The sequence below is a fragment of the Roseobacter sp. CCS2 genome (assembly GCF_000169435.1).
Taxonomy (GTDB): domain Bacteria; phylum Pseudomonadota; class Alphaproteobacteria; order Rhodobacterales; family Rhodobacteraceae; genus Yoonia.
In genome coordinates, this window is record NZ_AAYB01000003.1 from 114362 (window position 1) to 227675 (window position 113314).

The following is a 113314-nucleotide window of genomic DNA, read 5'->3' on the forward strand; positions in this document are numbered from 1 at the left end:
GGCTGCGGCATCGCGCGGGGCAAGGCCGTAGAAGGTGATCGCCGGACCCTTCAGGTCAGCTTGGGTCAGGGTTGGTTCTAGTTCGGCCAATGTGGTTGCGATGATCTGCTGATCAGCGCGGCTGACGTTTTCGATGATCGTCACAGGCGTCGCAGGGTCCGCGCCATGCATCAGCAAACGACCTTGGATAAAGCGTGCGGATTTCTTGCCCATATAGATCGCGGCGACCTCGCCGGGTTGGGCCAATGCTTTCCAATCGTGATCGGCATACCCTTTGGTGTCGTGACCCGTGATCAGGCGCACAGCAGAGTTCCGGCCACGTTTGGTCAGGCTTTGCCCGATGTTGGCCACAGCAGCAGAGGCGGCGGTGATGCCGGGAATGATGGTGTAAGGGATATTATGCGCTTCAATCGTCTCAATCTCTTCATCCAAGCGGCCAAAGACCGTTGGGTCACCAGCCTTCAGGCGCACCACGTGGTGCCCGTCTAGCGCGTGCTGCACGATCAGCGCGTCGATGTCGGATTGGGCCATGGATTTTCCAAAGCCTTCTTTTCCCGCATCAATGATAATCGCTTCACGGCGCGCGAGTTCAAGGATCTCACCAGTGACCAGACGGTCATGAATAACGACATCCGCCTTATCCAGCGCATTACGTGCCTTGAGTGTCAGCAATTCGGGGTCACCGGGACCTGCGCCCACCAGATCTACAGAACCGGCTTTTGCGGTCTGCATAATATGCGTATCAAGATGCTGTTCGAGGGCGGTGATAACTCCGGTCTCACCGTTTTCTGCCAAGGCTTTCGGACCACTGCCAAAATAGAAGGACGACCAAAAATCGCGGCGCTTGCGGCCCATTGGCAGCACCTCAACCGCATGACGGAAGGTTTTGCCGATGCGTGCCAGAACACCTAATGACGTCGGCAAACGTTCTTCCAGATCAGCCTTGATGGCACGGGCTAGCACAGGGGCCGCGCCTTCGGTGCCGATGGCAACCGTCACAGGGTTACGGTCAACGATAGCAGGCGTGATGAATTGACTGTCGGCAAGGTTGTCGACGATATTGACCAGTGCGCCTTCGGCGTGGGCGATAGCAGAGACGCGGGCATCTTCGGCATCATTTTCGTTGGCGGCATAAAATAGGGCAGCGCACAGCGCATCACCGGGTTCCATGGCGCGCGCGATGATCCGCAGTTTGCCTTGGTCAGCCCATTTGCGGATGTCGTCAGCGATCTGATCAGCGATCACTGTCAGATGCGCCTCAGTCTTCATTAGCAGGCGCAGCTTGGCCATGGCGGCATCACCACCGCCTGACAAAATAATGCGGCGGCCTGCGACGGCAAGGAAGATTGGAAAGTGCTTCATGGGTGTGAACCTTTGATTTCTTGGGTTCAATATAGAATAATGTTCTGATATTTACCTCCCCATCAGGTAACTTAAGAACACATGTTCCGCGCTGGCTTGAGTTAGGACTGTTTGTCCTACAAAAACGGAGATTGAAGAATGTCGGTGCGGATAGACGCCACAGACCGGAAAATTTTGGCGGCGATGCAAGAGGATGCAGCGCAATCGCTGGACGAAATTGCAAAATCTGTCGGGTCGTCCAAGACGCCTGTGTGGAATCGCATTCGCAAGATGCGCGAGGCTGGGATTATCGGACAGCAGACCGTATTGCTGGATGCAGATGCGCTGGGGTTTGAGGCCTGTTTCTTTGTGCTGATCCGCACGTCCGAGCATGATGCAGACTGGCAAGGGCGGTTCCTAAAAGCGCTTAGATCGCGGCCAGAGGTGCAAGAGGCGCACCGGCTGGCGGGGGACATTGATTATATCCTGAAGGTCCGGGTGCAGAACGCGCGAGCCTATGACACGTTTTATCAGGCGCTGATATCAGAGGTGAAGGTGCACAACGTGACAGCGCTTTTGTCGATGGAAGAGATCAAGTCGACGGTCGCATTGCCGCTCTGAGGTGAGCCATCATCAATTTTCGGTAGGTTTATGAACAAAGTTCAAGAAATATCTTGACCATACTTTATTGCTTCAATATATGAATGAACATTGTTCATAAATGGAGTGAAATCATGAAACCCCTCAAAACCACCGCAGTCCTTACGGCGCTGACATTAGCGACTGCTTGCGCGACACCCAGTGGTCAGCACGCAACACAATCAGCAGATCACAGCGCGCAAGCTGCCAGCCATGGTGTAAGCGCTGTTGCGTCTGGCGCCGCCACCGTTTCAGCGGTGCCCGTCATCGCGACAGGGGCCGTGCTTTCTGTCACCGGTGCTGCGATTGAAACCGTTGGTGCCGCATCTGTCGAAGCTGGTGTCGCGGTTCTGAGCGCAAACAGCAACGCACCCGCGCCAACCTGCCGCGCGAGCCGAACAACGACATGTGTTGTGCCCAACGGTCCACCACGGTTGAACTAAAGGAGGCGAGGTCATGACACGTATTCTGACAGTTATTTTTCTTTTAGTGGTAACACTTTTGCCAGTCGCATCCTCTGCGGGCAGCAGTGCGGCAAGTAACCCTGTATTGCCCGCAAATGAAGTTGCGGCATTTTCCAACAAGGTACAGCGCGATCTGGCCGCGCGCGGGGCCAATGTGGCGATTGTATCGCGTGTGGGGCGTGACCCTGCCGTTCTGCCCGATGGGATCAACTACACGCATGTGGCTTTTTGGGTCTATGCACGGATCACAAAGGCAGATGGCAGCACCGGCATGGGCTATCGTGTCTATAATCTTTATCAGCGCGATGGCGATCGGACCCAAAGTGATCTGGTGCAAGACACGCCGGGCGACTTTTTTGCCGGGGCCCATAGCCTGGATGCGGGGATCATCATTCCTGACCCGCGCTTGCAGCGCAAACTGCTTGATGTGATCACCAGCCCCACATACGCAGCTTTGCACAACGCGCAATATTCGGTCCTTGCCAATCCGCGCTCTGGCCAATTTCAAAACTGCACAGAGCACACGTTGGATGTGATCATGGCCGCACTTTATGACACAGATGACCCCGCACAGATCAAAGCCAATATTACGGCCTATTTTACGCCCCAGCGGGTGCCTTTGAACGGATTGCAACGGTTGTTTGCGCCTGCGGCCTCAATGGCGCTGACGACCGCTGATCATGGTGCCAACGTGGGAACAGCGACATTCGGTTCGATTGCGCGGTTCATGGAAAGTAACAATTTGCACGACGAGGTTTACCGGATCACGCCGACACAGGTTGTCCGTTTCTAGGGCTGTTTCGTTACCATCAAACGCTCTAACCCGTGGAAGTGGTAGACATCACCATATTGTGGTGCCTCGGCCAGTGTCAGGTCGGGGCATCGTGCGAATAAAGCCTCTAATGCAATTTGTAGTTCTAACCGGGCGAGGGGGGCGCCCACGCAAAAGTGGATGCCGCCACCAAAGCTGGTATTTTGCGCGCCCTTGCGGGTTGGATTGAAAGTGTCTGCGTTGTCATAGGCCCGCAAATCACGGTTTGCAGACCCCAGCAGGCAAGCAATTTGATCGCCCCATTGAAAGCTGTGATCGCCCAAGGTGACATCTTCATAGACCCAGCGGGTGAACATATGCAGGGGCGGATCGTAGCGGATAATCTCTTCGACGGCTGCTTCTGTGATGTCTGAGACATCATGATCTAGCAGCGTTTTGGTCCCGTTGCCCAGCGTGTGCACCGTGGCCTCGTGCCCGGCGTTCAGCAGCAGAATGCAGGTGGTGATCAGCTCATCTTCGCTTAGCTTTTCGCCGTCTTGTTCGGCCGCAATCAAAGTAGAGATCATATCATCAGTCGGTGTTTTGCGCCGTTTGGCGATATAGCCGCGCATGAAGGCAACGAAGTCATTGGTCGCGGCAATGGCATCCGCCTCGATCTGCGGTGTGCGGCGCGCCTGATACATCGCAACCATGGCATTGGACCAGCGAACCAGATCATCGGCGCGGTCCTCTGGCACGCCCAGCAGGCGCGAGATGACGATCACGGGAACGGGCTGGGCGTAGTGTGTCAACAGATCAAAGGGTTGATCGGGAAACCCATCAATCAGTGTATGACACAGTGCCTTAATATCCGGGGCGAGGGCGGCAATCGTGCGGCTTGTAAACGCGCGCAGGACCAGCGCGCGCAACCGCGTGTGCCGAGGCGGTTCCAATTCTAGCATTGAATGCGCTTCGACCTGAAAAAAGGGCATCAGATGGTCGGGAATATCGGGCGCCAGTTCCGGTGGGCATTCACGGCCCATACGCCTGTCGCGCAGCACTGCATGCACCATTTTATGAGATACGGCGCAGGCCATGCCGTAGTCATCCCACCATATAAAGTCACCAGCCTGACGTGCGGTGGCATAAAACGGATAGGGGTCTTGAACGAATTCCGGGTCTGTAGGCGATTGGCCGAGCGTTTTCATGCGAAAGGTTTGTCTGACCTTTCTGTGTATTGCAAGCGCACCCGGGGGCGTAATCGCCGTACAATTCTTGATTGCACCAATGGGCAACCGCGACGTTCTGACGCGCACCAAAAGACCGTCTTTTATGGTATTCTGCATACAGTTGGATACAAAAAACGTCTGGCTTGCAGACGAAGTGACGGGATCACGAGCCAACAAGGGAGGGCGTTCATGGCCAAGATGCCTATGGACGAAAAAGCGTTTGATCGCTCTGAATATCGCAAGGCTGACCGGCAATTCAGGTTGGCAGAACAAGAGCTGCCGCAAGACGCAGTGTCGTCGCTTGCGCGCGAAGTTGTAAGGCGTCTTGCATTTAAAATGCCACATGCTGTGAAAAAAGAAGATCTGCCGACTGCATCAGACATTGATCAGTTGTGTGCCGCGTTGCTGTCGGAAAAAGATAGCGCGGCAGATCAATTTATTCTGTCAGCGCGTCGCGATGGGGTGGCGATTGATGCCATCTATCTAAGCTACGTCGCCGGTGCCGCCCGCCGCTTGGGCGAAATGTGGGATGATGACGAGATTTCGTTCCTTGATGTGACACTGGCCTGCGGTAAACTTTACCGTATCATTCGCGGTCTGCGCCATGTCATTGCCCCCGGCATTCTGGCCGAACGGGATGAATGGCCTGCCATGTTTGCGCTTGTCCCTGGCGAGACCCATACGTTGGGGATTGAGATTGCCACCGATATCTTCCGCCGCGAAGGCTGGGATGTGGATATGATGGTCGGGCTTGATCATGATATGCTGGTCGATCAGTCAGATCGGCGCAACTACCGGGCGATTGTTCTGGTGGCCAGTTCCGATCACATGATCGAACCGCTGACCCGCCTTGTGCTGGCGATCCGTATTTCTCATCCATTGGCGCATTTAGTGGTGGCTGGAAACATCCTTGATCACCACCCGGATATTCTTGATCTGGTGGGGGCTGACGCGATGATCAAAGATATCGAAACCGCGGTCAGCGAATTGCGCCACGTGATCGAAGACGTCTAGGCCCGTTCGAGTGCTGCTATAATGGGTGAAAAATCCGCAGCAGTCAGGCTTGCGCCACCAACAAGTGCGCCGTTGACATGCGGCACCGCAAAGATATCAGCCGCATTGCTGCCTTTGACCGATCCGCCATAAAGCAGCGAAAATTCCGCCCCATCGTCAAAGCGATCTTGCAGGCGCTTGCGCATATGCGCATGCACCTGTGCAATCTGATCTGTGGTGGGAACCTTGCCAGTACCAATGGCCCAGACAGGCTCATAAGCGATGACCGTATTTTGGGCGTCGGCGTTTGCGGGAACAGACGTGTCCAGTTGCGCGTCGATCACATCAAGCGTGGTGCCACCGTCACGTTCGTCCAATGTTTCCCCAATGCAGATCACCGCAATCAATCCTGCATCATAAGCGGCCTGTGATTTCGCAGCGATCAATGCATCTGTTTCGCCATGATCCGTGCGGCGTTCCGAATGACCGACCAGAACATAGCTTGCGCCAACGTCAGCCAGCATTTCGGCACTGATATCACCGGTGTGCGCACCAGCCTCTGCTGTATGGCAATCTTGCCCGCCAATATCGAAGGGCGTGTCTTCGCACGCACTGATCAGCGTAAAGGGGGGGCAGATCAGAATCGCAATATCCGCATCCCCATGTTTGTCTTCCAGTGTCCTTAATTCGCCAAGGGTGCTTTGCATCCCGTTCATTTTCCAGTTTCCGGCGGCGATCTTACGGGGCATGGCAGGTCCTTACATTAGTGAAGCAATCGTACGTCTTGCTAATGTGCAGGCCTCCATCGGATCGTCAAGGGCCGCGTCGGGAACGGACCAATAGGGCATGTTATGAAATTGGGTGGCACCATGATCGGTAAGCGCGGTCACGATATCGCCCTTGGCCTTGAGATAAAGCTGACCATCACTGCTCATCAGGGCAAAGACGCCGCCATCCAGATATAAGCACATGCCGCCAAACATTTTGCGGGTTGTGACACGTCCAAGATCAGAAAACAGATCAGTGGCGAACGCGATATCTGCGTCCGCAAGGGCCATTAGCTGGCTTGGATGTTTTCGTCGAACTTGATCGACTCGCCGCATCCGCAGGCATCGACCACATTAGGGTTACGGAACTTGAACCCGGCCTCAAGCAGTGACACTTCATAATCGATCTCGGTCCCGAACAGGAACATCTGCGCCATGGGTGCAATCATCACCCGCGCGCCATCCTGTTCAACGACCTCATCCAGCGGATCAACCTCTGTCACATAATCCATGGTGTATTCCATGCCTGCGCAGCCGCCTTTCTTGACGCCGATGCGCAGCCCCTGATGGCCATCTTTGTCCATAAGCTTTGCGATTTGTGCTGCGGCCTTGTCAGTGATGCTGACGGCCTGTTTGCCTGGAATGCCGAACATAACGTTCTCCTTTAAACACTATGTAAGGCACATAGGCGGCCCACTCAAGATGGGGTCGGGTCGATGCCGTAGATTGTGATGAGCGATAATGTCGCAAAACTCACCAGCAAGGCCCAGCCGAAGGAGGCGAGCGTGCCGATAATCACGTATTCACCTGCTTTTTGATCTTTTGATGCAGTATCAAAGCGCAGCACCGATTTGGCAGCGATCAGAAAGCCGATCCCGCCGGGTTGCCCGGCCAGGACCATCAGAAAGATCAGCGCCCGCTCTAAAAGGCCGATCATGCGTCCGGCCTCGGGCAGGCCCTGTTGTGGCATCATGTCAAAGTCCTGCATCAACAGCCCGACAGCAGGGCCGCCGGCGTGCACGCAAAGGATAAGCCCAGCGCTGATCGCCAAAAGGTATTGCGTCCAGATGCCGGCCTCTGGCCAAAGCAAGGCCAGATCAGGCCAGAACCACAAGACAGCGGCAATCGTCGCGAAATGTGCCAGTTGATCGGCGACATAAGCCCAAAGCCTTTCAGGGGCGACATGCGTCTTGATCAGATCAATCACCAGATGCAGCAGCGTAATGGTCAGGGCAGGCAGGATTTCACCACGCAAGGCCAGCAAGGTCAGCAGAAATACCACGCCGATATGGGCGGCCATTGCAGCGGGTTTTTTCTTGTTGTTGATGATCCAGCTATTCTGCAACGGATAATCAGCCAACAGATGCGCAACAATCAGGGCGAGGGCAGTCGTCAGCATTTAAGTGGTCTCGTCCGATGCGTAGTTATGGTTGCGCATAGCGTAAAGGGCATTGTCGAAATACGATAGCCCCGCGCCAGCAAGGCGGCTTTGGACCGCTTGCCGGGTCACACCAAGGGTTTCGGCGATATCCTCATGCCGGGTCAATTGCCCTTCAAGGTGTATCGCCACAGCCTCGGCCTGTGTTGCGGTCCAGCCCGTGGCGATCCATTCGGCCAGATCAATGATGGCAGTCTGTTCGACGCCAATCCCCTGACCAGCAACGCAAAGCACGCGATTTCGGCCCATCTGCGCCAGATGATCACCCGATACGAAGAAAGCAGGCCCGGTTGCATCCGAAAGATCGCGGGTGCCTAGGGTATCAGATGCACCTACACCGATAGAGATACGTGTCGCGATTTGCGTCTGCCCGGCCTTAAGGCGGGCGACAAAGTATAAAGCCGCGTCCAGCAACAGGCCGGGTTTTGTCAGTACGATCTGCCAGCCATCACCGCGGTACCGTGTGAAGCGAAGGTCAATATCCCACGTAGCGCCAAATGCCTGGGCGGCGTGGCGCAGAACATCAAACGTCTTATCGACAGCCGCTGTGTCTGACTGGCGTGATTTGATCAGGTCACCTGTCAGGACGGCGCAATGTGTTGCTTTGGTCATAAGCAATGATTATCATTTGCTAATGCATAAAGCAAATAAAATTGGGTGCTTCAAAAATTAGCAATGTATTTCATTTGCTTTTCCACATATGGGGCAGCAATTGATTTTGTCAGACGTCATGCGGCGCTCGAAAGATGCCTAAACGTCTGTGTCGCAGCAAGTTTAAATCTAAGAACAATTATTCTGCTGAACGCTACATGAAACCCAATTCAAGGCGGGCTTCGTCAGACATCATATCCATGCCCCACTGCGGTTCAAACGTCATCTCAACATCCACCTGTTTGACACCGGGCAAAGGCTCAATCGCGTCAGCGACCCAGCCGGGCATTTCACCGGCCACAGGGCAGCCGGGGGCGGTAAGGGTCATGATCACGTTGACGGCATTATCGTCTTTGATGTCAATCGTGTAGATCAGGCCAAGATCATAGATATTCACCGGGATTTCTGGGTCGTATACTGACTGGCATGCCTTGACGACATCTTCGTACAAAGGGTGGTCCGTGGTCGAAGGCGCGATCATCGGCGCACCTTCAAGCTGAGCGTTGCTGTCAGTCATGGCATTGGTCCCTGCAATTCCTGACCAAACATATAGGGTTTGGGTGCAAGGGCGTAAAGGGGGGCTGATGTCAGCCGAAGATTGCCCCCTTGGCAAAGTGGCCCGGATCAGTGAAGAGAGGCGGATGACCCAACGCTTTTCATTCGCCCTTAACGCCACAGACGGCAAAGCCCGGACCGGCGTCATTTCAACCCCGCGGGGGGATATTCGCACGCCTGCCTTTATGCCGGTAGGCACTGCCGCCACGGTAAAGGCGATGATGCCAGAAAGTGTGGCCGCAACAGGCGCTGATATTCTGTTGGGCAATACCTATCACTTGATGTTGCGACCGACGGCGGAACGCATCGACCGCCTTGGTGGCCTGCACAAGTTCATGAACTGGGACAAACCAATCCTGACCGACAGCGGCGGGTTTCAGGTGATGAGCCTTGCCGACTTGCGCAAGATGACCGAAACGGGCGTGACCTTCAAAAGCCATATTGATGGGTCCAAGCACGAATTGACGCCGGAGCGGTCGATGGAAATTCAAAAGCTTTTGGGCTCTGATATCGTGATGTGTTTCGACGAATGCCCGGCATTGCCTGCGGACCGGGCGCGCATTGCTGAAAGCATGCAACTGTCAATGCGCTGGGCGCAGCGGTCACGCGATGCCTTTGGGGATCGGCCGGGGCATGCGCTGTTCGGTATCCAGCAAGGTGGGCTGGAAGAAGACCTGCGCGCACAAAGCGCCGAGGCGCTGAAAGCGGTTGAATTTGATGGCTATGCTGTTGGCGGCCTTGCCGTTGGTGAAGGGCAGGAGGCGATGTTCGGTGTGTTGGATTTTGCGCCCGATCAACTGCCTGTGGATAAGCCACGCTATCTGATGGGTGTGGGCAAGCCGGATGATATCGTGGGCGCTGTGAAACGCGGCATTGATATGATGGATTGCGTACTACCCAGCCGGTCTGGGCGCACGGGGCAGCTTTTTACGCGCCGTGGCGTGATTAACATCAAGAATGCCCGCCATGCCGATGATCCAAGACCATTGGATGAACACTGCACATGTCCGGCCTGTTCAAACTATTCACGCGCCTATCTGCACCATGTATTCCGCGCGCAAGAGATGATCTCTGGCATGCTGCTGACATGGCATAATCTGCATTATTTTCAGGAAATCATGCAGGGGATGCGCGATGCTATTGCCGCTGGAGCGTTTGCCGATTGGGAGGCAGATTTCCACGCGATGCGCGCGCTGGGCGATATCGCACCATTGTCTTAATTGGATCATGCCACGTAGCCTTCGGCGAAAGTTCGATTGGACGAGAAAAGTCAGGGTTGGCTTTTCCTGCATTTAAAAGGCTTTTTGCCTATTCGCGGCTTGCGCACCCTGCGCGTCACAGGCAATCTGCCGCAACTGGATGAATATGTTTGGTTGAAACGCGTTTCGTACCACCCCACATATTGATCCCGAGAGGAGACGCCCCACGTTGCCGCATAGCGGGACCGGCGCGTCTTGCCAAAAAAGGAAAAGAGCATGCAAGAACCGTTGAGTTCATCCTATCCCGTCCTGCCGCTGCGCGACATTGTGGTGTTTCCGCATATGATCGTGCCGCTGTTTGTAGGCCGCGATAAATCCGTCCGCGCCCTTGAAGAGGTGATGCAGGACGACAAACAGATTTTGTTATCCAGTCAGGTTGACCCCAGCGAGGATGACCCGAAAGAAGACGGCATTTACCGCGCAGGCGTGTTGGCCAATGTGTTGCAACTGCTGAAACTGCCCGACGGCACCGTGAAAGTGCTGGTCGAAGGCCGTGCGCGTGTGAAAATCACCGATTTTGTTGAAAATGACAGCTTCTTCGAGGCGTCGTGCCAGTATCTGACCGAAACCGAAGGCGACCCTGCTGAGGTTGAAGCGCTGGTGCGCAATGTGTCGGCAGAATTTGAACGCTACGCCAAGGTCAAGAAAAACATCCCCGAAGAGGCGATGGCCGCTGTTGGTGATGCGACTGAGCCTGCGAAACTGGCTGACTTGGTTGCCGGGCATCTGGGTATTGAAGTGGACCAAAAGCAGGGGCTTTTGGAAACGTTATCGGTGTCAGAGCGCCTGGAAAAGGTCTTTGGCATGATGCAGGGCGAAATGTCCGTGCTGCAGGTCGAGAAAAAGATCAAGACCCGCGTCAAAACCCAGATGGAGCGCACCCAACGCGAGTATTATTTGAATGAGCAGATGAAGGCCATTCAGAAAGAACTTGGCGATGGCGAAGAAGGCCAGAACGAGGTTGATGAGCTAGAGGCGAAAATCGCCGAAACCAAGCTGTCAAAAGAGGCCCGCGAAAAGGTCGATGCGGAGCTGAAAAAGCTCAAGAATATGTCGCCGATGTCAGCGGAAGCGACTGTTGTGCGCAATTATCTGGACTGGGTTTTGGGCGTGCCATGGGGCGTGAAATCACGCACCAAGAAAGATCTGCACAAGGCGCAAGAGGTGTTGGATAACGATCACTATGGCCTTGAAAAGGTCAAGGAACGGATCGTTGAATACCTCGCGGTGCAGCAACGCTCGAAAAAGCTCAAAGGCCCGATCATGTGTTTGGTCGGCCCGCCGGGTGTGGGTAAAACATCGCTTGGGAAATCTGTCGCAAAGGCGACGGGGCGCGAATTTATTCGCATCAGCCTTGGTGGTGTGCGTGATGAAAGTGAAATCCGCGGTCACCGCCGGACCTATATTGGTTCCATGCCCGGTAAGATCATTCAGGCGCTGAAAAAGGCGAAAACCACGAACCCGCTGATCTTGCTCGATGAGATCGACAAGATGGGGCAGGACTTCCGGGGTGATCCCGCATCTGCGATGTTGGAAGTGCTTGATCCGGAACAAAACGCGACTTTCGTCGATCACTATCTCGAAGTTGAATATGACCTGTCCAACGTGATGTTCCTGACGACTGCGAACTCTTACAACATGCCGGGGCCTTTGTTGGACCGGATGGAGATTATTTCGCTCTCTGGCTACACAGAGGACGAAAAGGTTGAGATCGCAAAGCAGCACTTGTTGCCGAAGGTCATGAAAAACCATGGTCTAAAGGACAAGGAATTTTCGGTCGCCGATGACGCATTGCTGGCGATGGTGCGGGTCTATACCCGCGAGGCTGGCGTGCGGAACATGGAGCGGGAACTGGCCAAAGTGGCGCGTAAAGCCGTTACAATGATTGTAAAGAAAGAGGCGGATATCATCAACGTGACCGCTGGCAATCTGAACGATTTCTTGGGCGTCGAAAAGCACCGCTTTGGGCTGGCAGAAGAAAGTGATCAGGTTGGTGTTGTTACCGGTCTGGCGTGGACCTCTGTTGGTGGTGAGTTGCTGAATATCGAAGCGCTACGCTTGCCCGGCAAAGGCCGGATGAAGACCACGGGTAAGCTGGGCGATGTGATGAAGGAATCGATTGATGCGGCGTCATCTTACGTGCGGTCCATCGCACCCGAAATTGGTGTGAAACCGCCGAAGTTCGATACAATCGACATCCACGTGCACGTGCCGGATGGGGCAACGCCAAAGGATGGTCCAAGCGCGGGTCTGGCGATGGTAACCTCTATCGTGTCGGTGTTGACGGGTATCCCAGTGCGCAAAGACATCGCCATGACAGGCGAGGTGTCGTTGCGTGGTAACGCAATGCCCATCGGCGGTTTGAAGGAAAAACTGCTGGCTGCACTGCGCGGTGGGATCACAACCGTTCTGATCCCGCAGGACAATGCCAAGGATCTGCCGGAAATCCCGGACAACGTGAAAGAAGGGCTGACGATCATCCCTGTCATCCATGTGTCCGAGGTGCTGGAACATGCACTTGTCAGCAAACCGGAAGCGATTGAGTGGGATGAGGCCGCAGAAGAAGCCGCTGCTGCCGCACTCAAAGCGCAATCAGCAAGTGAAGGCGCGCGCGCGCACTAACGCCTGGTGTTGCTAAACAATAAGAAAGGCGTCCCGGCGAAGGCTGGGGCGCTTTTTATTTTGCTATCTGCTTGACCTTCGCGGCTGCACGCGCGGTAGTACGCGTGAAACATGAAAGGATCATGATGATGGCACAACAACCCGACGACACGGACACCAACCTGATAAAGAAACCGGAATTGCTTGATGAGGTGGTCTTGCGGACCAACCTGAAAAAACGCGATGTCAAACCAACCGTCGAAGCCGCGCTTTCGGTCATTGGGGATGCCTTGCGCGATGGGGCCGATATCAACGTGCCGCCATTGGGCAAACTGCGCGTGGTAAAGTCCAAGACGCTTGAAAATGGGGCCTCGGTCATGACGCTCAAGTTGCGTACACCAAAGAACGCGTCACAGGCGTGGGTCGCCGGTGACGATGCCTAGCATATTGTGACGATTAGATATCCCAATGATCTATCCCGAACTTTATATTCTGCGCCACGGTGAAACCATCTGGAACGCCGAACACCGCATGCAGGGCGAATTGAACTCGCCACTGACCGAAAAGGGTATGCGCGACGCGGCACGACAGGGTGCTATTCTGTCTGGGATCAATTTGAACGGCTTCACTTTTCTAAGCAGCCCACAGGGACGCGCTTTTCAAACAGCGGGGATTGCGCTTGCTGGTATTGCGGATCACATCCGCACCGATGACCGCTTGCGCGAGATTGGGGTGGGCGATTGGTCAGGTCTTTTGCGTGACATATTACCAAGCCCCCAAAGCCCACATACCTCGCAGTACGAGATTGCCCCAAATGGCGAGGGCTTTCCACGTCTCAAACTGCGCTGCCGTGCATTTTTGGCAGATTTGCAAGGGCCAGCGGTGCTTGTTACGCATGGGATCACCAGCAGCATGATCCGTGGTTTGGTGGTTGGCGAAAAAGCGCATGCCGTACCGGACACACATGGCGGGCAGGGGCGTGTCTATCATCTGAAAGATGGGGATCAATTCCTGTTGGAATGAGGCTTGCACTGTGCGCACGGCTGGTCTAAATGATGCGACGTCGGGTGATTAGCTCAGTTGGTAGAGCGCTTCCTTTACACGGAAGATGTCGGGAGTTCGAGCCTCTCATCACCCACCAAATTTTCTGCGCAATGTATCAGGTGATTACATAGTTAGCACAGTTTTACGTGCAGCTTATGATTATTCATCCGCTGCATTCAGACATCTTTCAATGATGACTAATTCTACATCTGTCTCGCTTGGCTTCCAAAATGACCAAGTAGAGTGTCGAACGGATTTGAGTATTTGCCACCAACGCTATCGAGCAAGTATGGATAGAAGATTGGCGTAGTCATCCGTCCAAAGGCGTTTTCCATCACTTACAAGCGGTTGCCAAGGCCCGGTTGTGTAGAGGTCTACCAAATCAGAATCTGCATTTGCCATTATCACCACGCGAGACGCAGAATTGTCGGCTGACTGTGGCTCGCCTTTATAGCGTTGAATGTGAGAAACGAGGCCCAGATCGTTCGCACTGCGTGCCAAAGGCAAAGAAAGGTCGTAGTAGCGGTTGGATATATGCAACACCAACACACCATCGTCTGTCAAACGAGAGCGGTACAGCTCTATCGCTTCGTTCGTTATGAGGTGAACAGGGACAGCATCCGATGAATACGCATCGATCAGCAATATATCATAGCGGATATCAGACTGAGCCTCGAGAACTAAGCGTGCGTCGCCTATATGCGTTGGCGCCAGAGGCGCGCATTTGGACATGAAAGTGAAATAGCGCGGGTCACGTGCAATTTGATCAACCATTGCATCAATTTCGTAGAATTGCCAACTCTGGCCCGGTGTTGCATAGCAAGCAAGCGATCCGATCCCAAGACCGACAATACCGATATTTTCGGCAGCTTTACCAAACTCCGAAGTCATAATCTGGGCCATAGGCGCATCTGGGTGATAGTAGGCAATCGGGGTTGGACGACTGTCTTGCTCAAAATCAGAGAGAAGTTGAGCGCCATGAATCGTTGTTCCATTCTGGTACTTTCGCAACTCATCGCGATCAACGACCAGATGCAGTCCAAAAAAGCTTCTGTCTTGGAACACATTTTCTTCTACAGAGAGCAATCTTCCAAAAACCAGGACAGTGCTAAGAACAAGAAATGTCATCGCGGCTTGCTTTCGGAAAAGAAACAAAGCGCCAAGCAGTATGGTTGCGAATAGTACATATGTCAGTAGACCGCCGAACGTTGCTGAAAACAGAAATGGCGAAACAACCGCTGCGCAGGCAAGCAATCCATACGCCAGATTTCGGATATTGGGCCAGCGGGCATATGAAAGAAGAAGGGCGGCGCCCAGCAATGTAGTAACCGCCAGTTCGTCAAGCTGCACAAAAAGCACTGGGGCGAGGATTGAATTAAATAATCCCCCTAGCGCGCCGCCGATCGACATTGTGAGGTAAAAGGCAGTGAGGTTCTCTTTTGCTGGGCGCGCTTCATACAATGCTCTGTGTATCCGCAAGGCAACAAAGAAGAAGCCGAACAAAAGCAACGAAGATACATATATCGCTGTACTAACTTTATCCGCGCCCGCAGCGATTATGGCAATGACACCCAGGGAAATGATGAAAAGCCAGTTGAGTGTGGCATCAGACATCCAGAAATTGTTTGTGAAAGATAGAACGAATGTAAGCAAAAAGAGAGATAGCGGCAAAACCCAGACTAAGGGAAAAGATCCAAGATCGGTGCTTATCTTTGTTGTGACTGCCAACATTAACGACGATGGGATGAACGCCAGAAAAAGCCACCAAAGATAGCTGCTTAAGAGCGGCTTGGTGATCGCATCGGTATTTTGCGATGTTGTCTTTTCACGCCGCGCTGCAAACCCGCTGAAAGCCAAAAAGATGCCTAGCAAAACAAAGCCAACTGCCCAGCTTGAACCAATTTGTGTTGCGCCAAAAAATGGTTCTGCGGCTAGTGGGAATGCTAACAGCGCGATTAATGAGCCGAGGTTGGACGCACCATACAAAAAATATGGGTCGTCAGCTGATGGTCCATCACTCCTAGCATACCAGCTTTGGATGAGTGGCGCATTCGCCGACAACACGGCAAATGGAAGGCCGACACCTACAGCAAAAAGGGCAAGTGTTTGCTGTGCCACGGGGATGTTAGGCTCCAAACGCCAACCTGCCTCAACGGAAAGCGGAAGAAAAAAGAGCGCTGCCACCCATAACGCCATGTGGAGGCCCACCTGAGCTGCAATCGGTAAATATTTTGTAGATAAATGGGCGTACAGATAACCAGCAATAAGTACGGTTTGAAAGAACAGCATTGCTGTCGTCCATACGGCTGGCGCACCGCCTACCAGTGGCAACACGATTTTTGTAAAAAGCGGCTGCACAAAGAAGAGCAGCGACGCTGACAAAAAAATGGTAACCGTGAATAACACCGGCGTTAGCTTGAGATGTGGCATTCGGCTAGAGGCACGCATTAGGGACATTAAGATACTTTCGTGATATTCTCTTCGAAGCTGACATCTCTAAAATGAGTTTTATGTCGGAAATTCATAGATAGTATCAAACTATGCAGGTTTGGAAGAGGCTTTTTGCACAGGCATTATAGACGTAACTTAGTAATCTGGGCGAGTGTCAGAAATATGCCATAGGTAGATATAAGAATCTTCTAATCTAGGAGCTTGTGATGAGCTGTAACCCCGCAATAGACCCCGATTGCTCAACCGGTGATGCCGTTGATGCAATCGAAACCGTGATTGCCCCGCGTGCCCGTGATTTGGGTGGATTTGAAGTGCACCGTACGTTGCCGGCGCCGCGTCTTTAGATAGTTGACTTTGTTCGTTGATCAGATGAGCGCAGCCGAATTCTTCTCGCAGATCACCACTCATATAGGTGCGCCGACATACTTTTCATCACTCTTGTTGCGGGTTGTCAGGAAGCCAACAGATTTCGTAGCCACGGCAGACATATTGCAAAGGGAAGCTTTCCAGCACGGTTGCATTCCCGACACAGAGACAAGTTTCGACAGTAGTCACTTCCATATTCTGTGCCATGGTCTGCCGTTCATAACGGGCGAATGGCCACAAGCTTAAAGATACTGCTATCGCTCCGCCAATTATGATCGATTTCATCTGGTGTCCTTCGCACGCTGTAACGTAGCCGTAATTTTAATACCGGTGTGTTGATCGGGTTTCTTCACACTATCACAGCTGAAGCGGTTTTGTTCTTGTTTCAGCTGCAAAGCAATGCTTTGAAATCACGCGTCAAAGCGCCATCACTAGATTGGACGCTGTTTTGTTCAGCAATGACGTGCGAAACGCGAACCCGTTGGTCTAGTCACTAATATAGAGGAACTGCCCGATTGTCAGGTTATGTTTGTGCAATTACGCACAAACTCTCTTCGTGTGGCGCCATACCAATAATTTTCGCACGTGTTATCATCATATCAATATATCAAATGGAGAGAGTTGATGAGCTGGAACCCCGCATTAGACCCCGATTGTCCAACTGGTGATGCCGTTGATGCAATCGAAACCGTGATTGTCCCGCGTGCCCGTGATTTGGGTGGATTTGAGGTTCGCCGTGCGTTGCCAGCGCCGCGTCGTCAGATGGTGGGTCCCTTTATTTTCTTTGATCAGATGGGTCCGGCTGAATTTGTCACGGGGCAGGGCATTGATGTGCGCCCGCACCCGCATATCGGTTTGGCCACGGTGACCTATCTGCATCGCGGGTCCATCCACCATCGTGACAGCCTTGGCACTGATCAATGGATCGAACCCGGTGCCATGAACCTAATGATTGCAGGCCATGGAATCACCCATTCGGAACGGATGGATGGTGAGGCGCTTCAAAAGCCACAGAGCTTGTTTGGTATTCAGTCCTGGATTGCCCTGCCGAAGGGCGCAGAGGACAGCGAGGCGGCCTTTATACATGCCCCCAAGGGTGATCTGCCCATGTTGGAGGGCGAGGGCAAGCAGGTGCGCCTGATCATGGGGGATGCTTACGGCGAACGTGCGCCGGTCGAAACACCGTCTGAGATGTTCTATCTGGATGCCATGCTTGCGCCGGGGGCGGGATTGCCGTTGCCTGATAATCACGAGGACCGCGGTGCTTATGTGCTTGAAGGTGCTGTCGAAATCGCTGGCGAGACTTATGACGAAGGCCGCATGATGGTGTTTCGTCCCGGTGATCGCGTCAGTATGAAAGCGGGTCCGCAAGGTGCGCGCGTGATGCTGCTGGGTGGGGCCACGATGGAAGGTGAGCGGTATATCTGGTGGAATTTCGTGGCGTCCAGCAAGGAGCGGATTGAAGAGGCGAAAGAGGCCTGGCGCGCGGGGGATTGGCAAAATGGCCGCTTTCAATTGCCGCCCGGCGATGATGCGGACTTTATTCCGCTGCCCGACCGCTAAGGGCGCTTGACGGGGCGCTTCGGCGGACTTAGAAGCGGCGCACGTTTGGTAGCAATACTGAACAAGCAGATGCGCGGTTGTAGCTCAGCTGGTTAGAGTACCGGCCTGTCACGCCGGGGGTCGCGGGTTCGAGCCCCGTCAACCGCGCCACTGCCTTTTCCGTGGACATTGCTGGTCATGCAACGGTTTTTACGGCCTTTTGCCGAATTTGGCCTGATAGCAGGTAAATGCCGTCGTTTTGTGGTGTTTGGCTGATACAGAACCCGTACAGATTGCGTACACAACCTGTACATACAGATGTACGCGTCGGGCACCGTTAACGCGGCGTGTGGCGCTAAATCTTAATGATCCGTGAATTCCGAGATGACGGAAGTACAAAAACAGGCCCGCGACGCCGATTTGACGTTGACGCCCCGCGCTTGCGCGACTATCCCGCCCGATACGCGCGGTTGTAGCTCAGCTGGTTAGAGTACCGGCCTGTCACGCCGGGGGTCGCGGGTTCGAGCCCCGTCAACCGCGCCACTTTTCCTGATTTGTTTGCGTTGTACTGTGTCGCTTCGAAAGATCGGACGCATTCGCGTCGCGCATAACCGTAAGGAGCTTTGCTGCATGTTTACCGCTATTGAACAGATTGACGTCATCCTAAGGGCCATAGCGCTTTCGACTGTTGCGGTGTGCTGGGTTGTCGTCGTGGTGCGTTACGTGGGTTTGCGTGCCTTTTCAAAAATGACAGCGTTTGATTTTGTGGTCACGGTTGCCATCGGTTCACTTTTGGCGGGGGCCAGTCAGGCGACATCATGGGCCGGGTTTGTGCAGGCGGCAATTGCAATCGCCAGTCTTTTGCTGGTGCAAATGATTGTCGCACGCCTGCGGGTGTCATCTGACAGTTTTTCCAACACAATCCAGAACGCGCCTGTTTTACTGATGGAAGATGGTGAGATTATTGATGCCGCACTTGATCACACCCGGGTGACCCGTGACGACCTGATCGCCAAACTGCGCGAGGCCAATGTGTTGGCCCTGTCTGATGTCAGAGCCGTGGTGCTGGAAACCACTGGTGACATTTCGGTATTGCACGGATCCGAACTGGATGACGTATTGGTGGCAGATGTGAAGCGCATTGCGCGCTAGGCGTTTTGTTTGCGCCAAAGCCGGCTGCCAAACGGAAAAGCCCCCGACGTCGGTCGGAGGCTTGGCAGGAACGACAAAGCGGCTGTTTGCCTAGTTTCCGTCCATATCTTTGGGCGCCATGCGGTAAATCTCACCACTGTCGACGGCTGCATAAAGTGCGCCATCGGGCCCTTGGACCAGCGACCGAAAGCGCGCAGATGGCATTGGTAGTGTCATTTCGGTCACGTCAACAACAGACAGATCAGGGCCGAGTTCTATAACGTCAATCCGCTGTCCGATTGGTGTGCCGCCAAAGCCGATCCCCATAATGCCGACAAGCAGATTGCCGTCCCAGTCGCCCCATTGATCCCCGGTAATGAACGTGCCCGAAGAGGTGCCTTGCGACCAACCATTATTCGTCCAGATTGGCGGCATCGCGTCAGGATAGGTTTCGAAATCTGTCATTGGCATGAACGCCGCCCGTTCAAAGCGGTTCATCCCGACGCCCTGATTTGGCATATACCCGCAGTAATTGTCAGGACAATCGCCGCGGCCCGCCATATTGGGGCGCGGATCCCAGCCGCCATTCCCGCCATTTTCAAGCACGGTAATCTCGTCTGAATGCCAGGGCCCGTGTTCCATGATGATCGGTGTGTTGTTTTCAGGATGGAACGCGATGCCCTGCACGTTGCGATGCCCGTAGGTATAGGTCCGCTGATCGAACCCTTCGGGTGGGTTATTGTCGGCGGCGGCATTGCCGTCCGTGTCAATCCGCAGAATTTTGCTGCCCATCATGGTTGGGCTTTGCGGCACCTCGCCGTTGTGGTTATCGCCGGTGGTGACGTACAAAAAGCCATCGCCCGGACTGAACCTGATCCGACCACCATTGTGTGCGCCCGGCCCGCCAAAGGGGTGATCACTTGCGGCAACTTTGTAAGGAATATCTGTCACGATATCGGTGCGATCAGACACCCCACTAAAGTCGTCTGCAACCGTCAGTCGCATCACGCGGTTCGTCTGTGGTTCAGACAGGTTGGATGTCGAGAAAACATAGATCTGTCTGTTTTCGGCAAAATCCGGGTCTACCGCGACGCCGTTCATTCCTGCTTGCCCTTCGCAGAACAAATCGTCAGCCGTTGTTGCATAGCTGTCGGTTCCGGTCATCCCAAGCAGTTCATTCACCTCGCCTGTGGGCATCAACACCGAAAGGCCTTCGCATTTTTCGGTGAAGAACATTGTACCGTCATCCAAAAATGCCATGTCCCACGGATCGGTCAAACCTTCCAGATGGATGCTTTCTTCAAGGTTTGTTGTGTTCATCCCGCTTTGCGCCATGGCAGGCGATACGAGTGCGGTGGTCGCTACTATCGCCAAGGCCGCAGAAATCGACCGGCTTTGACGCGCTGGAATTGATGTCGGTGTCATAGAATATCCTCCCTTAGATGCGTACAACTGTGCCTAATCCAACGCGATGGTTGCTCGATCGTTCCATGCACACAACTTTTGGGCGAAAATTTGCTTTTACGACGTCATTTGATGAAGGATCCGTGCCCAGCTTCTGATACCTTTGTGGAAGGATGACAGATCGTATTTTTCGTTGGGCGAGTGGATTTGATCATCGTCCTTGCCAAAGCCGATCAGCATCGCGTCCATATTCAGGATATCCTTGAAATACCCTGCAATCGGGATGGATCCGCCGCTGCCCACATAGGCCGCAGCATTGGGCCATTCGTCGGAGAGCGCTTTGCGTGCTTGGTCAAAAGCCGGATGTGTTGTGGTCATTTGGCCTGCCGCACTGGCCCCGTGGTCGCTGAAGCTGACCGTGCAATCGGCGGGCAGCATGTCTTGCACCATTTTGCGGAAGTTTTCACGGATTTTAAGCGGGTCTTGCGTGCCGACAAGGCGGAAGCTGATTTTGGCAGAGGCCTCGGACGGCAGCACCGTTTTGAACCCGTCGCCGGTGTAGCCGGACCACAGGCCGTTTACTTCGCAGGTGGGGCGTGACCAGATCATTTCCAGTGGCCTGCGCCCGACTTCGCCTGCCGGTTCGGACAGGCCGACGTCGCCCAAGAAATCTTTGTGATCGAATTTCAGGTCGTCCCATGCGGCGGCCAATTCGTTGGAAAGCTCGGGCACGCCATCGTAGAAGCCGGGCACGGTGATGCGCCCATTGTCATCGTGAAGTGCGGCAATGATGCGTGCAAGCACCCGCGCGGGGTTCATCGCCAGCCCGCCGTACATGCCTGAATGCAGGTCTTTGTTTGGCCCGGTGATGGTCAGTTCTTCGCCTAAGAGACCGCGCAGTTGTATGATGATTGCAGGCGTGCTGTCGCCGTAAAGGCCGGTGTCACAGATCAGTGCGATATCGGCGGTCAGTTCGTCACGGTTTTCTTCCATGAACGGTGTCAAGGAAGGCGAGCCTGATTCCTCTTCGCCTTCGAAGAAGATCGTGATGTTGGCGGGCAGGGATCCATGTTCTGCTTTCCAGGCGCGGCAAGCCTCTACGAAGGTCATCAATTGTCCCTTGTCGTCGGAAGAGCCGCGACCGCGGATCACCTGGCCTTTAGCTGTGTCTTCGATCTGTGGATCAAATGGATCACGGCCCCATAACTCAATCGGGTCAATGGGTTGCACGTCGTAGTGGCCGTAAAACAGGATGTGCGGACCATCGCCACCGGTGTGTGCCACGACCATCGGATGGCCGGGTGTCGGGCGTTTTGATGCTGCGAACCCGATGGATTGCAGGTCCGCGACCAACCAGTCTGCGGCAGTGTCGCAATCGCCCTTATAGGCGGGATCGGTAGAGATGGAGGGGATGCGCAACAACGAAAGCAGGCGTTCGGTTGCTTGGGGCAAGTCGGCGTCAATACGGGCGAGGACGGGATCAAGGGACATGGTTGTTACCTGTTCTGTAAGGATTTGCCGTAACGTTGTCGGTATTGGGGGATAGGTCAATGGTGCAAAACGAAGGGGGGCTGCCCGGTGGCGACGCCCAATCCCGCCGTTTGATGGAGCATGGAAAATAAATAGTTTGGATGTTTCTGCGCCACCTTTGATGCAAATCAATGAAGTGTGTCGTCAGACCTTTCATCAATGGGGTGAGGCGTCGCGACACTTTGTAACGGCTTGTCCGTCGCTGTCGCGCCCTATATGAGGCTTAGAACGATTCAAAGACCGCTAGACCGTGTGGTTTTTGTACCGAAATAAAGGACGAACGACGTGGACTATAACGCCCGGTTGGACACAGCGATTGAACGTTTGCACGAAGAAGGCCGCTACCGTACTTTCATCGATATTGAGCGTAAGCGCGGCCAGTTTCCCCATGCAACATGGCGCAAGCCGGATGGATCAGAGACACCCGTAACCGTGTGGTGTGGTAATGACTATCTTGGTATGGGGCAGCATCCTGCCGTTCTGGCCGCGATGCATGAAGCGATCGACGCAACCGGCGCGGGGTCTGGCGGGACGCGCAATATCTCGGGCACGACTGTTTATCACAAGCAGCTTGAGGCTGAATTGGCTGATTTGCATCGCAAGGAAGCGGCGTTGCTGTTTACCTCTGCTTATATTGCAAACGATGCGACGCTGAGCACATTGCCAAAGCTTTTCCCGGGTCTGATTATTTATTCCGACGCCTTGAACCATGCGTCGATGATTGAAGGTGTGCGCCGCAACGGTGGGGCCAAGCGCATTTTCCGTCACAATGATGTTGAACATCTGCGCGAACTGCTTGCCGCGGATGATCCTGACGCGCCAAAGGTTATTGCGTTTGAATCGATCTATTCGATGGATGGTGACTTTGGCCCGATTGAAGCGATTTGCGATCTGGCCAATGAGTTTGGCGCACTGACCTATATCGACGAGGTGCATGCCGTTGGCATGTATGGCCCGCGTGGTGCCGGCGTTGCAGAACGTGATGGTCTGATGGGCCGCATCGACATTATCAATGGCACACTGGCCAAGGCTTATGGTGTGATGGGTGGCTATATCGCCGCGAGCGCGAAAATGTGTGATGCGATCAGGTCTTACGCACCGGGGTTCATCTTTACCACATCGCTGCCGCCTGCTGTTGCCGCAGGTGCTGCGGCCAGTGTCGCACATCTTAAAACGGATCAGGCGCTGCGCGAGCAGCATCAGACGCAGGCGAAAATCCTGAAACTGCGCCTGAAAGGGATGGGCCTGCCTATCATTGATCATGGTAGCCATATCGTGCCGCTGATCGTTGGCGATCCGGTCCACACAAAGAAATTGTCGGATATGTTGCTGTCTGAATTCGGCATTTACGTGCAGCCGATCAACTTTCCGACGGTACCGCGTGGAACGGAACGTTTGCGTTTTACCCCATCACCAGTTCACGGACCGCGTGAAATGGATGCATTAGTAGGCGCTTTGGACGGACTTTGGTCACACTGTGCGCTAAATCGCGCTGAACTGGCCGGTTAACGCTATATACACCTGTGCATAACTTTACTTGTCGTGTTATTTAGGACGCAGGCGGCCTTACTGTTTCGATTCGTTGCACAAAGGGCGCTTAGGGGCATTAAGCGACGGGACAGTCGATGATCGGGAAGACCTTCAAGCGCGCGGACGCATCGGAGGACGTGCAAGCCGCAGGCTTTGACGCTTATGATGTGCGTCTTGGTGATCTGATGCGTGGCGAACGTGCGACGATGGGCAAAAGCCTTTTGGATGTGCAACGCGAGTTGAAGATCAAAGCCGCCTATATTGCCGCTATTGAAAACGCTGATCCATCTGCTTTTGACACGCCCGGATTTATCGCAGGCTATGTGCGGTCTTATGCGCGATATCTTAACATGGATCCGGATGACGCCTTTGAGGCGTTTTGCGACGAAAGCGGGTTTGTCACAGCGCATGGGATGTCTGCCGAAGCATCGTCGCTGAAGGGCAAGTCGTTTGATCCGACAGCGACCCCATTGGGCAAAGATATTTTTTCGTCTTCAGCAACCCCCTTTATTCCAGCAGGAGAGGCCGTTTTATCGAGTGTTGAACCTCGGGCCATCGGATCGGTTGTGGTGTTGGTCGCTTTGATCTGCGGCTTGGGCTATGGCGGCTGGACTGTCTTGCAGGAAGTGCAGAAAGTGCAGTTTGCGCCAGTTGAACAGACACCTGTTGTGCTGTCTGACCTTGATCCTTTGGCCGGCGCTGGCAATGCCATCCAACCAAGCGATCCATTGGCTGATTTTAATGCGCCGTCGCGTCAGGCATTGGACCGGCTTTATCGCCCGCAAGCGTTGGACGTGCCTGTTTTGGTGGCCCGCGACGCCCCGATTTCGACACTTAGCCCCGGCACGATTGGCGCGCTTGTGCCTGATGCTGGCGTGCCGGTCTTGCCAGAACTGACTGTGGCCGACCTTGATCTGCCAGCACCACCTGCCATTCAGGTTGTGGAACCTGATGTGCCGGAGTTGCAACTTGTTGCTGTTCGTCCTGCTTGGGTGCGGGTCCGTTCGGCAGATGGGACCGTTATCTTTGAAGGTGTGATGGAGCCGGGCCAAAATTTTGTCGTGCCATCCACCGAAGAACCGGCAACTTTGCGTGTTGGTGAAAGCGGTGCGATGTATTTTGCCGTGAATGGCGTGCATTACGGCCCTGTGGGGCCAGCAGGTGTTGTGACATCGAATGTTGCACTGACAACGCAAAGCCTGACCGAAACCTATGCGGTGGCCGATCTGAACGCCGACACTGATCTGGCTGAGATCGTGAATGTGGCTGAGGTGACTGCGGGCGAATAACCGCAGCTGCACCACCTTGCTGTGCGCTGCTTTGCAGCTTAGGTTAAGCCCAAGAAAATTGCAGTCGAAAGCTGACCCAAATGTCTTTGAACCATATCCGCCCGTGGCGTAACATTTACCGCCGCACGTCGCGTCAGATCATGGTGGGCAATGTCCCTGTTGGGGGAGATGCGCCGATTTCAGTGCAGACCATGACCAACACGCTGACGACCGATGTGAAGGCGACGATAGAACAGGTTCAGGCGGCGGCGGATGCGGGCGCAGATATCGTGCGCATTTCGGTCCCGGATGAAGCGTCGAGTGCGGCGTTGAAACAAATCGTTCCGGAAGTTTCAGTGCCGATCGTCGCGGACATTCATTTCCACTACAAACGCGGGATTGAAGCGGCAGAGGCCGGGGCGGCTTGTCTGCGTATCAATCCCGGCAATATCGGTGACGAAAAACGCGTCAAAGAGGTGATTAAGGCCGCCCGCGATCACAACTGTTCGATCCGGATTGGTGTGAATGCCGGGTCTTTGGAAAAGCATCTGCTGGATAAATATGGCGAGCCATGTCCGGATGCGATGGTGGAAAGCGGCCTGGATCATATCAAGATATTGCAGGACAATGATTTCCACGAATTCAAGATTTCGTGCAAAGCCTCTGACGTGTTCATGGCTGCCGCTGCCTATCAGCAGCTGGCGGAAGCGACGGATGCACCGATCCACCTTGGCATCACAGAGGCCGGTGGCTTGATCAGCGGTACGGTTAAATCTGCGATTGGTATGGGCAATCTGCTGTGGATGGGTATTGGTGATACCATCCGCGTGTCACTGTCGGCTGATCCGGTTGAAGAGGTCAAAATGGGGTTTGAAATCCTCAAATCTCTTGGGTTACGCCACCGTGGTGTCAATATCATTTCCTGTCCGTCCTGTGCGCGGCAGGGGTTTGATGTGATCAAGACTGTAGAAGAGCTTGAAAAGCGGCTGGAGCATATCAAAACGCCGATGTCGCTGTCGATTATTGGCTGTGTGGTGAATGGCCCTGGTGAGGCGTTGATGACAGATGTCGGCTTTACTGGCGGCGGTGCCGGGTCAGGTATGGTTTATTTGGCGGGCAAGCAAAGCCATAAGCAATCTAACGCGGACATGGTCGATCATATTGTAGAGCAGGTCGAAAAGAAGGCCGCTGAACTGGAAGCGCAAAAGGATGTGGCTGCTGAGTAAGGTGGATCATGATCCACCTTACCTGATGGACCCGCAGTGATAGAAAGCAGCCCATGAGACGCTCTGACAGAGGTGATGTTGATCCATTCATCGTGATGGATGTGATGGAAGCCGCCCGCAAGGCTGAGGCTGCTGGACGTCACATTATCCATATGGAGGTCGGCCAGCCCGGCACAGGCGCACCGGAGGCCGCAAAGGCCAAGCTGATTGCCGATATGGCCGATCCGCTGGGTTACACTGTTGCGCTGGGTCTGCCAGAGCTAAAGGACCAGATCGCCCAGCATTATGCCGATTGGTATGGCGTCACGCTTGATCCGGCGCGCGTGGTCATCACCAGCGGCGCATCGGGTGCATTCCTGCTCGCGTTTTCGGCCCTTTTTGATAATGACGCCCGGGTTGGGTTGGGCACCCCCTGTTATCCGTCTTATCGCCAGATTTTGAAGGCGGTTGGCCTGTCACCCGTGGATATTCCCACCACCTTTGCACAACGGTTTCAGCCTTTGCCGACGGATGTGGCAGATCATGCGCTTGATGGGTTGATTGTGGCCTCACCAGCCAATCCTACGGGTACGATGCTGGACCGTGATGGTCTGGCGGATTTGGCGACGGCCTGTCAGGCCCGCGGCGCCGCCCTGATCTCGGACGAGATTTATCATGGGATCGACTATGATACTGCCCCGGTCAGCGCATTGCAGGTCACCGATGATGTCTATGTGGTGAATTCTTTTTCAAAATATTTTTCGATGACCGGTTGGCGCGTCGGTTGGATGATCGTGCCAGAAGATCATGTCCGACAGGTTGAGCGTCTGGCCCAGAATATGTTTATTTGCGCCCCGCATGCAGCCCAGCGTCTGGCCTTGCATGCAATGGATTGCACCGACGAGCTGGAGGCGAATAAGGCTGTCTATCGCGCCAATCGCACGTTGATGATTGAGGGGCTAAAGGCCGCTGGTTTCACCCGTTTTGCCCCGCCTGATGGGGCATTTTATGTTTATGTGGATGTGTCCGAGTATGCAGATGATGCGTTGGGATTCGCGGCTGATATTCTGGATCAAGCCGGTGTTGCTGTGACACCGGGCCTCGATTTTGATGCAGCACGCGGGCACCATTGGTTGCGTTTTTCGTATGCGCGATCAACGGCAGATATCGCCGAAGGGTTGGACCGTTTGGCGCAGTTTATGCAATGGCGTCGTTCATGATCCGTTGGCTTGTGGCTATGCTGTTTGCCGCAAATCTGGCCGCGGCGCAGGTGGCTGTTGATCCAGAGCGGACCAGCATCAGCGATGGCTGGTGGACGCTGGAGGTCGCCGTGGGCCTTGATCAAATCACCCCGTATCGGGTGTTCACCCTGGATGAGCCGCGCCGCTTGATCATTGATGTCGAAGGGGCATCCTTTGGTGATCTTGACGCATCGACGCTGTTGTCGGGGGACCGCGCCGCAGCTGTGCGCTTTGGCCCGCTGCGCCCGGGCTGGTCGCGCATGGTTGTTGATCTGGCAGAGCCATTGATGATTGCGCAGGCGAGCATGACTGCCGTGGGCGATGGCGTTGATCTGACGATTGTGTTGGAGCGCGCAACGCCTGAAAGTTTTGCTGCAAACGCAGGCGCGCCGCCTGATCCGGGATGGGATGTGATTACGGGGTTTGACCCAAAGGTCGCGCAAGAGCTTGCCCAGAGTGAAGACTTTGTCGTGGTGATTGACCCCGGCCATGGCGGGATTGATTCAGGTGCGGTGCGAGGTGGCATCAAGGAATCTGATTTGATGCTGTTGATGGCCACGGAATTGGCGGTGATGCTGAAGGCACAAGATGGTGTGCAGGCGGTGCTGACCCGTGATCAGGATATATTTGTGCCGCTGTCAGCCCGCATGACGCTGGCGCGGGAAGTGAGTGCGGATTTGCTGATATCGCTTCATGCCGATGCGTTGGAAGAAGACGACGCGCGCGGGGCGGCGGTCTATACGCTTTCCGTGGGTGGCGGTTCGGCGGCAGCACAGCGCAGTGTGGAACGCCATGAGCGTGGTGATTTGCTGGCAGGCGTTGATCTGGACGCCGCAGATGACAGGATAGCAACCGCGCTGATGGATCTTGCCCGCGCCGAAACGGGGCCAGAGGCGCGCCGGATCGCTGATGCTTTGGTGGCGTCGATGCAGGGGCAGGGTGTTTTGCTGAATTCAAACCCGCGCCGCGAAGGACAGTTTACCGTGCTGACCGCAGCGGATTTTCCCAGCATCCTGATTGAGGCCGGGTTTTTATCAAATGCCCAAGATCGCGCTGTCCTTGCCACCCCCGAAGGGCGCGCCAGAATTGCCCGCGCTATTCGCGATACGGTTGTTTTGCTTGCCCGCTAGCTGTCCGTGAATTGCGCCAGCCAAACCGTGTGATGCCCGCAAGTGGGATCTTCGGGCGTATAGCGCAACACTTTGAAACCGTGATCGGCCAACAGGCTGCGGTATTCATCAGGGGCAAGTGATGCATGGTAAATCGGTGCATCGGCGACGGTGCCAATCGCTTCGCCAGCGATATGCCCGGATGTGAACATCAGCGTGGCGCGCGGTGCGCAATGTGCGGCAAACCGTGCAAACATGCCCCGTTGATCATCCGCGCTGAGGTGAAAGAAACTGTCCCAAGCAAGAATGGCATCAAACGTCCGGTCAAGGTTCAAGGTGCGCATATCTGCCTTGATCACCTCTGCCTGCGGCAGGTTTTGGGCGTAAAGCTGTGTCATGGTATCGGTGGCATCAACGCCGGTCAGCGATGCACCCCTTTCGGCCATATATGTGGCGATGGGTTGTCCTGACCCGCAGCCCAGATCAAGCGCGCGCACGGTGCCGGACGCGCGCGGTGCGGCGGTCAGGAAACGGTCAAGCCATTGCTTTTCCATCAGGCTGCGGTTGCGTTGTTTGGCCCAAGTCTGGCCGACGCGTTCATAAGTGGGGATGACATCTTGTGCTTGCATGGTGCACGCAATGCCCGCAGATGAAAGCGATGGCAATGCCTGCTGAAAAAGTGACCGAACTGCAGGCATTTTCTGGCCGAACGCGGCATTTGGCCTTTTGACCGCAGCGCCGTGTCCGCGTATACACAAGGTCAAACAACAGGACTGGGTCATTATCCCGTGGTACGCTTTTTTCTTTCGTTTCTTGGCGGTCTTTTTACGCTACTGACCCTTGGTGCCATCATGGGCGCGCTGGCTATTGGCGGTGTGCTGTATCTTTATGGCCGCGACCTGCCCAGTTACGAGACGCTTTCGCAGTATACCCCCAAGACCATCAGCCGTATCTATTCCGGCGAAGGTCAGATCATTGATGAATTCGCCGTTGAACGGCGGTTGTTCACACCCGCCGAGGAAATTCCCGATATCGTCAAGCAGGCGTTCATTTCTGCGGAAGACAAGAATTTCTACGAACACTCTGGCTATGACGCCATGGGTATGGTGTCGGCCTTTGTTGACGCGGTGGAATCGCGTGGCGAAAATGTGCGTGGTGCATCGACCATTACCCAGCAGGTGATGAAGAACTTTCTGCTGGATGGGTCCCGGTCGGTCGAGCGTAAGATCAAAGAGATTATTCTTGCCGTCCGCATCGAAGGGGCGATGCCCAAAGAGCGTATTCTTGAACTGTACCTGAACGAGATTTTTCTGGGTCAAAACAGTTTTGGCGTGACCGCTGCTGCACTGACCTATTTCAACAAACCACTGACGCAGCTGACACCGGGCGAGGCGGCATATCTGGCGTCACTGCCCAAATCGCCCAGCAACCGCCACCCGGTCCGCGACCGTGATGCCGCAGTTTTCTGGCGCAACAACACCCTGCGCGAGATGTTCGAGAACGGCTATATTGATCAGGTCACCTACGACACTGAACGTAGTGCGCCGCTGTTGTCCGTGCAGGGCGGTGACTATGAAGATTTCCGCGACAGCCTGCCCGAACGTGACTACTTTACCGATGAAATTCGCCGTCAGTTAAGCCAGAACTTTGGCGAGGAAGAATTCTTTTCCGGTGGTCTGTCGATCCGCGCGACCGTTGACCCCGAATTGCAGGTCACAGCACGCCATTCGCTGCAACGCGCGTTGGAAGGTTATGACCGCGAGCAAGGCGTTTGGCGCGGGACGGGCGAGGTGATCGCCGAGGATGCATTGGGTGACGAGCAATGGCGCGTGGCCCTTGCCGGTACAAACGTGCCCCGCGACATTGATCTGGATGGCACATGGTATCCGGCTGTGATCCGTGATGTGGCCGAAAACACGCTGACCATTGGCATCGAAGGCGTTGAAGAAACCGAAGATGCGCCCTTTGTCGTGCCCCGCGTCGATATCCGCTGGCTGGTCGGTGACTTTTTCGACAACTTCACGCCCGGCGATGTTGTGCATGTGCGTCGCGTGCTGGACGGCGACGATAATTTTGAGCGTTGGTCATTGCGCCAGGTGCCCGAAGTGCAGGGTGGCTTTATGGCGATGGACGTCAATACCGGCCGTGTGATCGCGATGCAGGGTGGCTTTAGTTATCAGCATTCGGTGTTTAACCGTGCAACGCAGGCGCAACGACAACCCGGATCATCCTTCAAACCCTTTGTTTACGCAGCCGCATTGGACAGTGGATATTCGCCCGCGACGATCATTGTGGATGCCCCAATTACGATCAACACACCACAAGGCACATGGCGTCCGCGCAATGCGTCCAACCAGTTCTATGGCCCCACACCGATGCGCACGGGCATTGAACGGTCGCGGAACCTGATGACCATTCGTCTGGCGCAGGAAATCAGCATTGATACCGTGGGTCGCTATGCCGAACGCTTTGGTGTTTATGAAGATATGAACCGTGTGCTTGCGGCCTCGCTTGGGTCAGATGAGACCACGTTGTTCAAGATGGTCGCAGCTTACGCGATGTTCGCAAACGGGGGCGAGCGGGTAGAGCCGACTTTGGTTGACCGTGTGCAGGACCGCTATGGATATACCGTCTATCGCCATGATCAACGCACCTGTCTGGACTGCGATCAAACCAATCTGCCGGAAGGTGATGCGCCACGTATCATGACCAACCGTGACCGGGTGATGAATGAAATTACGGCCTATCAACTGACGTCGATGATGCGCGGTGTTGTGGACCGGGGTACGGCCAGCAGCACGGTAAACCTGCCGGTGCCGATCGCAGGCAAGACAGGTACCACCAATGATGCCAAAGACGTTTGGTTCGTTGGCTTTTCGTCCAACATCGTGGCCGGTTGTTACATTGGCTATGACACGCCCCGCAGCTTGGGCCGTGGGGCATCGGGTGGCGGGTTCTGTGGGCCGGTGTTCAATCGGTTCATGAGCGAGGCGATTGAGAAATATGGTTCTGGTTCATTCCGCACACCAGCTGACTGTCAGTTCATCAATATCGACAGGTTCAGTGGCGCGCGCCTGCCCGCGGGTGCGTCTGGCGACAATGTTGTGCGCGAATGTTTCCGCCCCGGCGAAGAACCTATTTTCGGCATCATGTTTGATGGTGGCTTTGCCATGGCAGCCGACCTGCCGCTGTTTCAGGAAGCGCAAAGCGCGCAGCGTGAGGTGACAACATCCACCGGTGAAACCGCGACTGTGGGCGAAAAGGCGACTTTTGGCACCTTGTCGTCGGGCGGTCTTTACTGACCCATGTGCTTGTGGCGCGCCTGCGGGCGCGCTAAGACCACCCCACTGAAAATCATCGACTAAAGACAGGTGCCCCATGCGCGCGGAAATGCAAAATTATGTGGAGGCGATTGAAAAATCGCTGGCCTTGCTTGCGCAGCGGATGGACCGCGAAACAGCCCCGCATCGGTTGGAGGAATTCAACGCCCGCGTTGAGGACCCGACGCTGTGGGATGACCCGGAAGCGGCGCAAAAGCTGATGCGCGAGCGGCAGTTGCTGGTTGATGCGATGGGTAACTATGACAGCATCAACCAAGAGCTGTCCGACAACATCGAGCTGATCGAACTGGGCGAGATGGAAGAGGATGCGGAGGTCGTGGCCGAGGCCGAGGCCGCGCTGGTCAAGCTGGCTGACAAGGCCGCCAAGAAAGAGCTTGAGGCCCTGCTGGATGGCGAGGCAGACGGCAACGACACTTTCCTTGAGATCAACGCGGGTGCGGGCGGGACAGAGTCTTGTGACTGGGCCAATATGCTGGCGCGCATGTATGTGCGTTGGGCCGAGAAAAAGGGCTATAAGGTTGAATTGCAGGCTGAACAATCGGGTGATGAAGCTGGGATCAAATCAGCCTCTTACAAGATCAGCGGTCATAATGCCTATGGCTGGTTGAAGTCTGAAAGCGGTGTGCATCGGCTGGTCCGCATCTCGCCCTTTGATAGTGCCGCCAAGCGCCATACCTCTTTCACCTCGGTAAAGGTCTATCCGGTTGTGGACGACAATATCGAGATTGAGGTAAACCCGGCGGACATTCGTTTGGACACCTATCGGTCCTCTGGCGCTGGTGGTCAGCATGTGAACACGACGGATTCGGCGGTGCGGATCACGCACCATCCTACGGGGATCGTGGTGACAAGTTCTGAAAAATCACAGCACCAGAACCGTGATATCGCGATCAAAGCGCTGAAGTCGCGGTTGTATCAAATGGAGCTGGATAAGCGTTCAACCTTGGTTAACGAAGCGCATGAAAATGCAGGCGATGCGGGCTGGGGCAATCAAATCCGGTCTTATGTCTTGCAGCCCTATCAGATGGTCAAGGACCTGCGGACCAATTTCGAAACATCAGATACCAAAGGCGTGCTGGATGGCGATCTGGATGGTTTGATGGCGGCGACTTTGGCCATGGATGTGTCGGGCAAAAGCCGGGCAGAGGCAAACGCCGAGTAATCAAGGGCCCTTGCCAATGGCGCGGACTTGGGGCGATGATAGTCCCATGGTCGATGACGTGGGGAGGCGTGATGTGACATCTACAGATACGCTGAGTGGTGGTTCAGAAAAGCTGGTCGTGCAGTCTTTGAGCATGGCCGACATCACGGGCAGCCTGCGTGCGGGTGTGCGCGATTTCCGCCGCGCGCCGCAGTTTGGCCTATTCTTTAGTGCCGTCTATGTCTTTGGTGGCTTTCTGATGCTTTGGGTCGGCGCCGGGCATGTGACATGGACGTTGGCCACGTCATTGGGTTTTCCGTTGATCGCACCATTTGCGGCCGCTGGTCTTTACGAGGTCAGTCGCCGGCTTGAAACCGATGAACCGCTGAAATGGAGCGGGGTGCTGGGTATTGTCTGGAACGAACGGACACGACAGTTGCCGTGGCTGGGTGCGATCATTGTGATCTATTTTCTGTTCTGGACGTTTTTGGCCCATATGATCTTTGCCCTGTTCATGGGGCTTTCAACGATGACGAATGTGACTGAAAGTTATGAGGTGTTTCTGACACCCAATGGGATTGCGATGATCGTGGTGGAATTGGGGGTAGGCGCGGTTCTGGCTTTTGTGCTGTTCTCGATGACCGTTGTCAGTCTGCCATTGGTCCTGCATCGCGAAGTGGATTTTGTGACGGCGATGTTGACGAGCATGAAGGCGGTGCGCGCGAACCTATTTGTGATGCTGGTCTGGGCGAGCATTATCGCGGTGCTGTCATTGCTGGCTTTGCTGCCCTGGTTCTTGGGGCTGATGGTTGTCTTGCCTGTGTTGGGGCATGCGACGTGGCATTTGTATCGCAGGGCCTTGGCCTAGAACGTAAAAAGGGCGCCCAACTCTGGACGCCCTTATGATTATGTTTTGCGGTTTAGGACTTTGCGTCAGCTGCTGCAGCCGTTGGCATCTTCTTTGACCCTGTCGCCAGCGGATCATCCTGACGCTGCACGGACCCTTCGAAGTGTGCGCCGCTTTCAATCGCGATTGTCTTGTGGATGATATCACCCTCAACGCGCGCGGTGGATGTCAGGCGGACCTTGAGGCCACGCACGCGGCCAACAACGCGGCCGTTGACGACTACGTCATCAGCGATCACTTCGCCTTTGACAGTAGCGCCTTCGCCGACCGTCAGCAGATGCGCGCGAATATCGCCCTCAACCTGACCTTCAACCTGAATGTCACCAGAGGTTTTGACGTTGCCTGTGATCAGCAGATCAGAAGACAACACAGATGGGGCAGGCTTGGCCTTTGGCGTTGCGGGTGCTTTGAAATCAGAACCTGCTGCGGGCTTGGCAGCGTCTGTGCCTTTTGGCTTGTCGGTGTCGGGCGTGTTTGGTCCGGGTTCGTTGATTTTGGATTTAGAAAACATCTTGTCCAGCTCTTATATAAGTCATGGGGTTGACGGGGTTGCCGTTTACACGGACCTCGTAGTGAAGGTGGGGTCCGGTCGAACGACCAGAATTACCCATAGCACCAATGCGCTCTCCACGCGAGACCCTTTGGCCTACGCGTACATCCATCGTATTAAGATGCGCATAACGTGTTTCGATGCCAAAGTCGTGGCGAATTTTGATCAGACGGCCATAACCAGAGGCCCAGCCAGCATGGCTGATCACACCATCGGCGGTGGCATAGATTGGTGTGCCGATGGGTGCCGCAAAATCAGTACCGGCATGTAACCGCCCCCAGCGCGGTCCAAAGCCTGATGTATACCTGAAGTTCGCTTTCACAGGGATCGAGAACGGCGCTTTTTCAGCGGCGATTCTATACAGATTAATGCGGTCCATCGCGGTCAGGATCGCATTTGCGCGCAGCGCGTCCGGGTCAGGATCACCGCCACGGGTCGAGAATTGGATCGGTGTCAGTGGCCCGCCTGTGCCGGAATAGCCGCGGCGCACTTGATCAATCAGGCTGTCGGGGTTCATGCCAGCGGCGCGAAACATATCGTCCAGCGGTTCAACAGAGACGAGCATCGCCTCTTCCAGCTGGCGGAAAATCTGGTCGTTGCGTTCTTGCAGAAGGCGCAATTCCAATTGCATCTCTTGTGCTTGGTCAATTGCAAATTCTGCGTCTGCTGCGATCTGGTCACGCTCTGATGCTGTATCGGCAAGGGCCGTGGCCAGCAAATCAACGGTGCCGGCCGCATCATCGCTGATAGATGCCGTGCCTTCTTCGTTGTTTTCAGTTGATAGGGCGGCGACCTGTCGGCGCGCCTCTTCGCGGGCGCGCATGGTGTCGCGCAGCGTGGCTTGTACCACTTCAAGTCCGGTCTCAAGCTCGCGCCGCTTTTCTTCGGTCGCCAGCAGTTCTGACTGCATAACCGAAATTTGTTGCAGCGCAGAGTTAAACCGTTCTTGCGCCGCCAATGCTTCCATCGCGCGGGCGTCGCGTTCGGTGGACAGCGCGTTCAGGCGTTGTTCATAAGTGAGTTGATCGCGTTGCGCTTGGGCGCGAAAGTTGCCGGCACCAATGCTGTCCATCAACAAGATGGCGGTCGCGACAATAGTCCATGCGACAACGATGATGCTGCCTGTCCAGCCGACAAGCTGGGTTTCGGGTGTCAGCCGAATGAAACGTGTTTCGCTGTCTGATCTCAGGAACAGCCGTCTTTCGGGCAGAAAGCGTTCCAGAATGCCATGAAGGCGTGTTTTCAGTCGTGATCTCACGGTGCTGCTCGTCCTGTCCCGTTGCCTGTCGCCGGAGCCCACCCGGTTTCGTCGTCGTCCCGTTTAAGTGTCTCGGCGCTTGCCTGCAAGAAATTTGCACGACTTTTACGCAGATGGCCCGCGTTCATTGAGGGTGTGCGCGGGGAATTGCCTATTTCTTGATCGCCCCGGTGGAAGGCTGTGTCGTGCCCGCCAGTGGCCAATAGAAATCGGGCGGTATCCCGGCTTCGGCGCGTTTTTCTTCATTGAAGGGTGGTTTGAGGGGGCCGTGAAAGTACTTGCACACAAGATCGTGGAAGACGCCGGTCGGGTCCAGATCATGCCGCCCACACAGAAAATGAAACCACTTTGATCCGTATGCGACATGGTGCACTTCTTCGGCATAGATCACTTCAAGCGCGTCGACCGCTTGTGTCAGTTTGGCCTGTTTGAAGATTTTGATCATGCCGGGTGTGACATCCAGCCCGCGTGCTTCAAGAACCATAGGCACGACGGCCAACCGCCCCATCAGGTCATCAACCGTGTCTTCGGCCGCACGCCACATACCGGCATGGGCGGGCAGAGCCCCATAATAGCTGTCCATGGCTTCAAGGCAGTCACACATCAGATTGAAATGTTTGGATTCTTCGTCAGCCGCCTTTACCCAATCATCGTAATATCCAAGCGGCAGTTTGGTGTCCGAGAACCGCGCGATGATATCCCAATGCAGGTCAACAGCGTTGAGTTCGATATGTGCCACTGCGTGCAGCAGCGCAATTTGCCCCGCCGGAGTGCCGGGTTTGCGGTGCGGCACATCACGCGGGCTAAGCAGTGCGGGCTTGTCCGGGCGCGACGGCCGCAAAGGTGGTGTGGCGTTCCCGATGTCGATCGTTTCGCCGGCTTGTCGCGCCGCTTGCCAATGTGCTGCGTATTGCCGCGACAGTGCTGTCTTTTCACGACCCTCAGCGGTGGTCAGCACCGCGACGGCCATTTCTGTCAGGGTCACAGCGCGCGGACCGCTTCAAGCACTGCATCCACATGGCCGGGGACGCGCACCTTGCGCCAGACCTGGGCGATCTTGCCGTCGGCGTCGATCAGATAGGTGGCGCGTTCGATGCCCATGTAGGTTTTGCCGTACATGCTTTTTTCCACCCAAGTGCCATAGCGTTCGCAGACATCACCGTCTTCGTCGGACAGCAATGCGATTTTCAGCTCATGCTTGGCCACGAATTTATCGTGCTTTTTTACGCTGTCTTTGGACACACCAAGGATGACTGTATCCAAAGCCGCAAAAGCATCGGCATTTTCGGTAAAACCAATGGCTTCTTTCGTGCACCCCGGTGTGTCGTCTTTGGGATAGAAGTAAAGCACGATCTTTTTGCCTGCAAAATCGGACAGGTTGACCGTTTCGCCACCATCACGGGGCAGGCTGATTTCCGGGGCTTTATCGCCGACGGCTGGCTGTGTCATGTGATTGTCCTTTGTCAGGTTTGATTTCTTGGTTTTGTTTTAGTCCGTGACAGGCAAAGATAAAGGCCTGACGTAAAACGCCTGGCTGAGAATGACAGAAGATACCGAGATCACCGAAGAAAAGCCGAAGCGCGCCAAAGGTATGCGCCCGTGGGTCTTTTGGCTGCGTGCGATCTATGTGGTTTGTCTGATGCCGCTGGTTTTCGTGGCCGCAGCGGCAGTGATGGTTATCGACAGGGATATCACGGCGCCAAGTTGGATCATTGAACGGATTGAGGCGCGCGCCGATGATGTGCTGGAAGGGGCCAGGCTGGAGTTTGGCGCAATCACGGTCCGGATCGGCCGCGATCTGCACCCCACTGTTCGCCTTGTCGATACGCGTTTGGTGGATGCGGGCGGACTGACCTTGTCCAGTGTGCCAATTGTCGAAGGGTTGATGTCGCCGCGCGGGCTGATCTTGCAACAAGAGGTCTTGATGCAGGATGTGCGCCTGATCGGGGCGCAGGTGAACCTGCGCCGGGCGCGTGATGGGTCCGTTTCATTTGCCTTGACGACAGGCGGTAATGATCTGGGGCAGGCGCGATCCTTGCCTGAACTGCTGGAGCAGTTTGATCAGGTTTTTGAACGGCCAGCACTGGAGGCGTTGGAAACCGTGCGTGCCGATGGTCTGATCGTGAATTTTGACGATGCGCGCGCCGGACGCAGCTGGATTGTGGATGGTGGTCGTGTGTCGCTTGACCTGCGGGGTGGCGAGACCACGATCAGAGGCAACTTCGCCTTGCTGTCAGGTGGGACGAATGTAACCACCGTCAGGCTGAATTACACCAGCCCGCGCGGCAGTCGTGCGGCGTTTATGGGTCTTAACCTCGACAATGCCTTGGCCACGGATATCGCGGCCCAATCGCCTGCACTGCGTTGGCTGCAAGGGGTCGATGCGCAGATCACCGCCGCCTTGCGCACGCAGTTGGATGAAACCGGTGCGTTGGGACCGCTGAACGCAAGTCTGGAAATCGGGCAAGGCGTTTTGCAACCCAATCCAGCGACGCAACCCATTGGTTTTGATGATGCCAAAGCCTATTTCACGTATGATCCAGTGCGCGACAGCATCAGTTTCAACGAACTGAGCCTTGAGACAGAATGGGGCCGTTTGCGTGCCGATGGCGATGCATATCTGCGCGATTTTCGCGATGGGTTGCCCCGCGCATTGCTGGCGCAGTTTCGGTTCAGTGATCTGGTTCTGAACCCACCGGGGTTTTTTGAAACACCGCCCGAAATTCCGCAAGCCGCCGTTGACCTGCGCCTGCGGTTTGACCCATTTTCGGTTGAGATTGGTCAGGCCGTGATTATCGACAGAGACACGCGGGCAAGCGCAAATGGAACAATTGCCGCGACAGATGCAGGGTGGCAGGTCGCGCTAGACACGCATGTCGACAGTATCGCACCAGAGCGGTTTGTAACGTTCTGGCCATTGTCGATGAAGCCGCGGACGCGGCAGTGGGTATCCAACAACCTGACCGATGGGCATCTTTTGAACGTGAACGCAGGGTTTCGTATCGCGCCAGAGCGTGCCCCGCAGTTTGCCCTGGGATTTGAATTTGCAGACGCAGCCATCAAATTTCTGCGGCACGTCCCACCCATCACACAAGCCCATGGCGTGGCAAGCATTGAGGATAACCGCTTTGTCGTGAGCCTTAATCGTGGTGTCGTCAACGCGCCGCAGGGTGGGCCGATGCAATTGGCCGGGTCTGATTTCACGATCGTGGATTTGCGGATGAAACCGTCGCCTGCCATCCTCAATTTGCAGGTCGACAGCACATTGACTGCGGCCCTGTCCGTCCTGAACCAACGCCCATTTGAGTATATGGATAAAGCGAATTTGCCGGTTACCTTGGGGGATGGTCGCGCGTTGACCCAAGGCCAGATCACCTGGCCACTAGAGCCGCGACCGGCACCCGATAGCTTTGCGATTGATATGACAGCACAGGTCCGCAATGTCCGCAGCGACGTGCTGTTGCCCGGTCGCACGTTTGTGGCCCCGCGTCTGGACGTAACCGTCGACAAACAGGGTGTGAATATCGCAGGACCAGTGCGCGTAGGGCAGGTTGCGGCGGTTGGGGCGTGGGATCAACGCTTTGGCGATCCGGATCGTCCGGGGAGCCGGGTTGAGGCGGACGTGGCACTATCGCAGGCATTCCTGAATGAATTTAATATCGCGCTGCCGCCCGGTACGATCAGTGGCAATGGCACAGGTCAGCTATCTGTGGATTTTCAAAAAGATGTGCCGCCTGCGTTTCGTCTTCGCTCTGATCTGTTGGGGCTGACTGTGGGTATTCCGGCTGTCGGCTGGTCCAAAGGTCCGGGCACCGAAGGCAGCCTGTTGGTGACGGGCGCGTTAGGTGATGTGCCGTCTATTGACACTTTGGAAATCGGGGGCGGCGGATTGCAGGCGGCAGGCCGTATTGATCTGGATGCAAATGGTGGGTTGCAGGCGGCGCGGTTTTCGCAATTGCGTGTCGGGAACTGGTTTAACGCCCCCATTACGCTGCGCGGCCAAGGCGCGGGGCAACCTTTGGCGGTCGAAATTAGCGGTGGATCGCTTGATTTGCGCAATGCGCAGTTTGGCACGGGGCAGGGTGATGGTGGACCGGTGCGCATTGCATTGGATCGCTTGCAGGTCACGGAAGGCATTTCGCTGACCAATTTCCGCGGCGATTTTTCGAACCAGCAAGGGTTTCGCGGGCAGTTCACCGGTCAAATGAATGGCGCGGCCAACGTGGTGGGCACCGTTGCGCCACGGGATGGGCGATCTGCTGTGCAACTGCGCAGCGATGATGCAGGTGGCATTCTGCGTGCGACGGGTTTGATGCGCAATGCTTTGGGTGGATCGGCTGATCTGACGCTTTTGCCTGCGGGCGGGCCGGGGACGTTTGACGGCACGTTGCGTGTGCGTGATATCCGCGTCCGCGATGCGCCCGCGATTGCAGCGCTTTTGGATGCGATCAGTGTGGTGGGGCTGTTGCAGCAACTGGACGGGCAAGGTTTGGCCTTTGATGAGGTGGATGCAAAGTTCCGTCTGACACCGCAGCAAGTCATTGTGTCAGAGGCCAGTGCCGTTGGGCCGGGGCTTGGCATTTCAGTGGATGGCATCTACACGCTCGCCAGCAAACAGATTGATCTGCAGGGCGTCGTGTCACCGTTTTTCTTGGTTAACAGCATTGGTTCGTTTTTGACCCGCAGGGGTGAGGGGCTGATCGGGTTCAACTATACCATTCGCGGCACATCCGATGCGCCGCAAGTGGGGGTCAACCCGCTGTCGGCGCTGACACCGGGCATGTTCCGCGAGATCTTTCGCAGACCAGCACCGGATATTTCGCAATGAAACTAAGTGAATTTGATTTCGATCTGCCAGATTCGCTGATCGCGACGCGCCCTGCGCGCCCCCGGTCTTCGGCCCGGTTGTTGCTGGCACAGGGTGCGACGATTGAAGATCGGATCGTCAATCAATTGCCGGATATTTTGCAACCGGGTGATCGGCTGATCCTGAACGACACAAAGGTGATCCCGGCGCGGTTGTTTGGGTTGCGCCACCGGTCGGGTGAAGCAGGCGAGACTGCGGCCAAAATGGATGTCACATTGCTGGAGCCGCGCGCAGATGGCAGTTGGTCAGCACTGATCAAACCACTGAAGAAGGTGCGCGATGGTGAGGTGATCGTCTTTTCCGATGATTTGGAGGCCGAGGTTACAGGCCGCGGTGACGGGCAGGGGTATTTGGCCTTTAACCTGAAGGGTGATGATTTCGATGCAGCGTTGAACGCGGTGGGGGCGATGCCTTTGCCGCCTTACATTGCAGGGAAACGCTCGGCAGATGACGCAGATAAGACGGATTACCAGACCTATTGGGCACGCAATTCTGGTGCTGTGGCCGCGCCAACGGCGTCACTACATTTTGATGGACCGTTGTTAGCGGCATTGGCGGCGCGCGGTGTGCAATTTACCCATGTCACCTTGCATGTGGGGGCGGGGACGTTCCTGCCGGTGAAGGTTGATGATGTGCGTGATCATAAGATGCATGCGGAATGGGGTGAGGTTACAGCAGATGCAGCGGCCGAGATCAACGCGACAAAGGCGGCAGGTCATCGGGTGATCCCTGTCGGGACAACGGCGCTGCGATTGATTGAAAGTGCGGCCCAACGCGGGGTGATGCAGCCCTGGACAGGGCCAACGGATATTTTCATCACGCCGGGGTTTCAGTTTCAGATGGCGGACGGGTTGATGACAAACTTTCATTTGCCAAAGTCAACGCTGATGATGCTGGTTTCAGCCTTGATGGGAACCGACACCATCCGCGCGATTTACGCCCATGCCATTGCGCAAAACTATCGCTTTTTTTCATACGGTGACAGCTCACTTCTTCTGCCGCACAAATAGGACGCGAACGGGCGCGACGACGTCGCTAATGCATGATGATTTGTAAATAGAATCGTGACATAGGGCGGTTCTGTTTCGGGCTGAAAGGGCGCGTCATGTTTCAGGTCTTCACCGGCTCTTGGGCTTTGTTCGTTGGCATGTTCATGCTGATGGTTGGAAACGGCCTGCAAGGCACGTTGTTGGGTCTGCGCGGCGAGGCGGAAGGGTTTAGCACCTTTGAGCTGTCCATCGTGATGTCGGCCTATTTTCTGGGGTTCCTGTTCAGTTCGCGCTTTACGCCAGAGCTGATCCGCCGCGTGGGTCACGTGCGGGTTTTTGCGGCCCTTGGGTCCATGGTGTCAGCGGTTTTGATCGCCTATCCAGTGTTGCTTGATCCCTGGGCGTGGACGATTGGCCGTGTCATCATCGGGTTTTGTTTTTGTGGTGTCTATATCACCGCCGAAAGCTGGCTGAACGATGCATCCAGCAACGAAACCCGCGGCAAGTCGCTGTCGCTTTACATGATCGTGCAGATGGCGGGCATCGTTGTCGCACAATGGATTGTCAGCCAAGGTGACGTGAACGGGTATATCCTGTTTATCATCTCGTCGATCTTGGTGTCGCTGGCGTTTGCCCCTGTCTTGCTGTCGATCAAGCCGATGCCAGCGTTTGAGACATCAAAGCGTATGAAGCTGCGTGATGTAGTAAAGGCCTCTCCTTTGGCTTGTGTCGGCATGTTTATGCTGGGTGGTGTGTTTTCCGCCCAGTTTGGCATGTCTGCCGTTTATGGCAGCCGCGTGGGGCTGACGGTTGGGCAGATTTCGTTCTTTGTGTCTGCGATCTACGTCGCCGCCTTGGTTTTGCAGTATCCTATTGGTTGGCTGTCTGACCGGATGGACCGGCGCAGTCTGATCATCTGGATTTCATTGTTGGGTGCTGCGGGATCAATGATCGCGTTTTTGATCCCTGGCTATTTCACACTGATCGTCATTAGCGGTGCGATTGTCGGTGGGATGTCCAACCCGCTTTATGCCCTGCTGATCGCCTACGCCAACGATTATCTTGAGAAAGAGGATATGGCCGCGGCCTCTGGCGGGTTGCTTTTCGTCAATGGGTTGGGGGCTATTGCCGGTCCTTTGACTGTGGGTGTGATGATGGATGTAATCGGCAATAATGGCTTTTGGCTTTATACGGCTGTTTTGATGGCATCGGTCGGGGCCTATGGATTGTATCGCGCCACACAGCGCAGTCGCGAGGATGCCGAAACAGAAACGGTAAGCGTGCCATATGCGCCGGTTTCCGCGGCATCCACGCCGATCGCGGCCGAACTTGCCCAGGAATACTATATTGACGAGGTCGAGCAGGAAGAAGAGACGACATCCACCTGATATGTTGCCCTTGGGTCACCGGAAATGTCACTTCGAAAGATCAAGTGACCGCTGCAGTGATCTAAACACTTGTCAGGCCATGATTTGTCTGTTTGCAATTGAACGCAGAGATACAAACGACCGAGGAGCAGTGTCGTGGTGGCCCCTGAAGAGGTATTGGCGTTCTGGCTGGATGAATGCACTCCGGCTGATTGGTATAAGTCTGATCCTGCGCTTGACGCGAAGATACGCGAAAGATTTGGCGAAACCTGGCAGCAAGCGGCGGATGGCGCATTAAGCCTTTGGCTGACGTATGCCTCTGGCACGCTGGCCTATATTATCCTGACCGATCAATTTCCGCGCAATATGTTTCGCGACAGCGGTCAGGCCTTTGAAACTGATGGTATCGCGCTGGCTGCGGCCAAAATGGCGATTGATCGGAAATGGGATCTGAAAATTGATGAACCCGCACGACAGTTTTTCTATCTGCCGTTGATGCATGCCGAAAACCTGTGCGATCAGGATCGGGCCGTCCGCCTGATCCACACACGTATGCCAGAGCATGGTGCCAATAACGTGGATCATGCCTGCGCCCACCGCGCTGTGATCCGCGATTTCGGCCGCTTCCCTTATCGCAATAATGCTTTGGGTCGCAAAACCACCCCAGCAGAGCAGGCTTTTCTGGACGCAGGCGGGTATGGTGCGGCAATTCGCGCGCAGCAAGAGGCCGCGAAATAAGGGATCTTGCATCTGTCCCATAGCTGTTATGACCTAAGGTCACTAGAGGTCGTGCCAAAAGTAGTTTAGCGTTCAACTAAATTAGGAATTGGAGGGCCAAGGGATGGCTGCGCAAAACTTTGATCTTATCGTAATTGGCGCCGGGCCGGGCGGCTATGTCGCCGCGATCCGTGGTGCACAGCTGGGCATGAAGGTCGCTATCGTCGAGCGCGAAAATCTGGGCGGTATCTGCCTGAACTGGGGCTGTATCCCGACCAAAGCCATGCTGCGATCATCCGAAGTGTTCCACCTGATGCACCGCGCCAAGGAATTTGGCTTGAAGGCCACAGGCGTTGACTATGATCTCGATGCGGTTGTAAAGCGCAGCCGGTCTGTGGCCGGTCAGCTTTCGGGTGGTATTGGCCATCTGATGAAGAAGAACAAAGTGACCGTCTTTATGGGTGAGGCCACGATCCCCGCGAAAGGCAAAGTATCTGTTAAAGGTGAAAAGGGCACTGATGACCTGACCGCCAAGAATATCGTGCTTGCCACTGGCGCGCGTGCGCGTGAATTGCCGGGTCTTGAGGCGGATGGCGATCTGGTTTGGACCTATCGGCACGCGCTTGAGCCAAAGAAAATGCCAAAGAAATTGTTGGTGATCGGTTCCGGTGCGATCGGCATCGAATTTGCAAGCTTCTATAACACGCTGGGTTCTGACACGACCGTGGTCGAAGTCATGGACCGTGTGCTGCCAGTAGAAGACGCTGAGATTTCGGCCTTTGCCAAAAAGCAGTTCGTCAAACAAGGCATGAAGATCATGGAGAAATCCATGGTCAAACAGTTGGACCGTGGCAAAGGTAAAGTCACGGCGCATATCGAAACCGGCGGCAAGACTGAAAAGATGGAGTTTGACACTGTCATCTCTGCCGTCGGGATTGTTGGGAATGTTGAAGGCTTGGGTCTGGAAGAACTGGGCGTGAAGGTTGATCGCACCCATGTTGTGACCGATGAATTCTGCCGCACGGGTGTTGATGGTCTCTATGCTATCGGGGATATCGCAGGCGCCCCATGGTTGGCGCATAAGGCGAGCCATGAGGGTGTGATGGTCGCCGACCTGATTGCCGGTAAGCATGCGCATCCGGTCAAGCCAGAGAGCATTGCAGGCTGTACCTATTGCCATCCGCAGATCGCTTCGGTCGGTTATTCCGAGGCGAAAGCTAAAGAGCTGGGATATGACATCAAAGTCGGCCGCTTCCCCTTCATCGGCAACGGTAAGGCGATTGCCTTGGGCGAGCCTGAGGGCATGATCAAAACAGTCTTTGATGCCAAGACGGGTGAACTGCTGGGCGCGCATATGGTCGGCGCTGAGGTCACGGAGTTGATCCAAGGCTATGTTGTGGGCCGCCAGTTGGAGACCACGGAAGAAGATCTGATGAACACTGTCTTCCCGCACCCGACGCTGTCAGAGATGATGCACGAGAGTGTGCTGGATGCCTATGATCGTGTGATCCATATGTAAGCGGCTGACGCAATATTGGATATTGTCGTCACCGGTTTGTGCGGCCAAACATTGCATTTGTGCAAGCGCTTTGGGGTCAGAGACGTCAAAACCCACAACATGGGTCGTAAAATTGATACCTGCTGCTCTAAGCAAATGGGCGGCAGGGCATGGATCGGGCTTACAGGTTTTCATACCATCTGACACCGAGGGGTGTCTTCGGTATAGCGCAGCGCTTTGGCAGTTGCAGTCACCGTGTCTTCGTGGGCGGTTTGCTGCCGCCAATCTGCCCCTACATGGCCCGGAGAGGTCGAGAACCAAAATCATATTGGGGTGGTCCTGCGCGATGGTCGGATTAATTTTGCATATGTTCCTGTAATGTTCTAAATCTGGGGTGGCAGGTCGCGACATGCCTGCTATCTGGTAGGGCTATTGCCCTGGGGGTCTGTATGGCTGAGCTAAAAAACATCGAAGTGCGCGGTGCGCGTGAGCATAATCTGAAGAATATTGACGTGGATATTCCGCGTGATCAGCTTGTGGTGATTACAGGCCTTTCTGGGTCGGGGAAATCCTCGCTGGCGTTCGATACGATCTATGCCGAAGGGCAGCGCCGCTATGTGGAATCGCTGTCGGCCTATGCGCGCCAGTTTTTGGATATGATGGAAAAGCCGGATGTTGATCACATCTCTGGCCTGTCACCAGCGATTTCGATTGAGCAAAAGACAACCTCAAAGAACCCGCGGTCGACCGTCGGCACGATTACCGAGATTTACGACTACGTGCGCTTGTTGTTTGCCCGCGCTGGTACGCCATTCAGCCCGACGACCGGTCTGCCGATTGAGGCACAACAGGTTCAAGACATGGTTGATCGTGTCATGGCACTGGAGGAGGGGACGCGCGGCTATTTGCTGGCCCCCATTATCCGTGACCGCAAGGGTGAATACCGCAAAGAATTTCTGGAACTGCGCAAGCAGGGTTTTCAGCGGGTGAAAGTGGATGGTGAGTTTTACGAGTTGGATGAACCGCCCAAGCTGGATAAGAAGTTTCGCCATGACATTGATGTCGTGGTTGACCGGATTGTTGTGCGCGAGGGGTTAGAGACACGTCTGGCCGACAGTTTCCGCACGGCGCTGGATTTGGCTGATGGGATCGCGATTTTGGAAACCGCCCCAAAAGAAGGTGACCCTGAGCGTCTGACGTTTTCCGAAAACTTCGCCTGTCCTGTGTCGGGCTTTACAATCCCCGAGATTGAACCGCGCCTGTTTTCATTCAACGCCCCGTTTGGTGCCTGCCCATCCTGCGACGGTCTTGGGGTTGAGCTGTTCTTTGACGAACAACTGGTTGTCCCTGATGTGACCCTGAAGATCGCGGATGGTGCTTTGGCCCCGTGGCGTAAAGGCAAGAGCCCATATTTCCTGCAAACGATTGAGGCCATCGCCAAGCATTATGGCTTTAACAAAAACGCCCGCTGGAAAGACCTTGATCCGAAGGTGCAAGAGGTGTTCCTGCGCGGTTCTGGCAAGGAAGAGATCAAGTTCCGTTATGATGAAGGCGGTCGCGTTTATCAGGTCGAACGCGCCTTTGAAGGTGTGATCCCGAATATGGAACGCCGCTATCGCGAAACCGATAGCAATTGGATCCGCGAAGAGTTTGAGAACTATCAAAACAACCGCAATTGCGGGACCTGTGGTGGGTATCGTTTGCGCGAAGAGGCATTGGCGGTCAAAATCGGTGGTCTCCACATCGGGCAGATCGTGCAAATGTCGATCAAGGAAGCCTATGATTGGTGCACTGATGTGCCCAATAGCCTGACGAAGCAAAAGAATGAGATCGCGCAAGCGATTTTGAAGGAAATTCGTGAGCGTCTTGGGTTTCTCAATAACGTCGGGCTTGAGTATCTGACGCTTTCACGCAATTCCGGCACGTTATCTGGTGGTGAGAGTCAGCGGATCAGGCTTGCCAGTCAGATTGGTTCGGGTCTGCAAGGCGTGCTTTATGTGCTGGATGAGCCGTCCATTGGCCTGCACCAACGCGACAATGATCGCTTGCTGACCACGCTGAAGAACCTGCGCGACCAGGGCAATACTGTGATTGTGGTTGAACACGATGAAGAGGCGATCCGCGAGGCGGATTATGTCTTTGATATCGGTCCGGGCGCGGGTGTGCATGGTGGTGAAGTGGTAGCCAAGGGCACACCGCAAGAGATTATGGCAAATGATGGCTCCGTCACAGGGCAGTACTTGATTGGCGCAAAAGAGATCGAAGTGCCTGCGAAACGCCGCAAAGGTAAAGGTAAAAAGCTGACTGTGGTAAAGGCCACGGGGAACAACCTGCAGAATGTGACGGCAGACTTTCCTTTGCAGAAGTTTGTATGTGTGACTGGCGTGTCCGGCGGCGGAAAATCTACGTTGACGATTGAGACATTGTTCAAAAACGCCTCAATGAAGCTGAACGGGGCGCGGCAGACGCCGGGACCATGCGAGACGATCAAAGGGTTTGAGCATCTTGATAAGGTGATTGACATTGACCAACGCCCCATTGGGCGCACGCCGCGGTCGAACCCGGCGACATACACCGGGGCGTTTACGCCGATCCGTGAATGGTTTGCTGGCATGCCAGAGGCGAAAGCGCGCGGCTACAAGCCCGGGCGCTTTAGCTTCAACGTGAAGGGTGGGCGCTGTGAGGCGTGTCAGGGCGACGGTGTCATCAAGATTGAAATGCACTTTCTGCCGGATGTCTATGTGACCTGCGAGACCTGCAAGGGCGCGCGGTACAATCGCGAAACGCTGGAGATTAAGTTCAAGGGCAAATCCATTGCGGATGTGCTGGATATGACCGTTGAGGATGCACAGACCTTCTTTACCGCGGTGCCGTCGATCCGCGAAAAGATGGATGCGCTGATGCGGGTTGGTCTGGGTTATATTAAGGTCGGCCAGCAGGCGACAACACTGTCCGGTGGTGAGGCGCAGCGGGTCAAACTGTCAAAAGAACTGGCGCGGCGGTCCACTGGTCGGACGCTCTATATTCTGGATGAGCCGACCACCGGTTTGCACTTTGAAGATGTGCGTAAACTGTTGGAAGTGCTGCACGAACTGGTGGATCAGGGCAATTCAGTTATTGTGATTGAGCATAATCTGGATGTGGTAAAGACCGCCGATCATATCATTGATATCGGCCCTGAGGGCGGCGATGGCGGCGGCCGTATTGTGGCGACAGGCACGCCAGAGAAGGTGGCCGAAGTGAGCGAAAGCCACACGGGCCGGTATCTGAAAGATATGCTATCGGCCCGCAAGGTTGCCGCTGAATAATCAGTTGTAGCTGTGGTCGAAGGTAATGACCTCGCCTGTGCTGGTTTCCAGACTGCTGGCATAGATTTCCGGCGTAGGGCCATCATCAACAATGCCGTTCACGGTGACACTGCTGTCGACAGAAACGGGAACAAGGTTCGGCCCAAGGTAAACGGCGATCTTGCCGGTGTCGTCGCGCAGGATAAATGTGTCTTCATCCGCAATCCGGTCTACGGTGCCGCTGACGGTAACCTGTGTGTCTGGTTGCAATGCCGCGATGGTCTGATCGGCGGCGGCAAGCGTTGGCATGAACAGGGCGATAGATGCGATAAGTACTTTGTGTCTCATGGCTTAATCCAACGCGATACCAAGAAGAACAAGTGCCGCGACGGCGGCAAGCGCAAACGCCCAACCGGGGGCCGTGAACGTCACATCCGACTTTAACCAATTGGTCACGGTCGCTTTTGTAAGGGCGGGGGTCTTGGGGTGTTCCATTTCAAACTCCTTTTCCTGACTGAATGAGTAAGAAATTGGGTGTGGTGTGCCTGCGTTCAAGACCTGCGTTCACAGCAGGCAGGGTCAAACGACTTGTTCGGCGAAAATTCGCCGCACCATCAGTTGTTTCGGCGATAGTAGAATGAACGACGAAAGTCAGCCGCGCGTCCGCTTTTCGAACCGCGGCAGCATGGCGGAAAAGTCTTTTCCGATGCCATCTTCGTTTTCGACAAATTGCGCATAAAGGTCGCGTGCGGCGTGTCCCATGGGGGTGTCTGCGTCGGCGGCTTCTGCGGCCATTTGGGATAGGTTGAGGTCTTTGAGCATCAGTTCTGCCGCAAACCCTGGCTGATAATCATTGTCTGCGGGGCTTTGCGGGCCGATGCCGGGGGCAGGGCAATAGGCATTCATCGACCATGAATAACCTGACGATGTGCTGACCACATCAAACATCGCTTGCCGATCAAGGCCAAGCTTATCTGCCAGCACAAAAGCTTCGCTTGTCGCGATCATGGTAACGCCGAGGATCATGTTGTTGCAGATTTTGGCGGCCTGCCCATTACCTGCATCGCCGCAATGCACAGCCTTTTGGCCCATGATATCGAAAAGCGGTTGGACGATGCCGAAAGCGTCGGCTGTACCACCTGCCATGAAGGTAAGTGTGCCATTGGTGGCCCCGCCGATCCCACCCGACACAGGGGCATCCACGGCTTGCAGGCCAGCGGCCTTTGCCTGCGTTGCGACGGCGCGCGCGCTTTCCACATCGACTGTGGAACAATCAAGATGGACAGCGCCCGCTTTCATAACTGCGTGGATGTCAAAGGCGACTGCGCGCAGGATGTCACCGTTGGGCAGCATGGTGATGACCACATCAGCGTCTGTGGCTGCATCTGCCGCGTTGTCTGCAAGCGTCAGTCCTTCTGGTACTGCAACGGTATCAAACCCAACCACGTCGTGTGTTTTTGCCAGATTGGCGGCCATGGGTGCGCCCATGTTGCCCAATCCGATAAATCCGATTTTCATGCCTTGTCCTTCCATTGCAGCGCGTCTTTGCCTAAATCACGGGTCATCGCAGCCACGTCTTCTGCTGTCACCGCGTCCCAACTGCTATGTTGCCATTTCGGGTTGCGGTCCCGATCAATGATGGCTGCGCGGATGCCTTCGATAAAGTCACCTTGTGCGACGCAGCGATACGTATAGCGAAATTCACGGTCGAGGGCGTTTTCGATGTGCGGGTCATGGCGGGCCGCTTGGATGGTTTTGACGGCCACGGCCATGGCAAGCGGCGCGTTGCGATCCATCAATTTGCGCGCATGTGTCATGGCAGGGCCAGGCGTATCGGGCATGGCGCGGTAAATATCGCCAAGGTTTGCCCCGCCAAAACAGGCGTCAATTTCATCCTGCCAGTCAGCCAGGCGCGCAGCAGGGGCCGCGCGTTCTGTGCTTTCAATCGCCTTGAGGTCACCGGTTTTGATCAGTGTTGCTTTCAGTTCATCCCATGCGTCCTGCGGCACATAGTGATCTGCGAAACCCACATAGATTGCGTCAGCCGCATCCATCCGGTCGCCACTGACCCCAAGAAATTCACCGCAATGGCCCGATGCCTTGGCAAGGATCAGAGAACCGCCAACGTCGGGCACCAAGCCGATTGAGCATTCTGGCATCGCGATCTGGCTGGTTTCGCAAACGATCCGGTGGCTGGCATGACAGCCAACGCCAACGCCGCCGCCCATGGTGAAGCCATGCAGGAACGTCACGATAGGCTTTGTGTAATTGTAAAGCTTGGCATTCAGTCGATACTCGTCCCGCCAGAACCGGCGGCCATAGTCCAGGTCACCGCGCTGGCCTGCCGCATACATTTCAGCAATATCACCGCCCGAACAAAACGCGCGGTCGCCGGCACCGTCGATCAGGATCAGCGCAACGTCGGGATCATCGCGCCAGTCATCCAACGCTTGCTCAATCGCGAGGCACATATCCCATGTCAGTGCGTTCAGCGCTTTGTGCCGGTTCAGCGTGATGTGGCCCGCGTGCCCGGTCTTGCGAATACTGATGTCGGTCATTGGATCATGTGGCGCGCGGTAATAAGGCGCATGATTTCGTTGGTACCTTCAAGGATCTGGTGCACGCGTAGATCGCGCACGATCTTTTCGATCCCATAGTCTGCCAGATAGCCATAGCCGCCGTGCAATTGCAGGCATTGGTCGGCGACGTCGCTGCCGGTTTCGGTGCACAGCTTTTTGGCCATGGCGCAGAATTTGGTGGCATCTGGCGCGCCTTGGTCCAGTTTCCATGCCGCTTGTCGCAGAAATGTGCGGGCGGATTGCAGTGCGATTTCCATATCGGCCAGGCGGAATTGCAGCCCTTGGAACTGGTCGATGGGTTTGCCGAATGCCTTACGCTCGGCCATATAAGCGACAGTTTGATCAAGGGCGGATTGGGCCGCCCCGATGGAACACGCGGCAATATTCAGGCGCCCACCGTCAAGCCCCGCCATGGCGTATTTAAAGCCCATGCCTTCCTCGCCAAGCAGATTGTCCGCCGGGGCAGGGCAGTTGTCCATTTGCACTTGCCGCGTGGGTTGCGACCGCCAGCCCATTTTATCCTCTAGCCCCCCAAAGGACAGGCCATCGGCGCCGTCCTCAACGATGATTGCGCTGATCCCCTTGGGGCCATCATCGCTGGTGCGGGCCATAACGATGTAGGCGTCAGAATAACCCCCGCCAGATATAAATGCCTTTGTTCCGGTCAGCTGATAACCTGCGTTATCTCTGATCGCCTTGGTCTTAAGCGCGGCCGCGTCCGACCCGGACCCCGGTTCTGTCAGGCAGTAGGACAGAATCGTTTCCATGGTCAACGCTTTGGGCAGAACGCGGTCTTTGAGTGCGTCCGTTCCATAGGCGTCTATCATACGCGCGCACATATTGTGGATTGATAGAAAGGCCGAAACGGAGGCACAGGACTGCGCAAGTGCTTCGAAAACAAGGGTCGCGTCCAGTCGGGACAGACCTGATCCGCCACGGTCTTCACCGACGTAAAGACCGCCGAACCCTAGTTCTGCCAGCTTTGTCCAAAGCTCTTTCGGGATCGTGCCGTCGGTTTCCCAAGTGCGTGCATGTGGTGCGATGTGTTCTTGACCGAATTCCCGCGCCATATCGAAAATGGCGGTTTGTTCTTCTGTCAAAGCAAAGTCCATTCTTGCCTCCCGTCAAAGAATTGAACGCTTGTTCATATAATGTGAGCATATGGCACAATTGGCAAGCGCTGGGGATAAACAAACGGCCCACCGCATTGGGTGGGCCTTTATCCGATTACTCCATCACTGGAATTGAGAATTCGCCACCCTCTTTGATGCCTGATGGCCAGCGTGATGTGATCGTCTTGGTTCGCGTATAGAACTTGAACGCATCCGGTCCGTGCTGGTTCAGATCGCCGAACATGGACTTCTTCCAGCCGCCAAAGGTGTGATAGGCCAGCGGCACAGGGATTGGCACGTTTACACCCACCATGCCGATGTTGATCCGGCTTGCAAAGTCGCGGGCTGTATCACCGTCGCGGGTGAAGATCGCGGTGCCATTGCCGTATTCGTGGTCCATGGCCAGGCCGATCGCCTCTTCATAGGTTTCTGCGCGCATGGTGGACAGGACGGGGCCGAAGATTTCGGTTTTGTAGATGTCCATGTCTTTGGTGACGTTGTCGAACAGATGCGCCCCGACAAAGAAACCGTCCTCATAGCCTTGCAAATTAAAGTTGCGGCCGTCGACCACCAGTTTCGCGCCTTGATCAATGCCAGTCTGCACGAGGCGCCCGATGTTTTCTTTGGCTGCAGCGGTGACAACAGGCCCGTAGTCCACGTCATTGCCAGAGGTATAGGGGCCAACCTTGAGCGCTTCGACTTTTGGCACCAGTTTTTCCAGCAAACGGTCAGCGGTGTCATCGCCCACCGCCACTGCGACCGAAATTGCCATGCAGCGTTCGCCTGCCGCACCGTAACCTGCGCCAACCAACGCATCAGCCGCTTGTTCCATGTCTGCGTCGGGCATGATGATCATGTGGTTCTTTGCGCCACCGAAGCATTGGACGCGCTTACCTTGCGCGCAGCCCGTGCCGTAGATGTATTCGGCGATAGGGGTGGAGCCGACAAAGCCGACAGACTGGATCGTGTCGTCATAAAGGATCGCATCGACCGCTTCTTTGTCGCCGTTCACGACTTGCAGGATGCCTTTGGGCAGGCCTGCTTCTTCCATCAGTTCGGCCAGCATCAGCGGCACCGATGGATCACGCTCGGAGGGTTTAAGGATGAACGCGTTACCGCACACGATAGCAGGTGCGAACATCCACATCGGGATCATTGCGGGGAAGTTGAAGGGCGTGATGCCTGCCGTCACCCCAAGCGCCTGTTTCATGGAATACATGTCAATGCCTGGCCCGGCGCTGTCGGTAAATTCACCTTTCAGCAATTGGGGCGCGCCGATGCAGTATTCTACCACTTCGAGGCCGCGGATGACGTCGCCTCTTGCGTCTGGCAGCGTTTTGCCATGTTCACGGCTTAATGCTTCGGCCAGTTTGTCCATGTCACGGTTGAGAAGACCAACAAAAGCCATCATGACACGCGCGCGGCGCTGCGGGTTCACTGCGGCCCATGCGGGCTGCGCTTTGGCTGCGATTTCGACCGCTTTGGCCATCTCTTCGCCGTTTGCCAAAGGCACCTTTGCCTGCACTTCGCCTGTCGCGGGGTTAAAGACGTCGGCAAAACGCCCCGACGTACCTTTGACGTGTTCGCCGCCGATGTAATGGGTCAACTCTTGCATGGGATTCTCCGCAATTGGTTTGGGTGAATATACCCTTGCATTTTTCGGCGTAAAAGAACCAATATTTCAAAATCATTTTGCAAAAACGCAAGGGCGATATGGAAAACTGGGATGATATGCGTGTGTTTTTGGCGGTGGCCCGGGCAGAAGGGCTATCGGGTGCGGCACCAGCACTGAAAATGGACCCATCTACCTTGGGGCGGCGCATCGCGCGGCTGGAGCGGAGCCTCGGTGCGGCGCTGTTTGTAAAGTCACCGCAAGGTTATGCACTGACCGATTTAGGGGAAAGGATGAAAGCACGCGCGGCTGAAGCCGAGGTGCATTTGACGCGGGCCCGCGACGAAGGGCGGGGTGATGCGGCGGCATTAACCGGGCAAATCCGGATCGGCGCACCGGATGGTGCTGCAAATTTCCTTTTGCCGCAGGTTTGTGCGGCAATCCAGGCAAAGAACCCGGAACTGGACGTGCAAATTCTGGCGTTGCCGCGCGTGGTAAACCTGTCACGCCGGGAAGCGGATATGGCGATTACCGTAAGCCCGCCCGCAGCGGGGCGTTTGACGGTGCAGAAAATCACAGATTATCAGCTACACTTGGCCATGCGGGCAGATGCGCCGCCTTTGCACGACCTTGATGGCCTGCGCACACGGCGGATCGTTGGCTATATACCTGACATGATCTTTGACAAGGAACTGGATTACCTGGACGCGATTGAAGCGGCGCGCGTGCAGATGGCGTCCAATTCCGTTGCGGTACAGTTACAGATGATCCGACAGTCCGGGGTCGGGATTGTGCATGATTTTGCACTGCCCTTCGCGCCTGAATTACAAATGGTGCTGACCGATGCGGTCGCGCTGACCAGATCATTCTATCTGGTGCGCCATACTTCTGATCGACGTTCTGACCGGTTGACGCGGTTTGCAGCGTTACTCAGGCAAGGCATGCAGGATGAGGTGCAGCGGCTGGAACGCACGGCACGCTTGACAGCAAGCCCCCCCATTTGAGACGCTAAAGACCCGGAGCATCATCAAGGAGCCCGCACATGCTTGTGTCCCAAATGTTAAAATCAAAGCCCGAGGTGGGCGTGATTTCGGTAAAGCCAACCGCGACCGTCACAGATGCGGCCAAGCTGCTGTCAAAGCACCGGATCGGTACGGTAGTGGTATCAGCGGATGGTGAAACGCTTGATGGGATTTTGTCGGAACGCGACATTGTACGCGAACTGGGGAAACGCGGGATGGGCTGTTTGAACGACCCTGTGCGCGATTTAATGACAGCGAAGTTAACGACATGCGGCCCGTCCAACAATGCACTTGAGGTGCTTGAGATCATGACAGCTGGGCGGTTCCGCCACTTGCCTGTGATGGACAATGGCAAGATGGTTGGGCTGATTTCTATCGGTGACGCTGTGAAAGGCCGCCTTGCCCAGCTTGCAATGGAAAAAGAATCCCTCGAAGGGATGATCATGGGCCACTAAGCCCTTTCTTGCATTTCGGTTTGGAATACTGTTGCTTTGCTGCGACTTAAGACATCATGAGGTTTGCCATGCGCGTAGGACTTTACCCCGGTACATTTGATCCGGTGACGCATGGACACCTTGATATTATTCAGCGCGCCTGTTCGCTGGTGGATCGTTTGGTGATTGGCGTTGCGATCAACCGTGACAAAGGGCCGATGTTCACGCTGGAAGAGCGGGTCGCCATGATTGAGGCGGAAACAGCCCATTTGGGTGCCCAGACCGGGTGTATTATCGACGTGCACCCGTTTGAAAACCTTCTCATCAATTGCGCGCGCGATGTCGGGGCCTCTGTTATCATTCGGGGCCTGCGTGCTGTTGCTGATTTTGAGTATGAATATCAGATGGTTGGTATGAACCGTGTACTGGACAATTCAATCGAAACCGTTTTCTTGATGGCGGAAGCGCAGCATCAGGCGATTGCATCAAAACTGGTCAAGGAAATTGCGCGATTGGGTGGCGATGTATCCAAATTTGTCACCCCTGCTGTGAACACCGCCTTGAAAAAGCGGTTCGCCGGTTGAATTGGCTCTGGATGCTGGTGGGAACCTACTTGCTTTATGCCGCCGTGATGGTCGCAGCCCATCCGCGGATCATTTACCCGTTTGGGCCCGACGCTTTTGACAATCCCACGTTCCGGCAAGAGGTCGTTTCAGATCGTGATGTTGCTTTGGCTATCGCGGATGGTGACGATGATCTGGCAGTGCTGTTTTTTATGGGGAACGGCGGTGCGTTGGCTTATTTTACGTTTTCGCTTGATGCCCATCAGGACAGCAACCGTACTGTGGTTGGCATGCAATATCCCGGTGGTGGCGGGATCCCCGGCCGCCCTTCAGAGGCTGGATTAAAAGCGGATGCATTGGCCGCCTATGATTGGTTGGCTGATCAACATGCAGGCCCGATTGTCGTGCATGGGTTTTCGCTTGGCACAGGTTTGGCGATCCATGTTGCTGCATCACGCGATGTAGAGGCCGTTCTGCTTGATGCCCCCTATACGACGTTGTGTGAATTGATGACCAAAGGGTCCTATTTACCCGCATGTTATCTGCCGGGGGTGCAAAAGTGGCGTTCGGCAGATGATATACCCGGATTATCAGCGCCAGTTTTGATCCAGCATGGGACCGCTGATCAGCTGATCCCGATCAGCTATGGTGAACGACTTGCCACGATGATGCTGGATGCAGGTCTTTCAGTGACGTTTCATGCGGTCGATGGGGCGACCCATAACAATCTGCCGGGGCAACCGGGCTATCAGGACCGTATCAACGGCTTTCTGGCAACCTTGCCGAAATAACAAAGCCGCCCCCGAAGGCGCGGCTGTTTTTCATGTGTGGCTAATGATTTAGCCGTAGATCGCCTTGGCTGCGACCTTGCTTGCGTCTTCGCGGAACATGCCAAGGTCAATGGCTGTTTCGACGGGCATTGCGCGCAGCTCATGCTTGAGGCGGCTGTAGGCCACGCGTTTCTGGACGGCGGTGCGAACTGTGTTCAATACGGTCATGTGCGTGCTCCTTTTAAGTCATCGCGTTTTGTTTCGTGATCCACATGTAGCAATGCTGCGGCGCAGAACAACTGACAGTTAGCGCTAGCAGGTATGACGAAATTGCATGGCCGGATTTGCAAACTGCACAATAAAAAAGCCGGCCCAGATGGGCCGGCTTCAAAATGGTATCTGGCTGCGCCTAGATCAGTTTGCCCATCGCCACGGCGGTATCTGCCATCCGGTTGGAGAAACCCCATTCGTTGTCATACCACGTCAGGATGCGCACCATATTGCCGTCCAGCACTTTGGTTTGGTCAAGATGGAAGATCGAAGAATGTGGATCATGGTTGAAGTCAGAGCTGACCATGGGAAGGTCGGTGTAAGCCAAAACCTCGGCCATGTCGCCATTGGCGGCGTTCATGATAGCCTCGTTGATTTCCTCCACGCTCGTATCGCGAGAGGCCTCAAAGGTAAGGTCCACAACCGACACGTTCGGTGTTGGTACGCGGATCGCAACGCCATCCAGCTTACCGTTCAGTTCTGGTAGGACAAGGCCAACAGCCTTGGCCGCACCAGTGGATGTCGGGATCATCGACAACGCTGCGGCGCGCGCGCGGTAAAGGTCTTTGTGCATCGTATCCAGCGTGGGTTGGTCGCCGGTGTAGCTGTGGATCGTGGTCATGAAACCCTTGGTGATGCCAACCGCGTCGTTCAGCACTTTCGCAACGGGTGACAGGCAGTTCGTTGTGCAGGATGCGTTGGATACGATGATATCGTCGCTGGTCAGCACACTGTCGTTCACGCCATAAACAATTGTTTTATCAGCATCTTTGCCAGGGGCAGAAATCAGCACACGGCTGGACCCATTATCAAGGTGGGCCTGGCAGGCCTCTTTGCTGGTGAAAATCCCGGTGCATTCCAGAACAATGTCCACATCCGACCACGGCAGATCGGCCGGATTGCGGATCGCGGTCACCTGAATGGGGCCGCGGCCAACGTCAATCGTGTTTTCGGTTGTGGTGACAGTTCCGGGGAAACGACCATGCACGCTGTCAAATCGCAGCAGGTGGGCGTTCGTCTCAACCGGTCCCAGATCATTGATTGCGACAACTTCGATATCGGTCCGTCCGCTTTCGATGATCGCACGCAGGACGTTGCGACCAATGCGGCCAAATCCGTTGATAGCTACTTTGACGGCCATGGTAGTCTCCTCAGGGTCAATGTTGGCGCTAACATTGCGATTTATACAGAAAGGTCAACCTTTGATCGTGTTTAGCGCCAGAAGGCTATCCATTCGATTAACGCGGTCAGCTTGCGCATCAGAAATACGGTATTCGCCCAGTCGTACTGGACGAAATCAACGGCAAAAAGTGCCGCGATGATAATCCCGATAATCAGAGCAAGCTTATTGGTCATGCCAATGGTCTAGCGGGCGTAGCCGCAAATGGCAAAGCCCGCTTGCGCAGGTTTACTTGGCGTTTAGTGCAAGCGGCCCATCGTGGCTGCAACATCCGCCATGCGCGCGGAAAAACCCCATTCATTGTCGTACCATGCCAGAACGCGTACGGTTTTGCCGCCAACGACCTTGGTCTGGTCAGGCGCAAAGATCGAGCTTTCGGTCGTATGGTTAAAGTCAATACTGACCTTGGCTTCGTCATCATAGGACATCACCATACCCATGTAGCCACCAGCGGCTTCTGCGACTATCGCGTTCACATCTGCGACCGTCACTGACTTGCCAGCCTCGAACGTCAAATCAACGGCGCTGACGTTGGGGGTAGGGACCCGCATCGCGGTGCCATCCAGTTTCCCGGCAAGTTCCGGCAGCACTTCACCCAGTGCCTTGGCCGCACCAGTCGAGGTTGGGATCATCGCCATCGCCGCAGCACGTGCGCGGTAAAGGTCATTGTGACGCCGGTCTAGCGTCGGTTGGTCGCCGGTATAGCTGTGGATTGTCGTCATGATGCCCCGTTCGATCCCGATTGCATCGTTCAGAACCTTCGCCAGGGGGGCAAGGCAATTTGTCGTGCACGATCCGTTGGATACCATACGTTCAGTTGCGATCAGGTCGCGGTGGTTCACACCGTAAACGACCGTCCGATCAACGTTTTTGGCAGGGGCCGAGATGAGTACCTTTTTGGCACCGCGGCTGAGGTGTACATCCGATTTCTGACCGTCGTTGAATTTGCCGGTGCATTCCAGCACCACATCCACACCGTCCCAATCCAGTTCTTCGGGCGCGTAGGTCGACATCACGTCGATTGGCCCGCGTCCCAGATCAAGCGTGTTGCCTTTGACTGTAACAGGGCTGCCAAAGCGGCCATGCACGCTGTCATATTTCAGCAGGTGCGCGTTTGTCTCAATCGGGCCGGTGGCGTTGATCTTGACGACTTGTACGTCGTTGCGCGCGGCCTCGGTGATATGCGCCAAAGTGCAACGCCCGATGCGCCCAAAGCCGTTGATGCCGATGGTAACTGTCATGCCTGCGGTCCTTTGGTGTGCGTTTCTCTTGTAGTTTGGTATACGGATGTATGCGCGTAGGACCAACTGAAAAAGTGTTTTGGCTCAATATGTTATCGTTAACAAAGGCCGTTAGCGATAACGAATTGAGCTTGCGCCAACATGTTACCGCAAACAGTTTTCTGACCTGTCGAATCGATCATCGACTTTGTCGCGTTTTCCAAACGAAGGGGACTGTCCGTGGTAACAAAGCGGTCGAGCAGAGGCTGCGCCAAGACTGGTTTTCGATGTTTTTTCGTCCTAAGCCGACTTGGTCGCGTTGGATGCGGGATGGACATTGTATAATGCCCTTCCGTATCGTCCGAAGTATGTCATGGGACATAGCAAAAATGAAAAGTGTTGTTATGAACGGCGACGCAATCGCGCCGGATCGCAGGAATCAGTCAGGGACGACAAATGATAAGACTACTTTATTTTAGCACAGCGAATGCAGACGTGGACGCCGCACAGGTTAATGAGATCGCTGCTGTTTCAGCACAGGCAAACGCGCAACGTGATGTGACCGGGGCGTTAGCCTATAATGGTCGCAATTTCTGTCAGGTTCTTGAAGGTGAAGACGCCGTTGTTCGGAACCTCATTGCGAAGATTGAACAGGATCCACGCCATAGCGGCTTTAAAATCATTGATAAAAAATCGGTTGATCATCGTCACTTTGCCGAATGGTCCATGAAGCTGGTCAGCGATCTTGATTTCAGCACCGTTATTAACGCGATGAATGCTTAACGGCGCACTGCAAAAAGTGAAGGTTTGAAAAGGCGATGCGACCCTTACTCGAATCGTGCGGCCAGTTCTTCCAACGTAAAGCTTTGTGGCACGAAACCTGAATTGTCAGGATCGTCATTCGGATCTGACGTGACGCACATTTCGTTGCATAACTGCCGTGCGATCTGCGCGTCAAAGTCGACAAGCCAGACCCGCCCGGCCGGTGTGCTAATATAGCCGTCGATTTCGGCGTCAAAGTCACCTTTGACATCGTCCAGCGACGGCACCTCATTGTCATAAACATCAGAGTAAGAGCCATGCGTATGATAAGACGCCACGACATTGTCGTCTGGTGGCGGTAAATCGCAGAAATCCTCGCGTCCGGACGAAGGCGCTGTCGCCGCCAGACCGCCTGTCTCTGTCTCAAAGATATAACCGCAGTATTCCCTGCTTTCAGCGATAGAGACTGGCTGCAAGCCATTCAGCAGGCTGGTGGCGAAAACATCTATATCATCGGTTTGCGCGATGATCGGCGGATCTTCGGTGCAACTGACCAGTGTGACAAGGCCGACTGCGGCCACGACGGTTCCAATTTTGAGGTATGTCATCGTCGTGACCTTCATCTGTTATTTGATCAGTGATTTGACCTTATCAGCGGTGTCCTGTGCCGTGATGCCAAACTCTTTGAAAAGCTGTTCGGCAGGGGCTGATGCACCAAACCCGTGCATCCCGATAAAGCCGGATTTTTCGCGCTTGCCGCGTTCACCGAATAACCAGCGGTCCCAGCCAAAGCGAATGCCCGCCTCAATCGCGACGCGCACGGGGCCGCCGGGCAGAACGCGCTTGCGGTAGCTTTCTTCCTGTTCTTCGAAGATTTCCCAGCAGGGCATGGATACAACGCGGGTGCCGATGCCATCGGCGTGCAGCAAATCGCGCGCTTCCATGGCGATGCTGACCTCTGACCCGGTGGCAAGCAGGATCGCCTGGCGCTTACCTTCCGCATCCGCCAGCACATAGGCACCTTGGGCGACCATGTTTTTGTTCTTATGCTCGGTCCGCACGGTTGGCAGGCCCTGCCGGGTCAGTGCCAGCACGCTGGGTGTTTTTTGCGATGTCAGCGCCAGCTCCCAGGCTTCTGCCGTTTCCACCGTATCTGCCGGGCGGAAGACGTTCATGTTTGGGGTGGCCCGCAACATGGCAAGGTGTTCGATGGGTTGGTGCGTTGGCCCGTCTTCGCCAAGGCCGATGCTGTCGTGGGTCATGACGTATGTTGTGGGGATGCCCATCAGCGCGGACAGGCGCATCGCGCCGCGCGCGTAGTCGGTAAAGCACATGAACGTACCGCCATAGGGGCGCGTGCCGCCGTGCAGCGCCATGCCGTTCATCGCTGCCGCCATGCCGTGTTCACGCACACCGTAGTAGATGTAACGGCCCTTGCGGGTATCGGGGTGGAACACGCCCATGTCGGATGTCAGCGTATTGTTGGACCCTGTCAAATCAGCAGACCCGCCGATTGTTTCCTGCATGATCGGGTTGATCACTTCGAGGGTCATTTCAGAGGATTTGCGCGTTGCGGCCTTTGGCTGGCCTTCCGTGATCTGCTTTTTCAATGCGCGGATCGTGGCAGACAAACGCTTGGGCGCCTCGCCTGCGTAAATGCGGTTGAACTCGGCCTGTTTGCTGGCGGAAAGCGTGCTAAAACGACCGTCCCATTCTTTGCGGGCAGCGGCACCGCGTGCGCCGATATCGGACCACTGCTTGCGTGCATCAGCCGAGACTTCGAAATCGCCCATTGGCGCGCCGTAGGTTTCTTTCGCTGCCTTGAGCTGTTCGTTGTCGGTCAGCGCGCCGTGGCCTTTGGACGTATCCTGTGCAGCATGACCCAGTGCGATATGTGTTTTGCAGGCGATCATAGATGGCTTGCCGGCTTTTTTGGCCGCAGTGATGGCCGCGTCAATCGCATCGGGATCGTGCCCGTCGATTTCCTGTACATGCCAGCCAGAAGCCTTAAAGCGCATCTTTTGGTCAGTGATATCGGCAATATCAACTGTGCCATCAATGGTGATGTTGTTGTTGTCCCAGAATACGATGAGGTTTGACAGCTTTTGCATACCGGCCAAGGCGATCGCTTCTTGGCTCACACCCTCCATCAGGCAACCGTCACCTGCCATCACGTATGTATGGTGGTCGATGATTTTCTTGCCCCAGGTCGCGCGCTGGATTTCTTCGGCGATGGCGAAACCGACAGAATTGGCGATGCCTTGGCCCAAGGGACCCGTCGTTGTTTCGATCCCGCGGGCATGGCCGAATTCGGGGTGACCGGCAGTGCGCGCGCCCCATTGGCGAAAGTCCTTGATCTGCTCAAGCGGCATGTCTTCATAGCCGGTGAGGTACATCAGCGCATAAAGCAGCATGGACCCGTGACCGGCGGACAGGATGAACCGGTCGCGGTCAGGCCAATGCGGCGCTTTGGGATCAAACTTGAGATGTTTTTCAAACAGAACCGTTGCTACATCGGCCATACCCATGGGCATTCCAGAGTGGCCAGAGTTGGCAGCGGCGACCGCATCTAGTGTCAAAGTGCGGATGGCTGTCGCTTTCATCCAATGGTCAGGGTGGGCGTTCCGCAGTGCTGCAATATCCAAGATGATCAGGTCCTATTTACGAAAGGTGAATAACGGGCGTTAAGAGGGTCATATCAGGCAGGCCCCCAAGATCAAGCGTGCGCGCTAAGTTACTCATATTCTTGGCAGCCGCAGGTTTGCGAGCGGGCGGGGGATGGCTTACGCTGAAAGCAAGCAGGCACGATTCGGCGCACCACGACCCGCTGTTGGGACAGAAAATACGGTGCACCACAATGGTTATGGCAAAGATGGGGCCGCCATCATGCCACGAAAGGAAGAGCGGATGAGTGACATCAGTACATTGGAAAGCCGCATTACGGCGGCGCTTGACCGGATCAGGCAGGGTGTCGATTTGCTGGATGGGCAATCTGCCGCCGACCCGGAATTGAAAGCGTCGCTTGATCAAGAACGCGCGCAAAATGCCGAACTGATCGAACGCGTTCGCATTCTGAAAGAGCGTCAGGATACACAGGTAACCAAGCTGACACAGCGTGCTGAAACGCAGAGCAAACAACTGATGACGCTTGATGAAGAACTGCAAAGGTTGCGTGCGTCCAACGTGCAGTTGCGCGAAATGAATGCCAAACTGCGCGACGCGGTGACAACCGGATTAGCGCCTGAATTGCATGATGCGGCGATTGCCGCTGAGTTGGAAGCGCTGCAAGCGCAACGCGCGGCGGATGCGGCTGAGGTTGATGCCATTCTGGACGTGCTCAAACCCCTGATCGAGGAGACGTCACATGCCGCAGGTTGAAATTGCGATAGGCGGGCGAACCTTTGAAGTAGCTTGTCAGGAAGGCGAAGAGCATTTCCTGCATTCTGCCGCGGCGATGCTGGATACCGAAGCGACCCATCTGGCTGAACAGATCGGTCGTGTGCCAGAGGCGCGAATGTTGTTGATGGCGGGTTTGATGCTGGCCGATAAGACCGCGGGTCTGGAAGACCGGGTGCGCGAGCTGGAAACCGAAGCAGCCAAGATGCGTGCCGAGATGGAAACGATGCAAGGCCAGCCAGCGCCAGAGCCTGTGCGCGTAGAGGTGCCGGTCGTGCCTGCCGCTGTCACGGACGCTTTGGCTGAGATCGCGGCCCGTGCCGAAGCATTGGCCGATCAGGTCGAAGCCCAGTAGTGCTGTGGCGGGCAAATGCTCGCTAGCAGTATTTAGGCGTTTGCTTCGCGGATCTTATGTGCGGCATCTTTGTCGTAGGTGACACCGTTTTCTGCGAACAGCGTGTCCAACTCTCCCGACAGTGTCATCTCGGTGATGATATCGCAGCCGCCGACAAATTCGCCTTTTACGTAAAGCTGTGGAATGGTGGGCCAGTCAGAATAATCCTTGATGCCTTGGCGCAGCGCATCATCGGCCAGCACGTTCACGTCGTTAAAGTCGACGCCCATGAAGTTTAGCACGCCAGCGACGCGGGATGAGAAGCCGCATTGCGGCATGCTTTTGGTGCCTTTCATAAAAAGCACGACGTCATTGCTGGTGACGGTTTCTTTGATTTGATCTTGGGCTGTCATAGTGGTGTCCTTTGTTTTGTAGGCAAAGCCTCGAAGAGACTTTGGAGACAAATTTTTGTTCCAACATTTAGCGGCTATTCAGGCGCCTTTGTTGTCAGCGCGAGTGCGTGCAGTTCGCCATTGTTCCCGTCCATCTTGCCTTTGAGCGCGGCATAGACCGCGCGTTGTTGTTGCAGCCGGTTCTTGCCGCGAAAGCTTTCGTCGATCACCTCGGCTGCGAAATGCGCGCCGTCGTCACCCTGAACGTTGATTATTGCGTCCGGAAATGTTTCGCGCAGCAGCGTTTCGATGTCATGGGCAGTGATCGACATGGGCGGTCCTTTTGGTCGGTTGCACTTAAGGTAGGGGTGCGGGCTGTGGTGGGCAAGTGGGGATGCCTCTGGCAGCGGTTTTTAAAGCAAGATGATCATCAGGCGACAGCGTTTTCAAAGGCCGTGCGGAAGGTTTCGCTAAGTTCTGAAAGGGGTGCGCTTTGGCTGCCGAAGGTGATCTGGTCACCGCCGACTTTTCCGACTGTGGTAAGGGTGACGCCGGTTTGGTTTGCCGCGATCATCAGTGCTTCGGCCTGGTCAAAGTTGCAGGCGATCAGATAGCGTGCCTGATCTTCGCCAAAGAGTGTTGGCGTGTCTTCAATGTCGAGTGCGATGCCGACACCTGCTGTTTCCGCCATCTCAAACGCGGCAAGGGCAAGGCCGCCATCGGAGAGGTCGGTGCAGGCTTTGATGTAGGCGTGGTTCGCGCGGATGAAATCGCCGTGCGCTTTTTCGGCTGCCAGATCGACCGGTGGCGCGTCGCCTTCGGCGCGGTCGTAGACTTCGGCCAGCAAGGCGGATTGGCCGAGGTGGCCGGTGGTTTCGCCCAAGAGCAGCAGTAGGTGGCCTTCGCGGATTTCACCCGTGATCATGTGATCAGGATGGTTGATGATGCCGACAGCCCCGATTGTGGGCGTGGGCAAGATGCCTTTGCCGTCAGTTTCATTATAGAGCGAGACGTTGCCGGACACGATGGGCATATCCAGCGCTTTGACCGCTTCGCCGATCCCTTGGATCGCGCCAACGAATTGCCCCATGATGCGCGGTTTTTCGGGGTTGCCGAAGTTCATGTTGTCGGTTGTGGCCAGCGGGGTTGCACCGACGGCGGTGAGGTTGCGGTAGGCTTCAGCCACGGCTTGCTTGCCGCCCTCAACAGGGTTGGCTTTCACATACCGCGGGGTCACGTCGCTGGTGAAGGCCAGTGATTTGTCCGTGTCATGCACCCGCACGATGCCTGATCCTGCGCCGGGGGTGCGGGCCGTGTCGCCCATGACCTGTTGGTCGTATTGTTCATAGACCCACTGCTTGCCCGCGTAGTTGGGGCTGTTGATCAGGGCTTTCAACCCGTCGATAGGGTGCACGCCAGTGATCTCGTCCAATGGTTCGGGGGCTGGGGTTGGTTCCCATGGCCGGTCGTATTCGGGGGCGGAGCCGGAGAGGGTGGCGAGTGGCAGATCGGCCATGACCTCGCCGTTGTGTTCGACAAGAAAGCGGTCTTCGACGATGGTTTCACCCACGATGGCAAAGTCGAGGTCCCATTTTTCGAACACCGCGCGGGCTTCCGCCTCAAGCTCCGGCTTCAGGACCATGAGCATGCGTTCTTGGCTTTCTGACAACATCATCTCATAGGCGGTCATATTGTCTTCGCGCTGCGGAACGGCGTTGAGGTTGAGTTTGACGCCCAACCCGCCTTTGTCGCCCATTTCCACGGCAGAGCAGGTGAGGCCGGCGGCACCCATATCCTGAATAGAGATCACGGCACCTGTGGCCATCAATTCCAGTGTGGCTTCCATCAGGCGCTTTTCGGTGAATGGGTCGCCGACTTGGACCGTCGGGCGCTTTTCTTCAATGGTATCGTCGAATTCGGCCGACGCCATGGTGGCACCACCAACACCGTCGCGGCCTGTTTTTGCGCCAAGGTAGACGACAGGCATGCCAACGCCGGAGGCGGCAGAATAGAAGATTTTGTCAGCGTCGGCCAAGCCAGCGGCGAAAGCGTTCACAAGGCAGTTACCGTTGTAGGCCGGGTCAAAACGGACTTCGCCGCCGACTGTGGGCACGCCAAAGCAATTGCCGTAGCCGCCGACACCAGCGACGACGCCGTTGACGAGTTGACGGGTTTTGGGGTGTGAGGGCTCACCAAAGGAAAGCGAGTTCATGGCCGCAATCGGGCGTGCGCCCATGGTAAAGACATCGCGCAGGATGCCACCGACGCCAGTTGCCGCCCCTTGGTAGGGCTCAATATAGCTGGGGTGGTTGTGGCTTTCCATTTTGAAAACCACGGCTTGGCCATCGCCAATGTCGACTACGCCTGCGTTTTCGCCGGGGCCGCAGATAACTTGGGGGCCTTCGGTCGGCAGGGTGCGGAGCCACTTCTTGGAGGATTTGTAAGAACAATGTTCGTTCCACATCGCCGAGAAGATGCCGAGTTCGGTGAAGCTGGGTTCGCGTCCGATGATGTCAAGAATGCGCTGGTATTCGTCAGGCGAAAGCCCATGGGCTGCGATCAGGTCTTCGGTGATGGCTGGCTCTTGCATCTTGTCCCCCGGTGCTGCGAGTCGCGCGTGTTTTACGGGGTTGCGCGTGAGAGGGAAAGGGAGGTGTTCAGATGCAGGCACTGATGCTTCTGGCGGACTATTTAAGGAGACTGGGAAAGATGTGAGACGCGGCGCGCAGTCTGTCATAAAAAAATGCCGGGCACGAAGCCCGGCCTAGTCCAACAGGGAGGTGAAGGTGATGAGCGTTTAAGCATCATTGCCTTCAAGAGATGAGATAGGGTGCGTTTTTTGACCATTCAAGAAAAAATCGGATGGAAAATACGCAAAGCCGCTATGTGCCCTGTGCATGGCTGAGGAGCGCGCCCGCTTAATGCAATGAAATGAGGTGCTTAGCCCGCTGCCGTTTCACGCATTTTGCGCCGGTGCGCGAAGATTTCATCCTGCACAAAATCACGGAATGCGCTGATCCGCTTGGACTGGCGCAGTTCTTCGGGGTAGGCGAGGAAGACGGGGACTTCACCGCTTTCCAAATCAGGCAGGACGCGCACCAGATCAGGGAAGTCTTCGGTGACGTAATCGGGCAAAACGCCGATACCGATGTTGTTGAGAACCCCTTGCAGCACGCCGAAATAGTTGTTCACGGTAAAGGTGTTTGGAATGTCGGCGGTCATCAGATGTTGAAGCAGTGTCGCACCTGCGGCTACCTGAATGGAATTCAGGCTTTGACCGATCAGACGGTGATTGGACATGTCTGACAGTTCAGCAGGCGTTCCGTTTTCTTCCAAATAGGACTGCGTTGCATAAAGCCGCATCCGCACCGACATCAGGCGTTTACGGATCAGATCGGCTTGCGAGGGTTCTTTCATGCGAATGGCGACGTCCGCTTCGCGCATGGGCAGGTCGAGCACGCGTTCTTCGAGCATCAGGTCGATTTTGAGGTCGGGGTAAAGCTCGTAAAGTTTTGGCAGACGTGGCGCCAGCCAAAGGGTGCCAAAACCGGTTGTGGTCGTGACACGCAGTTCGCCAAAGACTTCCTCTTCGCTGTCGCGAATACGGGCCGAGGCCGCTTCAAGTCGCTTGTTCATGCTCTTGGTCGCATCAAACAGCAACTCACCCTGTTCGGTCAGGATCAACCCGCGGGCATGTCGGTGGAAAAGGGTCGTATTCAGTGATTCTTCCAGCGCCCGAATTTGCCTGCTGACCGCTGATTGCGACAAATGCAGCGTATCGCCCGCGTGTGTCAGCGACCCTGCGTCAGCGACGGCGTGAAATATTCTTAGCTTGTCCCAGTCCATTTCGCCCAGCCGCCAAAGTTGTTATCGCTATCTTTGGCCGAACATTACGCGCAGACTGCGGGGTGATGCAAACACCGTTGGCAAATATTTTCTGCTTTGTAGGTCAGCATTTTTGACCTATACTTGTTTTGACGGATTTGACGCGCAGGGAGGTGCGAGATGAGCCATCAGGATGTGTCCCTCAATGACAGGTATGACCTGACGAAACATCAGATTTTGTTGAACGGGACGCAGGCGTTGGTCCGCCTGATGCTGATGCAGCGGGCGCGCGACGAGGCCGCCGGGCTGAATACCGCCGGTTACGTCACAGGCTATCGCGGATCACCCCTTGGCGCTGTGGATATGCAGATGACGCGGGCCAAAGATGTGCTTGAGCCTGCGCAAATTACATTCCAGCCCGGATTGAACGAAGATCTTGCCGCGACCGCCCTATGGGGCAGCCAACAGGCCGAATTGCGTGGTGAAGGCAAGCACGATGGCGTCTTTGGGCTGTGGTATGGCAAAGGCCCCGGTGTGGACCGTTCTGGCGATGTGATGCGCCATGCCAATATGGCCGGTACATCCCCCAATGGTGGGGTGATTATGGCGATGGGCGATGATCATACGGGCGAAAGTTCTACCACTTTGCACCAATCTGATTGGGCGATGATTGACGCCTATATGCCGATTGTATCCCCTGCTGGTGTACAGGAAATCCTTGATTACGGGCTTTATGCTTGGGAATTGTCGCGCTTTGCCGGTGTCTGGGTTGGCCTGAAGACCATGAAAGACACGATTGAAGTAACGTCCGTCGTTGATGGCGACCCGGATCGCATGTCTTTTGTGCGCCCGGATTTCCCAATGCCAGAGAATGGTTTGAACATTCGTCTGGTCGATACCCCGCAATTGCAAGAAGCGCGGATGATTGACCATAAACGCTTTGCCGCTGAGGCGTTTAGCCGGGCCAACAAGATGGATCAGCGCAAATGGGGGAAACCGGGGGCCAAGATCGGTTTTGTGGCCGCCGGTAAGAACTGGCTGGATTTGCAACATGCGCTGTCATTGTTGAACATTGATGAGGCCGAGGCAGAGCGGCTGGGGGTCACCACTTATAAGGTGGGCCAGGTCTGGCCGCTGGATATGGCGTCATTTCATGAATGGGCCGAAGGGCTCGACCTGATTGTTGTGGTCGAAGAAAAGCGTAAGCTGATCGAGGTTCAGGTTAAAGAAGCGATCTTTGACGACCGGAAAGGCCGCCGTGTTTATGGCTGGCACAAGGGCGATGAACATTCCGAAGGTCGCCGCGAAGAGGTGTTTCAGACCAAGGCGGATATCAATCCGATTGTGGTCGCTGAGAAACTGGGCGGTATTCTGGTGGAAGAGGGTTGTGACTCTGACGGTGTGAAGGCAGGGCTTGCGGCCTTGGTTGAAACGCGGCGGGCCGATAACGCGCCAGAACTGGCGCAGCGTTTGCCTTACTTCTGTTCGGGCTGTCCGCATAATTCATCGACCAAAGTACCCGAAGGCGCGCGCGCTTATGCGGGCATTGGCTGTCACTACATGGTGCAATGGATGGACCGCGACACCGTTGGCTTTACCCAAATGGGCGGTGAAGGGGCAAACTGGGTTGGCGAGGCCCCGTTTTCCACGCGCGATCACGTGTTCCAGAACCTTGGGGATGGCACATACAACCATTCGGGCGTGCAGGCGATACGCTTTGCGCTGATGGCGGGAACCAATATTACCTACAAGATCCTCTATAATGATGCAGTCGCCATGACCGGTGGGCAGGGCAATGATGGCGGGCTGACCGCCGATCAGATTTGTCGCGAAGTGCAGGCGATGGGCGTGCAGAACATCGCGCTGGTTTATGATGAAAAAGAGGATGTGGACCTTGGGCTTTTTCCCAAAGGGTTGGACGTGCACGAACGCGCGGACATGCCCGTGGTGCAAGAGAAGTTCAGCAAATACAAAGGTGTGTCTGTCATTGTTTATGTGCAGACCTGTGCTGCCGAAAAGCGGCGTCGCCGCAAGCGCGGGCAGTTTCCTGACCCGGATAAGCGTGTCTTTATCAATACTGATATCTGTGAAGGCTGCGGCGATTGCGGTGTGCAGTCAAATTGTGTGTCCATTGTGCCGGTAGAGACTGAATTAGGGCGCAAGCGCGCGATTGATCAGTCATCCTGCAACAAAGATTTTTCCTGCGTAAAAGGCTTCTGCCCATCTTTTGTAACGGTTGAGGGCGCGCAAATCCGTAAAGAGGCGACGGCGGAAGTGGAATTGCCTGATCTGCCAGATCCTGATCTGCCCGCCATTCAGGGCACGCATAACGTGGTGATTACCGGCGTGGGCGGCACAGGTGTTGTCACCATCGGCGCTGTGCTGGCTATGGCTGCGCATATCGACGGCAAAGGTGCCGGTATGATGGAAATGGCGGGGCTGGCCCAAAAAGGTGGCGCTGTGCATATTCATTGCCGCATTGGGCAAACGCCAGACGATATCAGTGCGATCCGTGTGGCAACCGGTGAATGTGACGCGCTGATCGGGGGCGATCTGGTGGTGTCTGCCGGTGCAAAGACCCTGGGTCTGATGAAAACCGGACGCACAAAGGGCGTGGTGAACAGCCATGAGATTATTACAGGCGATTTTACCCGTGATACTGAATTCAGACTGCCCGCTGACGATTTGAAAGTGTCGCTTGAGGCGCGACTGTCTGATGGGCTGGCGATGTTTGATGCCTCTGATTTGGCGAAAGCGCTGTTGGGTGACAGCATCTATTCCAATATGATGATCTTTGGCGCTGTCTGGCAAATGGGTGCAGTCCCAGTGAGTTACGAAGCGATCTTGCGTGCAGTTGAACTGAATGGTGCTGCCGTGAACCGGAATATCCGTGCGTTTGAGTTGGGACGCTGGGCCTATCTACACCCCGAAGAGGCCGGTGCCCTGCTTAAGCCGAATGTTGTTGCGCTGCCCAAATCCCTTGATGAAAAAATCGCATTTCGCGAGGCCCATTTGGTGGACTATCAGGGCAAACGGCTTGCCAAACGCTATCGTAAACTGGTTGATCAGGTGCAGGACACACCGTTTCGCGAAGCTGTGGCGCTGGGGTATCACAAATTACTGGCTTACAAGGACGAATACGAAGTGGCGCGTTTGCTGACGCAAACAAAAGAAAAAGCGCAAGCTGAATTTGATGGTGATCTGAAATTGACGTATCACCTCGCGCCGCCAATGCTGACCAAAACCGGCCCGGATGGACGACCCGCCAAGAAAGAATACGGCGCACGGATGGCGTCTGCGTTCCCCAAGCTGGCCAAACTGAAATGGCTGCGTGGCACCCCATTTGATCCGTTTGGGCGGACGGCTGAAAGGCGGATGGAACGCGCGCTTATCAAAGAGTATGAAGCTGATATGGCTGAAGTCTTGCGTATAGTGCGCCCGGACACGCGCGATGCGGCGATCGCCCTGGCCGCGTTACCACGCGAGATACGCGGGTTTGGTCCCGTAAAAGAGGCCAATGCGCGCAAAGCGGCCAAGCGACGTGAAGAGCTGCTGGCGGTGTTGCGTGCCGCGCCGATGCAACAGGCCGCTGAGTAACGTTTCTATGTCATGGGATTGTTGCGAGGACATGATAAGCAACACCAATCATTGACGATGCAAGAGCTGCTTATGCCCGCAACCGAACGCCAAGTGGCACGCGATATTACCTATGCTTCTGCTGCCAAAAGACGCAGCGGGCGGGCTGTTATTCGTATTATTGAGAATACAACGGGCCGCTTGCGCCTGATCCGTAAGGCGCGTGGCTATGACGCAGAAGTCGCCGCTGGTGCAGATTTTTGGAAAGTGATGACCGCACGCTATGGTGTCAGCCTGGCTGTCGTGGGCGGTACGCTTGACAATATTCCAACGGACGGCCCGCTGATTGTCGTCTCAAACCATCCGTATGGCATTCTAGATGGGCTGATGATGGGGCGCATCCTGTCTGAGCGGCGTCAGGGTGATTTTCGCGTGCTGGCGCATCGCATCTTTCGCCGTGCTGCCGATTTAGAGCGGATCATTCTGCCGATTTCCTTTGATGACACGAAGGAAGCGGCGACGTTGAACCTTGAAACGCGTCGCGCGGCAATTGCCTACCTCAATTCCGGTGGTGCGATTGGGATTTTTCCGGGCGGCACTGTGTCGACGTCGGCGACCCCGTTTTCGAAACCGATGGATCCCAGCTGGCGCACCTTCACGGCCAAAATGATTGCCAAATCGGGTGCGACTGTCGTGCCGGTCTTTTTTGAAGGTCACAACAGCCGGTTGTTCCAACTGGCCAGCCATTTACACAGCACCTTGCGCACCGGCATGTTCATCCGCGAATTCAAGGTGAGGATCAACAAACCGGTCCGCGTTGTTGTCGGTGAACCAATCCCTGCCGACATGCTGGCCCAATTCAAAAAAGACCCCAAAGGGTGCATGGATTTCCTGCGCAAAGCCACGTATGAGTTGAGCACGAGCCCGATGGACCCAACCCATCTGGGTCATGAGTTTGAAGAAAAGTACAAGGCACGCAATGGCAGTGGGCATATTCGATAGCGGGCTAGGTGGCCTTACCGTGCTGGACGCCGTGGCGAAGCGTTTGCCTGACGTCCCCTTGGTTTACATGGGTGACAGTGCGCATGCACCTTATGGTGTGCGGACACCCGATGATATTTATGACCTGACCACCAAATCTACGCAGCGGCTGTTTGATGCAGGCTGTGATCTGGTGATTTTGGCTTGCAACACAGCCTCTGCCGCCGCCTTGCGCCGGATGCAGGAGGCTTGGGTGCCTGATGGCAAACGTGTGCTGGGTGTATTTGTGCCGCTGATCGAGGCGCTGACCGAACGGCAGTGGGGCGATAATTCGCCCCCGCGTGAAGTGGACACCAAGCATGTGGCGCTGTTTGCAACGCCTGCGACCGTATCCAGCCGCGCGTTTCAGCGCGAATTGGCGTTTCGCGCTATTGGCGTGGATGTTGAGGCGCAGGCCTGCGGTGGTGTCGTGGATGCCATCGAAGAGGGCGATATGATTTTGGCTGAAGCTTTGGTCAGCAGCCATGTGGATGCGCTGAAACGCAAGATGCCCGAACCTGACGCGGCTATTTTGGGCTGTACGCATTATCCGCTGATGGCAAAAGAGTTTCAAAAGGCCCTCGGTGCGCACGTGAAGGTCTTTAGCCAGGCTGAATTGGTGGCTGAAAGCCTTGCCGATTATTTGGAACGGCGGCCCGAAATGGTTGGACCGGGCACAGATTCCGCGTTCCTGACCACTGGCGATCCTGCGCAGGTGTCTAGTCGCGCGACCCAGTTTTTGCGACGACAAATTACCTTTGACGCCGCCTGAACCCAATTTCGACCACTCATCCCAAGGGATATCTTCATGACCTATAACGTCGCCATTCTTGGCGCTTCTGGTTACACTGGCGCTGAACTCGTGCGCCTGATTGCAACACACCCCAGCCTGCACATTGTGGGGCTTTCAGGGAACGCCAAGGCCGGTATGGCCATGGCGGATGTGTTTCCACATTTGCGCCATCTGGACCTGCCGGTTCTTACCACGATTGAAGAGATGGACCTGAGTACCGCCGATCTGGTGTTTTGTGCGCTACCGCATGCCACGTCGCAATCCGTTATCTCAAAACTGCCGAAAACGCTTAAGATCATTGATCTGTCAGCAGATTTTCGGCTGCGTGACCCGGCCGATTATGCAAAGTGGTATGGCAAAGGTCATGCGGCAACTGAATTGCAGGCCGAGGCGGTGTATGGCCTGACCGAGTTTTATCGTGACCAAATCAAGGGCGCGCGTCTGGTGGCTGGCACGGGTTGCAATGCCGCGACGGGGCAATATGCGCTTCGTCCGCTGATCGCAGCAGGTGTGATCGATTTGGATCAGATCATCATTGATCTAAAATGCGCTGTATCCGGCGCCGGACGCAGCCTGAAAGAAAACCTGTTGCACGCGGAATTGTCAGAAGGGGCCCATGGCTATGCCGTTGGTGGCACCCATCGGCATTTGGGTGAGTTTGATCAGGAGTTCAGCGCAATCGCTGGACGGCCTGTGCATGTGCAGTTCACGCCACATCTGATCCCCGCCAACCGCGGCATTTTGGCAACCACCTATGTCCAAGGTGATCCGACTGCTATATATGATGTGTTGACCGCAGCTTATGCGGATGAGCCGTTTATCGAGGTACTGCCGATGGGACAACATCCGTCGATCAAACATATCCGGGCATCGAACTTTTGCCATATCGGCGTGGTCGCGGACCGCGTGCCGGGGCGGGCAATTGTGATTGCGGCGCTGGACAATCTGACCAAAGGGTCGTCAGGGCAGGCGTTACAGAATGCAAACCTGATGCTGGATTTGCCTGAAACAGAGGGCCTGATGTTGGCGCCGGTGTTCCCATGACGGGTGGTTTGAAAAGCCTGAAAAAGCGCCGTCGCATTCAAGTGATGTCTATGGCGGGGATTAGTATTGCGCTGGTTCTGGTGCTGTTGTGGTTCTTGCCGGATGATAGTTTTCAGTTCTTTAGATCACCATCGGAAGTGGCCGAAATGCCGCCCCCGCCAAATGAGCGTTTTCGCATCGGCGGTTTGGTCGCTGATGGGTCGATCGTGCGTGGTCAGGGTGAGCAGGTCAGCTTTTCCGTGACCGATGGTGGCGCTGTGGTGCCTGTGGTTTACACAGGTATCCTGCCTGATCTGTTTGAGGAAGGTCAGGGCATGGTTGCGCAAGGTAATTACATCAACGGTCGCTTTGAAGCTGTTGAAATTCTTGCCAAACATGACGAAACCTATATGCCGTCCGAGGTGATTGATGCGTTGAAGGATCAGGGACTTTATGTCGATCCGGACGGTGCTATCGTCACCAATTAACCTTTAGGCAGCAGTTTTTGTCCCGACCTTATGGAAGGGGCAAAGATGCAGACTGTGACACAAATCGCCCAAGATATTGTCGCCCGTGAAGGTGGCTATGTGAATGACCCCGACGATCCCGGCGGGGCGACAAAATACGGTGTGACGATACACACCATGCGCCGCTTGGGTCTTGATCTGACCAAGGACGGCGTAGTCGATGACAATGACGTGCGGGTGCTGTCGCGGGCGCATGCGATATCCATCTTTATTGAACATTACTTTCGCGGCCCGCGGATTGATCGGTTGCCGGCACCTTTGCATGCCACGGTTTTTGACATGTATGTGAATGCTGGCGCGCAGGCGGTGAAAATTTTGCAGCGTTTGCTGGGTGACATGCGGATTGCTATCGCTGTTGATGGTGTGATTGGTCCAAAAACGATTGCCGCCACAAAGCAGGCTATGGAGGCCGCACCTGACCACCTTGTCGATGCTTACGGGATTGCCCGGCGCAATTACTATTACGATCTGGCGGCCCGTCGCCCGGCCAGCCGGAAATATGCCCGCCGTCGCGATGGTGGAAAAGGCGGCTGGATCAAACGCGCCGAGGCGTTTGTGTCTGACCGCTATCACCTGACCGAGGCGCAGCATAACGCGCGGGTGTCGCAATGGGTTTGATATCAGGGTTGATGACGTTTCTGTTTGGCGACGGGCGCAATGTCGTGACAGAAACGGCCGAGGTATTTCGCGAAAATGCAGAAAACGGTGCAGTGCGTGCGGCGTCAGCCCGGTCTGATAGTCTCGCGCAGTTCGCGGCAGAGTTTGTACATCCGCGCCGTGGCGTATTTGACCGGATTGTGGATGGGTTGAACCGCTTACCGCGGCCTGCGCTGGCGTTGGGCACGATCTGGCTTTTTGTTATGGCGATGCAGCGCCCCGCGCAATTCAGCGAAGGTATGCAAGGGCTCGCGCTTGTGCCAGAGCCGCTTTGGTGGTTGATGGGGGCGATTGTCAGTTTTTACTTTGGCGCGCGCCACCAGGTGAAATCGCAGGAATTTCAACGGTCTATCGCCATGAGTTTGGCCGCTGGCCAAGCCAACACCGCAAAACCAAAACCCACATCATCCAACCCTGCTTTGCAAGACTGGCAGGCCGACAATGCAGACTGAGGGCCGCGAACAGCTTGAACGTCGTATCATTGCGCTTGAGATGCGCAATGCGGTTGACGATGTGCATCGCGCCAATGTGGCGACAAGGCTGAGTGCGATTGAGGACACGCTGAAATGGCTTGTTCGACTGGTGATTGGCGGGCTTTTGATGGCGGGTGTCACATACGCCATGCAGGGTGGTTTGGCGCTGTAAGGGTGCGCCAAAATGTACCGCAGATGTGAGCGGTCAGGGATGTTGCCTGCCTGCTGAATGGGCTATGTAAGCCCTTATGTTGATAGAACTTGGACACTTCGCTTTGATTCTGGCTTTTGGCATTGCCATCATCCAGATGATCGTACCCATGATCGGTGCGCACCGTGGCAATGCAGGCTGGATGGCAATGGCCGAACCAGCAGCGACGGTGCAGTTCATACTGACCGCGTTTTCCTTTGCGGTGCTGACATGGGCGTTTGTGACATCTGATTTCTCGCTGCAATTGGTCTACCTCAATTCCCACACTGACAAGCCGATGATCTATAAGATCACCGGTGTCTGGGGGAACCACGAAGGGTCCATGCTGCTGTGGATGGTGATCCTGACGTTGTTCGGGGCCTGTGCCGCCTGGTTTGGCGATGGGCTGCCAGCGCGTTTGCGCGCGCGTGTGCTGTCGGTGCAGGCGTCGATTGCGGTGGCGTTCTTTGCCTTTGTCTTGTTCACATCCAACCCTTTCCTGCGCCTTGAAGTGCCGCCATTGAACGGGCGTGACCTGAACCCGTTGTTGCAAGATCCCGGTTTGGCCTTCCATCCCCCGTTCCTCTATCTCGGCTATGTCGGTCTGAGCATGTCGTTTTCATTCGCTATCGCCGCCCTCATTGAAGGGCGCGTCGATGCTGCATGGGGCCGCTGGGTGCGTCCTTGGACTTTGGCGGCGTGGATGTTTTTGACTGTCGGGATCGCACTTGGCTCTTGGTGGGCCTACTATGAACTGGGCTGGGGCGGTTTCTGGTTCTGGGACCCGGTTGAGAACGCGTCGTTCATGCCATGGCTGATTGCAGCGGCGTTGCTGCATTCCGCGATTGTGGTGGAAAAACGAGAGGCGTTGAAAAGCTGGACGATCCTTTTGGCGATTATGGCTTTTGGCTTCTCTTTGTTGGGTGCGTTCATCGTGCGTTCTGGTGTTCTGACATCGGTCCACGCCTTCGCTAATGATCCCGAACGGGGGATGCTGATCCTTATTATCCTCGCGGTTTTCTTGGGTGGTGCACTGACGTTGTTTGCGTTCCGTGCAGGTGCGATGGAATCAAAAGGTGTCTTTTCGACCGTCAGCCGGGAAAGCGCGCTGATCCTGAACAATATCCTGTTGTCGGTCAGCTGCTTTGTCGTGTTTATCGGGACCATCTGGCCGCTGGTGTCAGAACTGTTGTTTGACCGCACACTGTCGGTCGGCCCGCCGTTCTTTGACGCCGCCTTTACGCCGTTCATGGTGGCACTGGCGATTGCTTTGCCGCTTGGATCAATCCTTGCGTGGAAGCGTGGCACGTTGGGCCGCGCATCAAAGTCGCTGATTGGGTGGCTTGTTCTTGCGATTGCACTGGCGGCGCTGGCCTATGCCATTCAAAGCGGCAATTCCGCGCTTGGCCCGATTGGTGTCGCGCTTGGCGTTTGGGTTGTGGGTGGCGCAGTTGCGGATCTGTGGATGCGCAGTGGGCGCGATAGCCTGACCGACAGGTTGCGCCGTATGACACGCTTGCCACGTGCGGATTGGGGCAAGGCAACGGCGCATATCGGGATGGGTGTGACGATCTTTGGGATCGCTGCGATGCTGGCGTGGGAACAAGAAGATATCCGTGTCGCGCAGATTGGTGACAGTTGGAATGTTGGTCAGTTTGAGTTCAGCTTGAATGGCGTGAACCAGCTTGAAGGTCCTAATTACCTTACGACGATGGCTGATATTTCCGTTTACCGTGGTGAGCGGTTAGTGGGCGATCTGCACCCTGAAAAGCGGTTTTATCCGGTGGCGAATATGCCCACAACAGAGGCTGCGATTATCAACGGGGTCGTTCGCGATATTTATGTGGTTATTGGCGATCCACAACAGAACGGCGGTTGGGCCGTGCGCATCTACCTCAAACCTTTTGCCAATTGGATTTGGGGCGGGGCGATTTTGATGGCCTTGGGCGGGTGCTTCTCGCTCTCTGACCGGCGCTTGCGGGTTGGGGCAGCCTCTGCCAAGAAAACCGCACCCAAGGCTGTGCCTGCAGAATGAAGCGGCTGGTGATCATTCTGATGCTGTTGGCGTCACCGCTTTGGGCTGTGGACCCCAATGAAATACTGGATGACCCGGTGCTGGAAGACCGCGCGCGGGCGTTGTCACAGGAATTGCGGTGCCCCGTTTGCCGCAATGAAAGCATTGATGAAAGCAATGCGACCTTGGCGCAAGAACTGCGGATCTTGCTGCGTGAACGCATGGTGGCAGGCGACACTGACCAAGATGCACTGGATTTTATGGTGTCCCGTTATGGTGAATTTGTGCTGCTGCGCCCTGATGCACGTGGGGCAAACCTGATCCTCTGGCTGGCCGCACCGGCGCTGTTGCTGATGGCCCTTGGCATCGGATGGTCCACGATCAGGGCGCGACGCCCGGTTGATGATGGTCTGTCAGAGGCTGAAAAAGCGGAATTGGAAAAAATCTTGGGTCGTGACGCCTCGTAGGGCTTTCCTAAACTGATCAGTTCACTAAGTTGGGGGAAACTTTGCAAAGGATCCCGCGCATGGACTATCAGGCCATCACACTTGTCATTCGCAACTCTGTCGCGGTGATCACGCTGAACCGCCCCGACATGATGAATGCGCTGAATACGCAAATGCGGGCTGAGATCACGCATGCGATGAAAGCAGCGGAACAGGATGCGCGGGTTGTTGTGCTGACAGGTGCAGGCAAAGCGTTCTGTTCAGGTCAGGACCTGGGCGATGGTGGCAGTGCCGCTTCGTTGGATCTAGAGCGAACGCTGCGAGACGAATATGTGCCGATGCTGAAAGCGATCTTTGATTGCCGCGTGCCGACGATTTCTGCGGTTAACGGGCCAGCAGCGGGGGCAGGGGCGAACCTTGCTTTGGCGGCGGATGTGGTGATTGCGTCCGATGAAGCTTATTTCATTCAGGCTTTCACACGCATTGGCCTGATCCCGGATGCAGGTGGCACCTATTGGTTGCCCCGTCAAATGGGTACGGCCAAGGCGATGGGGGCAGCACTCTTTGCTGATAAGATTAGCGCGCAGCAAGCCTGCGACTGGGGTATGATCTATGAAACGGCGCCTGCGGCTACATTTTTGGAGCATGTTCAAGGCCGTGCGGCGCATCTGGCACAGGGGCCAACGGTCGCTTATCGCCAATTGAAGAAAGCGATCCGCGGATCGTTCGAAAATTCATTGGATGAGCAACTGGCGCTGGAGGCCAAACTGCAAGGGCGTTGCGGGAAAACACGTGATTTCCAAGAAGGCGTTGTCGCGTTTTTGGAAAAGCGTAAGGCGGTTTACGAAGGGCGCTGAAGCGCAAAGTAAACGCTGTCTGACCATTCACCATTGATGCAAAATGTCTTTTCGGCCCGGTGCGTTTCCTGAAACCCCAGTAATTTTAGGATACCCACCGAGGCTTCATTGCGCGGATCAGCATCAGCGGTCAGTTGCGCATGATCAGTGATTTCGAACAGGTAAGGGATGATGGCATTCATCGCCTCTGACACGATCCCTTGCCGCCAGTAGTCCGGATGCAACAAAAAGCCGACCTCATCGGTTTTATGCATGCCAGCGGTGCCAATGGCGCGGCCATCTTTTTCTATGACAAAGTAAGTCAGTTGCTGTTCTGCCGAAGCGATCAGCCGATCAAGGTTTTGTTGCGTCCGCTCAGGGTTTTCATGCGCCGCTGTCGACCAATAGCGCATTGCGCGCGGATCACTGAAAATCGCGAAAAGGTCCAGCAGGTCGCCTTGCTTGGCGGCACGCAGGATCAGGCGTTCGGTTCTGAGGGTCATGAATGAAAAGGGCCGCCCGAAGGCAGCCCTGCATTCTTAGCGTTTTTCAATATCGACATAATCGCGCTGCATCTCGCCCAGATAAAGCTGGCGCGGGCGGCCAATCTTCAACTGTGGATCCGCCAGCTGTTCAGACCACTGCGAAATCCAACCGACGGTGCGGGCCAGTGCAAAGATCGGCGTAAACATTGAGGTGGGGAAACCCATCGCCTCTAGAATAATGCCGGAATAGAAGTCCACGTTCGGGAACAGTTTCTTTTCTGCAAAATACGGATCCGCCAGCGCTTGTTTTTCAAGCTCTTTGGCGACCTGCAGGATCGGGTTGTTTTCCACACCCAACAGATCAAGCACTTCATCCGCGCTTTCCTTCATCACCGTCGCACGCGGATCGAAGTTTTTGTAAACGCGGTGGCCAAAGCCCATCAAACGATAGCTGTCGTTTTTGTCTTTGGCGCGGGCGATAAATTCAGGAATGCGATCAACAGTGCCAATTTCCTTGAGCATTTCAAGACAGGCCTGGTTCGCACCACCATGAGCAGGGCCCCACAGACAGGCGATCCCGGCAGCGATACAAGCGAACGGGTTCGCCCCGGATGATGACGCCAAACGCACGGTTGAAGTTGAGGCATTCTGTTCGTGATCCGCATGCAGCGTGAAAATGCGGTCCATGGCGCGGGCAAGGATCGGGTTCACGTGGTATTCCGCAGCCGGAACCGAGAAACACATATGCAGGAAATTCGCCGCATAATCGAGGTCGTTGCGCGGGTAGATGAATGGCTGCCCGATGGAGTATTTATAAGCCATCGCCGCAACGGTCGGCATTTTGGCGATCAAACGGATCGTCGCGACCTCGCGCTGGTGCGGGTCATTGATGTCGGTGCTGTCGTGATAGAACGCAGACATCGCGCCCACAACGCCAACCATCGTGGCCATCGGGTGTGCATCACGGCGGAAACCACGAAAGAAATTATGCATCTGTTCGTGGATCATCGTGTGGTTTGTCACCAGCGATTCGAACTCTTCCAGCTTTTCGGCCGACGGCAGTTCACCGTAAAGCAGCAGATAACATACTTCGAGGTAGTGCGATTTGCCGGCCAATTGATCAATCGGATAGCCACGGTGCAGCAAAACACCCTTATCGCCATCAATAAACGTAATGGTGCTATCGCAAGCGGCAGTCGACGTAAAACCGGGATCATATGTGAATACATCCGCCTGTCCATAAAGCTTGCGGATGTCAATGACATCAGGACCGCCGGTAGGAGAGTGCATTGGCAAATCGTAAGTCTTGCCTTTGATGGTCAGTTTTGCGGTGTCAGTATTTTCGGCCATGTGTATTTCCCTCTCGGTCCCGCGTCTGGTGAAAACGCAGCGGCATCATTCTTGTTGGTGTCCGGTTAACTGCTATTCGTAACAAATAGGTTTCAGTCGGCGGCATCCTGTAGGCGGGCGATGGTTTCATCCTGCCCCAGAACCAACATCATATCGAACATACTGGGTGAAACCGCGCGTCCACTAAGTGCCGCACGCAAAGGCCCGGCCAGCTTGCCTAGTTTCATGTCATGAGCTTCGGCAGTGGATGCGACGATCCCTTCTAGGATGTCTCGGGACCAGCTAGCATTTTGCAGCTGCGGCGTCAATTCCGCCAGTATACCACGGGATACATCAGTAAGATGCGCGGCGGCTTTTTCTTCCGGTACAATTGGTCTGCTTGTAAGAATAAAATAAGCCTTATCAATAAGTTCCGGGAAGGTCTTGGCGCGCTCTTTCAGGCAGTACATTGCCTTCAACATTCCGTCCGCTTGTGTTTCAGTCAAAGGATCAGCCCCGGTTGCCGCAAGGAAACCCTGTAATTCGTGCAGCAGTGCAGCATCGTCAGCCGCCGCAATGTGCTGGCCACAAATATTTTCCAGTTTTTTGAAATCAAAACGCGCCGGTGATTTGCCGATTCCACCCAGATCAAACCATTCCCGTGCTTGCGCATCCGAGAAGAATTCATCATCCCCATGGCTCCACCCCAGACGGGTCAGATAGTTGCGCATGCCAGCGGCGGGGTATCCCAAGGCCTGATATTCGGCCGCACCTGTGGCACCATGGCGTTTGGATAGCTTCTTACCATCGGGGCCAAAAATCAGCGGAATATGCGCGAGCGTTGGTTTATCCCAGCCCATAGCGTCATAAATCAGGTTTTGGCGAAACGCGTTAGCAAGGTGATCATCGCCTCGGATCACATGGGTCACACCCATGTCGTGATCATCTACCACAACGGCCAGCATATAAACGGGTGTTCCATCCGAGCGTAGCAGGATCATGTCGTCTAGTTGGTCATTCGACCACGTCACATCGCCCTGCACCTCATCATGCAAGGTTGTTTTGCCGTCGCGCGGGGCTTTGATGCGGATCACATAGGGTGCGTCAGGGTGATCAGCATCCGCCACGTCGCGCCAGGGCGAACGAAACAAGGTTGAGGTCTTTTCTGCCCGTGCTTTTTCACGAAAAGCTTCGATTTCATCCTGCGTGCTGAAACACTTATAGGCGTGACCACTGGCAAGCAGTTCGTTTGCAACCTGTGCATGACGATCCGCATTGGCGGCTTGGCTTGACGGTTCACCATCCCAATCAAGACCCAGCCATGTCAGACCATCCAAGATCGCTTGGCGGTTTTCATCGGTAGAGCGCGCCTTGTCCGTATCCTCAATCCGCAGCAGGAACTTCCCGCCACGTCCGCGGGCATAAAGCCAGTTAAAAAGGGCTGTGCGTGCGCCACCAATGTGCAATGCACCAGTGGGCGACGGGGCGAAACGTGTGACGACGGACATGGGTTTATTAACCTTTCGCTAACCAGCTTTCCGGTAGGGTTCCGGCTTGGATGTGGGATAGAAGACTGCGGGGTGAAGGACAAGTGCGTGCAGCCGTTGAAGCAGCACTTCTGGCGCAACGCGGGTCGCTGATCGGCTGGGTGCCGGTGTGTCTGGGTATCGGTGTTGGTACGTATTTTAGCCTGGGGTCAGAGCCTGATTTGCTTGTCATGGTCAGCATGGGCATTGGCGTGTTTGTCGCATTGATTTGTGCCCGCATGCTGCCGACCGCATTTGCACCTTTGCTTGTTGCGGTCGCATTGATTCTGGCAGGTATCACCGTTGCCAAGTACAGGGTTACGGCAGTTGAAGCCCCGATCCTGAATTTTCGATATTATGGCCCGATTGAGGGTAGGGTGGTCAATATCGACCGTTCTGCCAGTGATGCGGTGCGCCTGACGTTGGACCGCGTGGTGCTGGCGCGGATGGCCCCGGATCGGACGCCCGGCCGGGTGCGGGTGTCCTTGCACGGTGATCAGCCTTTGCAAAGTTTTACGCCGGGTGATGTTCTGATCCTGACCGGGCATCTTTCGCCACCGGCAGGACCGGCCGAACCGGGCGGCTTTGATTTCCAGCGCCATGCCTGGTTTCTACAGTTGGGCGCGGTTGGGTACACCCGCACCCCGGTTCTGCGGCTCAGCGTACCAAATGACCCCGACATCGGGACCCGCCTTTTTGCGATGCGGATGGCGATTTCGCAAGCGGTGCAAAAGGCGATGCCGGGTGAGCCGGGGGCCTTTGCTGCCGCGATTATGACGGGGGATCGGTCGGCCATTGGGCAGGCGACGTTAACCGATTTGCGTACATCCAATCTTGCCCATCTGTTGGCGATTTCCGGGCTGCACATGGGATTGCTGACCGGGTTTATTTTTGCCTTTGTGCGCTACGGATTGGCGTTGATCCCCGGTGTGGCACTGCGTTGGCCGACCAAAAAGATCGCGGCGATTTGCGCCTTATGTGTCGGTGCGTTCTATCTGGCATTGTCCGGGGGCAGTGTGTCCACGGAACGCGCCTATATCATGGTGGCTGTGATGTTTGTGGCAGTGCTGCTGGGACGCAGGGCGTTGACTTTACGCGCCGTTGCGATGGCAGCAATCCTCGTTTTGTTGTGGCAGCCCGAGGCGTTGATCGGACCGGGGTTTCAGATGTCATTTGCGGCGACCACAGCGCTTGTGGCTGTCTTTGGTGCGCTCAGGCGGTTTGATTTTTCGCGCTGGCCGCGCTGGTCGCGGGCCATTTTGTCGGTTGTTCTGTCGTCCTTCATCGCAGGACTGGCGACAGCCCCCTTTGCGGCGGCACATTTCAATCAAATCGCCCATTACGGGTTGATCGCCAATGTCTTGAGCGTGCCGCTGATGGGTGTGCTTGTCATGCCTGCGGCAGTCCTCGCGGTGTGTTTGGCGCCATTCGGGTTATGGAGCATCGGTCTGTGGCTGATGGAAATTGGGCTGCGTTGGATCCTTTTTGTGGCCGCGACTGTGTCCGCGCGAGAGGGGGCTTTGGGCCATGTCTGGGCGCCTGACTGGTATGTCTTGCCGATCCTGTCCTTGGGGTTGCTATGGATCGTTTTGGTGGCCGGTCGTGGCAAAATTGCTGGTGCGCTGGCTGTCATCTGTGCTGGCGTGCTTTGGCATCAGACCGAGCGGCCCGCACTGCTAATCGCGGATAGCGGATCGTTGATTGGCCTGTCTGGCGCAGAGGGGCGGATCCTGTCCAAACCAACCGGCAATGGATTTGTTGCTGGGATTTGGCTGGAAAACGACGGGGCCCCCGTACCGCAAGTGCAGGCTGCATCGCGCGATGGGTTACGCGTGCAAGGGCGCGTGATTGCGGCTGATCTGGGTGACTGGCGAGTGCTGCAAGTTTCTGGCAAGACGGCCCTTGCTGATCTTGTCGGATGCGATGGGGCCGATGTGCTGATCAGCAATCAGGTTGATGCGGGTGCGCGGCCTTGTCTGGTCTATGACGTGGCGCGCTTTCGAAATACCGGGGCATTGGCACTGAATATCGCGGCAAATGGGGATTTATTGATTGAAACGGCCCACCACGTGTCTGGTCAACGCCCGTGGAACAGCCGCCAAGGCGATATCCCTGATCCTATGCGTCTGTCCTTTGATCAAAGAAAAAGGGCCGCTGACGCGACCCTTCTTACACAAAATCAGCCAGATCAATAGGTGCGGATCAAGCCGACCAAACGCCCCTGAACCTTGACCTGATCATCGCGGAAAACACGCGTTTCATAGGCTGGGTTTGCGGCCTCCAATGCAATTGCGCTGCCATTCCGACGGAAGCGTTTCAACGTTGCCTCATGTCCTTCGACCAACGCCACAACGATATCACCGTTATCGGCAACTGTTGTTTCGCGGATCACGACAACATCACCATCGTTGATCCCGGCGTCGATCATCGAATCGCCTTTGACTTCAAGGGCATAGTGATCACCGGCACCCACCATAGATTGCGGCACCGACACATTGCGGGATGCTTCACTAATCGCTTCAATCGGGACACCGGCGGCGATCCGGCCCATCATCGGCAGATCAACAGATCCGTTGTCGACGGGGATGGCCGCAACAGGCGTGCTGTCAGGTTTATCGCCATCAATGACCCGCGGGGTGAACCCGGTCTTTGCTTGCATCGCATCGGGCAGCTTTACGATCTCAAGCGCCCGCGCACGATGGGCAAGGCGGCGGATAAAGCCACGTTCCTCTAACGCTGTAATCAGACGGTGGATGCCAGACTTGGATCGCAGATCAAGCGCTTCTTTCATCTCGTCAAAGCTGGGGGGGACGCCATCACGCTGGACGCGCTTGTGGATGAACTCCAACAGGTCGAGTTGCTTTTTGGTCAACATAAGACTGCTCCGTTGTCACGTTTTGCATATGTTCTATGCATGTTCTTGTTTTGTGTCAACTGGTGGCGTTGTTTTGGGGTGACGGGCCGCAGACAGTCAAAGGCGGATGATTTCGATCGGGTCCCCTGTCTTGCGTGCCGGATCATTGACCGGGCGCACGGCGAGGCAGTTTGCCTGTGCAAAAACAGTAAGCAGGGCACTGTCTTGACGGTCAAAGATCGTGACGCCATCGGCGTCTATTCTGGCGCGCATATAGTGTTCGCGCGGGCCGTTTTCTGGGGCGTCCTGCGCCAGTGTTAAGGTTTCACGCAGGGCAGCAGCAGTGCCAAGCCCCAGCAACTTGCGGATCACAGGGGCCAGAAAGATATGCCCACAAACCATGGCTGAGACCGGGTTACCGGGAAGACCAATCATTGCCGCATTGCCCATACGCCCGGCCATCAAAGGTTTGCCTGGACGCATGGCAACTTTGTAGAACGACCGGTCCATGCCTTTGGACTGTGCGACGTCGCCCACAAGATCATGGTCGCCGACGGATGCGCCACCAATCGTAACGATCAGATCAGCGTCAGCCGCCAGATCGAAGGCAAGATCCAGTGACGGTTTGGTGTCACGGGCAATTGGCAGCAGGCGCGCCTCTGCGCCCAGCGATTGCACAAGGGCGGCAAGCCCATAACTGTTTGACGCGATAATCTGATCATCTGCCGGGGTTTCGCCCGGCTGCACCAATTCATCCCCTGTTGCGATGATCGCAATGACGGGGCGGCGGGTGACAGGAACGGCTGCGATATTCATGGCGGCAAGCAAGGCGATATCAGCGGGTGAAAGCAGGCGCGGGGCCTTGATAGTGTCGCCGGTTTTGAAATCGGCACCAGCGGGGCGCACATGCGGTTTGTCGTTGGTGCTGTCGTCCAGCGTGATCACATCACCTTCGCGGGTGACGTTTTCCTGAATGATCACATAGTCGGTGCCATCGGGCAGGGGTGCGCCAGTGAAGATACGCACGGCTTGCGATGGGCCGACCGTGCCGGACCATTTGTGGCCAGCTGCTGCTTCGCCAATCACGCCAAAGGTCTGGCCCGCTTTGATGGTCTGCGCGTTCACCGCGTAGCCATCCATCGCTGATGCGGCGAATGGGGGCTGGTTGCGGGTTGCGGTGACATCGCGCGCCAGAACCCGGCCATTGGCCTGAGTGAGGGGGACATCTTCGGTCTCAAGCGGTGAGACGAGAGCGAAAAGCTGATCCAACGCCTCTGCAACAGTGATCATGGGTTCTCGAACCGACCAGATTTGCCGCCATCCTTGAAGGTCAGGCGAATAGCGCCGATTTCCATATCTTTTTGCACGGCTTTGACCATGTCGTACACGGTCAGGGCGGCGATGCTGACGGCAGTCAGGGCTTCCATCTCAACCCCGGTTTGACCGCCGGTTTTGACTGTGGCGGTGATGCGGATGCCGGGCAGCGTTTCGTCTGGTGTCAGGTCCAGCGCAACTTTGGTGACAGGCAGCGGATGACAAAGGGGGATTAATCCGGCGGTCTTCTTGGCCCCCATAATGCCTGCAATCCGCGCAATACCCAGAACGTCGCCTTTGTCGGCGCGGCCTTCGGTGATCAGGGCCAGCGTTTCCACTGTCATCGTGACGGCCCCTTCGGCGATTGCCGTGCGCGCTGTAACGGGCTTGTCAGAGACATCGACCATATACGCCTTACCGTCACTGTCGAAATGCGAAAGGCCCGCCATCACATCATCCCTGTGGCAGGGTTTGCCAAAAGGGTGCGCGTGGCGGCGGCGACATCGTCCTGCCGCATCAGGCTTTCACCGATCAGGAAGGTGCGCGCGCCGTAGCGGGCCATATCGGCCAGTTCCTCGGGCGTGTTCAGCCCACTTTCACAGACAATCATGCGGTCGGCGGGCACCAGTTTGGATAGGGTGCGGGTGGTGTCCAACGTGGTGTCAAAGGTTTTCAGATTGCGGTTGTTGATCCCCATCAGCGGTGATTGCAGCGCTGTTGCGCGTTCAAGCTCTGCGGCATCATGCACCTCGATCAACACATCCATGCCCCATGACATGGCGGCATCTTCAAGCTCTTGCGCTTGCGCGTCACTGACGCTGGCCATGATGATCAGGATGCAATCGGCATGCAGCGCGCGAGCTTCGGCCACTTGATAGGTGTCATACATGAAATCTTTGCGCAGGGCCGGCAAATCAACGGCAGAGCGGGCGGCGGTCAGATAACTGTCGTCGCCCTGAAACGATGGGCCGTCGGTAAGCACGGACAGGCAGGTGGCACCACCTTCGGCATATGCTTCGGCCAAGGCGGGCGGGTCAAAATCGGCGCGGATCAGACCCTTGGATGGGCTGGCCTTCTTGATCTCGGCGATCAGACCATAGCCTTCACGCGCGGCGTCAGCGAGCTTTGCTGCAAAACCACGGGGCGGTGGTGCCGCTGTCGCGCGGGCTTCGACCTCGTCCAGTGGAACGGCAGCTTTGCGGCTTGCGACCTCTTCCAGCTTGTAGGTTTTGATCTTTTCCAGAATATCGCTCATGGGTCCGCCCAGTTGATTGGCTCTTGGCCTTGATCAATAAGCCACTGGTCCACCTTTGAAAATGGGCGCGATCCGAAAAACCCACGATGGGCCGACAGCGGGGATGGGTGGGCAGACGCGAGCACCAGATGATGCGCTGCCAAATGTTTGGCATAACCCTGCGCCGGGCCACCCCATAGGATAAAGGCGCGGGGGCGGTCGTTAAGGTGTTCCAGCACCTGCTGCACCAGCGTGGACCAACCAAGTTTGGCATGTGCTTTCGGTTGGCCCGGCGGCACGGTCAGTGCGGTGTTCAGCAGCAGGACGCCTTGATCTGCCCAATCCTGCAGGGCTGTCCGGGTACGTCTTTGGCCGATATCGGTTTCAATCTCTTTGAAAATATTGCCAAGACTATCGAGCCTGCCACCAAAATTCGCGGGGATGGAAAAGGCAAGACCATCCGCTTTACCCGGCGTATGATAGGGATCTTGGCCAAGGATCACGACGCGCGTCGCATGCGGTTGGGTGCGTACCAAGGCCGCAAAGGTCAGTGACGGCGGTGGGAGGATATCGCTGGACATGTCGCTTGCGATCCGTGGCAAATCCTTGGCGAAGAACGGCAAATCCGCCCAGTCGCCCAATCCTGAGACATCAAACATCAGACTGCGGATGTGATGCGGGCAAGTGCTGCGACAGCTTGTTTTGCTTTCCCGCTGTCGATGCTGGCGCGTGCCATTTCGGCACCGCCCTTAAGATCATCTACCTTGTCAGCAACCACCAAAGCCGCCGCCGCGTTCAGAAGAACAGCATCGCGGTACGCCCCTTGGGCGCCATCCAGCAGGGCAGACATGGCAGTGGCGTTTTCGTCCGGTGTCCCACCAAGGATGTCGCGAAAATTATGTTCAGGCAGACCTGCGTCCTCGGGGTGGATTTCGCGCGAAATGATCTTGTCATTCTCAAGCACGGCGACGGCTGTCGGACCGCAAACCGTGATCTCATCCGTGCCATCGCTGCCATGGACCAACCATGCTTTTTCAGTGCCAAGCTGTTGCAGCGTTTCTGCCATGGGGAAGATCAGGTCTGGGGCAAAAGCCCCTGTTAGCTGACGCTTTACGCCAGCAGGATTAGTCAATGGTCCCAATATGTTAAAGATCGTTTTTGATCCTAATTCAATCCGGACCGGGCCAACATGCTTCATCGCCGGATGATGCATCGGGGCCATCATGAACCCGATGCCTGCTTCTGCAATCGCTTTCTCGACCACTTCTGGTCCAACCATCACGTTGATGCCCAGTGCAGCTTGCACATCAGCGGTGCCGGATTTGGATGACAGATTGCGGTTGCCGTGTTTGGCGACAGGAACGCCTGCACCCGCGACAACAAAGGCGGTGGCGGTCGAGATATTGAGCGTGTGTTTGCCATCTCCGCCGGTACCGACGATATCCATCGCGCCGGCGGGCGCTTTGACTGGCACGCAATGGGCGCGCATCACGGCGGCGGCGGCGGCATATTCAGCTACAGATTCGCCGCGTGCCCGCAATGCCATCAGGAAACCACCCATTTGGGCAGGGGTGGCAGCCCCATCGAACAAATACCCAAAGGCCTGCTCCGCTTGGGCGCGCGACAACGGGCCTTCAGAGGCTGCAAAGATCAGGGGTTTCATCGCGTCGCTCATGCGGGCACCTTTGTCATCTTGAGGAAATTCTGTAGCAACTGATGGCCATGTTCCGACCGAATGCTTTCAGGGTGGAATTGCACGCCATGTATCGGCAGTTCGCGGTGTTGCAGACCCATAATGGTGCCATCTTCCAGCTCACCGGTGATTTCCAGGCAGTCTGGCAGCGTTTCACGCTCGACGATCAGTGAATGGTAACGGGTTGCGTCAAACGGGCTGGGCAGACCTGCAAACAACCCTTTGCCGGTGTGCTGCATCGCGCCCATCTTGCCATGGACAATTTCATGACAGCGCACGACATTGCCGCCGAAAGCTTCACCAATGGCCTGATGGCCCAAACAGACACCCATCAGCGGCAGTTTCGTTTCAGCCGCGGCTTGCACCAATGCCAGACAGATACCCGCCTGTGAGGGGTCGCAGGGCCCCGGTGACAACATGATCGCGTCGGGGCGCATGGCCATTGCGTCTTGGACATTCAGCGCATCATTGCGCCTGACCACGACGTCTGCACCCAATTCGCCCAGATAATGCACAAGGTTATAGGTAAAGCTGTCATAGTTATCGATTAAAAGCAGCATGGTGATTTCCCGCGCAAGTGGCAAAAAAAGGGCTACCGCATCCCACCAAGAGAGCGGTATAAGCCCGCCATACATGGGCCGGGACGCAAGGTGGCGTCAAGGTCGAAGAAAAGGGTTTGGGCAGATGAAGGGCGTCTTGCAAGGTAGTCTTTGGGGTGTGGTGTTGGGCGTGTCTGGCTTGAGCATCGCGTCGCTGATGGGTGAACAACCGAACTTTGCGCAAGGGCCAGCCGCACCGCAACTATCGGTGCCTGCGCTGGATACTGTCACGCCGGGACCAGCGGTTGCATTTGATGCCAGCAGTGATGAAACGCCACAATTTGTGCCTGCCGCACCTTTGGACGATGCCACGGACGTTGCAGGGTCAGCGCCACAAGTGTCGACAGAACCTGCCGCTTTGCCGCAGACAGCTGATATTGCAGCCGCGATTGAAGTGCCCGAAACGCAGGCGGATGTGGCGCTTGGCAGTCGCATTGACGCGCCAGCGGTGCCGCGTGTGGAAACGGCTTTGATGCCTCCACCGGCGGAAAGTGAGGCCCCCACAGTTGATACAGCACCCGCAGAGGTACAGCCGACACCGCCTGAGACATCAACAGCGACTGACGAGGTGGCCGAGGCAGAGCAGACGACAACAGAAGACTTGGTCGCACAGGATACCGATGTTGTTTCAGCTGAAGACGCGTCTGCCCCGGACCCAACCGCCGTGCCAGAGGTCGTCGAGGAGGAGACAGCCGCAGACATAGTCGCGCCAGTTGTGGATACCGCTGAAAGCAACGAAGCTGTCGTTGAGGTGGAACCGGCCCCGGATGCAGGCGAAAGCGAGACAGTCGTTGCGCAAGATGCCGTGCGCCCAGCTGGGGTGCCAGAGACGACCACTGATGTTGCCGAAGAAAATACATCACAGCAGGGAACGGCAATCGTGGCGGATGCGCTGCCGCCGACAAATACGGCCGTGCGCATTAATCGACCTGGCACGACCGAAGAAGAGCCACAGCCGGAAATCGCGGAGCCTGCGGCGGTTGATGAAATTGCCGACGACGCCCCGGCCTTGCTGCGATATGGTGTTCCCTTTGATCCGGCCGAGGCGACCGCGTTGATTTCGGTCATTCTGATTGATGATGGTCAGATGGCAGACGCCCCCGCTGCCGTGGCGGAGCTTGGGTTTGTTGCGACCGTGGCGGTCAACGCCCTTTCTTCTGTCTCAACTGATTTGGCGGCAGATTATCGTGCCGCCGGGGTAGAGGTCGCGATGCAAGCGGAACTGCCGCCCGGTGCGCAACCGACCGATGTTGAAGTCGCGTTTGAGGCCGCACGGGGGCTTGTGCCCGAGGTTGCAATGCTCTTTTCCGACGGCACCGGTGCCATGCAAGACCGGGCGGTGACGGCGCAGGTGATGGAAATTCTTGCCTCGGATGGGTATGGGTTTGTGACTGTGCAGCGGGGGCTAAGCAATGCTGCACGGGCTGCTGATCAGGCTGGCGTGTCAGCCGCAACGATTGAGCGCGACATTGACGGAGCAGGCGAGGATCAACGCATGATCCTGCGTGCGCTTGATCAGGCCGCCTTTCGTGCGCGCCAGACCGGAACGGCAGTCTTGCTGGGGCGCGTGACGCCAGAAACGCTCGCAGCGTTACGCGACTGGGCCGCTGATATTGATCGCGAGACGTTAGAGATTGCGCCGGTATCTGCGGTGCTTTTGCGCACGCAGCAAGGTTAAAGGCAGTTAATTTCCGCTGCTACGAAACATCGTGGCATCTGCCGCGGCTTTACGGATCGCGTTCGATTTATGGACCGTTTCCTGATACTCAGCCTCTGGATCGCTGTCGTAGACAACGCCGCCACCGGCCTGAATATATAGCTTTTCGTCCTGCAAAACGGCAGTGCGCAACGCGATACACATATCCATGTCGCCATTGGCGCTGAAATATCCGCAACCGCCGCCATAAACGCCACGCTTTTCAGGTTCCAGCTCGTCGATAATCTCCATTGCGCGCACCTTGGGGGCGCCTGACACCGTTCCGGCGGGCATCCCAGCAAAGAAAGCGCTAAGCGCGTCTTGGTCGTCAGCCAATTCCCCCACAACGTTCGAGACGATGTGCATGACGTGGCTGTAGCGCTCGACGATAAACTGTTCGGTCGGACGCACTGTGCCGATTTTGCTGACCTTGCCGGTGTCATTGCGGCCCAGATCCAGCAACATCAGATGTTCTGCCAATTCTTTCTCGTCTGCCATCAGATCAGCTTCGTTGGCGTTGTCTTCTGCGGGTGTGGCACCGCGCGGGCGTGTACCTGCAATCGGGCGAATGGTGACTTCGTCACCAAAAACACGCACCAGAATTTCGGGGCTGGCCCCAATGACCTGAAAACCGCCAAAGTTGAAGAAAAACATAAACGGCGACGGGTTCGTGCGGCGCAGTGACCGATAAAGCGCGAAGGGTGGTTCGCGAAACTCTTGTGTCCAGCGCTGTGACGGGACGACCTGAAAGATATCACCGGCCTTGATATAGTTTTTGGCCTGTTCGACCGCATCCAGATAGGCATCATGGGCAAAGTTCGACACAGGCGGGACCACAGGGGCAGGCTCTGCCAGATCGCGCGCTTCGCTGGGCATGGGGCGTTCCAGTGCGCGCTGCGCATCCATGACGCGTTCAGCGGCTTGGGCGTAGGCCGCGCGCGCCGACAGGCCAGAGTTCACGTAGGCAGGGGCGACAAGAATAACATCGCCCTTCACACCATCCAGAACCGCCACAACAGACGGGCGCAGCATCATTGCATCAGGCAGGCCCAAGGGATCAGGGTTCACATCCGGCAAATGTTCGACCAGCCGGATCATATCGTACCCCAGATAGCCAAAAAGCCCGGCCGAGGCGGCAGGCAGATCGCCGGGTAAATCAATGCGCGATTCGGCAAGCAAGGCGCGCAGCGCAGTGAGCGGATCATCATCCATCGGCTCAAACGCGGTTTCGTCAAACCGGGTAGAGCGGTTGACCCGCGACGCAGTGCCCCGGCATTCCCAGATCAAATCCGGGTTCATGCCCACGATGGAATAGCGGCCGCGCACTTCGCCGCCGGTTACACTTTCCAGCATGAAGGCATTTTTGCCAGCGCCAGACAGTTTCAGCATCAAGGACACCGGTGTGTCCAGATCAGCGGCGATCCGAGTATAGACAATTTGATTGCCGCCCGCGTCATACCCTTGGGCGAAACTGTCGTAATCGGGCAAAAGAGCCATAGATCCGCCTATTGCAGCTGCGCGTTGACCGCGTCGATGGTTTGCTGGTTCAGGCGCTGTTCTGTGCGCTGCTGCAACTCTGTTGCATAGGCATCAAATATGTCTTGGGCGATACCAGCGCGGGTATTTTCCGCGACAGCATCACGCTGCGCAATGACCGCTTCGTCAGAAAGGTCGGGGGCCGCGATATCATCAAGGCGGACGATCAGCGCACGGTTTTCGGCGTCCAGAACGCGCACGTCACCAACCGCCATTTCAAAGACCTGATCGTTAAAGCTGGGTGGCGTACCTTCCAGAAAGGTGCGGCGGGTCAGGTTTTCTTCCACAATGGGGTCCAGCCCAAGGGTGTCAAAGCCCGTCAACGGCAAGATATCAGCGGATATTTCTTCCGCTTTTGCCATAATGGCGTCTTGCTGTGCCTGGGCCTGCCACGCGGCGGCAAGCGCATCACGGACATCTTCGATCGGTTGCAATGTCGGCGGCACGATACCATCCAGCGATAGCGCAAAGATACCGCCATCGGCCAAATCAAACACTTCCGGGAACTGCGCGTCCTGAACGGCGGCAGCCTCACGGCGGAAGGCATCATATGCGGCAATGCCGTCGGTGTTATCGGGTGTCCAGTTGATGGTGCCAAGACGCATATCTGTACGCTCTGCCAGATCGGCCATGGTGGCCCCACCGGCCAGCAAGTCGATAATCGGATCGGCGCTGCTATTGATAAATTCGCGCGCGGCGTCAGTGGCCAGTTCATCGCGCAATCTGGGTGCGGCTTCTTCCAACGGGATTTCTTGCGCGGCCAGCACAGCGTTCATCCGGAAAAGTGCAGGGCCAAGCGGCGAATTGAACGGGCCGACAACTGTGCCTGTTTCAGCGGCGAACACAGCCTCGCCTGCGCTGCCGAGGTCGTCTTGACTGACATCGCCAAGATCAATGTCGGTCAGGCGCAGGCCGCGTTCGGCGACAAGATCTTCAAAGGTGGCTTCACCGGCGTTGACACGGGCCATCGCATCAGCCGCGCGATCCTGACTGAGGTAGACCAGTCGTTCCACCAAACGGCGTTCAGGCTGAACGAATTCGGCGATGCGCTGGTTATAAAGCTGTTCGACCGCTGCATCGGCCACAACCATATCGTCAATTATCATGTTCGGCGTGAGCCAGACATAAGTAATATCGCGGCTTTCAGGCAGGGTGAATTCAGCCGGGTTAGCGTCATAATATTCTTGTTGTGCGGCTTCGGTCGCACCGGGCACAGGCGCTGTCAGATCGCCGGCGTCCACAACGGCCCACGTAATGCTGCGGGTTTCGCTGATGAATTGGACCAGCGCATCGGCATAGGCATCCGGGGCAGGGACCCCGCTGACAACGGCACCTTGCAGCAAGGTACGTGCGGTTTCTTCGCGAATACCGTTTTCGAACTCGGCGGCAGTCTGCCCCGATTGCTGCAATGATAGACGATAGGTTTCGCGGTTAAATCCACCTGCACCCTGAAAAGAAGGGATCGTCTGCAAGCGATCAAAGACGCGTTCATCCCCGACCGAGATACCAAGTTCGCTTGCTTCATTATCAAGCGTGCGCAAGAGGACGACTTGGCTTAGGGCGACCTGATCAATTCCAAAAGCCTGTGCCTGCTGAAAGGAAATCTGCTGGCCAAACTGCGCCGACAGGGCGCGTATCTGTTCATTCAATGCGCGTTGATAGGACACGACTGTCACGTCTTTGTCGCCCACGGTGCCGATATTGCGGATATTGCCGCTGAGCCCGCCTGTGCCAAAGCCTGCAAGACCCAAAAGGATCACGCCGACGATGATCCACGCGCCATAACGTGGTTTCTTTTTCTCTGCCATGTGCTGACCGCTCCACCCGCTGGTTTGCGCCTGAATACGCAGGCAGACGCAGGGGTGCAAGTGTTAGAGTTCGAGCGATGACAGCCTGTTGAAAAGCGTCTCGACACCGGCGCGGTCGATGTTGGCAAAGGCGATGCGCAATTGGCGTTCACCGCCGGGCAGGTCAGATGGCATGAACATGGTGCCGGGCAAGAGAAGAACACCCGCTTCGCGCACCAATAGCGGGGCCAGATCAGCCGATGACATGGCGAAAGGATGTTGGACATAGGCGAAATAGGCGCCACATCCCAGCAAATTCCACCCCTTGTCTGCAAGTAGATGAAAGTTGTCTTCAATCGCAGCGCGCCGGTCGAGGATTTCAAGACGCTCACCAGCCAGCCAATCGCCCAGATTTTGCATGCCCCAAAGGGCCGCGCGTTGTCCCAATTGACTGGGGCAAATCGTGACGGTATCGAGAAACTTTTCAATCTCGGCCAATCGCGCCGTTCCTGCGACCACGGCGCCAACGCGGTGACCTGTTAGCCGGTAAGCCTTTGAAAAGGAATAAAGTTGGATCAGCGTGTCGTCCCAATTGGAATCGGCAAAAAGGTCATGTGGCGCGCCGGTGCGGCTGTCAAAGTCGCGGTAGGTTTCGTCAACAATCAACGCGATGCCATGCGCGCGGGCCAGATCGCGGAAGGCGCTGAGTGTCTCTGCCGGATATTCCACCCCGCACGGGTTGTTGGGGCTGACCAAAGCAATGGCGCGGGTCTTTTCGGTGATCAGTTTGGCGCAGTCCGTGGCGTTGGGGATCATCCCTTTGCCTGTCATTAAAGGCACAGTTCTGACGCCTGACATATCCAACCACATGCGATGGTTAAAGTAGTAGGGCACAGGGATGATGACGTCATCACCTTCGGCGCAAAGCGTTGCGATTGCGGCGGCAAACGCTTGGTTGCAGCCCGACGTGATGGCGACCTGATCGGCAGTGACAGTGCCGCCATAGCTGACCGTCCATTGTGCCGCCACTTCAGCGCGCAAGTCTGGCAAGCCAAGAACAGGGCCATAAAGATGCGCCTCTGCATCATGCATGACAATCTGCGCCATCGCTTCGCGCATGCGGGTGGGGGGTGGATCGACCGGCGCGGCCTGACTGACATTCAGCAAGGGGCGATCGGCTGGATGCGTGACACCGTCCAACCAGCGCCGCGCTTCCATCACCGGTGGCGCGAAAGTGGCTGTGGTGCGCGACTGGTTCATAGCGTTATCCAAAAGGAGCGGCTGCGCCGCATTCTATTTTTAGGTGCCTCCGGCGGAGGTATTTTTGAACATGAGAAGGGGATTAGTCCTTGCCGCGGTAAGGTTCGACATATTGCAGCGCCATGTCCCAAGGGAAGAAGATCCATGTGTCTTGGCTGACCTCGGTGATGAACGTGTCGACCTGTGGGCGGCCCTTTGGTTTGGCATAGACTGTTGCGAAATGGGCATTGGGGTATAATTCGCGCACCAATTCCAGTGTTTTGCCACTGTCGACCAGATCATCAATGATCAGGATGCCGGTGCCATCACCCATCAGATCCGCATCAGGGGCTTTCAGTACCTTCGCTTCGGACCGGTCCTGATGATCATAGCTTTTGACGCTGATGGTATCGACGGTGCGGATATCCATCTCGCGTGCTGCAATCATGGCAGGGGCCATCCCGCCGCGGGTGATTGCAACAACAGCTTTCCACGCGCCATTGTCAGGCCCTTGCCCGTCAAGTCGCCACGCAAGCGCGCGGCTGTCGCGATGGATTTGATCCCAACTGATGTGAAACCCTTTTTCATGCGGAAGACGATCTGTCATGACTGTGGCGTCCTTATTCCTTGGTGATATCGGGTGCGTCGACCGCTTTCATGCCGACAACATGATAACCAGCATCGACATGCAGAACTTCGCCTGTGACCGCGCTGCCGAGGTCAGACAGCAGATACAGGGCGGAATTCCCCACCTCTTCTTGTGTCACCGTGCGGCGCAGTGGCGAGTTGTATTCGTTCCACTTCATGATCAGTCGAAAATCGCCAATGCCAGAGGCGGCAAGCGTCTTGATCGTGCCAGCGCTGATAGCATTGACGCGAATCTTATCCTTGCCCAAATCTTCGGCCAGATACCGGACGGATGCTTCAAGTGCCGCTTTGGCTACACCCATGACATTATAGTGTGGCATGACCTTTTCGGCGCCATAATATGTCAGTGTCAGGCAGGATCCGCCATCGGTCATCATCTTTTCGGCGCGCTGCACGACGGCCGTGAAAGAATAAACCGAGATATCCATCGAGGTCAGAAAGTTGCCGCGTGTTGTGTCAACATAGCGACCCCGCAGTTCACTTTTGTCTGAAAAACCAATGGCATGGACGATGAAGTCCAACTTGCCCCAGCGCGCCTCCAGCCCCGAAAACAGCGCGTCAATCGAGCTTTCATCGCCCACATCGCAAGGCAGAACAATATCCGATCCGACCGACTCTGCCAGCGGGCCAACACGTTTTTTAAGTGCCTCACCCTGATAGGAAAATGCCAGCTCTGCGCCGGCGTCAGCACAGGCCTTTGCGATCCCCCAGGCGATTGACTTGTCATTGGCAAGCCCCATGATCAGGCCGCGTTTGCCCTTCATAAGATCAGATGTCATCGCTTGCATTCCTTTGTTGTTTGGCCATCGGCATGTTGCCGGTTTAGGCGATTGCTTGCGATGCGGCAAGTATCTGAACAAAGACGCAAAATGCTTGCCACTGTGCAGGTTTACTCTTAGCTTGCAGGAGGGGGTTTTGATTAGGGATCAGACATGTCTGACCGTGACGGTATTTTTGCGGGCTCTGACCCGTTTACTATTGCCCAGCAATGGCTTGATGATGCGAGCCGTACTGAACCTAATGATCCTAACGCGATTGCGTTGTCTTCAGTCGATGCGGATGGCATGCCCAACGTGCGTATGGTACTCCTCAAAGATATTGAGATGGACGCTTTTGTTTTCTACACTAATTATGACAGCAGGAAGGGGCAAGAAATCGCCCAGTCTGGCAAAGCTGCATTTGTTCTGCATTGGAAATCACTTGCCAGACAGATACGAGTGCGGGGACTGGCCTCGAAAGAGGATGGTCCAATCGCCGATGCCTATTACAAATCCCGGTCACTCAAGAGCAGGATTGGCGCATGGGCATCGCAGCAATCACAGCCGTTGACGTCGCGTGCGACCTTGATGGCAGATGTAGCTAAAGTAACAGTACAAAAAGGTGCGGACCCCGAACGGCCACCTTTTTGGGGCGGTTTCCGGATTGTGCCTCTGGAGATTGAGTTTTGGTCTGACGGCGCATTTCGTTTGCACGACCGGTTTCGGTGGTCGCGTAGTGAAGTTGATCAAGATTGGGAGGTCATGCGTCTCTCACCTTAAATCCCTCGGGACAGGGAAGAGGAAGAGAGTAAATGGACCTACTATCGAGATCTCGCGATGAGACAACAATGGATAGCGACGCTGAGGGTGCCGCTGTTCAAAAGGAATACAAGATGGAAACGCACGACGCCGGCACTCAACGTCAAGTGCTTGGACAGGTAAAATGGTTTGATCCCACGAAGGGATTTGGTTTTGTCGTCTCTGAGGAGGGTGGGCCAGATATTTTGCTGCACGCCAACGTTCTTCGGAATTATGGGCAGGGGTCTGTTGTAGACGGCTCTGCTATTTCAATCATGGTGCAAGATACGCAGCGGGGCTTGCAGGCCACTGAAGTGCTTTCCATCACCCCACCTGAAACCGAAGAAAGCCTGCCGCTGCGCGATATGGTCGAATTTTCGCCGGAAGATATCGCCAGCAAGCCGATTGAGCCTGCGCGGGTGAAGTGGTTTGACAAGGCGAAAGGCTTTGGCTTTGCTAATGTGTTTGGCAACAATGAAGATGTGTTTGTGCATGTTGAGGTGTTGCGCCGGTCAGGTCTGTCTGACCTGCAATCAGGCGAAGCGATTGGTATTCGCATGGTTGACGGCGAACGCGGGCGCATGGCGATCGAGGTGATCGGCTGGGAGGCCGCGGCCAAGTGAAGCTTGCCCTGCTTGCGTGCAGCTTGATGTGTCTGGCGCAACCGCTTTGGGCGGTTTGCGCTGATGACAAGCTGACCGTGCAGGGTGATTTCGGGCAGGCGACATTTTCAATCGATGTGGCTGATGATCCGCAGGAACGGGCCCAAGGGCTGATGTTTGTCGAAGAGCTACCGACGTTGTCAGGCATGCTCTTTGTGTATGAGCGACCACAAAGTGTGAGTTTCTGGATGAAGAACACACTTATCCCGCTTGATCTGATCTTTGCAGCGCCCGATGGTGAGATCTTGCGCATCCACGAAAACGCCATACCCGGCGATTTGACCCCGATCCCCGGTGGAGAAGGGGTGCAGATGGTGCTTGAGATCAACGGCGGGCTAGCGGCACGCCTGGGTCTGTCAGAAGGTGCCGTTATGCAGCATCCCAGCTTTGGTGCGGACGCTATTTTGCCTTGCGATGAAAAGACTGACAGTTAGGGCTTTTCAAATCAGTTTGGTGCGTTTAGAGACACGCCATGGTCCGGGGCGTAGCGCAGCCTGGTAGCGCATCTGTTTTGGGAACAGAGGGTCGGGAGTTCGAATCTCTCCGCCCCGACCATTTAGACGAAATCCAGAAGATATATATGAGTGACATCACGTGTTTGTTTTGGTGGCCTAGCGTGCACTCGTCCGGTCAGCGTTGACCCCTGAACCGTAGATTGGTGTATGCAAACCAAATAGGTAATGAAAGACAGCAAGCGCGCGTGCCCAGCTCAGAATGCCCTTGCCGATAAAAACGCGGCCATTGGGTTGTCCCGTCAGTCGGCGCATGATGCCATACAGAACAAAACCTGTCCCAAAGATGGCAAAGCGATTTGTTAAAGTTAACATGCGCATCGCATTACGAGCCCGGCTTCCGCGATATCCGGCTTTGGCTTGCATCGCTGCGACCTGATACCGCGATACCTGATCCATCATTCGCCGTTTGAAATAGTATCGCAGGGATGTGCGCGTGCCTTCGCTTACTTCTGTCGCTATCGCATACGGCCATTTCACAGCCTTCAGGCCATACGCATATTTTGCCCGCAACATCAGTTCAAAGTCCTCGCCGCCGATCTGGTTCATTTCCCCCGCAAACCGTAAACCGGGCCCAAACTTTGGATCAAAGACAGTATTTTGCATAGCAAAATTTGCGGTGGAATGAACAACGGTCATCTCACCGGCGGGTGTCTGGGGAACCTGCAGTTGTTCAAGGTACGGCGTCGTATCGGGAGAATATACAATTTTTTTGGCCGCAACGATAATTGGCGCATCCAAGGTTTCAATGCCAATGATGAACTGTTTCAGCCAGTCCTTTGCGACGGTTTCATCGTCATCTACGCCGATCAGCCATTCCACGTTTGCATCTGTTGCAGCGTCTAGCACCCTGTTTCGCGCGTTGACGAGGCCGGCTTGCGGTTCGTGGATCAGCAGTATGGGAAACTTTGGAGCAAGGTTGATAACATCATCAGACACAGTCGGCGCATCGTTATTATCGACGATAATGATTGTGACGTCGAAATTTGAAGGTTGGGGTTGTTCCCAAATACTCTCCAAAAGGCGACGCAGCAGCGCGTTGCGCTGCCGCGTACATATTCCGATTGCGATAAGAGGTTTTCTTAAATGTGACGTCACATCAAATTCGAAACACTTTGCGCAAGTTGTAAGCCAATCGTTTTAGGTAGGCTCACTACCATCGTCGTCATCATCGTCGTCAGCCAGAACAGCGACGCCGATCAGAACAGCGATGATTGCCGCTGGGATAACCCAAGCTGGAACGCTTGACTCTGCTTCGACAGGATCTGCCATAACTGGCACTGTTTCTGTGATGGCATCAGCCAAACCACCGGCGTAGGCGGAAACGCCTGCGACGATAAGTGCGCCAAGTATGACCCAAAATTTCTTCATTGGTATTCTCCAATTCACTATTTGTTTTACGTACTAAGGTTGCCAAACCAAAAAATTTGCCGCCCCCTTAACCTTCAAAACAGCACTCGGTTCGTGCAGTCAACAAAAACTAAGCGAAAAACCGCGACGTAGGGTCAATTTGTGCGGTTTGGACGACGAAAAGACCGAAATTAAAGGATAAACTTGGCAGAAGACGTCAAGGCGTGGCACATCATATCGTGCTGTAACGGCACTACATGGCAGCTACGATCTGACGTTACTCATGCCGCAGGTTGTGAGATTGGTTTCATTTTCGCTGATTGCGGGATCGTGACTGTTGAGGGTTGTGATAAACTGGCAACGTGATTCCTGACGATGCCGACGATCGCTTTGACACGTCAGAAGAACCACGCTCCGCTATCGCCGGTGTTGAAGTATCGGCTGAACCATTTCAGCTAAGTTTGCGAAGTTGAACGCTTTCTTTTCGATGGGAAAGAACGGCCCATTGTGGACAACTATGTGCGTGAATCACCTGACCCGATCACGGCCCATGTCCCGGCTGACACGTCAACTGAATAAATCCATATTTTGTGTTAAAAATCCGTTGACCCACGAGGGCTAGATGCGTCACGTTGTGCGGGCCGGCGACCACGACACAATATGTGGTAGCGGTAAGGGGACAGTTCAGCAGGCGGGCGCGCAATACATCGTGCTCAATCACGAACGTCTGATCGTTGATCAGGCTGATGTTCGTGATCTTAAAATGAACAGAGTTCTTGCGTTTTTTTCGCCGTGACAGCGGCAGTGTTGAGACAAATGCCGCAACGTCGGCGCATAAAATATGGGGCAGACCAATGAAAATTGACCGCAGTTTTACCAAAGCCAAGACAGGCGCTTATGGAGAGCTTGAATTCAAATCGACAACATCAGAGATTCGAAACCCTGATGGCACGATAGTTTTCAAACTCGACAACTGCGAGATCCCGGCAGGCTGGAGCCAAGTAGCCTCGGACGTTATTGCACAGAAGTATTTCCGCAAAGCCGGTGTGCCTTCTGAAGTGAAGCGCGTGAAAGAAAAGGGTGTGCCTGAATTTCTTTGGCGCTCAGAGCCAGCTAAGGGTGCGACCTTTGGTGGTGAGACATCTGCCAAGCAAGTTTTTGATCGTCTGGCGGGTGCATGGACATATTGGGGCTGGAAGGGTGGCTACTTTACAACCGAAGCTGACGCCAAAGCCTATTTTGACGAGATGCGCTATATGCTGGCGACGCAACGCGCTGCCCCCAACAGCCCACAGTGGTTCAACACCGGGCTGCACTGGGCCTACGGCATTGATGGCCCGGCACAGGGTCACTTCTACGTGGATTACCAAAGCGGTGAGCTGACAAAATCAACGTCGTCTTACGAGCATCCACAGCCGCACGCGTGTTTTATCCAATCCGTTGGCGACGATCTGGTCAACGAAGGCGGGATCATGGATCTTTGGGTTCGTGAAGCACGTCTGTTCAAATACGGCTCTGGCACAGGCACAAACTTTTCCTCCCTGCGTGGTGACGGCGAAGCCTTGTCCGGTGGTGGTAAATCATCTGGCCTGATGGGTTTCCTGAAAATCGGTGACCGCGCCGCCGGTGCCATCAAATCGGGCGGCACAACACGCCGTGCGGCCAAGATGGTGATCGTTGACGCGGATCACCCTGATATCGAAGAATTCATCAACTGGAAGGTCATCGAAGAGCAGAAAGTGGCGTCCATCGTCGCGGGTTCCAAGATGCACGCGCGTTACCTGAACGCGATCTTTGCGGCAATCAAATCGTGGGACGGCGAAGAAGTATCCGCCTATGATCCAAAGACAAACGAAACGCTGGCATCTGCTGTGAAGGACGCCAAAAAGTCCGCTATTCCAGAAACTTATATCAAGCGCGTGCTGGACTACGCAAAGCAGGGTTATTCCAGCATTGAATTCCCGACATACGACACAGACTGGGATTCTGAGGCTTATTCATCTGTCTCTGGCCAAAACTCCAATAACTCCATTCGCGTCACGGATGCGTTCTTGAAGGCCGTCGAAGACGACGCCGATTGGAAACTGATCAACCGCCGTAACGGTGAAGTTGCCAAGATCATCAAAGCGCGCGAGTTGTGGGAACAAGTCGGCCACGCCGCATGGGCCTGTGCCGATCCGGGCATTCAATACCACGACACCGTCAATGCATGGCACACATGCCCAGAAGACGGCGAAATTCGTGGCTCAAACCCTTGTTCTGAATACATGTTCCTGGATGACACCGCCTGTAACCTTGCGTCCATGAACCTGCTGACGTTCTACAAGGATGGCACATTCCAAGCCGAAGATTACATGCACGCGACACGCTTGTGGACCGTGACGTTGGAAATCTCGGTCATGATGGCGCAATTCCCGTCCAAGGAAATCGCGCAGCGGTCTTATGACTTCCGCACATTGGGTCTGGGCTATGCCAACATCGGCGGTTTGTTGATGAACATGGGGTTCGGCTATGACAGCGATGAAGGCCGCGCGATGGGTGCAGCCTTGACCGCGATCATGTCTGGCGTGTCTTACGCAACCTCCGCCGAAATGGCGGGCGAACTTGGTGCGTTCCCCGGTTACAAGAAGAACAGCAAGCACATGCTGCGCGTGATCAAGAACCACCGTCAGGCGGCCTTGGGCAAGGCAGATGGCTATGACAAGCTGGATGTGAAGCCTGTACCGTTGGACCACGCGAACTGCCCCGATCAGCGTTTGATCGAACTGGCCGTTGGTAGCTGGGATGAAGCGCTGAAGCTGGGTAAAAAGCACGGCTATCGCAACGCGCAGGTCTCTGTCATCGCGCCAACTGGTACCATCGGTCTGGTCATGGATTGCGATACAACAGGGATCGAGCCCGACTTTGCATTGGTGAAGTTTAAGAAACTGGCCGGTGGCGGCTATTTCAAGATTATCAACCAATCTGTCCCAGCGGCCCTTGAAAAACTGGGCTATGGATCGGCGCAGATCGAAGAGATTATCGCCTATGCGGTGGGTCACGGGTCCATCGGGCAGGCGCCTGCAATCAACCACACATCGCTGATCGGGCATGGCTTTGGTCAGGCGGAACTGGATAAGATTGAAGCAGCACTTGCTTCGGCCTTTGATATCCGCTTTGTCTTCAACCAGTGGACGCTGGGCGAGGAGTTCTGCACCAAGACGCTGGGTATTCCTGCCGAAAAGCTGAACGACCCAACCTTTGATCTGCTGCGCCACCTTGGCTATTCCAAGCAGGACATTGATGCGGCCAACGACCACGTTTGCGGTACCATGACGCTGGAAGGTGCGCCGTTCCTGAAGGACGAACACATGACCGTGTTCGACTGCGCCAACCCATGTGGCAAAAAAGGCAAGCGTTATCTGAGCGTTGACAGCCACATCTACATGATGGCCGCGGCACAATCGTTCATCTCTGGTGCGATCTCCAAAACGATCAACATGCCGAATGATGCGACGATTGAGGACTGCCAGAAAGCCTATGAGTTGTCTTGGTCTTTGGGTGTGAAAGCCAACGCGCTTTACCGTGATGGGTCCAAACTATCCCAGCCATTGGCCGCTGCCCTTGTTGAAGATGACGAAGACGCGCAAGAGACATTGGAAACCGGCAACCACCACGAAAAGGCGGCTGTTCTGGCCGAAAAGATCGTCGAAAAGATCATCGTTCAGGAAGTGCGCAATCGTGAGCGCGAAAAGATGCCACAACGGCGCAAAGGCTATACGCAGAAAGCCATCGTTGGGGGCCACAAGGTCTATCTGCGGACCGGCGAGTATGAAGACGGCCAGTTGGGCGAAATCTTCATCGACATGCACAAGGAAGGCGCCGGTTTCCGGGCCATGATGAACAACTTTGCCATCGCGGTATCGGTTGGTCTGCAATACGGCGTGCCGCTGGAAGAGTTCGTGGATGCCTTCACATTTACCAAGTTCGAACCGGCTGGCATGGTGCAAGGCAACGACAGCATCAAGAATGCAACGTCGATCCTTGACTATATCTTCCGCGAATTGGCTGTGTCCTACCTTGACCGGACCGACCTGGCGCACGTCAAGCCAGAGGGTGCCTCCTTCGACAGTGTAGGCCGTGGCGAGGAAGAGGGCGTGTCGAACGTACAGGCCCCGACCGAAAATGCGGCGACCCGGTCATTGGAAGTGCTCAAGCAAATCTCGTCCACCGGTTACCTGCGCAAGCGGATGCCACAGGATTTGGTTGTCTTGCAGGGCGGCATGGGTGCGACAGCACTGGCAGCAGGCACAGATGCGGCGGCTGCGTTGCAAACACTGGTGCCAGAAGTCAGCGTTGTCACCGAAAGCGTCGTCGCAACAGGGACGGCCACAACGATCTCTGCCCGCGACAAAGCCAAAATGCAGGGCTACGAGGGCGATCCTTGCGGTGAATGCGGCAACTACACGCTGGTGCGCAACGGGACGTGCATGAAGTGCAACACCTGTGGCGGCACGTCTGGGTGTAGCTAAGAAATTGAGGGTTGGGGTCAGTGTCCTACCACTGACCCCAGCTTTTCCCGCATCATAGCGCGGTGCGGGCAAGCTATTGCAACCAATTTGGCAGCAGTAGTGAGCAAGACATTGAAACAGTTATTGGATCAATGACGTGCTTTAACATACAGGATTTATCCCCAAGATTTTTGGGTTTCCTGTGAGTAAGTGGAGGCCAGTATGGCTGTCTATTTGGTGGCGTGGAATATAAACAAAGAAGGAACAAAATATAACACTGCGCGAGCTGCTCTAATAAAGCAGATTGAAACGTATACCAACACGCATGACCCGGGTTTGGAATCGGTACGGTTTGTTTCGACCACAAGTTCTGCGAGTGCTGTCAGCGACAAATTGCGCAAGGTTTTAGATGACGACGACCGAATATTTGTAACCAAATTGGTGGCAGGCGGACATGCTGGCTGGCTTCAAAAGTCAGTTTGGTCATGGATTAACGCCCGAATTTAATTTGGAAGTGCATTTCTGATAACAGAGCTTCGGAGCGGGTACGCTCGCTCCGACGCGGATTGGGCCGCAGGCAAATAAACCGAGCGGTACATAATGAGTGAGCCTGATCAGCGAAACTCAGGGGGAACTTCGGTTCCCCCTTTTTTATGTCAGCGGTCAGGGCGTGTTGTTTCGCCTTTCAATGATGGCCGTCGCCGTGCATGATTTTGTAAACGAGGGGACATCACTATGACCGACTTTCTGCTGCTGGCCTTCATTTTTCTGATCGCAGGTGTCATCGCAGTGCCAATTGCCACGCGGTTGGGTCTTGGGTCTGTGCTGGGGTATCTGATCGCAGGTATTGTGATCAGCCCGGTCTTGGCGGTGCTGAATGTTGATGTGATCTCGATCCAGCATTTTGCCGAATTCGGCGTGGTGATGATGCTGTTCCTTGTGGGTTTGGAATTGGAACCCAAACGGCTTTGGGCGATGCGGGGTCAGCTGATTGGGCTGGGTGGCGGGCAGGTCGGGCTGACGGCAGCGGCGATCATGGGGATCGGCATGCTGTTTGGTCTGGGTTGGACGGTGGCATTGGCTGTTGGCCTTATTGCAGCATTAAGTTCCACAGCTATCGTATTGCAAACGCTTAATGAAAAAGGTCTGATGAAAAGCGATGGCGGGCAATCCAGCTTTGCCGTTCTGTTGGCCCAAGACATCGCTGTCATCCCAATGCTGGCGTTGATGCCCCTGATGGCGATGCCAGAACTACTTGATATGGCAGGCGACCTCGCACATGCCACCGATGATCACGGTGATGGCGATCATGGGGCCGGGATGAGCCTTGTTGCCGGTCTGAACGGTTGGCAAACCGCGCTGGTGAACATCGTGGCCATTGCTGCGGTTGTGGGGGCGGGTAGTTTCCTGACACGCCCGATTTTCCGCTTCATCGCCGGGGCAAACCTGCGCGAGCTGTTTACCGCAACTGCGCTGATGATGGTTATTGGGATCGCCCTTTTGATGTCTTTGGTGGGCCTTTCACCCGCCTTGGGCACCTTCCTGGCCGGTGTTGTCTTGGCCAACAGCGAATATCGGCATGAACTGGAATCGGACATTGACCCTTTCAAGGGCTTGTTATTGGGGCTGTTTTTTATGACGGTCGGTGCGGCGATTAATTTCACGCTACTGGCCGACAACCTGATGCTGATCTTGGGCTTGACGGTGATATTGATCGGGGTGAAAGCCGCCGTTCTGGGCATTCTGGCCGTTGTGTTCAAACTGCGCGGCGCGGATCGCTGGCTTTTGGCACTTAGCCTTGCGCAGGCGGGCGAATTTGGCTTTGTGCTGCTGTCATTTTCTGTCAGCAACGCGATTTTGCCGCAACTTCTGGCCGATAAGTTGCTGCTGGTCGTTGCCATTTCGATGATGCTGACCCCGCTTTTATTCATCTTTTACGACCGGGTGATCGTGCCGCGCTATACTGTGGCTGTCGATGACGAAGCAGACGCAATTGAAGAGCAGGGCGAAGTGATTATCGCGGGCGGTGGCCGCATTGGTGGTTTGGTCCGCCGCATTCTGAGTGCTGCTGGCTATAACCTCACCGTGATTGACTATAACGCGCAGCACCTTGAAAATATGCGCCGTTTCGGGGCGCGTATTTACTATGGTGATGCCACGCGTCCTGATTTGTTGCAGGCGGCTGGTCTGCAAAATGCCAAGGTTTTTGTCGCAGCCATTGATGATCGCGACAAGCTGACAGAATTGGTCCGCTATGTGCATACGACCGCGCCGCATGTCCATGTCATTGCGCGCGCCGTGGACAGGCACCATGTCTATGAGCTTTGGGCCGTTGGCTGCCGCGACATCATCCGCGAGACTTATGACAGTTCCTTACGCATGGGTCGTTCGGCACTTGAGGCGCTGAACATTCCCAAGGATCGCGCGCTGATGATGGTGGATGCGTTCAACCGCGCTGATCGGTCTTCGATGATCACGCTTGCCGATGCCTATGATCCCAACATTCCAGTGATGGAGAATGAGGCCTATATCGCCCGCGTACAGGAAATCCTTGGACCACGCGAGGCGGCGATGAATGCCGAGATGATGCAAATCCTGGAAACAGGCGAAATGCCGGAAGAAGATCAGTTCTACGACGGGCCAACCGGCTAGCGCGGAATATCAACACCGGGATCAGCGAGGGTGAAACCGTTGAACTGAAACCCCGGCGATACGGTGCAGCCCACAAGCGTCCAGTCGCCAGTGGTCGCGGCCTTTTGCCAGTGACCTGTCGGAACGATGGCTTGGGGCAATTGGCCGTACGCCAAATCAGGCCCAAGCCTGTGATCCGTTGCAGGCCCTTTAAGCGTTGGTGCCAGCGACAGGATCAATGGCGCACCAGCGTAGTAATGCCAAATCTCAACCGCATCAACTGCGTGCCAATGGCTTTCCTGTCTCGCTTTCAGCAGGAAATAGATACACGTGCCAGTGGCCCGCCCATCATTTTCGGCGATCCATGTCTGGCGATAATACCCGCCCTCTGGATGAGGGGCGAGGTCAAGCTGGGCGATGATATCGTCGGCGGTCATGGTATCCTTTCTGCGCTGTGCGGTGTCAGAGATCAACGCGCAGGTCAGCCAGATCATCCGCGCTGATTGCACCGCGCAATGAGATTTCTTTGACGACATCGGGTGTCTTCACCAAACCACGCGCCTGACGGTTTTTGCGAAAGCTCTGATATCCATCTGTTGCAGGCACGTAAATCCAGTCTCCGCGCAGGGTATTGGCCCCGCCTTGGCGAAAGTTGCCGGTATTGATGGGAGCCAGATCAATCTGACCAGCAAAACGCTCTAAAAACCGCGCGGTGCTGATGTTGATGGTGGCTGTCGCTGTGTCGCTGGCGATGCTTTTTGCAAAGTCGTGGCCCTTGTTGCCGGGCCAGAAAAATACGCGTTCATCCAGTTGCCGCGCCCAATCTTCGCGTGATATCCCATCAAGGCTTTGCCCTTGTTTTACTGTGCCATGCACGATGGGTTTTTGATGGTTCAAAGTGCAGCGCCCAAAGTCGGTTTGTACGACGCGCCGATCCTTGCGCAGCATGATGTCGCTTGCATCCTGATCAGCGCGCGCGGCCAGTTGTGCGGCAGGCATCAACCCGTATTGCCGGATCAGCGGTAGGTTGCTGGCCGGGGTCACATGGACCAGCGTCGGTCCCAAGGCCGTTATCAGATCACTCATTTTGTCCGGCGAATAAGCAGGGGATATGCGGTGCTGTATCACGCGTGTGATGGCCGCTGAGACGTGGGTCAGGAAAAACCTCGACCGTGCGCGCGACCGGGGTGAAGCCGGCCTTGAGGTAGAAGGGCAGTGCTTGCGGTGAATCCAGATGGCAGGTGCAGACGTGAAAACGGGTGATGTCGCGCGCAAAAGCCTCTGACTGTGCCAGCGCCATCATCGGACGCCCAAGCCCTTGTCCTGTAGCATCAGTCACCATCCCGAACAGCACAAGCTCGCAGGTGCCTGCCTCGCGGAAATCAAGCTCGACAAGGCCGATGGCGTCTTGGCCCTTGTAGATGATCCAATAATCAACGTTCGGGTCCGTCAGGGTTGCGATGATGTCGTCATCCGGGTTTGACAGGCCAGATGTCCAAAGCCATGGCGCGCCGATCTTGCGAAAGAGCGCGCGAAACGCATCAAGAGCCAGGTCTTCTTTGCGTGCACTGATGCCGTCTGGAAAGGGCAGGCGCGTTGCCATTGTCGGCGCTGTCATTTCAAGCGTTGTGATCACCGTCGCGATATGGTCCGCAGGCACATCATATTTACCCGCCGAAAGGGTCATCCTTTTAGAACGCTCCGGCCTGCATAAACGGCTGTTTCGCCCAGCAATTCCTCAATCCGGATCAACTGGTTGTACTTCGCCAGCCGGTCAGAGCGGGACAGGGACCCGGTTTTGATTTGCCCGCAGTTGGTAGCAACTGCCAAGTCTGCAATCGTTGCATCCTCAGTCTCACCAGACCGGTGTGACATGACGTTGGTGAACTGCGCACGATGCGCCATATCGACGGCCTGCAACGTCTCTGTCAATGTGCCAATCTGGTTGACCTTCACCAACATGGAGTTGGCAGAGCCTTTGGCGATCCCGTCTGCCAGACGGGTGGGGTTGGTCACGAACAGATCGTCACCGACCAACTGCACCTTGTCACCAATCATATCGGTCAGGGCCTTCCAGCCGTCCCAGTCATCTTCTGACATGCCGTCTTCGATGCTGATGATGGGGTAATCTTCAGCCAGTTTCGCAAGGTAGGCTGCGTTTTCTTCCGACGTTAGCGACACACCTTCGCCCGCCATCTCGTATTTGCCGTTCTTGTAGTATTCTGTCGCTGCACAATCGAGGGCAAGGTAGATATCCTTGCCCGGCGCATAGCCTGCCTTTTTGATCGACGTCATGATAAAATCAAGTGCATCGCGTGTGCTGGCAAGGTTGGGGGCAAAGCCACCCTCATCACCGATGCCAGTGTTGTGGCCTGCGGCAGACAGTTCTTTCTTCAACGTGTGGAACACTTCGGATCCCATGCGCACGGCCTCACGGATGTTGTCCGCACTGACCGGCATGATCATGAATTCCTGAATGTCGATCGGGTTGTCGGCATGCTCGCCACCGTTGATGATGTTCATCATCGGGACGGGCAGGGTGCGCGCAGAGGTGCCACCGATGTAGCGGAACAATGGCTGTGCTGTGAAATCAGCGGCTGCTTTGGCGACGGCCATGGACACGCCCAAGATGGCATTCGCCCCAAGACGACCCTTGTTATGGGTGCCATCCAGTTCAATCATTGCCATGTCGATGGCCACTTGTTCTGTCGCGTCAAAACCTAGGATCGCTTCGGCAATCTCACCGTTTACAGCGGCCACCGCCTCAAGCACGCCTTTGCCCATATAGCGGCCCTTGTCGCCGTCCCGCTTTTCCACGGCCTCATGCGCGCCAGTGGATGCGCCTGATGGTACCGCCGCACGGCCCATTGTGCCGTCTTCCAAGATCACATCCACCTCAACCGTGGGGTTCCCCCGGCTGTCCAGAATTTCGCGGGCGTGAATGTCGATGATCGTGCTCATGGGATGCTCCTTTGGGAGGGATGTTAGCGGTATCAACCGCTCTATAACGCGGGTTGTGACGCAAGGGAAGCGCGGCGCAAACGGGCTTCGCGCCACAATGTATATATGCCAGATGCGATGATGATTGCAGCCCCGATAAGTGTTGGTGCATCAGGAATTTCGGTAAAAACAACGTATCCAATGATCAGCGCAAATACCATGCGGCTATAGCGAAAGGATGAGATGATCCCGGCATTTCCGCCGCGCGTGGCTGTAATAATCGCAAGATAGGCCAGCATGCCAATGGCAACGCCTGCGCCCAACCATGCCCACTGAGTTGGCGAAGGTGCCACAAATGTCTGCCCTTGCAAAAGCACCAACGCAAAGGCCGCGGGTGTCACAAGCGCAAAGGCGTGAATGCCCAGTTGCGGCCCCGTCACCTGAACCGTCAGGCTGCGTGTGATCAGGTCACGCGTGGCAAGGCCGAACATGCCGCCAACCGCCAAAAGGGTGGCAGGCACAAACCCCTCCATCCCGGGGCGAATAATGATCAGCACGCCGACAAAGCCTACGATAATTGCCAGCCACCTGCGCCAACCGATACCTTGACCTAGAAAAAGAGCGGCCCCCATCGCAACAACCAAAGGGGTCGCCTGAATAACGGCCGAGGCTGTCGTTAGCGGGATCAAGGCCAAGGCAGAGACGAAAAAGCACGATCCAATCACTTCGCACAGGCTGCGCAAAACGACTTTGGGGTTTAGATAGGCAGGTTGCCAAAGCGTCTGGCCTTTGATCGCGGACCATGCCAAAAATGCCAAAAAACCGCCTAAGCAAATGGTCCCAAGGACCTGTCCGGCAGGGATTGTGCCTGCCAATTGCTTGATCAGCGCGTCTTCCACCGCAAAGCAGAACATCGCAAAGACCATGAAGGCCGCGCCGCGGATATTGTCCAAGCTCAGTTATCCTTGTCTGTCAGCGGCACGGCATAAAGCTCTAACCGGTGACCCATCAAACGATAGCCCAGCTTGGCGGCGATCCGTTCCTGCAAGGCTTCGATTTCGGGATCAACGAATTCGATCACCGCGCCAGAGTGCACATCAATCAGATGATCATGGTGGTCGCGATCAGCCGCCTCGTATCTGGCGCGTCCGTCGCCGAATTCGTGCTTTTCCAGGATGCCGGTTTCCTCGAACAGCTTGACGGTGCGATAGACCGTCGCCAGTGAAATCTTCGGATCGACCGCCGCCGCCCGGTTATAAAGCTCTTCCACATCGGGGTGATCAATAGCGTCCTGTAATACGCTTGCAATCGTGCGCCGCTGATCCGTCATCCGCAGCCCGTTGGCCTCGCAGCGTTCAAGAATGGTTGTCGTCATACCGGCCTCATGGTGTGTTACTGCCACTGATAGCGGCGCAGGCGGCTGGTTTCCAGTGGATTAGGCCAGAAGAACCCCTTCCATCACCCGCACCGCATGCCCGCTGATGGTCACAGGCACCGGATTGGCATGTTTTGTCGTGGCTGTGATGTCGGATGGCCGCCCCATGGCTTCGCCTTGCACGATATGCAGGGTCAGGTTCTGGCCTAAGGTTTCAGTCAGCAATGCCGCCAATGCCGCTGATGCGCTTCCCGTGGCGGGATCTTCGGGGATATTATCGATGGGCGCGAACATCCGCGCGTCGATCTGCATGCCGTCACGCACGTAAGCGAATATCGCGAAATCAAAGCCTGCCGGGTATTTTGTGGCACCTTCGCGGATATGCTCCAATGACGGGACGC

107 protein-coding genes, 4 tRNA genes and 1 pseudogene (2 of these 112 cut by a window edge) are annotated in these 113314 nt (G+C 55.6%); 55 read left to right on the forward strand and 57 right to left on the reverse strand.

Going from position 1 to position 113314, the window contains the following annotated elements; genetic code table 11:
- On the reverse strand, positions 1–1362 hold the 5' portion of the coding sequence (gene cysG, locus RCCS2_RS11795; RefSeq protein ID WP_008234496.1) for a siroheme synthase CysG. It extends 30 nt beyond the left edge of the window; only the first 1362 of its 1392 coding nucleotides appear in the window; it begins with the start codon at positions 1360–1362; its stop codon lies beyond the left edge, outside the window.
- A 138-nt stretch (positions 1363–1500) separates the two neighbouring features.
- Here cysG and RCCS2_RS11800 point away from each other — a divergent pair, with 138 nt between their 5' ends.
- The 3 genes from RCCS2_RS11800 (at position 1501) to RCCS2_RS11810 (ending at position 3237) form a co-directional block, all read left to right on the forward strand.
- On the forward strand, positions 1501–1962 hold the full coding sequence (locus tag RCCS2_RS11800) for an Lrp/AsnC family transcriptional regulator (RefSeq protein ID WP_008234498.1): 462 nt from the start codon (positions 1501–1503) through the stop codon (positions 1960–1962).
- 113 nt (positions 1963–2075) lie between these two features.
- Positions 2076–2423 carry a hypothetical protein gene (locus tag RCCS2_RS11805; RefSeq protein WP_037294077.1) on the forward strand — a complete coding sequence of 116 codons (348 nt, stop codon included), beginning with the start codon at positions 2076–2078 and terminating at the stop codon, positions 2421–2423.
- Positions 2424–2436: 13 nt separating this feature from the next.
- Entirely contained in the window at positions 2437–3237 is an 801-nt protein-coding gene (locus tag RCCS2_RS11810; protein WP_008234513.1) for a DUF2145 domain-containing protein, read from the forward strand.
- On the opposite strand, the gene RCCS2_RS11815 is transcribed toward RCCS2_RS11810, so the two are convergent.
- Positions 3234–4403, reverse strand: a complete 1170-nt coding sequence (locus RCCS2_RS11815) for a cytochrome P450 (protein WP_037294078.1) — start codon at positions 4401–4403, stop codon at positions 3234–3236. The genes RCCS2_RS11810 and RCCS2_RS11815 overlap by 4 nt on opposite strands.
- Before the next feature lie 210 nt (positions 4404–4613).
- On the opposite strand from RCCS2_RS11815, the gene RCCS2_RS11820 reads away from it, so the two are divergent.
- Positions 4614–5438, forward strand: coding sequence for a cobalamin B12-binding domain-containing protein (locus RCCS2_RS11820; RefSeq protein WP_008234515.1), 825 nt, complete (start codon positions 4614–4616; stop codon positions 5436–5438).
- Here RCCS2_RS11820 and tpiA read toward each other — a convergent pair.
- From tpiA to RCCS2_RS11850, 6 genes are all read right to left on the reverse strand, one after another.
- Positions 5435–6166, reverse strand: coding sequence for a triose-phosphate isomerase (tpiA, locus tag RCCS2_RS11825; protein WP_008234516.1), 732 nt, complete (start codon positions 6164–6166; stop codon positions 5435–5437). The two genes, RCCS2_RS11820 and tpiA, sit on opposite strands and share 4 nt — an antisense overlap.
- 9 nt (positions 6167–6175) lie before the next feature.
- The gene (locus RCCS2_RS11830; protein ID WP_008234520.1) at positions 6176–6475 is read right to left on the reverse strand and encodes a TfoX/Sxy family protein; all 300 of its coding nucleotides are present in this window, start codon (positions 6473–6475) and stop codon (positions 6176–6178) included.
- Complete coding sequence (locus RCCS2_RS11835; protein WP_008234521.1) at positions 6475–6837, reverse strand: HesB/IscA family protein; 363 nt, start codon at positions 6835–6837, stop codon at positions 6475–6477. The genes RCCS2_RS11830 and RCCS2_RS11835 overlap by 1 nt, the downstream gene beginning before the upstream one ends.
- A 44-nt stretch (positions 6838–6881) precedes the next feature.
- Positions 6882–7583: a DUF3307 domain-containing protein gene (locus RCCS2_RS11840; protein ID WP_008234522.1), complete on the reverse strand. Its 702-nt coding sequence runs from the start codon at positions 7581–7583 to the stop codon at positions 6882–6884.
- On the reverse strand, positions 7584–8234 hold the full coding sequence (locus tag RCCS2_RS11845; RefSeq protein WP_008234523.1) for a hypothetical protein: 651 nt from the start codon (positions 8232–8234) through the stop codon (positions 7584–7586). It lies immediately after the preceding gene.
- A gap of 193 nt (positions 8235–8427) precedes the next feature.
- A complete protein-coding gene (locus tag RCCS2_RS11850) occupies positions 8428–8790 on the reverse strand; it encodes an SUF system Fe-S cluster assembly protein (RefSeq protein WP_008234524.1) in 363 nt (120 codons plus the stop codon).
- 124 nt (positions 8791–8914) lie between these two features.
- On the opposite strand from RCCS2_RS11850, the gene tgt reads away from it, so the two are divergent.
- The 5 genes from tgt (at position 8915) to RCCS2_RS11875 (ending at position 13829) form a co-directional block, all read left to right on the forward strand.
- Positions 8915–10048, forward strand: coding sequence for a tRNA guanosine(34) transglycosylase Tgt (gene tgt, locus RCCS2_RS11855; protein ID WP_008234526.1), 1134 nt, complete (start codon positions 8915–8917; stop codon positions 10046–10048).
- Positions 10049–10303: 255 nt separating this feature from the next.
- A complete protein-coding gene (gene lon / locus RCCS2_RS11860; protein ID WP_008234528.1) occupies positions 10304–12709 on the forward strand; it encodes an endopeptidase La in 2406 nt (801 codons plus the stop codon).
- A gap of 122 nt (positions 12710–12831) precedes the next feature.
- Positions 12832–13131: an HU family DNA-binding protein gene (locus RCCS2_RS11865; protein ID WP_232204267.1), complete on the forward strand. Its 300-nt coding sequence runs from the start codon at positions 12832–12834 to the stop codon at positions 13129–13131.
- Between the two features lie 25 nt (positions 13132–13156).
- Positions 13157–13711, forward strand: a complete 555-nt coding sequence (locus RCCS2_RS11870; protein WP_008234530.1) for a histidine phosphatase family protein — start codon at positions 13157–13159, stop codon at positions 13709–13711.
- Positions 13712–13753: 42 nt separating this feature from the next.
- Positions 13754–13829: transfer RNA gene (locus RCCS2_RS11875), tRNA-Val, on the forward strand.
- 179 nt (positions 13830–14008) lie between these two features.
- Here the strand turns inward: RCCS2_RS11875 and RCCS2_RS11880 are convergent.
- Positions 14009–16162 carry a fused MFS/spermidine synthase gene (locus tag RCCS2_RS11880; RefSeq protein ID WP_008234531.1) on the reverse strand — a complete coding sequence of 718 codons (2154 nt, stop codon included), beginning with the start codon at positions 16160–16162 and terminating at the stop codon, positions 14009–14011.
- 227 nt (positions 16163–16389) lie between these two features.
- On the opposite strand from RCCS2_RS11880, the pseudogene RCCS2_RS11885 reads away from it, so the two are divergent.
- Positions 16390–16521, forward strand: a pseudogene (locus tag RCCS2_RS11885) (pirin family protein); the annotation flags it as partial.
- 94 nt (positions 16522–16615) lie between these two features.
- Here RCCS2_RS11885 and RCCS2_RS18405 read toward each other — a convergent pair.
- Positions 16616–16834, reverse strand: a complete 219-nt coding sequence (locus tag RCCS2_RS18405) for a hypothetical protein (RefSeq protein ID WP_156788533.1) — start codon at positions 16832–16834, stop codon at positions 16616–16618.
- Between the two features lie 339 nt (positions 16835–17173).
- Between RCCS2_RS18405 and RCCS2_RS11890 the strand changes: the two genes are divergently transcribed.
- From RCCS2_RS11890 to RCCS2_RS11905, 4 genes are all read left to right on the forward strand, one after another.
- Positions 17174–18112 (forward strand): pirin family protein, encoded by a 939-nt coding sequence (locus RCCS2_RS11890; RefSeq protein WP_008234533.1) that lies wholly within the window; start codon positions 17174–17176, stop codon positions 18110–18112.
- Positions 18113–18185: 73 nt separating this feature from the next.
- A tRNA-Asp gene (locus RCCS2_RS11895) sits at positions 18186–18262 on the forward strand.
- Between the two features lie 295 nt (positions 18263–18557).
- Positions 18558–18634, forward strand: a tRNA-Asp gene (locus RCCS2_RS11900).
- A gap of 87 nt (positions 18635–18721) precedes the next feature.
- The gene (locus tag RCCS2_RS11905; protein WP_008234534.1) at positions 18722–19243 is read left to right on the forward strand and encodes a DUF421 domain-containing protein; all 522 of its coding nucleotides are present in this window, start codon (positions 18722–18724) and stop codon (positions 19241–19243) included.
- Between the two features lie 90 nt (positions 19244–19333).
- Here RCCS2_RS11905 and RCCS2_RS11910 read toward each other — a convergent pair whose 3' ends face one another.
- Both RCCS2_RS11910 and RCCS2_RS11915 read right to left on the reverse strand, forming a co-directional pair.
- Positions 19334–20647: a PQQ-dependent sugar dehydrogenase gene (locus tag RCCS2_RS11910; protein WP_050770815.1), complete on the reverse strand. Its 1314-nt coding sequence runs from the start codon at positions 20645–20647 to the stop codon at positions 19334–19336.
- A 96-nt stretch (positions 20648–20743) separates the two neighbouring features.
- Positions 20744–22117 (reverse strand): M20/M25/M40 family metallo-hydrolase, encoded by a 1374-nt coding sequence (locus RCCS2_RS11915; RefSeq protein ID WP_037294159.1) that lies wholly within the window; start codon positions 22115–22117, stop codon positions 20744–20746.
- 324 nt (positions 22118–22441) lie between these two features.
- Here RCCS2_RS11915 and hemA point away from each other — a divergent pair, with 324 nt between their 5' ends.
- The 5 genes from hemA to RCCS2_RS11940 all read left to right on the forward strand — a co-directional run bounded on the left by hemA (position 22442) and on the right by RCCS2_RS11940 (position 28530).
- Positions 22442–23665, forward strand: a complete 1224-nt coding sequence (hemA, locus tag RCCS2_RS11920; protein ID WP_008234539.1) for a 5-aminolevulinate synthase — start codon at positions 22442–22444, stop codon at positions 23663–23665.
- Between the two features lie 116 nt (positions 23666–23781).
- Positions 23782–24975, forward strand: coding sequence for a helix-turn-helix domain-containing protein (locus RCCS2_RS11925; RefSeq protein ID WP_008234541.1), 1194 nt, complete (start codon positions 23782–23784; stop codon positions 24973–24975).
- 80 nt (positions 24976–25055) lie between these two features.
- Positions 25056–26180 carry a flavodoxin-dependent (E)-4-hydroxy-3-methylbut-2-enyl-diphosphate synthase gene (gene ispG / locus RCCS2_RS11930; protein WP_008234542.1) on the forward strand — a complete coding sequence of 375 codons (1125 nt, stop codon included), beginning with the start codon at positions 25056–25058 and terminating at the stop codon, positions 26178–26180.
- Between the two features lie 53 nt (positions 26181–26233).
- Entirely contained in the window at positions 26234–27379 is a 1146-nt protein-coding gene (locus RCCS2_RS11935; RefSeq protein WP_037294079.1) for a pyridoxal phosphate-dependent aminotransferase, read from the forward strand.
- Positions 27376–28530, forward strand: a complete 1155-nt coding sequence (locus tag RCCS2_RS11940) for an N-acetylmuramoyl-L-alanine amidase (protein ID WP_037294080.1) — start codon at positions 27376–27378, stop codon at positions 28528–28530. The genes RCCS2_RS11935 and RCCS2_RS11940 overlap by 4 nt, the downstream gene beginning before the upstream one ends.
- Here the strand turns inward: RCCS2_RS11940 and RCCS2_RS11945 are convergent.
- Positions 28527–29138, reverse strand: a complete 612-nt coding sequence (locus RCCS2_RS11945; RefSeq protein ID WP_008234548.1) for a class I SAM-dependent methyltransferase — start codon at positions 29136–29138, stop codon at positions 28527–28529. The genes RCCS2_RS11940 and RCCS2_RS11945 overlap by 4 nt on opposite strands.
- A gap of 159 nt (positions 29139–29297) precedes the next feature.
- Between RCCS2_RS11945 and RCCS2_RS11950 the strand changes: the two genes are divergently transcribed.
- From RCCS2_RS11950 to RCCS2_RS11960, 3 genes are all read left to right on the forward strand, one after another.
- Positions 29298–31811: a penicillin-binding protein 1A gene (locus tag RCCS2_RS11950; protein ID WP_037294081.1), complete on the forward strand. Its 2514-nt coding sequence runs from the start codon at positions 29298–29300 to the stop codon at positions 31809–31811.
- A 76-nt stretch (positions 31812–31887) separates the two neighbouring features.
- Positions 31888–33012, forward strand: coding sequence for a peptide chain release factor 2 (gene prfB / locus RCCS2_RS11955; protein ID WP_008234553.1), 1125 nt, complete (start codon positions 31888–31890; stop codon positions 33010–33012).
- 133 nt (positions 33013–33145) lie between these two features.
- Positions 33146–33859, forward strand: coding sequence for a DUF2189 domain-containing protein (locus RCCS2_RS11960; RefSeq protein WP_050770821.1), 714 nt, complete (start codon positions 33146–33148; stop codon positions 33857–33859).
- Positions 33860–33911: 52 nt separating this feature from the next.
- On the opposite strand, the gene RCCS2_RS11965 is transcribed toward RCCS2_RS11960, so the two are convergent.
- The 4 genes from RCCS2_RS11965 to bcp form a co-directional block, all read right to left on the reverse strand.
- Positions 33912–34409: a bactofilin family protein gene (locus RCCS2_RS11965; RefSeq protein WP_008234557.1), complete on the reverse strand. Its 498-nt coding sequence runs from the start codon at positions 34407–34409 to the stop codon at positions 33912–33914.
- Positions 34399–35706 carry a M23 family metallopeptidase gene (locus RCCS2_RS11970; protein WP_008234559.1) on the reverse strand — a complete coding sequence of 436 codons (1308 nt, stop codon included), beginning with the start codon at positions 35704–35706 and terminating at the stop codon, positions 34399–34401. The genes RCCS2_RS11965 and RCCS2_RS11970 overlap by 11 nt, the downstream gene beginning before the upstream one ends.
- 151 nt (positions 35707–35857) lie before the next feature.
- On the reverse strand, positions 35858–36676 hold the full coding sequence (locus RCCS2_RS11975; RefSeq protein ID WP_037294161.1) for a ferritin-like domain-containing protein: 819 nt from the start codon (positions 36674–36676) through the stop codon (positions 35858–35860).
- An 11-nt stretch (positions 36677–36687) separates the two neighbouring features.
- Positions 36688–37155 carry a thioredoxin-dependent thiol peroxidase gene (bcp, locus tag RCCS2_RS11980; RefSeq protein ID WP_008234562.1) on the reverse strand — a complete coding sequence of 156 codons (468 nt, stop codon included), beginning with the start codon at positions 37153–37155 and terminating at the stop codon, positions 36688–36690.
- A 91-nt stretch (positions 37156–37246) separates the two neighbouring features.
- On the opposite strand from bcp, the gene RCCS2_RS11985 reads away from it, so the two are divergent.
- From RCCS2_RS11985 to uvrA, 6 genes are all read left to right on the forward strand, one after another.
- Entirely contained in the window at positions 37247–40534 is a 3288-nt protein-coding gene (locus tag RCCS2_RS11985; RefSeq protein WP_008234563.1) for a YhdP family protein, read from the forward strand.
- On the forward strand, positions 40531–41583 hold the full coding sequence (queA, locus tag RCCS2_RS11990; RefSeq protein ID WP_008234564.1) for a tRNA preQ1(34) S-adenosylmethionine ribosyltransferase-isomerase QueA: 1053 nt from the start codon (positions 40531–40533) through the stop codon (positions 41581–41583). Before RCCS2_RS11985 ends, queA begins: the two co-directional genes overlap by 4 nt.
- Positions 41584–41678: 95 nt before the next feature.
- Positions 41679–42950 carry an MFS transporter gene (locus RCCS2_RS11995; protein ID WP_008234565.1) on the forward strand — a complete coding sequence of 424 codons (1272 nt, stop codon included), beginning with the start codon at positions 41679–41681 and terminating at the stop codon, positions 42948–42950.
- Positions 42951–43085: 135 nt separating this feature from the next.
- Positions 43086–43667 carry a DUF924 family protein gene (locus RCCS2_RS12000; protein ID WP_008234566.1) on the forward strand — a complete coding sequence of 194 codons (582 nt, stop codon included), beginning with the start codon at positions 43086–43088 and terminating at the stop codon, positions 43665–43667.
- 103 nt (positions 43668–43770) lie between these two features.
- A complete protein-coding gene (gene lpdA / locus RCCS2_RS12005; protein ID WP_008234567.1) occupies positions 43771–45165 on the forward strand; it encodes a dihydrolipoyl dehydrogenase in 1395 nt (464 codons plus the stop codon).
- 428 nt (positions 45166–45593) lie between these two features.
- Positions 45594–48452, forward strand: a complete 2859-nt coding sequence (gene uvrA / locus RCCS2_RS12010; protein WP_008234568.1) for an excinuclease ABC subunit UvrA — start codon at positions 45594–45596, stop codon at positions 48450–48452.
- Here uvrA and RCCS2_RS12015 read toward each other — a convergent pair whose 3' ends face one another.
- From RCCS2_RS12015 to RCCS2_RS12035, 6 genes are all read right to left on the reverse strand, one after another.
- Positions 48453–48779, reverse strand: coding sequence for a hypothetical protein (locus RCCS2_RS12015; protein WP_008234569.1), 327 nt, complete (start codon positions 48777–48779; stop codon positions 48453–48455). It abuts the gene before it with no gap.
- Positions 48780–48782: 3 nt separating this feature from the next.
- Entirely contained in the window at positions 48783–48926 is a 144-nt protein-coding gene (locus RCCS2_RS18565) for a hypothetical protein (protein ID WP_008234572.1), read from the reverse strand.
- A 156-nt stretch (positions 48927–49082) separates the two neighbouring features.
- Positions 49083–49949 (reverse strand): 3-hydroxyisobutyrate dehydrogenase, encoded by an 867-nt coding sequence (mmsB, locus tag RCCS2_RS12020; RefSeq protein WP_037294162.1) that lies wholly within the window; start codon positions 49947–49949, stop codon positions 49083–49085.
- The gene (locus RCCS2_RS12025; protein ID WP_008234577.1) at positions 49946–50989 is read right to left on the reverse strand and encodes an enoyl-CoA hydratase/isomerase family protein; all 1044 of its coding nucleotides are present in this window, start codon (positions 50987–50989) and stop codon (positions 49946–49948) included. The genes mmsB and RCCS2_RS12025 overlap by 4 nt, the downstream gene beginning before the upstream one ends.
- Positions 50986–52122, reverse strand: coding sequence for an acyl-CoA dehydrogenase family protein (locus RCCS2_RS12030; RefSeq protein ID WP_008234579.1), 1137 nt, complete (start codon positions 52120–52122; stop codon positions 50986–50988). The genes RCCS2_RS12025 and RCCS2_RS12030 overlap by 4 nt, the downstream gene beginning before the upstream one ends.
- 115 nt (positions 52123–52237) lie before the next feature.
- Positions 52238–53737 (reverse strand): CoA-acylating methylmalonate-semialdehyde dehydrogenase, encoded by a 1500-nt coding sequence (locus tag RCCS2_RS12035; RefSeq protein WP_008234581.1) that lies wholly within the window; start codon positions 53735–53737, stop codon positions 52238–52240.
- A 98-nt stretch (positions 53738–53835) separates the two neighbouring features.
- On the opposite strand from RCCS2_RS12035, the gene RCCS2_RS12040 reads away from it, so the two are divergent.
- The 4 genes from RCCS2_RS12040 (at position 53836) to RCCS2_RS17950 (ending at position 56544) form a co-directional block, all read left to right on the forward strand.
- Positions 53836–54738: a LysR family transcriptional regulator gene (locus tag RCCS2_RS12040; RefSeq protein WP_008234583.1), complete on the forward strand. Its 903-nt coding sequence runs from the start codon at positions 53836–53838 to the stop codon at positions 54736–54738.
- Positions 54739–54776: 38 nt separating this feature from the next.
- Positions 54777–55211, forward strand: a complete 435-nt coding sequence (locus RCCS2_RS12045) for a CBS domain-containing protein (protein WP_008234585.1) — start codon at positions 54777–54779, stop codon at positions 55209–55211.
- A gap of 68 nt (positions 55212–55279) precedes the next feature.
- Positions 55280–55774, forward strand: a complete 495-nt coding sequence (coaD, locus tag RCCS2_RS12050) for a pantetheine-phosphate adenylyltransferase (protein ID WP_008234586.1) — start codon at positions 55280–55282, stop codon at positions 55772–55774.
- Between the two features lie 11 nt (positions 55775–55785).
- On the forward strand, positions 55786–56544 hold the full coding sequence (locus tag RCCS2_RS17950) for an alpha/beta hydrolase (protein WP_008234587.1): 759 nt from the start codon (positions 55786–55788) through the stop codon (positions 56542–56544).
- 48 nt (positions 56545–56592) lie between these two features.
- Here RCCS2_RS17950 and RCCS2_RS18570 read toward each other — a convergent pair whose 3' ends face one another.
- The 4 genes from RCCS2_RS18570 to gap (RCCS2_RS12070) all read right to left on the reverse strand — a co-directional run bounded on the left by RCCS2_RS18570 (position 56593) and on the right by gap (RCCS2_RS12070) (position 59214).
- The gene (locus RCCS2_RS18570) at positions 56593–56751 is read right to left on the reverse strand and encodes a hypothetical protein (protein WP_008234588.1); all 159 of its coding nucleotides are present in this window, start codon (positions 56749–56751) and stop codon (positions 56593–56595) included.
- Between the two features lie 181 nt (positions 56752–56932).
- Entirely contained in the window at positions 56933–57934 is a 1002-nt protein-coding gene (gene gap, locus RCCS2_RS12060; RefSeq protein ID WP_008234589.1) for a type I glyceraldehyde-3-phosphate dehydrogenase, read from the reverse strand.
- 71 nt (positions 57935–58005) lie between these two features.
- Positions 58006–58149: a hypothetical protein gene (locus RCCS2_RS18575; protein ID WP_008234590.1), complete on the reverse strand. Its 144-nt coding sequence runs from the start codon at positions 58147–58149 to the stop codon at positions 58006–58008.
- 63 nt (positions 58150–58212) lie between these two features.
- On the reverse strand, positions 58213–59214 hold the full coding sequence (gap, locus tag RCCS2_RS12070; RefSeq protein ID WP_008234591.1) for a type I glyceraldehyde-3-phosphate dehydrogenase: 1002 nt from the start codon (positions 59212–59214) through the stop codon (positions 58213–58215).
- A gap of 435 nt (positions 59215–59649) precedes the next feature.
- Here gap (RCCS2_RS12070) and RCCS2_RS12075 point away from each other — a divergent pair, with 435 nt between their 5' ends.
- A complete protein-coding gene (locus RCCS2_RS12075) occupies positions 59650–59976 on the forward strand; it encodes a BLUF domain-containing protein (RefSeq protein WP_037294083.1) in 327 nt (108 codons plus the stop codon).
- Positions 59977–60020: 44 nt separating this feature from the next.
- Here the strand turns inward: RCCS2_RS12075 and RCCS2_RS12080 are convergent, their stop codons facing one another.
- Both RCCS2_RS12080 and tkt read right to left on the reverse strand, forming a co-directional pair.
- On the reverse strand, positions 60021–60563 hold the full coding sequence (locus RCCS2_RS12080; protein ID WP_198007044.1) for a DUF4329 domain-containing protein: 543 nt from the start codon (positions 60561–60563) through the stop codon (positions 60021–60023).
- A gap of 18 nt (positions 60564–60581) precedes the next feature.
- Positions 60582–62600 carry a transketolase gene (tkt, locus tag RCCS2_RS12085; RefSeq protein WP_037294085.1) on the reverse strand — a complete coding sequence of 673 codons (2019 nt, stop codon included), beginning with the start codon at positions 62598–62600 and terminating at the stop codon, positions 60582–60584.
- A gap of 133 nt (positions 62601–62733) precedes the next feature.
- Here tkt and RCCS2_RS12090 point away from each other — a divergent pair, with 133 nt between their 5' ends.
- Together RCCS2_RS12090 and RCCS2_RS12095 are read left to right on the forward strand one after the other, a co-directional pair.
- On the forward strand, positions 62734–63333 hold the full coding sequence (locus tag RCCS2_RS12090; RefSeq protein ID WP_008234595.1) for a hypothetical protein: 600 nt from the start codon (positions 62734–62736) through the stop codon (positions 63331–63333).
- Positions 63320–63706 (forward strand): cell division protein ZapA, encoded by a 387-nt coding sequence (locus RCCS2_RS12095; protein WP_008234596.1) that lies wholly within the window; start codon positions 63320–63322, stop codon positions 63704–63706. Before RCCS2_RS12090 ends, RCCS2_RS12095 begins: the two co-directional genes overlap by 14 nt.
- Before the next feature lie 32 nt (positions 63707–63738).
- On the opposite strand, the gene grxD is transcribed toward RCCS2_RS12095, so the two are convergent.
- The 4 genes from grxD to RCCS2_RS12115 form a co-directional block, all read right to left on the reverse strand.
- Entirely contained in the window at positions 63739–64098 is a 360-nt protein-coding gene (grxD, locus tag RCCS2_RS12100; protein WP_008234597.1) for a Grx4 family monothiol glutaredoxin, read from the reverse strand.
- A 74-nt stretch (positions 64099–64172) separates the two neighbouring features.
- Positions 64173–64409 carry a BolA/IbaG family iron-sulfur metabolism protein gene (locus RCCS2_RS12105; RefSeq protein ID WP_008234599.1) on the reverse strand — a complete coding sequence of 79 codons (237 nt, stop codon included), beginning with the start codon at positions 64407–64409 and terminating at the stop codon, positions 64173–64175.
- A gap of 98 nt (positions 64410–64507) precedes the next feature.
- A complete protein-coding gene (purL, locus tag RCCS2_RS12110) occupies positions 64508–66667 on the reverse strand; it encodes a phosphoribosylformylglycinamidine synthase subunit PurL (RefSeq protein WP_008234600.1) in 2160 nt (719 codons plus the stop codon).
- Between the two features lie 350 nt (positions 66668–67017).
- Positions 67018–67923, reverse strand: a complete 906-nt coding sequence (locus tag RCCS2_RS12115; RefSeq protein WP_008234602.1) for a LysR family transcriptional regulator — start codon at positions 67921–67923, stop codon at positions 67018–67020.
- Positions 67924–68082: 159 nt separating this feature from the next.
- On the opposite strand from RCCS2_RS12115, the gene RCCS2_RS12120 reads away from it, so the two are divergent.
- From RCCS2_RS12120 to RCCS2_RS12170, 11 genes are all read left to right on the forward strand, one after another.
- Complete coding sequence (locus RCCS2_RS12120) at positions 68083–71499, forward strand: indolepyruvate ferredoxin oxidoreductase family protein (protein ID WP_008234605.1); 3417 nt, start codon at positions 68083–68085, stop codon at positions 71497–71499.
- Between the two features lie 57 nt (positions 71500–71556).
- Positions 71557–72480 carry a lysophospholipid acyltransferase family protein gene (locus RCCS2_RS12125; RefSeq protein ID WP_232204268.1) on the forward strand — a complete coding sequence of 308 codons (924 nt, stop codon included), beginning with the start codon at positions 71557–71559 and terminating at the stop codon, positions 72478–72480.
- Positions 72458–73270 carry a glutamate racemase gene (gene murI, locus RCCS2_RS12130; protein ID WP_008234609.1) on the forward strand — a complete coding sequence of 271 codons (813 nt, stop codon included), beginning with the start codon at positions 72458–72460 and terminating at the stop codon, positions 73268–73270. Before RCCS2_RS12125 ends, murI begins: the two co-directional genes overlap by 23 nt.
- Positions 73271–73306: 36 nt before the next feature.
- Complete coding sequence (gene argC, locus RCCS2_RS12135) at positions 73307–74335, forward strand: N-acetyl-gamma-glutamyl-phosphate reductase (protein WP_008234612.1); 1029 nt, start codon at positions 73307–73309, stop codon at positions 74333–74335.
- Entirely contained in the window at positions 74332–74802 is a 471-nt protein-coding gene (gene ccmE / locus RCCS2_RS12140; protein ID WP_008234614.1) for a cytochrome c maturation protein CcmE, read from the forward strand. Before argC ends, ccmE begins: the two co-directional genes overlap by 4 nt.
- A 45-nt stretch (positions 74803–74847) precedes the next feature.
- Positions 74848–75459 carry a holin-associated N-acetylmuramidase gene (locus tag RCCS2_RS12145; protein ID WP_037294169.1) on the forward strand — a complete coding sequence of 204 codons (612 nt, stop codon included), beginning with the start codon at positions 74848–74850 and terminating at the stop codon, positions 75457–75459.
- A complete protein-coding gene (locus tag RCCS2_RS12150; protein WP_008234616.1) occupies positions 75450–75950 on the forward strand; it encodes a holin family protein in 501 nt (166 codons plus the stop codon). Before RCCS2_RS12145 ends, RCCS2_RS12150 begins: the two co-directional genes overlap by 10 nt.
- Positions 75940–76143 carry a tRNA pseudouridine synthase B gene (locus tag RCCS2_RS12155; protein WP_008234617.1) on the forward strand — a complete coding sequence of 68 codons (204 nt, stop codon included), beginning with the start codon at positions 75940–75942 and terminating at the stop codon, positions 76141–76143. Before RCCS2_RS12150 ends, RCCS2_RS12155 begins: the two co-directional genes overlap by 11 nt.
- 76 nt (positions 76144–76219) lie before the next feature.
- Positions 76220–78196 carry a heme lyase CcmF/NrfE family subunit gene (locus tag RCCS2_RS12160; protein ID WP_008234618.1) on the forward strand — a complete coding sequence of 659 codons (1977 nt, stop codon included), beginning with the start codon at positions 76220–76222 and terminating at the stop codon, positions 78194–78196.
- Positions 78193–78642 carry a cytochrome c-type biogenesis protein gene (locus RCCS2_RS12165; protein ID WP_008234619.1) on the forward strand — a complete coding sequence of 150 codons (450 nt, stop codon included), beginning with the start codon at positions 78193–78195 and terminating at the stop codon, positions 78640–78642. The genes RCCS2_RS12160 and RCCS2_RS12165 overlap by 4 nt, the downstream gene beginning before the upstream one ends.
- A 59-nt stretch (positions 78643–78701) precedes the next feature.
- Positions 78702–79478, forward strand: coding sequence for an enoyl-CoA hydratase-related protein (locus RCCS2_RS12170; RefSeq protein ID WP_008234620.1), 777 nt, complete (start codon positions 78702–78704; stop codon positions 79476–79478).
- Here the strand turns inward: RCCS2_RS12170 and RCCS2_RS12175 are convergent.
- The 3 genes from RCCS2_RS12175 to gltX form a co-directional block, all read right to left on the reverse strand.
- Positions 79463–79960 (reverse strand): GNAT family N-acetyltransferase, encoded by a 498-nt coding sequence (locus tag RCCS2_RS12175; RefSeq protein WP_008234621.1) that lies wholly within the window; start codon positions 79958–79960, stop codon positions 79463–79465. The genes RCCS2_RS12170 and RCCS2_RS12175 overlap by 16 nt on opposite strands.
- 36 nt (positions 79961–79996) lie before the next feature.
- Complete coding sequence (locus RCCS2_RS12180; RefSeq protein WP_008234622.1) at positions 79997–81292, reverse strand: citrate synthase; 1296 nt, start codon at positions 81290–81292, stop codon at positions 79997–79999.
- 92 nt (positions 81293–81384) lie between these two features.
- Complete coding sequence (gene gltX / locus RCCS2_RS12185) at positions 81385–82779, reverse strand: glutamate--tRNA ligase (RefSeq protein ID WP_008234623.1); 1395 nt, start codon at positions 82777–82779, stop codon at positions 81385–81387.
- A gap of 50 nt (positions 82780–82829) precedes the next feature.
- Here gltX and RCCS2_RS12190 point away from each other — a divergent pair, with 50 nt between their 5' ends.
- On the forward strand, positions 82830–84992 hold the full coding sequence (locus RCCS2_RS12190) for a ComEC/Rec2 family competence protein (RefSeq protein WP_008234624.1): 2163 nt from the start codon (positions 82830–82832) through the stop codon (positions 84990–84992).
- Here the strand turns inward: RCCS2_RS12190 and lexA are convergent.
- The 7 genes from lexA to RCCS2_RS12225 all read right to left on the reverse strand — a co-directional run bounded on the left by lexA (position 84986) and on the right by RCCS2_RS12225 (position 90452).
- Entirely contained in the window at positions 84986–85672 is a 687-nt protein-coding gene (gene lexA / locus RCCS2_RS12195) for a transcriptional repressor LexA (RefSeq protein ID WP_008234625.1), read from the reverse strand. The genes RCCS2_RS12190 and lexA overlap by 7 nt on opposite strands.
- Positions 85673–85768: 96 nt before the next feature.
- The gene (locus RCCS2_RS12200; protein WP_008234626.1) at positions 85769–86941 is read right to left on the reverse strand and encodes a molybdopterin molybdotransferase MoeA; all 1173 of its coding nucleotides are present in this window, start codon (positions 86939–86941) and stop codon (positions 85769–85771) included.
- A complete protein-coding gene (moaC, locus tag RCCS2_RS12205; RefSeq protein ID WP_008234628.1) occupies positions 86938–87414 on the reverse strand; it encodes a cyclic pyranopterin monophosphate synthase MoaC in 477 nt (158 codons plus the stop codon). Before moaC ends, RCCS2_RS12200 begins: the two co-directional genes overlap by 4 nt.
- On the reverse strand, positions 87414–88220 hold the full coding sequence (gene trpC, locus RCCS2_RS12210; RefSeq protein ID WP_008234631.1) for an indole-3-glycerol phosphate synthase TrpC: 807 nt from the start codon (positions 88218–88220) through the stop codon (positions 87414–87416). The genes moaC and trpC overlap by 1 nt, the downstream gene beginning before the upstream one ends.
- Complete coding sequence (locus RCCS2_RS12215; RefSeq protein ID WP_008234633.1) at positions 88217–88858, reverse strand: uracil-DNA glycosylase; 642 nt, start codon at positions 88856–88858, stop codon at positions 88217–88219. Before RCCS2_RS12215 ends, trpC begins: the two co-directional genes overlap by 4 nt.
- On the reverse strand, positions 88858–89874 hold the full coding sequence (gene trpD / locus RCCS2_RS12220) for an anthranilate phosphoribosyltransferase (protein WP_008234635.1): 1017 nt from the start codon (positions 89872–89874) through the stop codon (positions 88858–88860). Before trpD ends, RCCS2_RS12215 begins: the two co-directional genes overlap by 1 nt.
- Entirely contained in the window at positions 89871–90452 is a 582-nt protein-coding gene (locus RCCS2_RS12225; RefSeq protein WP_037294086.1) for an anthranilate synthase component II, read from the reverse strand. Before RCCS2_RS12225 ends, trpD begins: the two co-directional genes overlap by 4 nt.
- Positions 90453–90576: 124 nt before the next feature.
- Between RCCS2_RS12225 and RCCS2_RS12230 the strand changes: the two genes are divergently transcribed.
- Positions 90577–92169, forward strand: coding sequence for a divergent polysaccharide deacetylase family protein (locus RCCS2_RS12230; protein ID WP_008234648.1), 1593 nt, complete (start codon positions 90577–90579; stop codon positions 92167–92169).
- A gap of 6 nt (positions 92170–92175) precedes the next feature.
- Here the strand turns inward: RCCS2_RS12230 and trpE are convergent, their stop codons facing one another.
- From trpE to fabI, 5 genes are all read right to left on the reverse strand, one after another.
- On the reverse strand, positions 92176–93684 hold the full coding sequence (gene trpE, locus RCCS2_RS12235) for an anthranilate synthase component I (RefSeq protein ID WP_008234650.1): 1509 nt from the start codon (positions 93682–93684) through the stop codon (positions 92176–92178).
- A gap of 8 nt (positions 93685–93692) precedes the next feature.
- Positions 93693–95531 carry a peptidylprolyl isomerase gene (locus RCCS2_RS12240; protein ID WP_008234652.1) on the reverse strand — a complete coding sequence of 613 codons (1839 nt, stop codon included), beginning with the start codon at positions 95529–95531 and terminating at the stop codon, positions 93693–93695.
- Between the two features lie 63 nt (positions 95532–95594).
- Positions 95595–96770 carry an aminotransferase gene (locus tag RCCS2_RS12245; RefSeq protein WP_008234654.1) on the reverse strand — a complete coding sequence of 392 codons (1176 nt, stop codon included), beginning with the start codon at positions 96768–96770 and terminating at the stop codon, positions 95595–95597.
- A gap of 82 nt (positions 96771–96852) precedes the next feature.
- A complete protein-coding gene (gene gpt / locus RCCS2_RS12250) occupies positions 96853–97356 on the reverse strand; it encodes a xanthine phosphoribosyltransferase (RefSeq protein WP_008234656.1) in 504 nt (167 codons plus the stop codon).
- A 13-nt stretch (positions 97357–97369) separates the two neighbouring features.
- A complete protein-coding gene (fabI, locus tag RCCS2_RS12255; RefSeq protein WP_037294171.1) occupies positions 97370–98176 on the reverse strand; it encodes an enoyl-ACP reductase FabI in 807 nt (268 codons plus the stop codon).
- A gap of 153 nt (positions 98177–98329) precedes the next feature.
- Here fabI and pdxH point away from each other — a divergent pair, with 153 nt between their 5' ends.
- The 4 genes from pdxH (at position 98330) to RCCS2_RS12275 (ending at position 100170) form a co-directional block, all read left to right on the forward strand.
- On the forward strand, positions 98330–98935 hold the full coding sequence (pdxH, locus tag RCCS2_RS12260; protein ID WP_008234660.1) for a pyridoxamine 5'-phosphate oxidase: 606 nt from the start codon (positions 98330–98332) through the stop codon (positions 98933–98935).
- A 113-nt stretch (positions 98936–99048) separates the two neighbouring features.
- Positions 99049–99576 carry a cold-shock protein gene (locus RCCS2_RS12265; protein ID WP_037294173.1) on the forward strand — a complete coding sequence of 176 codons (528 nt, stop codon included), beginning with the start codon at positions 99049–99051 and terminating at the stop codon, positions 99574–99576.
- Positions 99573–100049, forward strand: a complete 477-nt coding sequence (locus RCCS2_RS12270) for a DUF192 domain-containing protein (RefSeq protein WP_008234662.1) — start codon at positions 99573–99575, stop codon at positions 100047–100049. The genes RCCS2_RS12265 and RCCS2_RS12270 overlap by 4 nt, the downstream gene beginning before the upstream one ends.
- 44 nt (positions 100050–100093) lie before the next feature.
- Positions 100094–100170 (forward strand) — tRNA-Pro (locus RCCS2_RS12275).
- 56 nt (positions 100171–100226) lie between these two features.
- Here the strand turns inward: RCCS2_RS12275 and RCCS2_RS12280 are convergent.
- Both RCCS2_RS12280 and RCCS2_RS12285 read right to left on the reverse strand, forming a co-directional pair.
- Positions 100227–101225, reverse strand: coding sequence for a glycosyltransferase family 2 protein (locus RCCS2_RS12280; RefSeq protein ID WP_083791188.1), 999 nt, complete (start codon positions 101223–101225; stop codon positions 100227–100229).
- A gap of 42 nt (positions 101226–101267) precedes the next feature.
- A complete protein-coding gene (locus RCCS2_RS12285) occupies positions 101268–101498 on the reverse strand; it encodes a hypothetical protein (protein WP_008234664.1) in 231 nt (76 codons plus the stop codon).
- A gap of 833 nt (positions 101499–102331) precedes the next feature.
- On the opposite strand from RCCS2_RS12285, the gene RCCS2_RS12295 reads away from it, so the two are divergent.
- The 3 genes from RCCS2_RS12295 (at position 102332) to RCCS2_RS12305 (ending at position 108619) form a co-directional block, all read left to right on the forward strand.
- Positions 102332–105988, forward strand: coding sequence for a vitamin B12-dependent ribonucleotide reductase (locus tag RCCS2_RS12295; RefSeq protein ID WP_008234666.1), 3657 nt, complete (start codon positions 102332–102334; stop codon positions 105986–105988).
- 201 nt (positions 105989–106189) lie between these two features.
- A complete protein-coding gene (locus tag RCCS2_RS12300) occupies positions 106190–106474 on the forward strand; it encodes a hypothetical protein (RefSeq protein WP_008234667.1) in 285 nt (94 codons plus the stop codon).
- Positions 106475–106702: 228 nt separating this feature from the next.
- Positions 106703–108619: a cation:proton antiporter domain-containing protein gene (locus RCCS2_RS12305; protein WP_008234668.1), complete on the forward strand. Its 1917-nt coding sequence runs from the start codon at positions 106703–106705 to the stop codon at positions 108617–108619.
- Here the strand turns inward: RCCS2_RS12305 and RCCS2_RS12310 are convergent.
- The 7 genes in view from RCCS2_RS12310 to RCCS2_RS12340 are tightly spaced (at most 60 nt apart) and all read right to left on the reverse strand, a layout consistent with a single transcriptional unit that may run on beyond the window.
- Positions 108616–109035, reverse strand: a complete 420-nt coding sequence (locus RCCS2_RS12310; RefSeq protein WP_037294177.1) for a cupin domain-containing protein — start codon at positions 109033–109035, stop codon at positions 108616–108618. The genes RCCS2_RS12305 and RCCS2_RS12310 overlap by 4 nt on opposite strands.
- 25 nt (positions 109036–109060) lie before the next feature.
- Complete coding sequence (locus tag RCCS2_RS12315) at positions 109061–109684, reverse strand: DUF7002 family protein (RefSeq protein WP_008234673.1); 624 nt, start codon at positions 109682–109684, stop codon at positions 109061–109063.
- The gene (locus RCCS2_RS12320; protein ID WP_008234674.1) at positions 109677–110285 is read right to left on the reverse strand and encodes a GNAT family N-acetyltransferase; all 609 of its coding nucleotides are present in this window, start codon (positions 110283–110285) and stop codon (positions 109677–109679) included. The genes RCCS2_RS12315 and RCCS2_RS12320 overlap by 8 nt, the downstream gene beginning before the upstream one ends.
- Positions 110282–111559, reverse strand: a complete 1278-nt coding sequence (gene eno, locus RCCS2_RS12325; protein WP_008234678.1) for a phosphopyruvate hydratase — start codon at positions 111557–111559, stop codon at positions 110282–110284. The genes RCCS2_RS12320 and eno overlap by 4 nt, the downstream gene beginning before the upstream one ends.
- Before the next feature lie 41 nt (positions 111560–111600).
- Positions 111601–112491, reverse strand: coding sequence for a DMT family transporter (locus tag RCCS2_RS12330; protein WP_008234684.1), 891 nt, complete (start codon positions 112489–112491; stop codon positions 111601–111603).
- 2 nt (positions 112492–112493) lie between these two features.
- Positions 112494–112913, reverse strand: coding sequence for a Fur family transcriptional regulator (locus RCCS2_RS12335; protein WP_008234686.1), 420 nt, complete (start codon positions 112911–112913; stop codon positions 112494–112496).
- A gap of 60 nt (positions 112914–112973) precedes the next feature.
- Positions 112974–113314, reverse strand: the end of a protein-coding gene (locus RCCS2_RS12340; RefSeq protein WP_037294089.1) for a PhzF family phenazine biosynthesis protein. 511 nt of this gene lie beyond the right edge of the window; only the last 341 of its 852 coding nucleotides appear in the window; its start codon lies off the right edge, out of view; its stop codon occupies positions 112974–112976.

Excerpts from the sequence above, each read along its gene's own strand:
- RCCS2_RS11800 (WP_008234498.1), top strand. The coding sequence starts at position 1,501 with ATGTCGGTGCGGATAGACGCCACAGACCGGAAAATTTTGGCGGCGATG.
- RCCS2_RS11805 (WP_037294077.1), top strand. The coding sequence starts at position 2,076 with ATGAAACCCCTCAAAACCACCGCAGTCCTTACGGCGCTGACATTAGCG.
- RCCS2_RS11810 (WP_008234513.1), top strand. The coding sequence starts at position 2,437 with ATGACACGTATTCTGACAGTTATTTTTCTTTTAGTGGTAACACTTTTG.
- RCCS2_RS11815 (WP_037294078.1), bottom strand. The coding sequence starts at position 4,403 with ATGAAAACGCTCGGCCAATCGCCTACAGACCCGGAATTCGTTCAAGAC.
- RCCS2_RS11820 (WP_008234515.1), top strand. The coding sequence starts at position 4,614 with ATGGCCAAGATGCCTATGGACGAAAAAGCGTTTGATCGCTCTGAATAT.
- tpiA (WP_008234516.1), bottom strand. The coding sequence starts at position 6,166 with ATGCCCCGTAAGATCGCCGCCGGAAACTGGAAAATGAACGGGATGCAA.
- RCCS2_RS11830 (WP_008234520.1), bottom strand. The coding sequence starts at position 6,475 with ATGGCCCTTGCGGACGCAGATATCGCGTTCGCCACTGATCTGTTTTCT.
- RCCS2_RS11835 (WP_008234521.1), bottom strand. The coding sequence starts at position 6,837 with ATGTTCGGCATTCCAGGCAAACAGGCCGTCAGCATCACTGACAAGGCC.
- RCCS2_RS11840 (WP_008234522.1), bottom strand. The coding sequence starts at position 7,583 with ATGCTGACGACTGCCCTCGCCCTGATTGTTGCGCATCTGTTGGCTGAT.
- RCCS2_RS11845 (WP_008234523.1), bottom strand. The coding sequence starts at position 8,234 with ATGACCAAAGCAACACATTGCGCCGTCCTGACAGGTGACCTGATCAAA.
- RCCS2_RS11850 (WP_008234524.1), bottom strand. The coding sequence starts at position 8,790 with ATGACTGACAGCAACGCTCAGCTTGAAGGTGCGCCGATGATCGCGCCT.
- tgt (WP_008234526.1), top strand. The coding sequence starts at position 8,915 with ATGACCCAACGCTTTTCATTCGCCCTTAACGCCACAGACGGCAAAGCC.
- lon (WP_008234528.1), top strand. The coding sequence starts at position 10,304 with ATGCAAGAACCGTTGAGTTCATCCTATCCCGTCCTGCCGCTGCGCGAC.
- RCCS2_RS11865 (WP_232204267.1), top strand. The coding sequence starts at position 12,832 with ATGATGATGGCACAACAACCCGACGACACGGACACCAACCTGATAAAG.
- RCCS2_RS11870 (WP_008234530.1), top strand. The coding sequence starts at position 13,157 with ATGATCTATCCCGAACTTTATATTCTGCGCCACGGTGAAACCATCTGG.
- RCCS2_RS11880 (WP_008234531.1), bottom strand. The coding sequence starts at position 16,162 with ATGCCACATCTCAAGCTAACGCCGGTGTTATTCACGGTTACCATTTTT.
- RCCS2_RS18405 (WP_156788533.1), bottom strand. The coding sequence starts at position 16,834 with ATGAAATCGATCATAATTGGCGGAGCGATAGCAGTATCTTTAAGCTTG.
- RCCS2_RS11890 (WP_008234533.1), top strand. The coding sequence starts at position 17,174 with ATGAGCTGGAACCCCGCATTAGACCCCGATTGTCCAACTGGTGATGCC.
- RCCS2_RS11905 (WP_008234534.1), top strand. The coding sequence starts at position 18,722 with ATGTTTACCGCTATTGAACAGATTGACGTCATCCTAAGGGCCATAGCG.
- RCCS2_RS11910 (WP_050770815.1), bottom strand. The coding sequence starts at position 20,647 with ATGACACCGACATCAATTCCAGCGCGTCAAAGCCGGTCGATTTCTGCG.
- RCCS2_RS11915 (WP_037294159.1), bottom strand. The coding sequence starts at position 22,117 with ATGTCCCTTGATCCCGTCCTCGCCCGTATTGACGCCGACTTGCCCCAA.
- RCCS2_RS11925 (WP_008234541.1), top strand. The coding sequence starts at position 23,782 with ATGATCGGGAAGACCTTCAAGCGCGCGGACGCATCGGAGGACGTGCAA.
- ispG (WP_008234542.1), top strand. The coding sequence starts at position 25,056 with ATGTCTTTGAACCATATCCGCCCGTGGCGTAACATTTACCGCCGCACG.
- RCCS2_RS11935 (WP_037294079.1), top strand. The coding sequence starts at position 26,234 with ATGAGACGCTCTGACAGAGGTGATGTTGATCCATTCATCGTGATGGAT.
- RCCS2_RS11940 (WP_037294080.1), top strand. The coding sequence starts at position 27,376 with ATGATCCGTTGGCTTGTGGCTATGCTGTTTGCCGCAAATCTGGCCGCG.
- RCCS2_RS11945 (WP_008234548.1), bottom strand. The coding sequence starts at position 29,138 with ATGCAAGCACAAGATGTCATCCCCACTTATGAACGCGTCGGCCAGACT.
- prfB (WP_008234553.1), top strand. The coding sequence starts at position 31,888 with ATGCGCGCGGAAATGCAAAATTATGTGGAGGCGATTGAAAAATCGCTG.
- RCCS2_RS11960 (WP_050770821.1), top strand. The coding sequence starts at position 33,146 with ATGGCCGACATCACGGGCAGCCTGCGTGCGGGTGTGCGCGATTTCCGC.
- RCCS2_RS11965 (WP_008234557.1), bottom strand. The coding sequence starts at position 34,409 with ATGTTTTCTAAATCCAAAATCAACGAACCCGGACCAAACACGCCCGAC.
- RCCS2_RS11975 (WP_037294161.1), bottom strand. The coding sequence starts at position 36,676 with ATGGCCGTCGCGGTGCTGACCACCGCTGAGGGTCGTGAAAAGACAGCA.
- bcp (WP_008234562.1), bottom strand. The coding sequence starts at position 37,155 with ATGACACAGCCAGCCGTCGGCGATAAAGCCCCGGAAATCAGCCTGCCC.
- RCCS2_RS11985 (WP_008234563.1), top strand. The coding sequence starts at position 37,247 with ATGACAGAAGATACCGAGATCACCGAAGAAAAGCCGAAGCGCGCCAAA.
- queA (WP_008234564.1), top strand. The coding sequence starts at position 40,531 with ATGAAACTAAGTGAATTTGATTTCGATCTGCCAGATTCGCTGATCGCG.
- RCCS2_RS11995 (WP_008234565.1), top strand. The coding sequence starts at position 41,679 with ATGTTTCAGGTCTTCACCGGCTCTTGGGCTTTGTTCGTTGGCATGTTC.
- lpdA (WP_008234567.1), top strand. The coding sequence starts at position 43,771 with ATGGCTGCGCAAAACTTTGATCTTATCGTAATTGGCGCCGGGCCGGGC.
- uvrA (WP_008234568.1), top strand. The coding sequence starts at position 45,594 with ATGGCTGAGCTAAAAAACATCGAAGTGCGCGGTGCGCGTGAGCATAAT.
- RCCS2_RS12015 (WP_008234569.1), bottom strand. The coding sequence starts at position 48,779 with ATGAGACACAAAGTACTTATCGCATCTATCGCCCTGTTCATGCCAACG.
- RCCS2_RS18565 (WP_008234572.1), bottom strand. The coding sequence starts at position 48,926 with ATGGAACACCCCAAGACCCCCGCCCTTACAAAAGCGACCGTGACCAAT.
- mmsB (WP_037294162.1), bottom strand. The coding sequence starts at position 49,949 with ATGAAAATCGGATTTATCGGATTGGGCAACATGGGCGCACCCATGGCC.
- RCCS2_RS12025 (WP_008234577.1), bottom strand. The coding sequence starts at position 50,989 with ATGACCGACATCAGTATTCGCAAGACCGGGCACGCGGGCCACATCACG.
- RCCS2_RS12030 (WP_008234579.1), bottom strand. The coding sequence starts at position 52,122 with ATGGACTTTGCTTTGACAGAAGAACAAACCGCCATTTTCGATATGGCG.
- RCCS2_RS12035 (WP_008234581.1), bottom strand. The coding sequence starts at position 53,737 with ATGCAAGAGTTGACCCATTACATCGGCGGCGAACACGTCAAAGGTACG.
- RCCS2_RS12040 (WP_008234583.1), top strand. The coding sequence starts at position 53,836 with ATGGAAAACTGGGATGATATGCGTGTGTTTTTGGCGGTGGCCCGGGCA.
- RCCS2_RS12045 (WP_008234585.1), top strand. The coding sequence starts at position 54,777 with ATGCTTGTGTCCCAAATGTTAAAATCAAAGCCCGAGGTGGGCGTGATT.
- coaD (WP_008234586.1), top strand. The coding sequence starts at position 55,280 with ATGCGCGTAGGACTTTACCCCGGTACATTTGATCCGGTGACGCATGGA.
- RCCS2_RS17950 (WP_008234587.1), top strand. The coding sequence starts at position 55,786 with ATGCTGGTGGGAACCTACTTGCTTTATGCCGCCGTGATGGTCGCAGCC.
- RCCS2_RS18570 (WP_008234588.1), bottom strand. The coding sequence starts at position 56,751 with ATGACCGTATTGAACACAGTTCGCACCGCCGTCCAGAAACGCGTGGCC.
- gap (WP_008234589.1), bottom strand. The coding sequence starts at position 57,934 with ATGGCCGTCAAAGTAGCTATCAACGGATTTGGCCGCATTGGTCGCAAC.
- RCCS2_RS18575 (WP_008234590.1), bottom strand. The coding sequence starts at position 58,149 with ATGACCAATAAGCTTGCTCTGATTATCGGGATTATCATCGCGGCACTT.
- gap (WP_008234591.1), bottom strand. The coding sequence starts at position 59,214 with ATGACAGTTACCATCGGCATCAACGGCTTTGGGCGCATCGGGCGTTGC.
- RCCS2_RS12075 (WP_037294083.1), top strand. The coding sequence starts at position 59,650 with ATGATAAGACTACTTTATTTTAGCACAGCGAATGCAGACGTGGACGCC.
- RCCS2_RS12080 (WP_198007044.1), bottom strand. The coding sequence starts at position 60,563 with ATGACATACCTCAAAATTGGAACCGTCGTGGCCGCAGTCGGCCTTGTC.
- RCCS2_RS12090 (WP_008234595.1), top strand. The coding sequence starts at position 62,734 with ATGGCTTACGCTGAAAGCAAGCAGGCACGATTCGGCGCACCACGACCC.
- RCCS2_RS12095 (WP_008234596.1), top strand. The coding sequence starts at position 63,320 with ATGCCGCAGGTTGAAATTGCGATAGGCGGGCGAACCTTTGAAGTAGCT.
- grxD (WP_008234597.1), bottom strand. The coding sequence starts at position 64,098 with ATGACAGCCCAAGATCAAATCAAAGAAACCGTCACCAGCAATGACGTC.
- RCCS2_RS12105 (WP_008234599.1), bottom strand. The coding sequence starts at position 64,409 with ATGTCGATCACTGCCCATGACATCGAAACGCTGCTGCGCGAAACATTT.
- purL (WP_008234600.1), bottom strand. The coding sequence starts at position 66,667 with ATGCAAGAGCCAGCCATCACCGAAGACCTGATCGCAGCCCATGGGCTT.
- RCCS2_RS12115 (WP_008234602.1), bottom strand. The coding sequence starts at position 67,923 with ATGGACTGGGACAAGCTAAGAATATTTCACGCCGTCGCTGACGCAGGG.
- RCCS2_RS12120 (WP_008234605.1), top strand. The coding sequence starts at position 68,083 with ATGAGCCATCAGGATGTGTCCCTCAATGACAGGTATGACCTGACGAAA.
- RCCS2_RS12125 (WP_232204268.1), top strand. The coding sequence starts at position 71,557 with ATGCAAGAGCTGCTTATGCCCGCAACCGAACGCCAAGTGGCACGCGAT.
- murI (WP_008234609.1), top strand. The coding sequence starts at position 72,458 with ATGGCAGTGGGCATATTCGATAGCGGGCTAGGTGGCCTTACCGTGCTG.
- argC (WP_008234612.1), top strand. The coding sequence starts at position 73,307 with ATGACCTATAACGTCGCCATTCTTGGCGCTTCTGGTTACACTGGCGCT.
- ccmE (WP_008234614.1), top strand. The coding sequence starts at position 74,332 with ATGACGGGTGGTTTGAAAAGCCTGAAAAAGCGCCGTCGCATTCAAGTG.
- RCCS2_RS12145 (WP_037294169.1), top strand. The coding sequence starts at position 74,848 with ATGCAGACTGTGACACAAATCGCCCAAGATATTGTCGCCCGTGAAGGT.
- RCCS2_RS12150 (WP_008234616.1), top strand. The coding sequence starts at position 75,450 with ATGGGTTTGATATCAGGGTTGATGACGTTTCTGTTTGGCGACGGGCGC.
- RCCS2_RS12155 (WP_008234617.1), top strand. The coding sequence starts at position 75,940 with ATGCAGACTGAGGGCCGCGAACAGCTTGAACGTCGTATCATTGCGCTT.
- RCCS2_RS12160 (WP_008234618.1), top strand. The coding sequence starts at position 76,220 with ATGTTGATAGAACTTGGACACTTCGCTTTGATTCTGGCTTTTGGCATT.
- RCCS2_RS12165 (WP_008234619.1), top strand. The coding sequence starts at position 78,193 with ATGAAGCGGCTGGTGATCATTCTGATGCTGTTGGCGTCACCGCTTTGG.
- RCCS2_RS12170 (WP_008234620.1), top strand. The coding sequence starts at position 78,702 with ATGGACTATCAGGCCATCACACTTGTCATTCGCAACTCTGTCGCGGTG.
- RCCS2_RS12175 (WP_008234621.1), bottom strand. The coding sequence starts at position 79,960 with ATGACCCTCAGAACCGAACGCCTGATCCTGCGTGCCGCCAAGCAAGGC.
- RCCS2_RS12180 (WP_008234622.1), bottom strand. The coding sequence starts at position 81,292 with ATGGCCGAAAATACTGACACCGCAAAACTGACCATCAAAGGCAAGACT.
- gltX (WP_008234623.1), bottom strand. The coding sequence starts at position 82,779 with ATGTCCGTCGTCACACGTTTCGCCCCGTCGCCCACTGGTGCATTGCAC.
- RCCS2_RS12190 (WP_008234624.1), top strand. The coding sequence starts at position 82,830 with ATGTGGGATAGAAGACTGCGGGGTGAAGGACAAGTGCGTGCAGCCGTT.
- lexA (WP_008234625.1), bottom strand. The coding sequence starts at position 85,672 with ATGTTGACCAAAAAGCAACTCGACCTGTTGGAGTTCATCCACAAGCGC.
- RCCS2_RS12200 (WP_008234626.1), bottom strand. The coding sequence starts at position 86,941 with ATGATCACTGTTGCAGAGGCGTTGGATCAGCTTTTCGCTCTCGTCTCA.
- moaC (WP_008234628.1), bottom strand. The coding sequence starts at position 87,414 with ATGGCGGGCCTTTCGCATTTCGACAGTGACGGTAAGGCGTATATGGTC.
- trpC (WP_008234631.1), bottom strand. The coding sequence starts at position 88,220 with ATGAGCGATATTCTGGAAAAGATCAAAACCTACAAGCTGGAAGAGGTC.
- RCCS2_RS12215 (WP_008234633.1), bottom strand. The coding sequence starts at position 88,858 with ATGTTTGATGTCTCAGGATTGGGCGACTGGGCGGATTTGCCGTTCTTC.
- trpD (WP_008234635.1), bottom strand. The coding sequence starts at position 89,874 with ATGAGCGACGCGATGAAACCCCTGATCTTTGCAGCCTCTGAAGGCCCG.
- RCCS2_RS12225 (WP_037294086.1), bottom strand. The coding sequence starts at position 90,452 with ATGCTGCTTTTAATCGATAACTATGACAGCTTTACCTATAACCTTGTG.
- RCCS2_RS12230 (WP_008234648.1), top strand. The coding sequence starts at position 90,577 with ATGAAGGGCGTCTTGCAAGGTAGTCTTTGGGGTGTGGTGTTGGGCGTG.
- trpE (WP_008234650.1), bottom strand. The coding sequence starts at position 93,684 with ATGGCTCTTTTGCCCGATTACGACAGTTTCGCCCAAGGGTATGACGCG.
- RCCS2_RS12240 (WP_008234652.1), bottom strand. The coding sequence starts at position 95,531 with ATGGCAGAGAAAAAGAAACCACGTTATGGCGCGTGGATCATCGTCGGC.
- RCCS2_RS12245 (WP_008234654.1), bottom strand. The coding sequence starts at position 96,770 with ATGAACCAGTCGCGCACCACAGCCACTTTCGCGCCACCGGTGATGGAA.
- gpt (WP_008234656.1), bottom strand. The coding sequence starts at position 97,356 with ATGACAGATCGTCTTCCGCATGAAAAAGGGTTTCACATCAGTTGGGAT.
- fabI (WP_037294171.1), bottom strand. The coding sequence starts at position 98,176 with ATGACATCTGATCTTATGAAGGGCAAACGCGGCCTGATCATGGGGCTT.
- pdxH (WP_008234660.1), top strand. The coding sequence starts at position 98,330 with ATGTCTGACCGTGACGGTATTTTTGCGGGCTCTGACCCGTTTACTATT.
- RCCS2_RS12265 (WP_037294173.1), top strand. The coding sequence starts at position 99,049 with ATGGAAACGCACGACGCCGGCACTCAACGTCAAGTGCTTGGACAGGTA.
- RCCS2_RS12285 (WP_008234664.1), bottom strand. The coding sequence starts at position 101,498 with ATGAAGAAATTTTGGGTCATACTTGGCGCACTTATCGTCGCAGGCGTT.
- RCCS2_RS12295 (WP_008234666.1), top strand. The coding sequence starts at position 102,332 with ATGAAAATTGACCGCAGTTTTACCAAAGCCAAGACAGGCGCTTATGGA.
- RCCS2_RS12300 (WP_008234667.1), top strand. The coding sequence starts at position 106,190 with ATGGCTGTCTATTTGGTGGCGTGGAATATAAACAAAGAAGGAACAAAA.
- RCCS2_RS12305 (WP_008234668.1), top strand. The coding sequence starts at position 106,703 with ATGACCGACTTTCTGCTGCTGGCCTTCATTTTTCTGATCGCAGGTGTC.
- RCCS2_RS12310 (WP_037294177.1), bottom strand. The coding sequence starts at position 109,035 with ATGACCGCCGACGATATCATCGCCCAGCTTGACCTCGCCCCTCATCCA.
- RCCS2_RS12315 (WP_008234673.1), bottom strand. The coding sequence starts at position 109,684 with ATGAGTGATCTGATAACGGCCTTGGGACCGACGCTGGTCCATGTGACC.
- RCCS2_RS12320 (WP_008234674.1), bottom strand. The coding sequence starts at position 110,285 with ATGACCCTTTCGGCGGGTAAATATGATGTGCCTGCGGACCATATCGCG.
- eno (WP_008234678.1), bottom strand. The coding sequence starts at position 111,559 with ATGAGCACGATCATCGACATTCACGCCCGCGAAATTCTGGACAGCCGG.
- RCCS2_RS12335 (WP_008234686.1), bottom strand. The coding sequence starts at position 112,913 with ATGACGACAACCATTCTTGAACGCTGCGAGGCCAACGGGCTGCGGATG.